The following is a 91,829-nucleotide window of genomic DNA, read 5'->3' on the forward strand; positions in this document are numbered from 1 at the left end:
CTCCATCATTCGCGAAGCCAAGGCCAGTGGCGAAATCGACCGCCTGTCGCTCCAGTGGCTGGGTGCACCGAGCGGCGACCTGCCTGAATAACAGCGTTCTGGACCTGTCTCGTTTCCGGTTCACGCAGGAATGATCGTGGCGATGAAAGCTTCCCGCAATGCTTCGGCATTGCTTGCGGAATGGGCAAGCAATGTGCGCACATCCGATATCCCCGACAAGGTCAGGGCCGTTGCACGCACCTGTGTGACGGACACCATCGGGGTCGCCATGGCGGGAACTGCTTCGCCGGTTTCCTCCCTGGCGCGACAGGTCGCGCTGGAGAATGCGGGCCCCGGCTGGGCCGATGTTCTGGGGGCGGGAACGAAATGTTCGGCATCGGCGGCAGCGTTCTGCAATGGCGTTGCCGCCCATGCGCTCGATTTCGACGACAATTGCTATGCTGGCTTCGTCCATGGCTCCGCCATTATCGTTCCCGCAGCGCTTGCCGTCGCCCAGGAGCGGGATTTGACGGGGGCTGACCTCGTCACGGCCATCGTTGTCGGTGCGGAATGCGAATATGCGGTGGGCGCGGCTGCCGGGGTCGATCTTTACGAAAAAGGGTGGTGGACGACTGGCCTGCTTGGCCCCATAGGCGCAGGTGTCGCTGTCGGGCGGCTCCTTGGGCTGGATGCAGAGGCGATGCAGTCCTGTATCGGTTTTGCGGTTGCCGGTGCCGGCGGCACGAAAGCCTGTTTCGGAACGGATGCGAAAGCCCTGATGGCCGGGGCGGCGAGCGAAGCGGGCGTGAAGTGGGCACTTCTCGCTTCCCGCGGCGCGAATGGTCCGGTCGATGCATTTTCGCATGTGGCGGGGTTTGCCAACCTCTTCAACAATTCGATCTTCAACGTCGAGGAAGTTGCCCGGCTGGGTACCGACTGGCGCCTTGTCGAGCCGGGCATCGACATCAAGAAATACCCGGTATGCCTGTCCTCCCACGCCGCGATCAACGTTGTTTCCGGCATTGTGAGGCGGGAGGGCATTGCCGCTGCCGATATTCAGGAAATCGTCTGCGACGTGCCGCCCGTCGTCGTGGCCAATCTCATCTATGTTTCTCCGGAAACGGTGAGGGAAGCGCAATTCAGCATGGAGTTCGCAGTGGCTGCGGCCGCGTGTTTCGGCGAACTCGGTCTCGACCAGCTAAAGCCGGAAATACTGCACAGCGAAGAGGTTCGGGCGCTGATGGCGCGCGTCCGTATGCTCAGCGGGCCCGACTGGGACCTGCCGCGCCGTATCGCTGCTCCTGAAGGAGCCTCGATCCTGCTGACGCTGAAGGACGGACGCCGGTTTTCAGGCTTCTGTTCGCATGCCCCCGGAACGGCGGCGAACCCTCTGCCTGCCGAAGAGATCGAGACAAAATTCCTGGGCTGCACGCAAACCGTCCTGGGCGCCCGTCCCGCCCGCGATCTCTTGCAGGCGCTCAATCTTCTCGATGCGGATGTACCGGTTCGCGATCTTTTAAAACCCGTTTTCCCGGGAGCACAGAAATGCGGCTGATCCAAACATGAGTCTATCGAGTTTCATCGACGTTCTGTCAGCATGGCCCAGTCTTCTCAACGGGCTGATGATGACCATCGTTATCACGGCCGTGGCCTCCTTCCTCGGTGTTTGCCTTGGCACATTGTGTGCTTGGGGAAGCCTGAAAGCTCCGAAATTCCTGCGGATCATCATTCGCTGTTACGTCGAGTTCACGAGGAACACGCCGTTCCTGGGGCAGATATTCTTCATCTTTTTCGGGCTGCCCACGCTGGGGCTGAAGATGAACAGTCTGACCGCCGCCATCGTGGCGATGACGTTCAATCTCACGGCCTATGCCTGTGAAATCATTCGGGCGGGGATCGAGGCCACGCCTCGAGGTCAGTTCGAGGCCTCCGGCGCCTTGGGGCTGAAGCCGGTTCAGACCTTCTTCCTCGTGGTGATCCCGCCCGCATTCCAGCGTGTCTGGCCAGCCATGACGAGCCAGCTCGTGATCATTCTGCTCGCTTCGGCGCTGTGCAGCCAGATCTCGGTCGCTGAGCTTTCGTATGTCGCCAACGTCATAGCAAGCCGGACCTTCAGGAACTTCGAAGCCTATATCGTCGTGACGATCCTCTATCTGTTCCTCGCCATCCTCTTCAGGAAGCTGTTGGTTTGGGTCGGACACCAGTTCGTGTTTGGGCATTTCGGAACGGTGGGGCAACGATGATCAGCGATTTCTCGACCTGGGATATTTTCCGGAATCTCATCGCGGCTGTGCCGTGGACGATCTATCTTTCGTTGATTGCCTTTGTCGGTGGGGCCTCGCTCGCCCTCCTTCTTCTGGTCTTGCGGCTCACCTATCCCCGTACCCTGTCCCGGCCAATCAGCCTCTATGTGAGCGTTTTCCAGGGCACACCTCTGCTCATGCAGCTGTTCCTGGTCTATTTCGGGTTGGCGCTGATCGGGTTGCAGACAACGCCGCTTCTGGCAGCCAGCCTTTGCCTGTGGATTTATAGCAGCGCCTACCTGACCGAGACCTGGTATGGCTGCGTGCTCGCAATTCCCAAGGGGCAGTGGGAGGCGTCCTCGAGCCTCGGTTTGAAAAGCTGGCCGCAGATGCGGCTCATTATTCTGCCGCAGGCCGTGCGCATTTCGGTGCCGCCGACGGTCGGAATCCTGGTGCAGGTCGTCAAGAACACGTCGCTTGCCTCCATCGTTGGTTTCGTGGAGCTGACGCGGGCCAGCCAGATGATCGCAAACGCTACCTTCGAGCCGTTCCTGGTCTATGGCGCGGTGTCGCTCATCTATTTCGTGATCTGTTTTTCGATCTCTCTCGGCGGCAAATGGGTCGAGGAGAGGACGAAGATTGCATGAGCCCGCCGCGCTTTTGAAAGCCAGTGAACAACGCAATTTTCCTGTCGGGCGGTCATCTCGACCCGCCGGGCACTGGACGACTTATGTGAGGTATTGAACCAAATGGAACCTGCTCTTGTTACGGCCAAGGCTGGCGCGCCGAAATTCCGACCGGACACCGGCGGCGCCGGGGCGGCCATAGAAATCTTCAACATGAACAAATGGTTTGGGGATTTTCAGGTTTTACGCGACATCAATCTGACGGTCATGAAGGGCGAACGCATCGTCATCGCCGGGCCGTCCGGTTCCGGCAAGTCGACCATGATCCGCTGCATCAATCGCCTGGAAGAGCATCAGAAAGGAAGGATAGTTGTTGGAGGCATCGAACTCACCGACGATCTGAAGAAGATCGATGAGGTGCGCCGGGAAGTCGGCATGGTCTTCCAGCACTTCAATCTCTTCCCGCATCTGACGATCCTGGAAAACTGCACGCTCGCTCCGATCTGGGTGCGGGGGATGTCGAAGAAGGCCGCGGCGGAAGTGGCCATGCACTATCTGGAACGGGTCAAGATTCCAGAACAGGCAAACAAGTATCCGGGACAGCTTTCGGGTGGGCAGCAGCAGCGTGTCGCCATCGCCCGCTCGCTTTGTATGAAGCCTCAGATCATGCTGTTCGACGAGCCGACATCCGCTCTTGACCCGGAAATGGTCAAGGAGGTGCTCGACACGATGGTTTCGCTCGCCGACGAAGGCATGACCATGCTTTGCGTCACGCATGAAATGGGTTTCGCCCGTCAGGTCGCTGACCGGGTGATCTTCATGGATGAAGGCAGGATCGTCGAGGAGAATGCCCCGGCCGAGTTTTTCGACAACCCGCAGCACGAGCGGACAAAACTCTTTCTCAGCCAGATTCTTGGGCACTGAATACAGCAATGACGAGGCAGCGCGCGGTCATCGCCCTCAGCGATGAAACGCAGGAGCCTGCCTGGACAATTCAAGGAGGAAATTATGCCGCTTACAATTCCCGCAAAGGCCGAGCACCGGACGTTCCTGTATTCGGAGCCATGTCTCGATCTGGATGCGCTCTCTGCCGATATCGCCTATCTGGGAATTCCCTATGGGGCATCCTACACCTTCGGCGAAATCGCCAATGACCAGAGCCGCGGCGCTTTGGCCATGCGCCGGGCGACCGACAGAATCCTCCGCTCGATAGAGCGATATGATTTCGACCTTGGCGGCCCGATGTATGACCATCGACCCATTCGCGCAGTCGACTGCGGCGATGTATATGCCGATCCGCGCGAGCATGGGGATCATCTTCAGCGTGCCGAGGAGGTTGTCCGCAAGATCGTGGCTTCGGGTGCGCTGCCGATCATACTGGGTGGCGATCACTCGATTCCCATACCGGTTATAAAGGCACTCGACACGGAGGGGCCGATCACGCTCATCCAGCTGGATCAGCACCTTGATTGGCGTGAGGAAATCAACGGCGTTACGCAGGGCCTGTCCAGCCCGATCCGCCGGGCATCCGAGATGGATCATGTCGGCGAGATTTTTCAGATCGGGCTGCACGCAACCGGCAGCGGGCGTCAGGAAGAGTTCGACGCAGCGGAAGCCTATGGCGCACATCTCGTATCGGCCTATGATCTGCATGATCACGGTGTCGAGCCTGTCCTGGACATGATCCCCGATGGCGGTCGTTATTACATCACGGTCGATCTGGATGCCTTCGAGCCTGGGGTCGCCCCCGGCGTCGCCGCGCCATGTGCCGGCGGCATGACCTTCCTGCAGGCGCGCAAACTGATCCACGGTCTCGTCAAGAAGGGCAGGGTTGTCGGGATGGATGTCGTGGAGATCACGCCTGCGACCGACGTCAATCAGATTACCTGCATAACGGCGGGGCGCTTGATCGTGAACCTGATCGGCGCGGCGGTGCGCGCCAACTATTTTGAAGGTCGCGCCGGCAAGAGCGGCGTGTGAAAGCGCGCAATCCGGACGGTCTCCTGAAGTTGGAAAATCTAAATGAACGCTGTTGAGATACTTGACCAGTTGATCGGCTTTCCGTCGGTCGTCGGAACAGGCAATGGCGACATAGTCGACTGGATTTCCCGCTATCTGGAAAGTCACGGCATCACGGCCTCGGTCCTGCCCGGCCCGGAGGGCGACAGGTCTAATCTCTTTGCGACCATCGGGCCGGCCGATCGGCCCGGTTACATTTTCTCGGGCCACATGGATGTGGTTCCCGCCGGTGAGGCGGAGTGGTTATCCGATCCCTTTTGCCTGAGAGAAGAGACCGGTCGTCTTTATGGGCGCGGTACAACGGACATGAAGGGGTTTCTTGCCGCGGTCCTGGCAAGCACCCCCATGCTTCAATCATTGAAATTGGAGCGCCCCATTCATATCGCCTTCTCCTATGACGAGGAGGCAGGGTGCCGCGGCGTTCCGCACATGATATCGAGATTGCCGGAGCTTTGTGCAAAGCCCGTTGGCGCAATCATTGGCGAGCCCAGCGGCTTGCAGGCGGTTCGTGCGCACAAGGGCAAGGCGGCTGCTCGGGTGACGGTAAGGGGACGTTCCGGTCATTCGTCGCGCCCGGATCTCGGTGTGAATGCAATCCACGTCATGACCAGGGTTATGGCGAGGGCTGTCGCAGAAGCGGAACGCCTGACGCAGGGCCCTTTCGAGGAGACCTTTGCACCCCCTTATTCCTCCTTGCAGATCGGCAGGGTGGGAGGGGGACAGGCGCTTAATATCATCCCCGAACTCTGCACGGTCGAAATTGAGGCCCGCGCCATATCTGGAGTTCGACCGGAAGAGCTGCTGCAGGCGGTTCGCGACGAGGTGGAAGCGCTTGCGGACAGCGGCATCGATATAGAGTGGACATCGCTGAGTGCTTATCCCGCACTGTTCCTTCCCCAAGACACCTCGCTGGTTGCCCTTCTGGAACAGGCCACCGGCAAGCCATCGCGCGCCGCTGTGAGCTTTGGAACCGAGGCGGGGCTGTTTCAGGGCGCGGGCATTGATGCCATCATCTGCGGCCCAGGTGACATCGGCCGCGCACACAAGGCAAATGAGTTCATCGAGCTGGACGAACTGATGGCCTGCCAGAGATTGATCGAGACCCTGGGCAGAACCTGTACCGGATAACACCCGGCGCTCTCGAAACTATTGATAGCAGAGCTGCAGCCTTTCTGCTGCCGAAAGCAATGAGGGGAGGTGCTGTCGCAGGTCCGAGATTTTCATCCGGGCGCTCGGCGCCGCTATGGCCAATGCCAGCGCCGGCTTTTGCTCGCCGAGTGAAATCGGGACAGCCATTCCGATCACGCCGTCGAGATATTCTTCATTGTCGAAGGCTATGCCGAGAGCCGACACCCGGGAGAGCTCCGCCCGCAACTCATCGCGGTCGATGATCGTGTTGTCGGTGAATTTCTGCAGGGCAAGGGTATCGATGTATTTGTCCTGCTGCTTTGACTGCAACTGGCTCAGGAGCACTTTGCCGATGGCGGAACAGTGCAAGGGAACCTGGCTTCCCGCCTCCAGTCGAAGCGACAAGGGCCATGTCGCTTCGACACGGTCGACATACATCGCCCGGCCATTCGCGATGATGCCGACATTGCAGGTTTCCTTTGTTTCCTCCGCAAGCTGAAGCAGGATATCGTGCCGGGGGCCGCGATGCGCGGCGTTGATGATGACCGACAGCGCCATGTCCAGAAGCTCGTCGCCCTCGATCAGGTGAGAGCGTTTGGGCTCCCGCTTGAGCATGCCGAGCTTGATCAGATTGCTGATTATTCGGTTGGCGGTCGGACGCGGCAGGGAAAGTGCCTCCGCGATCTGGGCAACGGATGGCGAGAAGTAAGGATCCCGCACAACGAGCCTCATTACCTCCAGGGATTTTTGAAGCGGACCAGTGGCGTCCTTGTTTTCCTGGCTGCGGCTGGTCTTCTTCATGGGCGGGTCACGTCTCCGGATGCTGAATCGGCTCATTTTTTGATTGCATATAGAGGATATTTCGATCCGGGCCAATAATACCTTGTGCGCTTCCGCGGCGAGCGTTCTCGCTTGCGTGTCTCGCTTAAGCCCGGGTGAAGGCACTTGATCCCCTGCTTTCGCAACAATTGAAATGCATGCGAGGCGCCTCCGCCGCTTCCGCAACCGATAGAGAAACTCTCTCACAAGTTGATTGACAACGTATCATTTAACGATACGATTAGATCAAAATAATGATACAAAATTTAGCGTCTCACCGAGGAGGACGGTTATGTACGCTGAAAGTCGCACTATCGGGCGCATTGCGCTGGCGCTTGGCGTCGGCAGGGAGGGGCGCCCGAAATGAAGCATCTCTCGCGCTTTCTACGCAATGGCGAACGCTGGGCCATGCTGTGGCTGTATGCCTATGTCGTTCTCGTTATCGTCATCGAGGTTATCCGCCGCTTCGCCTTTGGATACTCGTCCCTGTGGGGAGAGGAGGCGGCCCGTTATGCCTTTGTCTATCTGGTGTGGATCGGGGCGGCCGTTGGTGTCCGCAACCGCTCCCACATACGCTTCTCAGCAGTCCTCGACATGCTGCCGCCCAGGCCTGCGGCGGCGGTCAGCGCGGTCGGCAATGTTGCGATCATCATCTTCGCCTGCTTCGCGGTCTACTGGTCTCTGGAACCGATCGCGACGTCATTGAAATTCGGTTCGGTCACCGAGGGTTTGCGGCTGTCGCGCGCCTGGTTCCTCGTGGCTGTGCCTTTCGGTTTCTCGCTCGTCCTCCTGCACGCGTTCCAGGCCCTGGCGCAGGACGTTTCCGATTTCTGGCACCGGCGCGTGCCCGAAACCGGCGAAAAGCTCTTTGACTGAGGGGGAGGCAAACGATGTTGTATCAATCTTATGACGCCGGTATCGCGATCGGGTCGGACGTTCTGCTTTCGCTCGCTCTTCTGGCCGTGCTTTTCCTGCTTGCGGTGCCGGTGTGGATTGCGCTTGGCATATCCGCGCTCGTCATGCTGTGGTCGACAGGCGTTCTGCCTCTGTCCCTTTTGGGCGAGAGCCTGTTCGGGGGCGTCAATCATTACGCACTGATCGCCATACCGCTTTATCTGCTCACCGGCGATGCGCTGGTGCGATCCGGCCTGTCCAAGCAACTGCTTGACGTTGCTGAGGCAACGATGGGGTCGCTGCGCTCGGGAATGGGGACGTCGACCGTTTTGGGGTGCGGCTTCTTTTCCTGCATTTCCGGTTCGGATGCCGCCGGTTGCGCTGCCGTCGGCCGCATGACCTATTCCCGGCTCGTGGAGAAGGGGTATCCGCCAAATTATGCATCGGCGCTGGTCGCAGCCGGCGCCTGCACGGGGATTCTCATCCCGCCATCCATCGCCTACATCATCATCGGCATGATCCTCGGCGTGTCGGCTGCCAGCCTGTTCGTTGCCGCCATCGTGCCGGGCGTTCTGGTGCTGACAGCGATCATGGTCACGAATGTGGTCGTGAACCGGGTCTGCGGATATGAAAAGAGCGGTCAGTCGTTCTCCTTCCGCCGGTGGCTGGAAGCGGTCTGGGAGGCAAAATATGCCCTCTCCATTCCGTTGATCATCTTGGGTGGCATCTATTCGGGCATATTCACGCCCACGGAAGCCGCTGCGGTGGCGGTCATGGTGACCTTGCTGATCGGCTTCTACAAGAAGACGCTCACCTTCGCCGATATTCCGGACATGCTGTGGAGTTCGGCAAAGGTGAATGGCATCATCGTGCCGATCATCGCCGTTGCCCTGCCGCTCGCGCAGGCCCTGACGCTGGTGCATGTGCCCCAGAGCTTTGTGGGGATGATCACCTCTCTCACCGACGACCCGGTCTACATCGTCCTGCTGATGCTGGCTGTGCTGCTGGTGGCCGGTTGCTTCATGGAGGCCACCCCCAATATCGTGATCCTTGCCCCCATCATGTATCCGCTGGGCCAGGAAGTAGGGATGCATGAGATTCAGTTCTGCATCTTCATGATCACGGCGCTGGGCGTCGGTTTCATCACGCCGCCGCTGGGCCTCAACCTGTTCGTGATCTCGAGCATCACGGGTGGGTCGATCTTCTCCATCGCAGCGCGCTCAATTCCGTTCGTGATTGTGATGATCGGGGTTGTGCTGGCGATCGCATTCTTTCCCTCTCTTTCCACCTGGGCGTTCCAATGAGCGGGGCCTCTTCCATGCAGCCGCAACCGGCGTCATATCTTTCCGGGCTCTTCTCCCTTTCGGGACGTGTTGCCCTGGTAACGGGCGGAAACACCGGATTGGGCGCGCAAATGGCCGAAGCACTTGCGGGCGCCGGTGCAGAGGTCGTTCTGGTCGCGCGCCGCGCCGATGCCCTCAGGGAAACGAGTGCGCGTATCCAGCGCATGGGCGGGCGGGCTCACACCTTGCCGGTCGATCTTCTGGGTGAGGCCGCCGTCGAAGAGGTCGCGCGAGGTGTCGAAGCGAAGGGCTGCAAGGTCGACATCATCGTCAATGCGGCGGGCATCAACATTCGAAGGGATGCCGAGGCCGTGACGCAGGAAGACTGGGATCGCGTATTGCGTCTCAATCTCGGGGTCCCCTTCTTCCTTGCCCAGCATTTCGCTCCGGCCATGTCGGCGTGCGGCTGGGGACGGATCATAAACATGGCCTCGCTCCAGTCTGTCCGGGCATTTCCGCAGAGCGTGCCCTATGGCGCGTCAAAAGGGGGGATCGTTCAGCTGACGCGTGCCATGGCTGAGGCGTGGTCCGGACGCGGAGTATGTTGCAACGCCATCGCTCCCGGTCTCTTCCCGACCGAGCTCACGGCCCCGCTTTACAGCGATGCCGCGACGCTTTCCCAGATGGCTGCCAGGACCTGCTGCGGTCGGAACGGGGAGCTTGAAGACATCGCAGGGCTCACGGTCTTTCTGGCCTCCGACGCCAGTCGATTCGTGACAGGACAAACGATCTTCCTCGATGGGGGGCTCACGGCCAAATGAACGCTTTCGAAAAATGCCCTTCAGCGACGTTTGAAAAAATTCAGCAACAGGATGGAACCGCTTTGCAATCGAAGAGCCTGAAAAAACGCAGCACCGGAACGCCCTGGTGGGAACTGCAGGTCTCCGACGCCGATATGCGGAAGGTCGAGCGAACTGAACTGGTCCGCATGCTTGAGCAATTATTGCTCATCCGCGAGTTCGAGGAACGGCTTCTGGATTTGAGCACGGCCGGCATTCTGCATGGTCCGGCGCATGCCAGCATCGGGCAGGAAGGCGCAGCGGTTGGCGCCATGTCTGCGTTGGGGTCCACCGACAAGATCAACGGCACGCACCGCATGCACCATCAGTTTCTTGCAAAGGCGCTCAATCATGCAGCGCCGAAGGGATATTCCCCCCTGGAAACGCCGTTTCCCGAAGAGCTTGTCGATGTGCTTTTCAAGACTTATTCCGAGATTCTCGGCCTTTCGACGGGATATTGCGGCGGTCGTGGGGGGTCGATGCATTTGCGGCTGCCCGAGGCGGGTGTGCTTGGCTCCAACGCCATTGTGGGCGGCAACCTTCCGCATGCGGTTGGCTATGCGTTTGCCGACAAGCAACTTGGCCGCAAGGACATTTCGGTTGCGTTCTTCGGCGATGGCGCCATGCAGAACGGCGCCACCTATGAAGCCATGAATCTTGCCGCGCTCTATCGCACGCCCACCGTATTCTTCGTCGAAAACAATCTCTATGCGGTTTCCACGCATGTCAGCGAGCAGACCCGCGAATATCGGCTGGCAGCGCGCGGACAAGGCCTCGGAATCCCATCCATCGAATTCGATGGAATGGACGTCATCGCGGCGCGGCGGGCGATGGAGCTTGCACGCCAGATCATCGACGATGAAGGCGGTCCCGTCCTACTCGAAGCGAAGACCTATAGATATCTCCACCAATCGGGCGCCCTGAAGGGAAGCGCGTTCGGATACCGCGACAAGGAGGAGGAAGAGGCGTGGGGTCTGCGCGATCCGGCAACAGCCTTTCCGGCGCAACTGGAGAAGCTCGGCATCATTGAGGCTGGCGCCGCCGAAACCCTGAAGGAACGGGTTGCCGAAGCCGTCAGGAATGTCCTGGAGAGGCTCGTCGAAAACTATGGCGATGAGCAGCGCCAGAAAATCCGCGCATCGCTCTGGCCTGATCCCTCTCGCGTGGAAGAAGGTATTCGCGGCGATCTGAAGGAGCTCGCCGGACAGAAGCATCGCGAAGTCGAGGACATCGAGGAAAAAGACCGCATCGAGGCGAAATTCATCGATGTGATTTCGCAGACCATGCTGCGCAACATGGAGAAGTTCGAAACCCTTTTTGTTCTGGGAGAAGACGTGCACCGTCTGCGCGGCGGCACCGCGGGCGCCACACGGGGGATTGCGGAGAGATTTCCCGACCGTCTTGTCGGCACCCCGATCAGCGAGAACGGCTTCACCGGTCTTGCGCTGGGCGCGGCATTGAACGGGATGCGTCCGGTTGTCGAGATCATGTATCCCGATTTCGCCCTGGTGGCGGCCGATCAGCTTTTCAATCAGGTCTCGAAAGTGCGCCATATGTTTGGCGGCGACTTCGCGGTTCCGGTTGTGGTGCGCAGCCGTGTTTCCCAGGGAACCGGCTATGGCTCGCAGCACTCGATGGACGCCAGCGGCCTGTTCGCTCTCTATCCGGGCTGGCGCATCGTCGCGCCTTCCACCCCGCATGATTATATCGGTCTGATGAATGCAGCGGTCGCCTGTGACGATCCGGTTCTTGTGGTCGAATACAGCGACCTCTTCCAGGAGCGCGGCATGATCCACGCCACCGACTGGGACTATGTGGTTCCCTTCGGAAAGGCGCGGATCGCGCGGCCCGGCAATAGCTGCACCATCCTCACCTACGGGCCGATGGTCTCCACCTGCTGCGCGGTTTCTGAACGGGGAGGTTTCGACGCGGAGGTCATCGACCTGAGAACCATCGATCCGCTCGGTGTCGATTGGGAGACTATTGCGGAGAGCGTGCGCCGCACCAATGCCCTGATGATCGTCGAACGTACGACACGCGGCACGTCCATCGGTTCCCGCATGGTCAGCGACGCGCAGTCGCGCCTCTTCGACTGGCTCGACCACGAGATCATTCATGTCTCCGGCACGGAGTCTTCGGCGGTTGTCTCGAAAGTTCTCGAAGAGGCGGCGTTTGCCGGTGCCGAAGCGGTTGAAGAGGCACTGAAGCAGCTTGTCCGCCGGCAGCAGATGGCGGCCTGAGCGAGAAAGGGAGGAGATTGCGAGGATGCTGAAGGATGAGCTTCTCGATGTGCATCACACAGCGGTTTGCGTGACGGATTTCGAACGCGCGCGGGACTTCTATGTCGATTTCCTCGGCTTTGAACTCGAGGGCGAGGCGGACAATCGATCCGAATCCGCCCTTGGTGACGTGGTTGGCCTCAAGGGAGCAACAATCCGCTGGGCCATGCTGCGCCGTGGGTCTCACTGCGTCGAGCTCTTCAAATACTACCAGCCGGAGGGAAACCGGACGCCGCGCGAACAATGCGACCTGGGCTACACCCACATGGCGATGCGGGTGCGCGATGTCGATGCGGTTTTCGAGCAGGCTGTCGCTGCCGGATATGAACCTGTTTCCACGCCGCGCGTGCTTCGGGGAGGAAAGACGAAGGTTTTCTATCTGCGTGAGCCGGAAGGCGCGATCACCGAGTTCATCCAGTTCAACGAACTCGGCTGACCTGCGCGAGACAAGGGGAAGGAGTGATGGGCATGAAGACGGTGGCATTCATAGGCCTTGGAACCATGGGCGGACCCATGGCTGCCAGGCTTGCCGCGAACGGTTTCGATGTGCGCGGATATGATCTGGACGATCGCAAGGTCGAAGCGCTTGTCGCCGCGCATGGAACCGGTTGCACCAGCATTGGCGATGCCTGCCGGGGTGCGGAATGCGTCGTGACCATCTTGCCACGCGATGAGCATGTCCGCTCCGCCATGCTTGGCGAAGGCGGTGTATTGGAGAACATCGGCCCGGGCGTTCTTGTTCTCGAGATGAGCACCATCTCGCCGTCGACCAGTCTGGAAATCGCCGCCCGGCTTTCCGAGCGAGGTGTGAGGATGCTGGACGCGCCGGTGGGCAGAACCCCGCAGGATGCCCGCGATGGAAGGCTTCTCGTGATGGCCGGCGGTGCCCCTGATGATTTTGCAGCGGCGCACGAGGTGTTCTCAGCCTTTGCCGACAAGATCCTTCATATGGGACCGCAGGGATGCGGCATCCGCATGAAGGTCGCAAACAACTACATGTCGATGGTAACCATGGTGCTGACGGCCGAAACCCTTGCTCTTACGGGCAAGGCGGGGATCGACGAAAAGCTCGCGGTCGAGGTGTTGCAGAACACCGTGGCGGGCAAAGGTCAGATCAATACGAATTTTCCCAGGAAAGTGCTCGCCGGCGACCTGACGCCCGATTTCCCTTTGGCGCTTGGCCACAAGGACATATCGCTCGGCGTGCGCCTCGGCGAAGAGTTGAAGGTGCCGCTGTTTCTTGGCGCATCGGCCCGTGAACTTTTCGGGCTGGCGCCCGCGATGGGGCTCGCGGAGCTGGATTGCACCGCAATGCTTCTGATTCTCGAAAAATTGTCGGGCATGGACGCCGTCAGAGAGGGAGGGTTGAAATCATGACAAAAGAAAAAATTATTGCCGCGAGAAAATATTCTGGCGCCGGATCCTTGTTATTTTTCGCGGTATTTTTCGTCAATGTGATATCTGCCGGATTTTTGAAGAATTATATACCAAGTTATTATTTATTGTCTTCTTTTGGAGAATTCATCCTGTTTGGAATGGCGTCTCTTTTTCTTGTAGTTTTCTTGATCATACACAACGAATTTTCCTGAGGCGTCACCCGGTGCGCGCGGTTTGGGAGGAAAACAATCGCTGCGCGGGCTCAACATCAACGAATGGAGGAGAACATGAAACAACACGACAATGAGACGGGTATCGCGACCACTCTGCAGTCTCGGCGCGACTTCATGCGATTGGTCCGCAATGCGGGCTTTACGGTGGCTGCTGTGGCTGCCGGCAGCGGCGCGCTGGGCATACCGGAGGCAGAAGCCCAAACCCGGGCGGAAGAATCCGAGCGCGAATCCGCGGCTCAGTACAAGATGACGATTGCGACGGCTTACAGGCTGGGCACGGATCGCAGTTTCCCTGTGATGCAATTGCAGCTCAAGGAGAACATCCAGAACGCCACCCGCGGCAAAGTCTATGTCAGGCTGGTGCCCGACGGCGCACTGGGTGCCGGTGCCGAACTCGCGGAAAAGGTCCAGAACGGAACCATTCAGGCAGCGCAGCACTCGATTGCGAATTTCGCACCATTCGCCAAGACGGTCGATGTTATCAATCTGCCCTATTGGTGTGGCGACAACCAGCAATTCGTCAATCTCGTAACCTCCGACATCTGGAAGCAGGAGGTGGATACGCGTGTTGAGAAGAACGGCTTCAAGGTGCTTCTCTATCAACCCGTCGATCCCCGAACGGTCTCCCTGCGTCGCGGTCTGCGCGATGAACCCGTGCGTCGCCCGGATGATCTCAAGGGGCTCAAGTTCCGTGTGCCGGGATCGGCCATTCTCGCGCAGCTCTACAGGTTGCTGGGTGCAAACCCCACCCCCATTGCCTGGGGCGAAACTCCTTCCGCATTGCGTCAGGGCGTTGCCGATGCGCTCGATCCCAATGTGATGGGGCTGAACCTCTTCGGGTTCAAGGACATCGTTTCGCGCGTGACCTTCGTTCGCAGTGTTCCAGACGGTGGCGTCTATTCGTGCAACCTTGCCTGGCTCGAAACACTTGATAACGACACGCGGGAAGCTGTGGAATGGGGAGCTCACATCACCTTCCTGCAGAACCTGTCGCAGGTGCCTGCTTCCCGGGAATACTCGATGGCGGAGATGGCTGCTGCCGGCGTCAAATTCTATTCGCCAGCAGAGGACGAGATGGCCGAATGGCGCGAACGGGCCGGTGCCCAGCGGTCGGAATGGGATGATATCAAGAAGGATCTCGTCGGCTCGCTGGATGTGTTCGACCGTTTGAAGGAAGCCGCAGATACGCCTTCGGCATTTTACGTCCACGACGCCTAGGCGGCCTTGGTGTGCGGCGTGGACGGTTCATGCCGCACACTCCAGGGCGCAAGGGCGCTGACTGGCCCATCCTTCCTGCGGTCGGGGGAGCGATCGGGCAGGGAAATGATGGCTGGCCGCCGATCGAGGCGGCCGACCCCTTTCGGAGAATTACGGCGAGGTTTGCATGCGTTGGCTTCAGGGGCGTCGAATTTTGCCTTGAGATAAATTCTGATCGTTATTCGATCCATTTTAAATCGAATAACGATCTTAAAAGCTGTGCTTGGCGCAGGTGAGCGGTGAATAAGAGCATGCAGCAAGAGAAAGTGAACTGATGGCAATCGAGATTCTCATGCCCTCTCTCTCCCCCGGAATGGAGGAAGGAAAGCTTGCGAAGTGGCTTGTCCAAGAGGGCGCGGAGGTGTCGGCCGGCGATATCATCGCGGAGATTGAGACGGATAAGGCCACATTGGAATTTGAGGCGCATCAGAGCGGCGTTCTCGCGCGGCTGATAGTGCCTGCCGGAACCGACGGCGTTGCCGTGGGAACCCCGCTGGCCGTCATGGCGGGCGATGAGGACGGGGAGATGGAGGCAGGGCCCGCCGAAACGCCCGAGCCGCATTCTACCAGCCCGGCAAGACAACCGGCTGCCGTTACGGCCAGTCCCGGAAGGGACAATGCCGCTACTGCAGAGCAGGCGGCAATGGAAAGCGCAAATGCTCCCCGCATTTTCATGTCGCCCCTTGCACGCCGTCTGGCCCGGGAAGCGGGGCTTGATCCTGCGGGTCTTTCCGGAACAGGTCCGCGTGGCCGTATCTTGCGCGCCGATGTCGAGGCGGCTTTGACGCCGGACAAACATGCAGATGCGCGCCCTGCTGGTGGCAGCCATGCTGCGGATCGGGAGGACACAGGGCCTGTCTCCTCGCCGGCGGACGACGACATGGTGTTGAAGGTCTTCGAGGAGGGCAGCTTCAGGCGTGTGCCGCACGATTCCATGCGCAAAACGATCGCGCGGCGCCTTACTCTCGCAAAGACGACGATCCCTCATTTCTATCTGACTGTGAATTGCGAGATCGACACGCTTCTGGAACTGCGCGGAAGGCTCAATGCGGCTGCTCCGATCAAATCCGCAGCCGAAACCTCGGAGCCAGCCTACAGGATTTCCGTGAACGACATGGTGGTCAAGGCACTGGCTTCGGCTCTGGCGGCGGTTCCGAATGCCAATGCATCCTGGACCGAAAGCGAAATGCTGATCCACGAGCACGCCGACATTGCCGTTGCCGTGGCGCTGGATGGCGGCCTGATAACGCCTGTGGTGCGGCGTGCGGAGCAGAAGGCCATTTCCGTGATCTCGAACGAGATCAGGGAATTGGCCCGCCGCGCACGCAACAAGGAACTGCGTCCGGAAGAATATCAGGGTGGAACCACGGCGGTTTCCAATCTGGGCATGTATGGCATCAGCGAATTCAGCGCGATCATCAATCCGCCTCACGGAACGATCCTCGCCATAGGCGAAGCCGTTCAGAAGCCGGTTGTCAAAAATGGCGCAATCGTCCCGGCGACGATCATGCGCGTGACACTCTCAGCCGATCATCGCGCGGTGGACGGTGCGCTTGGCGCGCAGCTGCTCGCAGCTTTCAGGAACGGCATCGAAAACCCCTTGAGCCTGCTGGTCTGACATGCCGACCGGCCGGGCCAAAACCAATAAGCAAGGAGATTCCACATGAAAATGAACACTGAAGAGGCATTCGTCAAAGTCCTGCAAATGCATGGAATCCGGCAGGCTTTCGGCATCATCGGTTCTGCGATGATGCCGGTTTCCGATCTGTTTCCCAAGGCAGGCATTACGTTCTGGGATTGCGCGCACGAAACGAACGCGGCGCTGATCTGCGATGGCTATAGCCGCGCCACGGGCCAGATGGCCATGGCAATCGCTCAGAACGGGCCGGGCGTTACCGGCTTCGTGACGGCCGTCAAGACGGCTTACTGGAATCATACGCCTATGCTTCTCGTAACGCCTCAGGCTGCCAACAAGACGATTGGGCAGGGCGGCTTTCAGGAAGTCGACCAGATGGCGATGTTCGAGGAAATGGTCTGCTACCAGGAAGAGGTGCGCGATGCCTCCCGGGTGGCCGAAGTGTTGAACCGCGTCATCGAGAAGGCGTGGCGCGGTTGCGCGCCGGCGCAGATCAACGTTCCGCGCGATTTCTGGACGCAGGTGATCGACATCGAACTGCCGCAGATCGTGCGGCTGGAGCGCCCTTCCGGTGGCGCCAGGGCTATTTCTGAAGCTGCCCGCCTTCTCTCGGACGCGAAGTTTCCAGTCATTCTGAATGGTGCAGGGGTCGTGATCGGCAACGCCATCGAGGATTCCCGGATGCTTGCCGAAAGGCTGGATGCGCCCGTGTGCTGCGGATATCAGCACAACGACGCCTTCCCGGGCAGTCATCCGCTGTCCGTTGGACCATTGGGGTACAATGGCTCCAAAGCGGCAATGGAACTGATCGCCAAGGCGGATGTGGTTCTGGCGCTGGGAACGCGTCTCAATCCCTTCTCCACCCTGCCGGGATACGGCATCGACTACTGGCCGAAGGATGCGAAGATCATTCAGGTCGATATCAATGCCGACCGCATTGGCCTGACCAAGAAGGTCACCGTGGGCATCTGCGGCGATGCCCGGCACGTTGCGCAACAACTACTCTCCCAATTGGCGTCCCATGCCGGTGACGCCGGCCGCGAGGAGCGGAAGAACCTGATCCATCGGACGAAATCCGCCTGGCTTCAGATGCTGTCGTCCCTCGATCATGAGGAAGACGATCCTGGCACGGTGTGGAACGAGGAAGCGCGCAGGAGGGACGCGGACCGCATGTCGCCGCGCCAGGCATGGCGGGCCATCCAGGCGGCACTGCCCGATGATGTCATCATCTCCACCGATATCGGCAACAACTGTGCCATCGGGAACGCCTATCCGTCGTTCGACACATCGCGCAGCTACCTCGCGCCAGGCATGTTCGGTCCCTGCGGCTATGCATTCCCCTCGATCATCGGCGCCAAGATCGGCTGTCCCGACAAGCCGGTGATCGGGTTCGCCGGCGATGGGGCTTTTGGAATATCCATGAACGAGATGGGGTCGATCGGGCGTGAGGATTGGCCGGCTATCACCATGGTGATCTTCCGCAACTATCAGTGGGGGGCGGAGAAGCGGAACACCACGCTCTGGTACGACAATAATTTCGTCGGCACCGAGCTCAATCCAAAACTCAGCTACGCGAAAGTCGCTGAAGGATGCGGTCTGAAAGGCGTGGTCGCAAAAACGCCGCAGGAACTAACGGAGGCCCTGCACAAGGCCGTGGAGGAACAGGCCAAGGGTATTACGACCTTTATCGAGGTGATCCTGAATCAGGAACTTGGCGAGCCCTTCCGGCGTGATGCGATGAAAAAGCCGGTCCCCGTCGCCGGCATCGATCCGAACGATATGCGGGATCAGATCCCCGCTTAGAGCATTTTGCAGTCCGGTGGAATCACCTGACGCCCGCATAAATGCAGAAAAACAAGAAGATAGGGCGTGAAAGCGTTTCTGCGAAACGATGAAGCGCTCTAGGCGGGCCGGGTGCGGCGGAGGCCTCAAATCGGGCCTCCGCTCCCTGCTGGAATCATGCGTAATGTGCAAACTCCGTTTATCCATGTTCTCGCCACAGCAGACCGTTCATCACTGCAACAAGCCGGGTCTTCAGGCGTGCCGGTTCGAGTGGATGCGGGGACGGGTATGAACGAGCTCGATCGCTTGGTCGAACGCGCCAGCCGCGATCCGGCGCGCATTGCGCTTGCGGAAGGAGAGGACCGGCGCGTTCTTGAAGCGGCCGTGCGGGCGCAGGCCGACGGCCTTTCGGCTCCCATCCTCGTGGGCGACGCTGGCAAGATTTCTGCCGGTCTGAAGGACCTTGGAGCAAATGCCGGACGTTTCCGAATAGAAGACCCGAAAGCTTCGGGGCTCTCGAAACGTTTCATCGACCGCTATCTCGAGCTGCGGCGAATGAAAGGCGCGAGCGAAGCTGATGCACAGGCGGCGATAGCCGACCCATTGGGATTTGCCGCCATGCTCGTACGCGAGGGGGAAGCCGATGGCATGATCGGCGGAGCCGTAGCGACCACGGCCCATACCGTAAGAACGGCCCTTCAGATTGTCGGGCGGGCAGCCGATGCGACGATTGTCTCCAGTTTCTTCCTGATGCTTTTGACAGCCCGGCAACACAGGGAAAAGGGCGCGCTTGTCTTCGCCGATTGCGGGTTGGTCGTGGAACCGAATGCGGAAGAACTGGCGCAGATCGCCTTGTCCTCGGCGCGTTCGTGCCGTGCGCTCATCGGTGCTGATCCCCGGGTGGCGATGCTGTCGTTCTCCACGATGGGCAGTGCCATTCACGAACGGGTGGATAAGGTGGTGCGGGCGACGCAGATCGTGCGCCGGGCCGAGCCGCAATTGCTGATCGATGGCGAAATGCAGTTCGACACGGCCTTCGAGCCCGTGGTGAACACCATGAAGGCTCCGAATTCCTTGACGCGCGGGCAAGCGAATGTCTTCATTTTCCCGAATCTCGAAGCAGGAAACATAGGCTACAAGATCGCGCAGAGGATCGGTGGAGCGACGGCGATAGGCCCGGTTCTGCAAGGCTTGGCAAAGCCGTGCAACGACCTGTCGCGCGGCTGCAGTGTCAATGACATCTACGCGATGATCGCAGTCACGACGGTTCAATACCGCTCTCTTGTCCAGGGAACCGGGCGCCAAGCGCACACTGGCTGCTGAGACCTGCGAATGCTGGGGAAAAGATGCGAGGTCCGGCCTTATTCTTCTATAGTGGCCGCTATGAACTCCCGGGAGGCGCAAGAAAACAAAAAGGCCGGGCATGAGCCCGACCTCTCGTCGTCATCTTCGTTCCGTGCCAGTACATCCGTGGTCACGGGACGGGATGAAAGCTTTAGACAGCCTGAAGGTTGTCCGCAGCGTTCTTGCCGCTGCGTTTGTCCTGGACAACGTCAAAGCCGATCTTCTGTCCCTCGGTAAGGCTGTGCATGCCAGCGCGCTCGACGGCAGAAATATGAACGAAAACGTCGTTCCCGCCATCATCCGGGGCGATAAAACCATAGCCCTTGCTCTGGTTGAAGAACTTTACGGTACCAATAGTCATGACGATCTCCATAAAAGTCGGTCACAAGAAATTTCCACCACGTTTTTTGGCGTAGCAGAGCCATTGATCGATTTTGAAAGAGGAAGATCGCAAAGACCGTCTGACGGCAGAGACAAAGTTCGACAGGCAAGATCGATATTTCGCAAATATGGGTTGCATTCGTGTCGGAAGCAAGGCGTACGGAAATTTTATTTCGGTGAATTTTTTCACTGCGAAGACAGTCGGATTGCCGGCCGGTTGTCGTGAACGGCTGCCAAAGCACGCTTGACGGTCATGATCGAGGCGCGAACTGATGTGCGCTGCACGGTATGATCCGCCGTCAGCCTGCCTCCTTCTTGGGGTGCAAGCGACCGCGAAATGAGGAATGTATTAAGCGCAGATGATGGTGAAAACCGTATCCCGGATTTCACGAAACTGAGGAGGATAGCGGGCGGACATCGATTCGCGTGAACCTGGCGTACCGATTTTCCATTCTCTTTCAGGTACTCTAATAACGGTGGGAACCTGAGCGCTGCAATCATGGGGGCGATCCGGGCTTGCAGGAATTATCGAGTTTTCCGTTTATCGGTGTAAGGTCACAATGCGAACCAAGACATATTATCAGCTGGTGCGGGATGTCCTTGCTAGGAATATCGAAACCGGAAGATTGCCGGCCGGTACCCGTCTTTATACGGCCGCCGTGGCCGATCGTCTCGGTATCAGCCGCCCCCCAGCCAAACGCGCAATAGAGATGCTGGCCAGTGAAGGGCTTTTGAGCGCTTTGCCCAAGCAGGGATATCAGGTTGGTGGACCCGATATAGGCGCAACCGCAGTGCGCGAGAATCTGCATCTGCTGGATCTCGATCTGTCCATGATGACAAATCAGAGCAGTACACCTTTGGCGCCCCGTTGGGGTGAAGTCCATGATCGGTTGAAGGGGCAGCTTCTGAATGTCATCCCCTTTGGCACCTACCAGATTTCCGAGAGTGCGGTGGCGGAGACCTACGGCGTTTCCCGTACGGTGGCGCATGAAGCCTTGGCGCGGCTCGATGCTGAAGGCATCGTTCGCAAGAGCAGGACCTCCCATTGGACTGCTGGTCCTCTTTCGGTGAGAATGCTCGACGAGGCCCAGGAAATTCGTATTCTGCTGGAACCCGCAGCACTGGTTCAGGCGGGGCCGGATATGTCTCGCGAAGAGCTACTTGCAATAAGGGCAGCCTTGCGCAACGCGGCTGCCGACGGTCCGGCGCTTTCCATTCCTCGCCTCGCCGAACTGGAAACCGCGCTGCATGTAACTTGCCTTGCGACGTTGAAAAACCGCAAGCTGCATGATCTCCTGATACGGCTTCAATTGGATCACATCGTGAATGAGCTGTTCCGACGCCATGTCACCACACCCGATGACCGCGATATGATCGCAGAACACTCTCTGGTTATCGATCATTTGCTGATTGGAGATTTTACAGGAGCCGGGGAGTCCTTGCGGTATCATCTGCATGAAGACCACCAAAGGACACGCGCGCGCCTGAAGGTCCTGTCGCTCTTCAGGGAGCCGCAGATTGCCCCCTGGCTTAGCCCATTGAATTGAGGGGGCGATGATGCGTACAGGCAAGACACCGGCCCTGCGTGTGATTATTCGAAGCGAGATGATCGGGCAGCCGATCATAGACCGTGCGCGGGTGGAACTCCCGTTTCCGATTGTGTTCGAAACGATCGATAGCCTGGAAAGCTTGCGCAGGGTGGTGCAGCAGCCCGAGAGCTACGATGTATACCATCAGTGGCATACGGTCGATCTCATGTGGACTGCGCGTGCCATACAGCCGATCGAGTTGTCCCGCCTCGGCAACGGCAATGCCGTTTTGGCACGGGCGCGCAGGCCGTTGGGCAATTATCCGTTCGCCGGCATATTCGTACAGCCCGATGGGAGACTTGGTTCTGCCCACAGTTCCCATGTTGCAATCATGCCGGTCGCGCAGGGGGTGGATTGCTTCGGCTACAATCCGGCGCTGCGGGAAAAGATCGGCGACGACGAGCCGGAAAGCTGGGGTTGGCTGCTGGATTCCCGGCTGAGAGGCCGGGTTGCGCTGCTTGCAGATCCCGTTCTGGGCATGATCGAAGCCGCGCTGGCGACCGAAGCGGCGGAGGGGTTGCGCTACAATAATGTGGCCAATCTCAGCATCGACGAGATCGATATGGTCGTGGACGGGTTGATCCTGCGCAAGAAGAAGGGCCATTTCAAAGGGTTCTGGTCCAATTCCGATGAATCCGTGCGGCTGGCGCGACGTGGCGGGGTTCTTATCCAGAGCATGTTCGGGCCAACGGTTCAGCGTCTGCGCCGCGAAGGGATTCCTTTGCGGATCGCCAGCGCTATAGAAGGTGGGCGCGGATGGCATACGGACCTTTGTATCTCTAGGGATACGAAGGGGGAGCGGCTGGACGCTGCTTATGCATATCTGGACTGGTGGTTGTCGGGCTTTCCCGGTGCGGCGGTTTCGCGGCAGGGATACTATTCGATCCTGCCGGAAACGGCGCGTGGGTATCTGAGCATTGATGAGTGGGACTATTGGTACGGCGGAAAGCCGGCGTCGCAAACGCTTCTTGACGGCGATGCGCAGCCGACAATCCGCGAAGGCGATGTCAGGGATGGTGGCTCGTATTACGAGCGCATGGCTGGCGTACGTGTCTGGAACGCTTTCATGGATGAGCACACCTATCTCACCCACCGCTGGCAGGAATTTCTGAGCGCCTGAGCCTTGGGATTCCGCGTCGTTGAATTTGCTGCTGCCCGATATTCGTATCGGGTGATGTGCAATCAAAAATTCTGAATTTCGAGCGCATTATTCCGTTTTAGATCATGGAGAATCTCTCTGTGGTTGTGGGGCTTTGCGTCTGGAAATGTGGGTGTGCTTGCGCGGGATATCCATAAAGTCTTGAAAATAATAGCTGTATTTCGCCAGATATCGGTAGATATCGGACGGCTCATCTCGTCTTCCAAGGAGGCGGGGTCGGTGTTTTTCTAGCGGTGGTTTTGCTTCATTGTCATCGATTCTCTTTTGAAAAAATGTTGATCGCATGCGTTGTTCATTTTAGCTTGATCGAAAGTCACGAGGAGAGACCCATTATGGTGGTGAAGCTAATCCGCGCAGGCCATATCATCGCGTATCAAAACGGAACCCATGCCCATCTTCGCGATGGAGTAATCGTGGTCGAGGATGATCGCATCGCATATGTGGGTAAAACGTTTGACGGTGAGGCGGACGAGGTGATCGACGCGTCTGACAAGATCGTCACGCCGGGCTTCATAAACACCCATGTTCACATGAGTGAATCGCCGCTCGACCGTTCGTTCGTGGAAGATCGGGGGCCTCGCAATTTCTATCTTTCGGGCTTGTTCGAGTTTCTGACCGCGCGCGATGGCGCAATCACCGATCAGGCGCGCAGGGCTTCGATTGCGATGTCAGTGCCGGAGATGATCCGCACCGGCACCACAACTGTCGTCGAAATGGGAAGCCATGGCGATTACGTTGCAGAGCAGTGTGAGAAGGTGGGGCTGCGGGCCTATATCGGAGAGATGTATCGATCCGGCCGCTGGTATACCGATGACGGGCGCAGCGTGAAATATGAGTGGTGGGAGGATGATGGCCGTGAGCGCATGGACCATGCGGTCGACTTCATCGAGCGGCTCGAGGGACGCGGCAATGGGTTGCTCAAGGGATTCCTGACCCCTGCGCAGGTGGATACCTGCTCGGCCGCCCTTCTGAAGCGCACGGCAGAGATCGGGCGGGAGATGAAGGTACCGGTCGCGTTGCACGTCTCCCAGTCAGTTCCCGAGTTCCAGGAGATGGTCCGCCGCAACGGATGTTCTCCGGTGGAATGGCTGCATGAGCTGGGTTTCCTCGGCGATAACGTGTTGTTGGGGCACGTCATCATGCCGGCGGGATCGAGCTGGGTGAACTACCACGGAAACGACCTGGAGATTCTGTCGGACACCGGCACGAACGTGGCGCACAACGTCTGGGTATTTGCGCGGCGCGGTATCGCGATGGAGAGCTACGCTCGCTATCTGGAAAAGGGAATCAATATGGTTCTCGGCACAGACACCTGTCCTCAAAGCATGATCGAGGCGCTTCGCTGGACTGCGGTGATAAGCAAAATCCAGGATCGCCGGACCGAGGTGGCCACGGCGGCGGATGTCTTCAATTCCGCAACGCTTGCAGGCGCGAAGTCGCTGGGCCGGGACGATCTCGGACGTATCGCCAAGGGCGCAAAGGCAGACATGCTTTTCTGGGAGGGGCAGGGGCTGTTCATGACACCGCTTCGCGATCCGATCCGCAACATCGTCTATTCGGCAACGCCGGAAGATCTGCACTCCACGATGATCGACGGGCGGATGGTGATGGAGAACCGGGTTATCCCGGGCGTCGACCTGGACAAGCTGTCCACGGATCTTCAGCTCGGAGCCCAGCATATGTGGGAGCACATGCATGTAACTGACTGGGGCAAGCGCAATATCGAGCAGCTTTCCCCGTCCAGTTATCCCGAGTTTCGCGCGCAGTAAGCGTTTCGACACTGAGCCGTCCCGTTTGGGGCGGCTCTCATAACAAACATAAATCAAAAAGGGGAATTTCCATGAAACACCGCAGCCTTGCATTGGCTTTGATGGCGGCTGTCCTGAGCGGGCCTGCCTGTGCCGAGACACTCAAGATCGTAATGGAAAGCCGGCTCGGCAATCTCGATCCGATTCTTTCCGCATCCCATCAAACCCGCGAGCACGGTTATCTCATCTACGATACGTTGTTCGCGGAGGATGCACAGGGGCAGGCACAGCCGCAGATGATCGACGAATATTCGGTCTCAGAAGACGGCAAGACATATCGTTTCAAACTGCGCGAAGGGTTGGCCTTCCATGACGGCGCTCCAGTAACGGCGAAAGATGCGGTCGCATCGATCAAACGCTGGGGACAGCGCGATCGAATGGGGCTCGCTATCATGAAAGCGACAGACAGCCTTGAGGCGGAAGACGACAGCACCTTCGTTCTTAAACTGAACACGCCCCTGGGTGTGGTGATCGACGCTTTTGCGAAGCCAAGTGGTGTTCCCTTGTTCATTATGCCGGAAGCGGCTGCGGCAACGCCGATCACGGAGGCCATCACCAATTACGTTGGCTCAGGCCCCTTCAAGTTCGTTGAAGATGAATATTCTCCGGGCGTGAAGAGCATTTATGTGAAGAATGAGGACTACAAGCCGCGCAGCGAGGAGCCGAGCGGTATGGCTGGCGGAAAGGTTGCGAAAGTCGAGCGCATCGAGCGTATTGAAATCGCCGATCCGCTGACTGCCGTCAATTCGCTCACTGAAGGCGAAGTCGACTTCATGCAGAATGTCCCTCTCGACCTTGCCCCCCTCGTGGAGGGCAATGAAGAGATCACAACCGCGCATCTGGACAAGGCGGGCTATCAATACGGCTATCGGTTGAACTTCCTCCATCCGCCCTTCGACAATAAGTTGGTCCGGCAGGCCGCACTGTATGCGGTCGGTCAGAAAGAGATACTCCAGGCTCAGTTCGGCGACGCTGACAATTATCAGGCCTGCGGTGCGATCTTCGGGTGCGGAACCACGTATGAATCCGATGTGATGGCGGATATCGCGATTGAGGCCCAGCCTGAAAAGGCAAAGGCCTTGCTGGCGGAAGCCGGGTACAATGGCGAGACTGTTCTCCTGCTTCATGTCACGGATAACCCGGCCATGGCCGCTGTCGGTCCCGTCATGGCGCAGCAGCTGCGAGCTGCCGGATTCAATGTCGAAATGCAGGCCATGGACTTCATGACGATGTTGTCCCGGAGAGCATCGCAGGAGGCCGTCGACAAGGGGGGCTGGAGCATTTTCATCACCTCCTGGCAGGTGCCGGAGGTTTCCGATCCTGTCCGTTCGTACATGATCGTTTCGGAAGGCACGAAGGGCTATGCCGGTTGGGGAGACGTTCCTGCCATCGATCAGAATATCCAGGCATTTCTGGCTGAACCCGATGTCGCCAAGCGAAAGGAAATCGCTGCTGAAATTCAGAAGATCGTCTACGAGGAGGGCATCTACGCTCCGCTCGGACAAAGCAGCCGCCTGAATGCATGGACCAATAAGGTCGACGGCCTCATTCCGAACGGGCCGACCGTCTTCTGGAACGTGACCAAGTCGGCAGAAAAATGATCTTCTACATCCTTAGGAGAATCGTTGCGACCATTCCTGTCATGGGGGTGGTCGCCCTTCTGGTTTTCAGCTTGCTGTACTTGGCTCCGGGGGACCCTGCGGTGATCATCGCGGGTGAATCGGCCAGTACCGAGCAGTTGGAAAAGATGCGAAAGGACATGGGCCTGGATCAACCCTTGCCCGTGCAGTTTGCTAAATGGATCGGAAAGGTCGCCTCGGGAGATCTGGGCACCTCTCTTCATTCGGGAAAGAAAGTTTCGGAGATGATCGGTGCGCGCGTCGGGCCGACGCTCTCCCTGGCGACCGTGACGATCCTCCTGTCGCTGATACTTGCAATTCCGATGGGGATCTTTGCGGCCTGGGCGCGAGGCCGGTGGCTGGACAAGTCGCTGATGAGCATTGCTGTTCTTGGGTTCTCCACGCCGGTCTTTGTCGTCGGCTATGTGCTGATCTTCCTTTTTTCGGTGAAAGCGGGTTGGTTCCCGGTGCAGGGGTTCACACCGATCAGCGAAAACCCGTTGCGTTTCCTGCGAACGGTTACGTTGCCAGCGTTCACGCTGTCTCTGGCTTATGTGGCTCTCGTCTCCCGCATCACGCGGTCGAGCCTGCTTGAGATGCTGGGAGAGGATTTCATCAGAACAGCCAGAGCCAAGGGAGCTTCGGAAAGGCGTGTCCTGTTGCGACACGCACTGCGCAATGCCGCGGTGCCCATTTTGACGGTGGCGGGTTCTGCCGCGGCATTTCTGATCGGCGGGGTCGTTGTCACGGAAAGCGTTTTCAATCTACCGGGCATGGGACGCCTGGTCGTGGAATCCGTTCTTGCTCGCGATTACCCTTTGATCCAGGGGCTGATCCTGCTCCTGTCGCTGGTCTATATCGGCATCAATCTCCTCACCGATATTCTCTATTCGGTTTTCGATCCACGCATCCGTTACTGAGATGCGACGGGGGAACCCAATGAATACACTTCCTCATTCACCCAGCGTTGAAAGCAATGAGCTGCGCGCTATCCGGATGCGACGCATTGCGCTGTTCTTGCATGACAACATATTCGCAATAACGGTTCTGGCCCTGGTGATGCTTGCTGGGCTTTTGGCGCCGTTGCTGACCTCGGCAGATCCGGATTTCATCAACCCCGGCATGAAGCTGAAACCGCCTTCCGCGGAGGCGCTCTTCGGAACCGACCTTCTCGGACGCGATGTGCTTGCCCGTGTTCTCTACGGCACCCGTGCCTCGCTCTTGGTAGGGCTTTTGGTGGCCCTGGTCGCTCTCGTGGTTGGCCTTCTGATCGGTCTTGTTAGTGGATATTTCCGGTCTCTGGATGGTGTCATAATGCGTGTCATGGATGGCATTATGGCAATACCCGCCATCATCTTGGCGGTTGCCCTCGTTGCCATCATGGGAGCCAATTTCATCACTGTCGTTACGGCGATCGTAGTGCCGGAAGTTCCCCGTGTTGCGCGTCTTGTGCGCTCGGTCGTCTTGTCCCTGCGAAGCGAGCCTTATGTCGAGGCGGCGGTTTCACTCGCAACTCCGACCTGGCGTATCCTCTTGCGCCACATGCTGCCCAATACACTGGCACCGCTGATCGTCCAGGGCAGCTTCATCGTGGCATCGGCGATCCTCACGGAATCAGCCCTGAGCTTCCTTGGAGTGGGTCTTCCACCTGAAATTCCCACCTGGGGAAACATCATGGCGGAGGGGCGCAGGTTCTTCCAGCTTCTGCCCGGCCTCGTTTTCTTCCCCGGCCTGTTTCTGTCGCTGACAGTCCTTGCGATCAATCTGCTTGGCGATGGGCTACGGGACCGTTTCGATCCCAAATTGATTAAGCGAGCATGATGATGACGAATGAAGCCAATCAGCGAGAAATCGTCCTTCAGGTCGACGGCCTGACCGTGTCGCTGCATTCGGGGCGCGAGATCGTTTCCGACATCAGCTTCAACGTGCACGCCGGTGAAACGCTTTGTATCGTCGGTGAGAGCGGTTCGGGCAAGTCGGTGACAAGCTTCGCGGTCATGCAGCTTCTGGACCCGGCTGCATTGCGACCCACAGCCGGCTCCATCCGGCTCGAAGGCGTGGATTTGCTGAAAGCCAGTTCTCAGGAGCTACGGCGTCTCAGGGCGGCCCGTATGTCCATGATTTTCCAGGAGCCGATGACCGCGCTCAATCCGGTGGAGCGGATCGGCAAGCAGGTCATGGAGGTTCTGGAAATTCATCGGGAGGGCGATCACGCTGGTCGGCGCGCTCGTGTCCTGGAAATGTTTCAAATGGTGAAGCTTCCCGATCCCGAGCGGGTCTTCAATGCTTACCCTCATGAACTTTCAGGCGGGCAGCGCCAGCGTGTCGTCATCGCCATGGCGCTGATCCTGCGTCCGCGTCTGCTGATTGCGGATGAGCCGACCACGGCTCTTGATGTGACCACCCAAGCCCAGATTCTGCGGCTCATTTCCGAGCTGCAGCAAGAGATGGGAACGGCGGTGCTGTTTATCACCCACGATTTCGGAGTGGTGCATGACATCGCCGACCGGATTCTTGTGATGAACAAGGGGCGGGTCGTCGAGCAAGGCAAGAGCTCGGATATCCTGACCTCTCCCACTGCCGATTATACGCGCCGATTGATTTGTGCCGTTCCCAGCCTCGTTCCGGTGCCCAGCCGTCAACTGACAGGCGAGGGCGTTCTGGAGGTGGAGGGCATGGCGAAGCGGTATGTCATGGGCAGTTTTCCGAGGAAGCGCCATTTCGATGCGCTACATCCTACAGACCTGCTTCTACGCGAAGGAGAGATACTCGGCGTCGTCGGTGAGAGCGGCTCGGGAAAGACAACGCTTGCGCGCTGCATCGCCCGGCTTGTGCCCGCAAGTGCGGGTGTCGTCCGGCTGAAGGGTGCGAGCGTCGAGGAACTTTCATCGGCGGAAAAGCGCCGTAGCCGCAAGCATGTTCAGATCGTTTTTCAGGACCCGTATCGGTCGATGAACTCTCGTCTGAAGCTGCGCGACATCATTGCCGAAGGCATGGTGAATTTCGATTTCGCTCCTGCGGAAATCGAAAGGCGCTGCAACGAACTGGTTCAGGCCGTAGGGTTGCAGCCAGCCATGCTGGATCGGTATCCGCATCAGCTTTCGGGTGGTCAAAGACAGCGTATTTGCATCGCCAGAGCACTGGCCCTGGAGCCATCGGTCCTCATCTGTGACGAGGCCGTTTCGGCATTGGACGTCTCCGTGCAGGAACAGGTAATCAAGCTGCTGCTCGATCTGCGGGACAGGCTTGGGGTGGCCATCCTGTTCATCACCCACGATCTGAGGGTGGCAGCGCAGTTGTGCGACAATGTGATCGTCATGCGCAACGGCCGGGTTGTCGAGGCGGGCAGTGCTGCCGACATCCTCACGCATCCGAGGGATGAGTACACGCGCTATCTCATCGATGCGGTGCCCGCGCGTGAGTGGAATTTTCGGGAGCGCGTCTCGGGAACTATTGCAACAACCGGGTAAACGCGGCTTGGAAGCGTCGGCCGTCGCTGACGAAAATCACGGAGATTTCGAGCGTCTGGAGTCTGCATTCTGTCCGTTGCGGTGGGCCAGCGGTCAGGCCTTGCCCAGGGGCTGGTTTGCACTTCTCCAATTGCCGTCAATCCGCGACGCCCTGCGCATGCCGCACTCAGACGAAAAGTCTCGGTGTCCACACCTGTGCCGGAAAACGAAGAACCTTGAGGAAATGCCGATTGTGCGAAGATTTCAGCCGTAACGGAGCGTCCGTGGCATTTCCCGGTGAGCCGGATTCTGGAAGGCATGCGGTCAGCCGCAGTGCCTGGCCGGCCATCATTGTCCTGGCACTTGGCGCTTCATGTTTCGTTACCTCGGAGCTTCTGCCGGCGAGCCTGCTCAGCCCGATAGCCGAGGGACTGAACGTATCGGAGGGGGTTGCCGGACAAGCGATTTCAGTCACCGCATTCTTTGCGGTTCTTGGAAGCCTGTTTGCCTCCACCTTTACGGGGATGCTCGACCGTCGTCTTGTGGTGATGATCTGCATCCTCATGGCGGTTCTGGGTGCCGTGTCGGTGGCGCTCGCTCCGAATTACTATGCGATGCTGACGGGCCGGGCATTGTTCGGCTTGGCCTTGGGGGTCTTCTGGGCAACGTCAGCGTCTATCATCCTGCGGCTCGCCAGGCCGCATCATGTTCCTCTGGCGCTTTCCCTGATGTTCGGTGCAATCCCGATCGCGATGACAATAACCGTGCCGGTCGCAAGCGCATTAGCCGCGTTGTGGGGCTGGCGTTCTGCGTTTTTCCTGATCGCCGGTCTCGGCACGATGTTCCTGCTGTTGCTGGCAGTTGTGCTGCCTCCGTTGCCGGCGCATCGGCGCGCGAACATCGTGGGTGTCCTGCGCTTGCCGATGCGGGAGGGGATTCCGGTTGCCATGCTTGCCCTGTTTCTCGTCTTCGCCGGAAAATTTTCGCTTTTCGCGTATGTGCGCCCCTTTCTGGAGGGCGAATTCGGTCACCAGAGTAGTGCAATAGTAACGATGCTGTTCGTCTTCGGCGTTGCAAACCTTGCCGGCACATCCGTCTCTTCCTTCATGATCCGACACGACTTGACAACGACCCTGTCTCTATCGTCGCTGGTGGTCTCGTTATCGGCGATCGGCCTTGTCCTGTTTTCCGGCAGCATTTGGAAGATCGGGATGCTCATAGCCTTTTGGGGATTTTCCGTCGGCTGTATTCCGCCGGCGTGGACCACATGGATGACACGCAAGCTCGAAGACGATGCCGAGAATGCGGGTTGCCTCCAGTTCTCCGTCATGCAGCTGGCAATTGCTGCGGGAGTGGTGTCCGGTGGAGTGGGAATTGAGCAATTCGGCAGGTCAGGCCCCTACATTCTTGGTGCGATCTTCCTGATATCCGCAGCCATTCTGATCCGGTGGAAACTTTCCCGGCCCGAAATGCCTGTCAGTCGTACGATGCCTCAATCGCATCAAACCGTTTGCGAAGCGCGCGCAGAAGAGCTGGGGTGAATAGAACGCTGTCCACAACGCCGTTTCGCTCGGCCCGGAACCGGCTGTGTAATCCATTGTAGCGAGCAGGCCCGCCTTTAAGGAATCACAACAATGGCGCCGCTGACGCGGCGCTCTTCGGCCGCGCGGTGGGCTTCCACGATGTCATCCAAGGCAAAGCGCTGACCGATCTCGACGGAAACATGCCCCTTTTCCACGGCATCGAAAAGATCTGCCGCGTTCGCCCTGAAGCGTGCCGGGTCGGCGTTGTGCGGAAACACGGATGGCCGGGTCAGAAAAAGACAGCCTTTGGCATTCAATGTCTCGAACTCTATCGCAGGCGCTTTTCCCGACGAGGCACCGTAGACGACAAGAAGGCCGAAGGGCCTGACGCAATCGAGCGAGTGCATCACGGTATCCTTGCCGACCGCATCATAGACGACATGCGCTTTTTCACCGCCTGTTGCCTCGAGGAAGGCGTCTGCCCAGCCATCCTCGCTGGTGTCAACGACGGCTATGCAGCCCGCATCGAGTGCCGCCTGTCGCTTCTTCGCTGTTCCTGTCGCGCCGACAACGCGCGCACCCAATGCCGTTGCCCAACGCGTCAGAATCTGGCCGACACCGCCCGCCGCCGAATGAACGAGCAGAAGCTCGTCGGGTTGGACCGCGTGGGTATGGCGGATGAGATATTGCGCCGTCATTCCCTTGAAGAACAACGACACGGCTGTTTCGTCGTCAATTGCATCCGGTACGCGAACAAGTTTGTGTTCCGCAACGTTGCGACGGTCTGAATAGGCCCCGACCCCTGCATTCATATAAACGACCCGGTCGCCGATGCGCAGATTCTGGACCCCAGCTCCAATTCGTTCCACAAAGCCGGCTGCTTCAAACCCCAGCCTGGTCGGCAAAGGCAATGGATAAATGCCTTTGCGTTGATAGATATCGATGAAGTTGAAGCCTATCGCGGTGTGACGGACTTGCACCTCGTTTGCGTCCGGGGGCGGCAGTTCTTCCGTCACGATCTTCATAACGGAGGGAGGGCCGAATTCGGACACCAAGACGGCTCGATTGCGTATGGTTGCCATTGTCACATCAATCCCCATAACCTAGAATCTTTGGTATGATAATCATCATACCTTGTGAAGTCTAGCTATGAACAGCCTGCTCCCCGAACCGAACGTGGAAGATCTCGACCTTGCGACGGTTTTGGCGGCATTGGCCGATCCGCATCGGTTGAGTATTGCTCTGGCTCTTGCCGCAGCGCCCGAGACCGTCTTGAGATGCGCCGCGTTTGATATACCAGTGACCAAGGCCACGCGGACGCATCATTTTCGCGTGCTGCGTGAGGCAGGTATTATCCGTCAACACGATCACGGCAACGGACGATCCAATCAACTTCGCCTTGCCGATCTGCGGCAGCGATTTCCGGGGCTGGTCGAGATGCTTTTGGCTGAACAGGCCGAAAGAGGATCAGCAATACGGGATGGTTGATGCGTCTGGCCCTTCACGCGTCTGAGCAGCATCTCTTCCGGGTGATTTCGACCGTTGTGAACGGGTCAGATTTCCGGGGGGAATGGCATGCGGGAATTTTGTTTGGATTAACTTGTTCAGGATGAGGATAAGGACTGGGGTTAAATGTGCGCCTTGAACTGGTTCACGCTTAGCCCTCCGATCCGCAGGGCCTCTGTTGTAGTCAGGCCGCCGAGGCCGGAAATCTTGGGAAGAAAGCCGGTAAAGATAGCTTCCTGAGCCGCTTTGGCGATGCGTTGGCTCAGTTCTGCATTTTCTGTTCGTTGTGCGATGAGCCACAGCGTGCGCGACATCGGTGCTTTGCTGAGCGGATAGATGCGCAGGTCCGTGTCGGAGCGGACGCTCTTCAGGACAACAAGCGGTGTTGCAATGGTCCATCCGATGCCGGCGCCTACCATTCCAAGAACGGCATCTGATGTATCGAGCTCATAGCGGTGCTGGGGGCTCAAGGCGTGTTCGCGTAGATAGTCGTCTACCTGTCTGCCGAAAAAGGACGATCGCGAATAGCGAATAAGTGGCATTTCCTCGCATAGCTGCTCTGCCGTTTTCGGCTCCGGGCTGCTTGAAGGCGGGGCTACGATAAAGAATGGCTCCTCGAAAATCGGTAAAACTGTCAGTTCGAACAGGTTGTGCGAATTGTCAGAGGTGATCACGAAGTCCACCCGTCGTTCGAGAAGGGCGCGAACACTGGTTTCGTTGATTCCAGACAGGACCGACCATTGCGCGGCGATCGTATCGAGGGCTTTGACCAGATGCGGACCAACCGTCGCTGCGAAGGAATCCACCATGCCGATCCGCAGGAGCGGGAGCAGCTTGTTCATGTCGAGATCGACACTTTGCTCGAGGATCCGGGCGCGGCCCAGAAGCTCCAGGGCCCCCTTGTAGAAGGTGGTGCCGAGCAATGTCAGGCGCGCCGGCCGCACCGTGCGGTCCACCAGCTGGGCGCCGATCGATTTCTCCAGATTGGCGATTGCCTGCGAGACGGCGGACTGTGTCAGACCGAGGCGCTCGGCGGCCCGGGACATGTTGTCCTCTTCAACCGAGGTAACGAAAATTTCCAGCGATCTCAGGTTCATCCAGCTTTTCATACGCGCTCTTGGCTCCCGGAATCTTTCCGGTTGACTATACCGCATATAAGCCTTATATTAAATATAAGTAAAGCTAATAATAAGGTGAATGAACGCCTGCAAGCAGAGGGTAACAAGGAGAGTTGCATGGCACATATTTCTCTCAGAAAGCTGATATTCGCGGGAGCCGCGCTGTTGGTCGCCAGCACCGTAGCCGGCGCGGAAACCGTGACGCTGCGCCTCGGCAACATCACCGATCCGCAGCATTCCGAAACGAAGGCTCAGGAATATTTCGCCAAGCTCGTCGAGGAGAAGACGAATGGCGAGGTCAAGATTCGCATCTTCTCCGGCGGGCAGTTAGGCGATGCCCCCAGCCAGTTGGAGGCGATCCGTCTGGGCGCACAGGACATGTATGCCGGCGGGACTGGTAATTTCGGCAAATATGTCAGCGATTGGAACATCACCACGGTGGGTTTCGTGTTCCGGGACACGGATCACTTCATGAAGGTGCTCGACAGCGAGCCCTACAAGAAGATGGAGCAGGACCTGCTCGACAAGGCGGGCTTCAGGATGGTGTTGCGCAATGGTGCCCGTCCCGGCAAGCCAGTCATCTCCACCAAACCGATCATGAGCCCCGATGACTTCAAGGGCCTCAAGGTGCGCGTTCCGCCATGGGAAGGCTTTGTGAAAACCTTCGAGGCGATGGGTGCGAAGACTGTAAGCCTCCCCTGGGGCGAGACCTATCTCGCACTCAAGCAAGGCGTGGCCGAAGTGGCCTGCGCGACAGTTTCGGGCTTCTACGGCCAGTCGCTTCAGGAGGTGGCGCCCTACCTGACATTGGTCGATTTCTTCAGCGACAGCTTCACCATCGTGATCGGCGACAGGAAGTTCCAGGGACTGTCACCGGAACATCAGCAGGCACTGCTCGATGCGGGCACTGAGGCCGGTGAATATTACACGAAACTCGCCGTCGAGGATCAGAAGGAAATCATTGAAAAGATGATCGACGATGGCGCTGTGGTCATTCGCGTGAATCCCGAGCCGTTCATCGAAAAAATGGGTCCTGTGGTTGCTGACATGGAAACCAAGGTCTGGTCGACCGCAGGCTTGTTCGACGCGATCCAGGCGATCAAGTGATCCTGTGTGGCACGGAGAGGTTCACCTCTTCGTGCCGCATTCCACTCCTTTAAAAACTGAGCGTCGACTTCGATCCGCGAGATCGGGTTGTACGGTCATGTCGTCCAGGGAAAACCCGCATGCTGAAAACCACGATTCCCCCGATCACAAAAGTTCTTGCCGAATTCGTTGCTTCTCAATCCTGGGACACCTTGCCGGAAGATGCGCGCGAATGTTCCAAGCAGGCGATCGCCGATTGCATCGGCGGGGCCATCGCGGGGGCCACGGAGCCTCCCAGCAAGGTAGTGATGGAACTTGCGCGCTTTGAACCGGGCAATGTGGCCATTTGGGGTAGTGACATCATGACCACGGAGCGCATGGCCGCGCTGGCCAACGGCACCCTGGCGCACGCACATGATATCGACGATACAAACGAGTCCATGCGAGGGCATCCATCCGCCCCTGTAGTGCCGGCAATCTTCTCCATGGTTCCGGCGGTCAAGGCAGGAGGCAAGGCGTTGATCGCCGCCTATGCGGTCGGAGTCGAGATCGAGGCAAAGCTCGGTCGTGCGATGAACATGGAACATTACGAGCGCGGTTGGCACACGACCTCCACGCTCGGCACGCTGGGAGCTGCTGCGGCGGCGGCGAACCTTATGGGCTTGGACAGCGAGGCTTGTGCGCGCACGCTTGCGATCGCGGGCACGATGGCCTGCGGGGTTCGCGCCAATTTCGGCACCATGACGAAGCCGCTGCATTCGGGACTGGCTTCTGAGCATGGTGTCACGGCAGCGCGGCTAGCGGCGGCCGGGTTGAGCGCAAATCCCAATGCGCTGGAGGCGAAAGAAGGGTTCATCGACCTGTTCTGCGGCTTCGATCACGTGGCCGCCAGCTTGGCCGTATCGGACCTCGGCGCGCCTTTCGACGTGGTGAATCCGGGCATCCTCTTCAAGATCTACCCGACATGCTCCCTGACGCATCACGTGCTCGATGTTCTGCTGGAAGGGCTCGCGAGCGGCGCCATCCGGCCCGGTCAAATCAAGCAGCTGAATTGCGGTATTGGATATCGCTGCGAGAACACGCTTCCCTACCATCGCCCGACGACGGGGCTGGAAGGTAAGTTCAGCATGGAATATTGCGTTGCCGCCGCGCTGCACTACGGGAAGGTGACCTTCGCCGAATTCTCGGACGAAGCCGTGAACGCTCCGGCCATTCAGGCCCTGTATCCGAAGTTGAACGTGTATATTCATCCTGAGCTTCGCGAACGGGATTCGGTCTTCAACGATTTTGCCGATATCGAGGTCATCCATGAAGATGGCGAGGTGTACAGCAAGCGTCTCTACAAGCCGAAGGGGCACCCGACCAATCCTCTTTCCTGGGAGGAGCTGGCCGCGAAATTCGTCGATTGCGCGGAGCCGGTCGTCGGGGCGGAAAAAACGAAGCAAGCATGGAATGGTCTGCGTCATCTGGAAACGCTGACGGGCTCCGAAATCGTTTCCTTGTTATGATTTTTCGGAAATGGAGAGTTCCGAAAATGAGTTTTATCGACAAATGGCTGAAACATCTGGAAGAGGGAGCGGCGACCATCCTGATCGCGCTCCTCACCCTGACCATCGCCGCACAGATCTTCTTTCGCTATTTCCTGAACTCACCCTTGAGTTGGAGTGAGGAGCTATCGCAGTTTCTGCTGATCTGCCTCTGTTTCGTTGCGGCAACGGCTGTTCTCAAACGTGGTGAGCACTACTCCATCGATACGTTCATAAGCATGCTGCCAGTGGAGGTGCGGCGTTTTGCCGAAGCCGCGGCGCTGCTTGTTGAACTGTTGTTGCTGGTGGCGCTTGCCTACTATTCGTTCCGCATCGGGGCACTTTATGTCGGCACATACTCGTTGATCCTGAAGATACCCGAAGAAGTGAAAGCTTATCTGATGAGCTACTGCTTCTTCTCCATGGCCCTCCACGTGGTGGTCCGGATATCTAAAACCTTCAAGCCGGGGGCGTGAACCATGGAGGGCATAGTCTTCGGTGTTATCCTGGTCGTACTTTTCGCGGCGAATGTGCCAGTTGCTTTGACGCTTCTTGCCGCAACGGTGGGGTTCATTCTGACGGGCAGCGATTTTCCGCTGGAGATCGTGACACAGCGCATGTGGGGCGGAGTACAGTCCGTGGTTCTGTCGGCCATTCCCATGTACATCCTCGCTGCGATCCTGATGAACAATATGGGTGTGACGGAACGCATATTCCGTTTCGCCTGCGCGTTGGTGGGGCATCTGCGAGGAGGGCTCTACTACGTCAACATTCTGGCGAGCGTCATATTCTCCGGTATGTCGGGGTCCAACACAGCAGATGTCGCTGGTTTGGGTCGTATCGAGATTCGCGCAATGATCGATGCTGGATATGATCGTGCATACAGCGCGGCTATTACGGCTGCATCTTCCATCATCGGACCCATCATTCCGCCGAGCATCATTCTGGTGGTCTATGCCCAGCTTGCGAATGTCTCTACCGGCAAGCTGTTTCTCGCCGGCGTCCTGCCTGGCTGCCTGATGGCGTTCTGCCTGTCACTGATCGTTTTCACGGCGGTGCGTGCAAAGCCCGTACTGGCGGGCAATCCCCTTCCACGTGCGAGCCTGAGGGAATTCCTCATGAGTGCGCGCGACGGGTTCTTTGCTCTGCTTTCTCCCGCCATCATCGTCGGGGGCATGACGCTCGGCATCGTCACGCCTTCCGAGGCGGGGGTGCTTGCGGTTCTCTATTCGATGCTGCTCGGTCTGATCTATGGCAGCCTTTCCCTGGAAGTGGTCATCCGTTCGCTGCGTGAGGCGGCCTTCTTCACCGGCGCGATCATGTTCGTCATAGCGGCATCCGGTGCATTCGGATGGGCCGTGAATATCATGGAGGTTCCCGAGACAATCGGCACGGCGATCCAGGCCGTGACCGCAAGCAAGTGGATTGCCCTCATCCTCATCAACATTGGTCTGCTGATGTTGGGAGCGCTGGAGGCCGGGTCCGCTGCGCTGATCATCGTCGCACCGGTGCTGATCTATCTCGGACGGCTTTACGGGATCGATCCGGTGCAGCTCGGCATCATCGCGGCCGTCAATCTGACGATGGGCTCAATGACACCTCCGGTGGCACTCTCCCTGTTCATTTCGGCGCAGATCGCCGAGGTGCCCATGAAGCGCGCCGTGCTGGCGGCGATCCCCTTCTTTCTGGCGCTGATCGCTTCGTTGCTGATCATAACCTATGTGCCGGAGTTTTCTCTCCTGCTGCCGAACCTGTTGATGGGAACGTGAAATGCTGGAACTGGAAAAACATGGCAGACTTCTGGTGCTGCGTCTCAACAACCCGGCCAAGCTCAATGCCTGGAGCGGCGCTGTGCGGGAGGACATTCGCAAGGCTCTCGCATCGGCGGACAAGGATCCGCAGATTGTCGCGGCCGTCATCACCGGAACGGGCGAACGCTCGTTCTGCGCAGGCGCGGACCTTTCCGACCCGACCATGAGCATACCGTCCGCCGCCGCGGGGCGTATGACGGCGTTCCAGGACTTCTATGTCGGCATCCAGTCTTTCAGGAAACCGCTGGTCGCGGCTCTGAACGGCTTTGCGCTGGGTTCGGCGTTCCAGGCGGTCTTGCTGATGGATTATCGTGTTGCCCATGCGGGCGTTCGCTTCGGGTTGCCGGAGATCAATTCCGGCATGCCCTGCATAACGGGCTCGGCTATCCTTTCCTGGTCCGTCGGTCCCATGCTCGCCCGCTCCATTGCTGTGAGTGGGCGGTTCATGGAGGCGCAGGAGGCGTCGAGTTTGGGGATGCTGGAAGAAATCGTTCCTGCGGAAGCAGTGGAGGAGCGATCCTTGCAAGTTGCCGACGAACTCGCGGCGAAATCTCCCGAAGCTTTCGCCGAAACGAAGCTGTGGCTTCGCGATCTCACGCTACCTGCGCTCGAGGCCGCCTTTGCCCGCGCGGCGGAGGTGAGAGCGAAGGAAGAAATAACCCGGTCAGTTAAGTCCGGCATTTCGGGCTTTTTCGCCGGACACAATGCCAGGAATGCGTAGAGCGTTCTCCACTCCGAACAAGTGAGTGAACTGGCGTCCAAGAAAATTCTGGAGAATGACCATGAGCGGCAGGAACTCAGCCGACTTCAACATGCGTGCGCATTGGCCGGCGCCGGGAGAAGGTACCTTTCGGACAATCCTTGAACAGCGGGCGAACACCGACCCGGATCACCCGTTCTGCGTCTGGGAAGGGGGGCAGTTGACGGTGCGGGAGCTTCATGAGCGCTCGACGAAATTAGCGAACGCCCTGCTCGACCTGGGCATCGGCAAGGGTGACGTCGTCGCTCTCATGCTCGATCAGCATGCCGAGCACATCATCGCGCTTTATGCCTGTGCCCAGATCGGTGTCGCGCGGACCTCCGTCAATGTGAATGCCAAGGGCGACTACCTATCGCTTCTGCTGGCCGATGCCCGGCCCCGCGTTCTCATCGCGGAGACCACCTACCGGCCCTTGCTGGATCAGGCCCTTGGCGAGACGGAAATCGCGCATGTGATCTGGAACGACGACAGCGGAACGGGTCAACTCGACAGGCTCATCGAAGGGGGCGCAACCACACCGCCCGCACTGTCGGCCGGGCCTGATGATCCGCTGGTCATAAATTATACGTCGGGAACGACGGGAGCGCCGAAGAAGTTTTCACGTTCAGACCGCGTCGTGCAGATCGGTTCGATCGGGTGCCTGCTGATCGGGGAGATGGAGCCGGGCGACGTCCTGTTGTTCTGGGAGCCCTTGTATCATGGAGCGGGGCATCAGACCGTCTTTGCCGCGATCATGGAGAAGCTTACGCTCGCCATGGTTCCCCGCTTCAGCGCCTCGCGCTTCTGGGATCAGGCCCGCCGTTTCAACGCCACCAAGATCCATTACATTGGAGGCATTCTGCCGATCCTGCTGAAGCAGCCGGCCCGTGACAACGATCGCGATCATGCGGTGAAGGTTGCCTGGGGGGCGGGGTGTCCGGAGGACATTGGAGAAGAGTTCGAACGACGCTTCGGGGTGACCGTCAATGAAGGTTACGGTTTGAGCGAGGTGGCGAACTATGTCTCGATCAATGTCGGGGGACCGCGCGGTTCCATCGGAAAACCCCTTCCGTGGTTCTCGGTGAGGATTATCGATGACGGGGAACAGGATGTTCCACAGGGAGAAACGGGCGAGATCGTCGTGAAGGGCAAGAGCGAGGGGCATACGTCCGTTTCGCTCAACAAGGTTCAGACCAGAACGCAGGCCGGTTGGATCAAGACGGGCGACCTCGGCCGGTTCGACGAGAACGGATATCTGTTTTTCACGGGACGTAAGAGCGACAGCCTACGGCGCCGGGGAGAGAATGTTTCGGCTTGGGAAGTCGAGCGGATCGTGGCCCGCCACCCGTCGGTGGAAGAATGCGCCTTGGTCGGTGTCGACAGCGGTCTTGGGGCTGGCGATGATGACTTGAAGCTCTTTGTGAAGTTAAAGCCGCAGGAGATGCTTGAACCGTTGGATCTCATCCAGTGGTGCGAGGACAAGATGCCTTATTTCCAGATCCCCCGTTACGTCGACTTTACGCAGGAGTTTCCGAAGACACCGAGCCAGCGTATTCGCAAGGCAGAGCTATCGCGATCAATCGATGATTGCTGGGATATTCAAAACAGCGGCTACATTCTGAAGCGATAGCCTTGGACGAGTACTGGGCAGTTGCCGCTGCGTCCAAAAGCCGTCTTGGGATGCACTGCGTTCGATATACCGGTGAGCAAGGCCTGTCTGAGCGCGTCATTTTCGCGTGTTTCTCGAGGTGGGTGTCGTCCGTCAATGCGATCATTGCAACGGACGCTCCAGCCAGCTTCGCCTTGCCGATCTGCGGCAGCGATTTCCGGGACTGGTCGAGATGCTTTTGGCTGAATAAGCCGAAATCGGCGATGTGGGATGCTTGAGGGCACATAGCCCGTTACGCCGCCGTCACGGTGTAGATCATGTCGTTCTATAGCGGCTGGCAAGCGCATCACCACCCCGCGCTGCCTGATCGGCATCTTTCCTCGGTGATTTCGGTCGTTGTGAATGGGGCGGATTTCGGCGGAGAGCCGTAAAGGCATGTGGGAATTTTGTTTGGATGGAGCCTGGTGGCGGTAAAGGCCGTCAGGCTGCCGAACGGTTGTCGTGAATGGCGATCAAAACCCGCTTGACGCCCGGCCTCCGGTCGCGGATTAATGCGCGCTGCGCGGGTATGATGTAATGGTAGCCTGTCAGCTTCCCAAGCTGAACGCGCGGGTTCGATTCCCGCTACCCGCTCCATCTTGCCGGGCAGGTTCCAAGTCCCTCTCATTTTCCCGAGCTTTGCACGCAGCCACGCAGGAGAAAAGCCCTTCTCCAGCCCTGAAAAGAGCGTTGTGAAATGATCGTCAGGAAGCGCGCCGGAACGTCTTGGATGGGGTGTCGACCTCAGTCGCCCATCTTGTTCAGAAACATTTCCTCAAGATAGAACTTCGATCCGATACCCTCGGCAGAGCGACCGCACATGTCGGCGGCGTCCTTGACCACCGACCGAACCTCGTCGTGCTTCAGGACGCCCTGTTCATCCAGGGCGCGTAGCAAGCTTGTCACGAGCGTGGTCATTGCATTCAACTGGTCGCCGGAACTATATTTCATAGTAATTCCTCCCAAGAATTGCAGTGTGATTGAAGCAAATCGTCCGACCGAAGTCGAGCGCTTACTTTTCACTTTAAATGACTTTTTCTCAGAAGAAGGCGTCCTATGGCGCGGCCGTCCCGATCAGGATTGGCAGGAGTGCTTCTGTTCGGGGAATGCGATCACATTTGAAGCGGGTTTGCGAAATTCGGCATGCGTAACCGCATCCAGCAACATGTCTATGGCCTGGCGGGCCTGGTCGCTGGTTTCGTCGCTTCCGCGAAGATAGTCCTGAGCCCGTTGCAGATGAAGCCTTGCGGCGGAAAAATCACTCTTCAAGATTGTCTCCAGTTTGCCGCCCGGTCCCTATGTGCCGGCTAACTGAAAACACGGGGCTAATCTCCACAGATCGATTTATCTCAAATTTGCACGAATTCTGCCTTGCAGAAGGAGGCCGCAGGGAAAAGGCGGTGTATTCGCGCGGCTTCCGGGCGGGGAAAACGGCGTTGAAATCGTTGCGACCATATCCGTTTCAGGAGTTATCGTTTTGACGGTATGGGGAAAGGAGGGTGCCTTATCCGAAGGTCACGCGGTCGAATTTGAAGCGCTCGATGCCCTTGATCCGACGATAAAACGCACGTGCCTGCCGGAATGGCCGCAAGAGCTCCCGTTTGAGCTTTTGCGCGATCCCGCTTTTCGGTGCCTGTATTTTGCGCTTGTTTGCGTCGAAGCGCTCGGCGTCGATCGTGCTGCGGAACGCGCCTGTTGCCTCTTCTTGAAACATGCTCTTCTGTTTCAGCGGCGCAGGCGCCATTTGATAGATGACTGCATCCCGAACGAAATCATGTCCGAACACCACAAGGTCGACAGCCTCGGTGAAGTCTTCTGTAATATCCAGCAGCCTTTCGGCGGCACTGCGGGTGATGATATATCCCGCACATCCCCAGCTGTCGGAATGCAGTCTGCGCAACACGCGTTCCCCTGATAGCGCTATTGCGTCCATCGACAGGAGCTGTTTCTGACCGGTTGCCTCGACCCGGACCACATCGGCCTGTTGCGGGAACCAGCCGTCCTCATGGATCAATTCAGCGAGCGAAGGCAGGAGTTCCGCGTCGTCTTCGAGTATGAGGGCGCGTTGGTGAGGGGAGGATATGAGGCGCTGCCAGGCCAGCCGATGGCTCATGAAGCACGCGGTCGCGCCAGGCATGAGTCCGTGGCGTTTGAGCGTACCGGGATCGATTGCCTTTCCGTCGACCGCCGGAACCCGCTCGAAGTCCAGGGAAAGCGCTTCGCACTGCTCGCGCATGAAGTCCATTCGACCGGCGGACCGGTCGAGGTTGATAATGTAGATATGCATTGCACCCCACCTGATAGCTCCAATTAGCTGAGAGCCGTGCCCGCTTGCAAGTGCGCTGGTGTTGGGATTCCAGAGGGGAGACGGAAGTTATTTTATCTAGCGTGGTGAGAAAAGATGCGGGAGGGCGCGGAGGTATGAATGCCTGCGCTGTATTTCGTTAAGCGGCGAAAATAAAAGGCATTTCTCCGCTATGTGTTAGTTCAGCTGTACAAATGGATTTTCATATACGCCTGTGATGAACCCCCTTCGATGGCGCGGGAGCTTGATTTCATCCTTAAGATTTGGGGGAAATGGTGAGAAATATTCTTTTTGCAATGCTCGGGCTGTCCTTGGCGGCCTGCAGCACGATTGCGGATGGCCCGGGTAGCGACGTATCGGCGTCGAGCCGGAAGGGCAGTGCCCAATCCGGTCAGCGGAGGGAGGCAGCCTCGGCAAAGGATGCATGCGGGCAGGCCGTGCAGTCTCAGGAAGGAGCTGCCGTATTGGGCGCTGTGCTCGGTGCCGTCGGTGATTATGCTCCCTATAGCAGTCGCAATGGCTGGGCAGTGCGGCGGGCCGCTCATGCGGGAAGCCGGATGGCCGGTGCAGCTGAATCCGCGAGTGCCCGGGAAGCTGGGCGCAGGTGCTGAAAAGATCGGATGAGATAAAGGCGGGTTGAAATGACCGGCCCGCTTCGATTGGAACATCTAGAGAATTTTGCAGTCAGGTGGAATCACCTGACGTCTGCATAAATGCGGAAAACAAAGAGATAGAGCGGTTCAGGGTTTCCATGAAACGATGAACCGATCGATGCGCAGCCAGATGAAGACGCCTGGCTGCGCATTTCCTGGAGCATTTTGCGGTCAGGTGGAATTACCTGACGCCCGCATAAGTGCCTGAGAACAAGACGATGAAGCGGGACAGGTTTCTGTGAAACGATGAAACCGCTTTAGCGCTGGGACACGTGCCAGGGCAGGGCAAGGCGTTCCGCAATATCGACAATGTAGAAAAGCACCGTCCCCATGAGTCCCAGCAGAACGAGGGATACGAAGACGCGCGTCGTGTCGAATTGCCCCTGAGCGGTGAGCACCAGGAAGCCCAGCCCTTTGCCTCCCGCCACGAACTCGCCGACGATCGCGCCAACGAGTGCGAAGGATATGGCCACTTTCATGCCGGCGAAGAGGCTCGGCAGGGCATTTGGCAGGCGAATTTTCAGGAGGACGTCGAGCTTCGAAGCGCGTGTCGCCCTGGCCATGTTCAGCATGTCCGGGTCAACCGAACGCAGACCGAGAACCGTGTCGATGACGATGGGAAAAATCGCCAGCATCACGGCAACCGAAATCTTCGGTTCGAGCCCGGTCCCAAGCCAGATGACGAAAAGCGGCGCTAGCGCCACTTTCGGAACCGAATTGATGGCGACGAGCAATGTGTAGACGGTGCGTTCCAGGAATTTCGATTGCACGATGCCAATGGCCAGGATGACGCCGAGCGCGACCGAGATTGCGAAGGCGAGCGCGGTCGTTCCAAGCGTATAGAGCATGTTGCGCAGGAAGGTGCCTGGGGTCGCGATGAAACTCTGCCAGATGTCGGAGGGCGCCGGCAGGATAATGGCGGGCGGCTGGAAGAGCCAGACGCAGCCTTCCCACAGGAGCAGCGAGCCGATCAGGACGAGAGCGATATCGCGTGTGCGCGATTCGCCGGTGAAGAGCGAGCGGAACCAGTCGGTCATTCTTGGAGGATCCCGAGTTCTGCGAAATGGTGCCGAATGCACTGCGTGTAAGCGCCGAAAGCCGGTGTTTCGCGAATGGACAGGGAGCGCGGTCGCGGCAGGTCGATATCGATCACATCGACGATTCTGCCGGGGCTCCGGGACATCATCACGACGCGATCCGCCAGGAAAACCGCCTCCGAGATGGAATGCGTGATGAAGAGAACGGTCTTGTTCGTACCCTGCCAGATGCGCGACAATTCGACATTCAGGTCGTCGCGGGTCATCGCGTCAAGGGCGCCGAAGGGTTCATCCATCAGCAGCAGGTCGGGATCGCAAAGCAGGGCCCGGCAAATGGAGGCGCGCTGGCGCATGCCGCCCGAAAGCTCCCAGGGGTGCCGCTTTTCGAAGCCGCCAAGCCCAAAGCGATCGAGCAATTGCATGGCCCTGTCGCGGTATTGCGCCCGCGGACGCCCCATGAACTCGGCCTGCAGCAGGACATTGTCGAGGATGGTGCGCCAGTCCAGGAGCACATCGCGCTGGAAAACGACGCCCATGCCGTCGGGCGGGCCGGAGAGTGGCTGTCCGGCGACGGAGATCGTCCCGCCGGTGATTGTCTCCAGCCCTGCAACGCATTTCATCAGCGTGCTCTTGCCGCAACCGCTGGGGCCGACAATGCTGATGAATTCGCCCGGCCGGATGTCCAGATTGATGTCGCTTAGCGCGGTGACCGCCCCATGCGAGGAAGGATAGACCTTCCCCGCATTCGCGATCGCCACATAAGGAACGGGACGTACTGTGGCGTTCATGTCGGCCACGCCTACTGCTTGACCAGATCGTTGGTGTAGTAGTCTCCGGTCTTCCAGCCGGGCTTCACGACGCCGGCCCGCTCCATGCCCTTCAGGGCAGCGGTCCAATCCTCTTCCGCCTGCCAGCCGATGGGTTTCCCCTCGGTTGCCGGAGTGTTGAAATACTCGATGGTGAGCTTGATCTGTTCGCGCAGCACATCACGGTTGAGATTGGCGTCGGGGCGCTGCGCGATCATGGCGTCGACACCCGCTTCCGGATCTTCCTCGATGGCCTTCCAGGCGCGTTGTTGCACTTCGACAAGCTTGGCGAGTGCCTCGCCCTTCTGGTCGATTGTCTCATCGGTGGCAATCAGGCCGTAGCTCGGGAAATAGAGATCGGCGAGGTCCGATGTCAGGCATTTGGAGGGACGGTTCGCCTCCGCCACGGGCAGGGCCGATGACACCGTGGACATCAGGCCATCGGCGCGCTTCGCCGTATAGGTGCCCCACAATGCGGCTGGATCGACGAACATGATCTCGACCTTGTCGCGGTTGAGGCCGCCGCCCTCCAGAAAGGCGTCGATATAAGGCGCCCACGGGCTTGCCGCGAAAACGGTGATCGATTTGCCGTCGAGCTCCGAAATCTTGGTGATCGGCGAATCCTTGTCGATCAGGACGCAAAGATCGGTCTTGCGGACGAAGCCCGCGAAAGACTTGACCTTCGCGCCCTGCTCGCGTGCCGACGGCACAAGGCCAAGCTGGATTTGCCCCACATCGACCTGGCCGGAATTCACGAGCTGAAGGGTGTTGCCGGAGCCGCGCCCATCCTGAACGTCGACATCCAGTCCCGCCTCTTCGAACCATCCGCGCTCCTTGGCCAGATGCATGCCTGCATGGACGCCCCAGGGCGAGAAATCGAGCCGGACGGAAAGCTTTTCCTGTGCCTGGGCGGACCATCCGCCCATGAGCGCAAGTGCCGCGGTTGCGGCGAGTGCGTGCTTGAAGCTGCGCATTGGGTTCCCCTTTTTGTTGTCTTATAAATTGAGACTACATAGTCCAATTATGGAGCGCAAGCCGAAAAATTTTCATATATCCCTTGATATAGGAGGCTTGATAATTCGAAATGAGGAAGATAGATAACTAACTAATTAGTCCAATAATAAGAGAGGGGACACGGCTTTGGCCCGTAGCAGACAAGCCAGGATAGGTGTGGATATCGGTGGCACTTTCACCGATCTGGTGCTGATTGAAGATGGCGGACGCGTCCTTCACGGAAAGGTGGCCTCAACGCCCCGCGCGCCCGAGGAGGCGGTGTTGGAAGGTATCTCCACTCTTGTTGAAGGGGCGGGGCTCGCTGTCGCGGATATTGCCGAAATCGTTCATGGCACGACGGTAGGGTCCAACACGTTGCTGCAAAAGGTTGGCGCGCAAACTGGGCTGATAACCACCAAGGGCTTTCGCGATGTTCTGGAGATCGGGCGACTGCGCACGCCGCACATGTTCGATCTGCAATGGGAAAAGCCGGTCCCGCTCGTGCGGAGGCGTCACCGCCTTGAAGTAAGCGAACGCATTGCTGCCGATGGTTCGGTGCTGGTGCCGCTCGACGAGGAGGAGCTGGTCGCGGCCGCGCAGGCGCTGCTTGGCGAGGGTATTGAATCGCTTGCCCTGTGTTTCATCAACAGCTACCGGAACCCCGTTCACGAAAAGCGCGCCGAGACGCTTTTGCGCGAACGCTTTCCCGCGCTTGGCATCACGACGTCCGTTTCGGTTCTGCCGGAAGCGAAAGAATATGAGCGCACCAGCACGACCGTCGTGAACGCCTATGTCCGCCCGGTACTCGAAGCCTATCTTGCGCGGCTGGAAAGCGGTATCGCCAGCCTGGGGATCGACGCACCGCTGCTCGTAGGCAATTCCAACGGGGCTCTTGCCTCATCCGACACAGCGCGCAGCAAGCCGGTCTTCTTCATCTCTTCCGGCCGAGCGGCCGGCGCAGTTGGCGGAAGCCGTCTTGGCACAGCGCTCGATCTCGACAACCTGGTCATATTTGATATGGGCGGCACCACCGCTTCGGCATCGCTGGTTCGCGATGGCGAGCTCAGCCGTGTCAGCGAGTATGAATTCCGCGCCGGCATTTCCACGCCGAGCCGCTTCATCAAGGCGGGCGGCTACATGATGAGCGTCCCCACCGTGGATGTGGCCGAAGTCGGCAGCGGCGCGGGGTCCATCGCGCATCTCGACAGTGCCGGTCTCGTCAAGGTTGGTCCCGTATCTGCGGGAGCGGATCCCGGCCCGGTCTGTTATGGCCTGGGAGGCACTCGTCCGACCGTGACCGATGCCAATCTCGTTCTGGGGTATCTGCCGCAGGCGCTCGCTGGCGGGTCGCGCACGCTTTCTGTCGAGGCCGCGGGCAAGGCCATCCGGGATGAGTTGGGTGCGCCGCTCGGGCTGGACGAGGTGACGGCTGCCTTCGGTGTGCGTGAAGTGGTGAATGCCAACATGGCTCGCGCCATACGTGCGGTAACCGTTGAGCGGGGTGTCGATCCGCGAGACTTCACTCTGGTTGCGATTGGCGGCTCGGGGCCGGTTCATGCTGCGGCGATTGCCGAGCTTTTGTCCATGAAGAGTCTGCTCATACCGGCTTCCCCCGGCGTGTTCACGGCCATGGGCATGCTCGCCGGCGATGTGGAGCGCTATTACATCGCGCCCTTTGCGATGCTTCTGGAAGATGTCGACACGGCTGCGCTCGCCGAAGCCACGGCGAGGCTGCGCGAACAGGCACGCAAGACCCTTTCGGAAGAGGATATCGCCGACGACGATATGGAACTCGTGTCCGAGGTGGATCTGCGCTTCCGCGGCCAGGAAATGTCACTCCCGGTCCGCTTCTCTGAGCCGTTCGACATGGCGAAGGTGCGGGATGACTTTCTGGAACAGTACCGCGCCATCTACAACTATTCCTCCTCCGACAGCATCGAAGTCGTCAGCGTCCGCATGACGGGTCGCGGCCTGCGACCGGGGAAACTCGATTTTCGCAAGCTTCAGGATGCCGTCGCCGACGACGTGGCTCCCATGTCGCAGCGCCAGGTCTTTTTCGGCCGCGAGCGCGGCTGGCTCGAAACGCCGGTCTACGACCGGCTTCGCATTCCACGGGTGATCGAGGGACCGGCCATATTGGAGGGCAGCGACAGTACTGTCGTCGTACCGCCCGGAGCGACGGCTACCCGCGATGATTTCATGAACCTGCACCTCAAGCTGGCCTGAGCGAAGGAGACACGAATGAGCACTGCAATAGATCCGATCACCTTCGCAGTCCTGAAAAGCGCCGTGGAATCCATCGTCGACGACATGGCCTATACGGTGATGCGCACAGCGCGTTCGCCCATTGTGCGCGATGTCCTCGATTATTCGACCACAATGTGCGACGCCGAGGGCCGCATTCTGGCGCAAGCAAAGACCGTTGCCCTACACCTGGGAGCTGTGCCGGACGCCATGGAAGCGCTGCTTGCCCATTTCGGCGACAACCTTGCGCCGGGCGACGTCATCATTTTCAACGACCCCTATGATGGCGGCATGCATCTGCCGGACATCTTCATGTTCAAGCCGATCTTCCAGGAAGAGCGGCACATCGGCTTTTCGGTGGTGATCTGCCATCATTGCGACGTTGGGGGCCGGGTGCCGGGGTCGAATGCGAGCGATTCCACGGAGATTTTCCAGGAAGGCCTGCGCATTCCGCCGCTCAAGCTTTACGACCGCGGCGTGCGCAACGACACGCTGCTCAACATCATCGCCAAGAATGTCCGACTTCCTGATCTGGTCATCGGCGATCTGGAAGCGCAGCTAGCGACCTGCGCGCTCGGCGAGCGCGAGCTTCTGCGCGTTGTCGAAAAATACGGGCGCGCCCAGTTCGAGACCTTCCTGGCCGATTTCCTCGATTATGGCGAGCGGCTGACCAGAAACGAAATCCGGCAATGGCCTGATGGCCGCTATGAGTTTGTCGATTATATCGACGGCGATGGTTTCGATGAATCGCCCATCCCCATCAAGGTTGCCATCACCGTTGCCGGTGACCAACTCGATGTGGATTTCAGCGGCAGTTCACCGCAGGTCAAGGGTGCCATCAACTCCACCCTGTCCTTCGTGAAGTCGGCCACCTATCTTGCCGTGCGCTGCGTGCTGGATTCGGATGTGCCCAACAATTCTGGCGTCTATCGCTGTATCGATATCTCCGCTCCGAAGGGCTCATTCCTCAATCCTGAGTTTCCCGCGCCCGTGGCAGCCCGCGCCCTGACGGGGTATCGCGTGGCCGATACGGTTCTGGGCGCCCTGTCGAAGATTGTGCCGGCCCGCGTTGCCGCCGCAGGTGAGGGCGGCAATTCCGTCGTCTGTCTCGGCGGTTACGACAAGGAAACGCGCGAACCCTTCATCATGGTCGACATGATCAACGGTGCCCTGGGCGCGCGCGCTACCAAGGACGGCATCGACGCGATCACCAACCCGTCCCAGAACATGTCGAACATGCCGGTCGAGATCATGGAATCGACCTATCCGATCCGCATCGAGGAATACAGTCTGAGGCCGGATTCCTGTGGAGCCGGCGAAACGCGCGGCGGTCTTGGGGTCATCCGTCAGTATCGCCTGCTGGCTCATGACGCGATCCTGCAATTGCGCGCCGACCGCTACGACCACAAACCGTACGGCCTGTTCGGCGGTGGAGAAGCAGCCCCGTCGCGCAATCTGCTGAGCAGCGGCGGAAGCGGCTTCGAGCTTCTGTCGAGCAAGGTTACGCGAAACGTCTCGCGCGGAGATGTCATTCGTCACGAACAGGCCGGTGGCGGCGGGTATGGCGACCCGTTGGCGCGTGCGCCGGAAGCCGTTCTTGAGGACGTGATCGACGGCAAGATCACTGCGGGCTTTGCGCGCGAGCACTTCCGTGTCGTCGTCGAGAACGGCGCGATCGACGAGAAGGCAACCGCAAAGCTACGCGGCGAGACGGAAGAGGTACTGGCGTGAGCGATCTTTCGCGGTTTGCGATCAACCAGATCACCACGCGCGACTGGTCGCTGAAGGAAGCTGTCGACGGCTATGCGCGCCAGGGAGCGGCCGGCATTGGCGTTTGGATGGATTATCTCGACGCGGCGGGTGTGAATGCGGGTGCAAGGATCATCCGTGAAGCCGGTCTTTTCGTGCCGTGCCTGTGCACCTCCGCATGGGTGAACCTTGCCGAAAGGAGCGCTTTCGACGCCGCAATCGCAGAGAACCGCCGCCGTCTCGATGCGGCGGCCGAAATCGGGGCTTCCTGCCTTGTCGTGGTGCCGGGCGGTCTTGCCACCGGCGAACGCGATCTGCAGGCAGCGCGCTCCCGTGTCGAGAGCGCGCTGGAAATCCTGCTCGATCATGCCCGCAGCGTCGGCGTGGCGCTTGGGCTGGAGCCCTTGCATCCCATGTACGCGGCCGACCGTTCCTGCCTTTCCACCTTTGCGCATTGCCTTGAACTGACGAAGAAGCTGGGCGAAGGAACAGGCATTGTCGCAGACACCTATCATTGCTGGTGGGATCCTTTTTTCGCTCAAGGGCTGCGCGAGGCGGGGTCCGAACACATCCTGACCTTCCATCTCGGCGACTGGCTCGTTCCCACGCGGGATGTCTACCAGGACCGCGGCATGATCGGTGACGGGGTCATCGATTTTGCCTTCTATCGGTCGGTCCTGGACGAGATCGGTTATGACGGTCCCTTTGAGATCGAGCTCTTTTCCAAGCTCGACTGGTGGACCCGCGACGGCGCGGAAACCACGCGTATCTCGATCGAACGCTGCGCACCGCTTGTAGGTGCGCGCAAATGAATGTGATGGTAAGCGTCAAGCCGGATACCAGTGGTCTGACCGAAACAGATGGTACCATCTGTTGGAATCGTGCCACGAGGCTCCGGGAGAAGGGCGACGCTTTGCAGAACAAATCAAAACCCGTGAAACGGGACTCGATACGCACGCAAGAAAAGATTCTCGCTGCCGCGCAGGCTGAATTTGCACGCAGGGGCTATGATGGCGCGCGGGTGGACGCCATCGTGGCGCGAGCGAAGATCAGCAAGAATCTGCTTTACCATCATTTCCGCAGCAAGGAGGACCTCTATATCCGGGTCCTCGAGCGGACATATGAGACCTTGCGCCGACGTCAGGGGGATATTCCGCTGGCCGGCCTCGATCCCATCGAGGCGATGCGGCGCCTCTGCGAAAGCACCTTCCAGGTCTTCGTGGAAGAGCCGGATGTCATCGTCATGCTCAACACGGAGAACCTGCATCGGGGCAAGCACATCTCCAAATCCCCCATCATCCGCGCCCTCTATGACCGTCTGTCGGAATCGCTGCGCATCATTCTCAAGGATGGCGAGGAGAAGGGCGTCTTTCGCAAGGGGATCGATCCGGTCGAGCTTTACATCTCCATGTCCGGTCTCGGCTATTTCTATCTGTCCAACCAGCACACGCTTTCGCTGCTGTTCAACCGCCGCCTGCGCGACCCCGAGAATATCGCGCGTCGCCAGGCGCATATCGTCGACATGGTCATCAGCTATCTGACGCGCATTCCCGAGGAAGGGGACTGGACGCCGGACCTGGTGCGATAGGCAACCCGTAGAACGGAGAAATCCCTTGGCACATTCCCTCAATATTTCTGACAAGACGGCTTCCGGCGGCAAGCAGGAGACGATGGGGCACAACCGTCCGGCGCTCGACAGCGATGAGGTCTGGCAAGCCCGGCTCGATCTCGCAGCCTGTTTCCGCTTTGCTGCGCGTCTTGGCATGCATGAGGGTATCTGCAACCACTTTTCCGCCGTCCTGCCCGGCCATGACGATCTCTTTCTCGTCAATCCCTATGGCTACGCCTTTCAGGAGATCACGGCCTCGAGCCTGCTTGTCTGCGACTTCAACGGCAATGTCGTGGACGGCGATGGTCAGCCGGAAGCAACGGCCTTCTATATCCATGCCCGCCTTCACAAGAACGTGCCGCGCGCCCGTGTCGCCTTCCACACCCACATGCCCTACGCGACGGCGCTCACCATGGTGGAGGGAGATCCGCTGGTCTTTGCGGGCCAGACCGCATTGAAATTCTATGGCAGAACCGTTGTCGACGAAGACTATAACGGACTGGCCCTGGATGAAACCGAGGGAGACCGGATTGCGGCCTCGGTGGGCGATGCCGACATTGTCTTCATGAAGCACCACGGTGTGATGGTGCTTTCGCGCAGCATCGCGGAAGCCTGGGACGATCTCTATTATCTGGAACGCGCCTGCGAGGTACAGTGCCTGGCCTTGTCCACGGGGCGGAAGATCGTGCCTGTCAGCAAGGATGTAGCCGAGGCCACGGCGCGCCAGATGCGCGACGGCGATGAAGAATCCGCGCGCCTCCACATGGAAAGCCTGCACCGCATCCTTACGGTGGAGGATGCCTCCTACCGCGCGTAAGGGATAGTCCGCGTCTGAGCGCAGATATCCGGCGCCCGCATGGCGCCTGCGGTTTCGGTGCCATATGCACGATGAAGCCAAAGCGCTTCTTGCCATGGCAGCAGCCTGTGCGTATCTCTTCTCCATCAGGATCAGGGAGCACGAACGGTGTCTTCACTTACCAGGTTTCTCGGCGACAGCCCGTGGCGCGTGATCATCAAGCTTTTGGTGGTCTCGCTCATCGTCGGTTTTGTGATGAGCGCGTTTCACTGGTCTCCATGGGATATTTTCTATGCCATGCGCGATACGGTCGCGCATCTCTGGAATATGGGCTTCGAGGCGCTTGGTCGTTTTGCGAGCTATATCGTTCTGGGGGCTGCGGTCGTCATCCCGGTTTTCATCATCATTCGCGTCTTGAGTTATCGTCGCTGAGGGTGGGTGTTTGAGCGCAGGCGCGTCGGTCTGTTCGCCAGTCCTCCGGGGTCATTAGGTAAAAACCGTGGAACAGTCTCTCCCGCAGCAGCGGGCAATGCGTCCCTTCGAGGTGACGAACCGGCTCGTCCTCGGGATAGCGCTTCCCATGACCTTTGCCTATCTGACAACGCCCCTGCTGGGCATTGTCGACACGGCGATCATTGGTCAGTTCGGTGACGCCGCGCTTCTTGGCGGGCTTGCAGCCGGCGCCATCGTATTCGATGTGGTCTTCACCACTTTCAATTTCCTGCGCGCAGGCACCACGGGTCTGGTTGCGCAGGCCTTTGGGCGCGATGATACGTTGGAGGAGCAGGCGGTTCTCCTGCGCGCTCTGCTGATTGCGATTGTGGCTGGCTTCGTGATCGTGCTCCTGGGACCGTTCATCAATGCCGGGGGAATTCTGTTCATCGACCCGGAACCGCGTGTGGCCGAGGCGATGAACGCCTATGTATCGGTGCGCATTCTGGGAGCTCCGCTTACGCTCATCAACTATGCCATTCTGGGTTACGTACTTGGCAGGGGTGAGGGGCTTCTGGGGCTGTTGCTTCAGATATTGCTCAACGGAGCAAACATCGCCCTGTCGGTTTTGCTCGGTCTCTATCTCGGTTGGGGGATTGCGGGCGTTGCCTGGGGCACGTTGGGCGGCGAGGCGCTGAGCGCGCTGGTCGGTTTTGCGATTCTGGTACGTCGTTTCCGTCAAGGCCCGGGCGTTGCGCGGTCGCGTGTCTTCGATCTTCCGGAAATCATGCGCATGGTGGCGATGAACCGGGATATCATGATCCGTTCCTTTTCGCTGCTGGCGGTCTTCGCCCTGTTCACGCGCGAGGGTGCGCAGTTCGGCACGCTTACATTGGCCGCCAATGCGGTTCTGATGAACTTCTTCCTGATTTCCAGCTATTTCCTGGACGGGCTTGCAACCGCCGCAGAGCAGCTCGCCGGCCGCGCGGTGGGCGCGCACTATGAACCGGCCTTCCGCCGTTCGGTCCGGCTCACCGGTCTGTGGGGTTTTGGGGTCGCGCTGCTGATGGCAGGCTTTTTCCTGCTCTTCGGCAGCGATCTGGTAAGCCTTATTGCGCGTTCGCCGGAGGTCCAGGCGGCTGCCGGCATCTATCTTCCCTGGGCCGCGTTCATTTCCGTGGCAGGCGTTCTGGCATTCCAGATGGATGGGGTGTTCATTGGCGCCACCTGGTCGCGCGATATGCGCAACATGATGCTCGTCTCTCTGGCGATCTATCTTGTGGCGCTATATTCGCTGACCGCCGTTTTTGGCAATCACGGGCTTTGGGCAGCCCTCTATGTTTCGCTTGTCGCAAGGGGCATGAGCCTTGCTTCCATTCTGCCGCGTCGCACCCGGCAGGTATTTGCTTCATAGAGCGTCCTGCGAGGCTGCCTCAGTCGAGCTGGCGTTCAGCCCAGGCGTCCACGCGGCTGTCGCGAATCTGGCGCAGAGAGGTGAGGTTTTCTCGCTGGGCGTAGGCGCTCATGCCTGCCACGATCTGGCCCGGCAGCGAAGCGCCTCCGAAGATCATGCTTGTATAGATCTGCACGAGATCGGCGCCGGCGCGGATTTTCTCCAGTGCCGTTTCCGTCGAGTGGACGCCGCCGACCCCGATCAAAGGCATGGCGGGCCCCACAAGCCGCCGCATGCGAGCCAGAACCATGGTCGAACGCTCGAACAGGGGCTGGCCGGAAAGCCCCCCAGTCTCATGCGCTTTCCGGCTGGTTGCCCCGCGGCGGGACAAGGTCGTATTGCTGATGATCAGGCCGTCGATCCGCTTGTCGAGCACCTCTACGGCGATATCCGCCATGGCGTCTTCTGTCAGATCGGGTGCGATCTTCAGGAAAAGCGGTATCGGTGCGCGGCGTTGCTTGGCCACTTCATCGCGTGCTGCAAGTACGCGTTTCAGGAGTTCGGAGAGGTTTTCCCGGTCCTGAAGGGCCCTGAGGCCGACTGTGTTGGGCGAGGAAATGTTTACCGCCAGATAGGAAGCGATGTCGCCGAAGGCGCGCACGCCGGTCTCGTAATCGGCGATCCGATCGGCGCTGTCCTTGTTGGCGCCGATGTTCACGCCCACGATGCCGCCATTGTTGGCACGCTGCTTCAGCCTTTCGCGTACGGCAACGAGGCCGTCATTGTTGAAGCCAAGACGGTTGATCAGGGCACGATCCTCTTCCAGCCGGAAGAGACGGGGGCGTGGATTGCCGGCCTGTGGCTGCGGTGTCACCGTGCCGCATTCAACGAAGCCGAAACCGAGCCGCAGAATGCCATCCGGTGCTTCGGCATTTTTGTCGAATCCGGCTGCAAGACCGAGTGGATTGGGGAAGACCATGCCCGCGACGATGGTCTTGAGCCTGCGGCTCGCCTCCCGTTCGCCGCACACCGGCACACCGCTTTTCAGCGCCATGATGGCAAGCCTGTGCGCATGTTCGGGATTGAGGCGGAAGAGCGCCTGGCGAGCCAGCCGGTCGAGGGTCGGATTCATTCAGCAGGTCCTGGAAAAACATGCATCCCATCTTGCCCGAGCGGCAATGGCTTTACCCAGTGCACCGTATCGAGGGCGAGCGGCCCGTAGAGATGGGGAAAGAGTGCGCCCCCGCGCGACACTTCATAACGGAGCGCATCGCCGAGCGCTCCAGCATCCACTGCTATCAGAAGCAGGTCGTTCTGGCCGGAAAAATGCTTGGCCGCGGTTTCAGCCATCTGTTCGGCGGTCGAAAAATGAATGAAACCGTCTGAAAGGTCGATCGGAGCGCCGTGAAAGACGCCCGTATCTTCGGCTTCGCGCCAGAGCGGGCGCGGGCAGATCTTGTAAATCAGTGCAGCCATGTGAGCGGCTATACTGGTTATGCAGGTTAAGGGAAAGGGCTGAAAACTGATTTTCGGGGATTGCCCCCGATCCCATTTATGGCGCATTCCCTTGGCACCATCTAACATGCCGTTCGAGCCGGTATATTTTGCGGCTGGATGGAGGCATCCGACATCCGCGCGAATGCGGAAAACAACGGGATTGAGCGTGTTCATGTACCGGGATTGGTGCGTGGCGCGGTGGAAGTGGAGCGGAGAAGATGCGCAGAAACCTTACCCTGGCGGCGACCCTTGCCGCTGTAGCCCTCGCCGGTCCAGCTCTTGCCCAGGATGCCGAGCGCTTCCGGCTGGAGCGTACGGATGACGGCTATGTCCGCATGGATACGAAGACCGGCGCCATGTCGATCTGCCGCGAACGGCAGGGGCAACTAGTCTGCACGCTGGCCGCCGATGAGCGCACGGCCTATGAAGACGATGTCGCCGTGCTTCGGGAACGCCTGAAGGCATTGGAGGATCGCGTTGCCACCCTGGAGACGGGAGGCTCCAAGGCCGATATTCCGAGCGAGGAAGAGTTCGACGAAACTCTTGGTCTCATGGAAAAATTCATGCGCCGTTTCATGGGCATCGTGAAGGATTTCGAGAAGGAAGAAAAGGCGCCCGATACGGGCAAGCCGGCGCCTGACCGTACCTGAACAGGCGCTGCAAGGTTCAGATTAACGCGCGTGCCAGCCGTACTCCCATGGCGGCTGCAAAGAGGCTGCACCCGGCCGCGAAGCTGAGTGTGGCAAAGTGCATGTAGACGTCGGCCAAAATCGACAGGAAAATCTTGCGGCCATGCCTGCCGGCGGGGCGTGCTTCCGGCGCAAGGCAGTTCCATGTTTCCGTTCGGCCTGGTTTCTGGCGCGAAGTGGTTTGCGCCTTCAGGATCAGAATCTGCGCCATCACCAGGGTCAGAAAAGCGCCGGCCATGAGCGCACGCGCAAGATCGAAGGAAAAACTCAGCATGACGAGGCCGATGGCCAGCGTGCCGAACATGACGGCCCGTCCGACGCAGGTAACGGCAACAGCGTAGATTTTGTCCATTGGGTCAATCCCGTCGGTTTGACCTCCCGCAGCCAGAGTGTGCCAAACCATGGGTTCAGGCAAGTAACACTTGCGCGACAGACTGCGGCAAACCGTGCCCATATTGTCTTCCGGCAAAATGTCGTTCTAGCTTGAGGGCAGCGGTTCGAGGCGCGGGAGTGACGCAGGCGAATGGATACGGCTTTTTATTATTTCGAGACGGTGGTCGAACTGGGGTCGATCCGCAAGGCGGCCGAAAAGCTGCATATCTCCGCCTCCTCGATCAGTCGCCAGATCCAGAAGCTCGAATATCTTTATGGAACCACGCTTCTGGTGCGCCAGGCGCAGGGCGTTCGCCTCACGCCGGCGGGGGAGCTGGCTGCCCGCTATGTGCAGAGCCGGGCAAAGGAACTGCAGCGTTTGCGCAGCTCAATCGATTCCCTCAAGAACCTCGATAGCGGCCACGTGGTCATCTATACGGTGGAAGGCATGATCGGCGGGCTCCTTCCGCGCGCGCTTGCCACATTCGGAGAGCAGCATCCGGGCATTACCTATGAGGTCTGCACTGCCAGCACAGACGAGGTAATGCGGGCGGTCGCGGAAGATCGCTGCGACATCGGCATCTCCTTCCAGCCCTATCCGCGACCTGAAGTGGAGATGCTGTCGAGCTTCCGCCAGCCTTTGATGGTGGTCGTTTCCTCCGCGCACCCCCTGGCCGGACACAAGGAAATCCAGATGGGCGATATCGGCGATTTGCCGGTGGGCCTGCCCGATCGCTCTTTCGGCATTCGCCATCTGGTCGATCACGCGGTGAAGGCCGATCTTCTGACGCTCAACATCCGGCTCGAGACAAACTCCATCGACATGATGCGCCAGTTCGCCCTGCAGAATATGGGGCTTATCTTTTTGCCGGCCTTCTCCTTCGAGCGCGAGCTGGCCTCGGGCGAACTCGTTGGAATACCGATTGTGTCGCGCGCGCTTTCACTTTCCACCACGCAGATCTGCAAGCGCGCCGAGGTCGAGCTTACGCCTTCGGCGGGCAAGCTTGCTGCGGTCATCATCGAGACGGCCGAAGCCTTTTCGCGTGTTGCATGAAATGCAACACTGTGTGCTCACATTGATGCTTCCTTGACGCACCTAGTTTCCCCTAGGGTGTGAGCCACTACGCAATGTCCAATCCAAATAAGAGACATGAGGGGTACTTCTATGGGATTTTCTTTCAAGCCGTGGCTGCTCTCGGTGATGGGTGCCGCAATGATGGCGGTTCAGCCCGCCGCAGCACAGGAAACGCTCCGCATCGGTGCGCCGCTGCCCTTGACCGGGCCGCTTTCGCCCGAGGGGCTGAAGCAGCAGCGTGGTTATGACCTGTGGGCCGAGACGGTCAATGGCAAGGGCGGTATCGAGGTGGGTGGCAAGACCTACAATGTCGAGATCGTCTACGTGGATTACGAATCCAACACACCGCGCGCCGTGCAGACCGCCGAACGCCTGATCACCAATGACAAGGTCAACTTCCTGTTCGCGCCATTCGGTTCCGGCGCCGCCAAGGCGGCAAGTTCCGTTGCCGAGCGGTACCAGATTCCCATGATCGCGGCGACGGCCTCGTCCTCCAGCGTTTACGATCAGGGTTATAAATACCTGTTCGGCACCTTCACGCCGAACCAGACCCTGACGGCGCCGCTCACCAACATCGTCGCCGATTCCGGTCAGGGCGTGAAGACTGTGGCGATCTATGCCCGTAACGATCTCTTCCCGCTCGCCATTGCCAATGAGATGAAAGCCTCGGCGGAAGCCAAGGATCTTGAGGTCGTCTCCTTCGCGGAATATGCGATCGGCACGATGGATCACGCCTCCGCGTTGACGCTCATGCTCCAGTCGCAGCCCGACTGGGTTTTCATCACCGGCTATATCAACGATCTCATCCTGATGCGCCGCCAGATGGCGGACCTCGGCATCAAGCCGAAGGTTCTGACCATGATCGCCGGTCCGGCGTATAAGGAGTTCATCGACGCGACAGGCCCGCTTTCGCAGAATGTAACCAGCGCTGCGTGGTGGCATCCGGCCGTGTCCTATGAAGGCAAGGATCTGTTTGGTTCGACGGCCAACTATGTGAAGGCGTTCGAGGACAAATACGGTGCAACGCCGGATTATGCCGAGGCCTCCGCCAGCGCTGCCGGTGCGATCCTTCAGCTTGCCATCGGCGATGCCGGCTCCATCGATCCGACGGCCGTGCGCGATGCGCTTGCCGCGATGGACACGGTGACCTTCTACGGCAATGTGCGCTTCGACGAGACCGGCCAGATCGATTCTCTTGAGCCGCCGGTCTTCCAGATCCAGGATGGCACGACCAAGACGATCTATCCCGAAGCCGTCAAGCAGGGCGAGATGCGCTACGGCGACATCCAGTAGTCCACGCTTCGGCATTTCCTTAGATCGCATGAACCGCCGGCCATGGTGCCGGCGGCCATCGAACCCACACGGTATTCAATGCTTTACGCACAGATCCTCCTCAACGGCCTTGTGCTGGGCGGGCTCTATGCCTGCATCGCGGTAGGCTTCTCGCTGGTCTGGGGCGTGCTCAACGTCATCAATATCCTGCACGGATCCTTCGTTGTGCTCGGCTCCTACATTGCCTATTTCGCCTATGTGCATCTGGGCATCCACCCCTTCCTGTCCGTGATCCTTGCGGGCGGCGCGCTCTTTGCGCTGGGCTATGTGGTGCAGGCCGGTCTCATCAACCGTGTCGTGGGCGCACCCGTCCTGACCACGCTCGTTCTGACCTTCGGCCTAGACCTGATCTTGAACAACGGCATGATTGTCGCCTTCACGGCGGATTATCGCACGGTGCAGCTCGCGCATCCGCTGGGCAGCACCGTGGTCGGCGGCCTCGTTCTGCCGCTCGACAGGCTGGTGGCGATGCTCCTTGCCTGTGTGCTCACGGTCATTCTCTATTTCGTTCTCGTCCGCTCCAGCATTGGCCGCGCCATCGTCGCTGTGCGTATGGATCGGGAAGCGGCGGCCCTCATGGGCGTCAACGTCAAGCGCATCTATGCCATCACGTTCGGTCTCGGAGCCTTGATGGCGGGCGCTGCGGGCAGCCTCCTCAGCCTGATCTTTCCGATTTCGCCGCTCAATGGTTCCGAGTTTCTGGGCATTGCCTTCATCGTCTGCGTGCTGGGCGGTCTCGGCAGCATTTCCGGCGCCATCGTCGGCGGTCTTGCCCTTGGTGCCATCCAGAGCTTCGGCGCGCTTCTGATCGGGCCGCAGCACGGGCTGACCATCGCCTTCGTGCTTCTCATCATCCTTCTCATCTTCAAGCCGACTGGCATTATGGGCCGCAGGGGGTACGAATGACGGTGCGTCCCATCTACGTCCTCGCCGCGCTTCTCCTGGTGGCGTTCCTGCCGCTCGTCGGCGACAACTATGTCCTGCGTCTTGGCACAATGTTCGCCATGTACGCAGTTCTCGCCCAATCCTGGAACATCATCGGCGGTTATGCCGGCTATCCCTCCTTCGCGACAGCGGCCTTCTTCGGGCTGGGTGCCTATGCGGGAGCTATTCTCCAGGGCAACGGTCTGCCCATGCCGCTCGCCTGGCTTGCAGCCGGCATCGTGGCCGGCCTTTTCGCAGCCCTGATGGGAGCGGCCATCCTGCATCTCAAGGGCCATTATTTCGCGATTGCGAGCCTGGTGCTTGCCGAAGTTCTCCTTGAGGTCACCACCTCCTGGACCAGCCTCACGGGCGGTGGCATGGGGCTCAACCTGCCGGTCATCCGCATGTCGGTGGAAGCGCAGGCGCAGCTCTTTTTCTGGGCCATGCTCGGGCTTGCCGTGCTCACCTTCCTGATGAGCTGGTACGTTTCGTCAAGCCGCATCGGCTTTGCCCTTCGCTGCATCCGGCAGAACGAGGATGCGTCTTCCATGGTTGGCGTCAACACGACCTTCTACAAGGTTGTCGCCTTCGTCCTGTCGGCGCTTTTCGTCGGTTCCGCAGGCGCTCTCTATGCGTCCTGGGTTTTCTATATCGAGCCGCCGGACGTCTATTCCGTCCTGACATCCGTCAAGCCGATCGTCATGGTCATGCTTGGCGGTGCGGGCACGGTCGCCGGACCGGTGATCGGCGCAGCAGCGTTCCTCGTGATGGAGGAAGTCGTGTGGCGCAATTTCCTGTCGATCCATTCCGCCGTGCTCGGCCTGCTGATCGTCGCCCTCATCTTCTTCCTGCCCAACGGTGTCCTTGGTTTCATCAGGAAGCGTAAGCGGACCGGCGCAGACCATAGCAAGGAGACGGCCGCATGAGCATTCTCACACTCAAGGGCGTTTCCCAGCAGTTTGGTGGATTGCGGGCGGTGGACGATGTCGATCTGGCTGTCGAGCCTGGTGAGATCGTAGGCCTGATCGGCCCCAATGGTGCCGGCAAGACGACGCTGGTGAACCTGGTGACTGGCGTCTACAAGCCGACCTCGGGAAGCATCGAGTTCGACGGGCAGCGCATCGACGGGCTCAAGCCCTATCAGATCAGCCGGCTGGGCGTTGCGCGCACCTATCAGGTGGTGCAGCCCTTCCCGGAAATGACCGTGCTTGAAAACGTCATGGCGCCTGCCACGTTCGCCGCCGGTGCAAAGAGCGTAGCCGAAGCGCGCGACGAGGCGATGAGCGCAATCGAATTTCTGGGGCTTGCGCCCCAGAAGGACGTGCTCGCCGCCGAGCTCACGCTGGCTGGCCGCAAGCGGCTGGAGCTCGCCAAGAGCCTCGCCATGAAACCGAAGGTGCTTCTGCTCGATGAGGTCAATGCCGGGCTTAACCCGGCTGAGATCGATGTCGCGCTGGAGATGATCCGCGCCATTGCCGCGCGGGGCGTCACCATCATTCTCATCGAACATCTCATGAAGGTCGTCATGAACCTTTGCTCGCGGATCGTGGTGCTGCACCACGGCGCCAAGATCGCCGAGGGCCTGCCCCTGGAGATCACACGCGATGAGCGTGTCATCAAGGCCTATCTCGGCAACCGCTATGCCGAGGCAAACCCGGGAGGAAAGGCCAATGGCTGAACCGTTCTTCCAGATCAAGGGCCTTGAGAGCGGCTATGGCGAGATCCGCGTCCTGTGGGGTGTCGATCTCGAGGTAAACCGCGGCGAGATTGTCTGTCTCATAGGCTCCAACGGTGCCGGCAAGACCACGCTTCTGCGCACGGTTTCCGGCTTGGTGAAGCCCGCTGCCGGCAGCGTCCGTATCGAGGGCGAGGAGTTGGCGGGTCTCGAATGCAAGGACATCCTTTCGGCGGGTGTTGCTCATGTGCCGGAGGGACGGCGTCTGTTCCGCACCATGTCGGTGCGCGACAACCTGCTCATGGGGGCCTATCTGCGCCGTCGCGACAAAAGCGTGGACGAAGACCTGGAACGGGTCATGACCATGTTCCCACGCCTGGCTGAAAGGGCAAACCAGGATGCGGCCACGCTCTCCGGCGGCGAGCAGCAGATGTGCGCCATTGGCCGCTCGATCATGAGCCGCCCGAAACTCTTGATGATCGACGAATTGTCGCTCGGCCTGGCGCCGCGCGCCGTCGAATTGCTGGGCGAATCCCTTGTCGAGATCAACAAGGCCGGGGTCTCTATTCTGCTGGTCGAGCAGGATGTCATGACAGCGCTCGACCTTGCCCATCGCGGCTATGTGCTCGACCGCGGCCGCATCGTGATGGCCGCTCCTTCCGAAGAACTGCGCGAGGCACCTGCTGTGCGCGAGGCCTATATCGGCGCCTCCTGATGCTGACACATCTTGAAAGTTGAAGACGATGAACCTGTCCGTGAATTCTCCGATCCGTGAAGATGATATCCTCTCCCCCTATGATGGAAGTGTCGTCGGCCGTATGCCAGTGGCCGGCGAGGCCGAAGTCGATGCCGCCGTGGAAAAGGCGCTCAAGGGCTTTGAGGTCATGCGGCGTCTGCCGCGCTTCATCCGCGCCGATATCCTGGACCGTGCCGCCGATATTATCGATGACCGTCGCGAGGAATTCGTCCGGCTGATCGCCGCCGAGGCGGGTAAGCCCCTCTACGATGCGCGTGGCGAAGTCTCGCGCTCCCTGTTCAACCTGCGCAACGCGGCCCGTGAGGCCCGTGCTTTTTCCGGCGAGGAGGTGCCGCTCGACGTCGATAGCGCCGTCTTCGAATATCAGACGAGCAATGCCGATGGCGGAGCGCTTAAGCTCGATCGCGCCGACCTCGACACGCTTGCAAATCTCGGCCGCCGGGTCGGCATTGCGCGGCGTTTCCCCATTGGGCCGATCCTGGCGATCACACCGTTCAATTTCCCGCTCAACCTGGTCTTGCACAAGGTGGCGCCGGCGCTTGCCGTGGGCAATTCCGTGATCCTCAAGCCTGCACCGCAGACCCCGTTGACAAGCAAGCTTCTGGCAGAGGTGCTGCTTGAGGCCGGCCTGCCGGAGGATGCTCTGGTGGTCGTGCACTGCGATGTGCCCCTGGCCGAAAAGCTGGTGCGCGACGACCGGATCCCCATGGTCACCTTCACCGGTAGCGCCGGTGTGGGCTGGCACATCAAATCCATCGCCGGCAAGAAGAAGGTTTCGCTCGAACTGGGCGGCAACGGCGCCGTGGTCGTTTCGGATGACGCTGATATCTCTTTCGCGGCGGCACGCTGCGTGCGTGGTGGCGTCGTCTATGGCGGCCAGTATTGCATCGGTGTGCAGCGCATCCTCGTGCACGAAAAGGTCTATGACCGGTTCGAGGAAGAACTGGTCTCCCGCGTCCGGGCATGCGCCGTCGGCAATCCCTTGGAAGAGGGCATCGATGTCGGGCCGGTGATCGACGAACGTTCGGCGATCCGCATCGAAAGCTGGATCGACGAAGCCGTCGCTCAGGGCGCCCGCGTCCTGACCGGTGGCAAGCGCGACCGCGCCGTGATCGAGCCGACGGTGCTGACCGACACCACGATGGATATGAAGGTCGAGGCCGAGGAGATTTTCGGTCCGGTCGTGACGCTCAACAAGGTGGCAAGCGCCGAGGAGGGCGTGCAGCGCGCGGCCAATTCGCGTTACGGGCTCCAGGGCGGCTATTTCACCAATGACATGCGCGCCGCTTTCCGCGCGCTGGAGACCTGGGATGTGGGCGGCCTGATGATCAACGACGTGCCGATCTATCGCATCGACAACATGCCCTTCGGGGGCTGGAAGGATTCCGGCCTTGGGCGCGAGGGAACGCGCTATGCCATGGAAAGCATGAGCGACATCAAGTTCCTCGTGTTCAACTATGGCTGACATCCGCAGGGTTGCGGTGGCGGGGCTCGGCTCGGTCGGGCTCCGTGTGGCCCGCGCGCTTGACGAGGGAATGGACGGATTGCGCCTTGTCGCGGTTGCCGCAAGCAGCCCCGAAAGCGCCGCGCGCCGCATTCGCGATTTCCGTTCCGCACCCGGTATTGTCTCTCTCGACAAGGTGGCGGACGAGGCGGATATCGTGGTGGAGTGCCTGCCGCCTGCCGTCTTCACGGAGCTTGCCAAAGGCGTGTTTGGCCGACAGGGCCGGACATTGGTCGTTGCCAGCGTGGGGTGCCTTCTGACGGTTCCGGGCATTCTGGACAAGGCGCGCGCTTCGGCGACCCGGCTCATAGCGCCCTCCGGCGCGGTCGCGGGTATGGATGGGTTGCGCGCGGCGCGTGAGATCGGGCTTGAAGCGGTGCGCCTGACGACCCGCAAGCCGCCAGCTTCCTTTGGTGAGACCGTCGTGGTTGAGGGGCTGGCGAGGTCCACGGCATCGATCGACCGCGCCGTGCGGCTCTTTTCAGGAAATGCCCGCCAATCCGTTGTGGCGTTTCCGAAGAATGTGAACGTGGCGGCAACTATCGCGCTTGCCGGCGCAGGACCCGAGGCGACGGCAGTCGAACTCTGGGCCGATCCGTCCGTGGCGGTGAACACGCACGAGCTGTACGTGCGCTCACGCGCAGGCGAGATGAAGGTTGTCTGCGCCAACCTGCCGGACGAAGCCAATCCCCGGAGCAGCGCCATCACCGCCTTCAGCATCATTGCCGCGCTGCGCCGCCTCGATGCGGCGCTGACGGTCGGCTCGTGATTTTTCCAACATTTCAACAGAGGACGTGAGAATGCAGACCAAGACCATGCAAGCCGGCGGCTATGAATATATTCCCGGCGTCATGCAATATTCGGCGGGCGTTTCCGCGCTTCCCGGATATCGCCTTGTGCGTGTTCGCTTCGACGAAGTGGTGCCGCTGAAGCAGGGTTTCGAGCGGATTGCGGCTCATCTGAAAGCGGTCGGACGTCCGCTGACGGCGTTCTGCGCTTGCGAACTGCGCTCTCCCGGCCAGTTCACTGAGGCAGGTTTCGAGGAGTTCAACCGCGTCTACACCGGCACGCTTCGCGATTGGGGCATCATGACCGGCAGCGACAATCCCGTCGGCCGTTCCAATGTCTGTCCCGAGATCGGAGCCCCGGCCGAGCCAGGCTTCCACGCTTTCATCTACACGGTTGAAGACAAGGACGCGCCGAAGACCTTCGCAATCGCCGGTTCCGGCGAGGCTCCGGAAGGCAAGGGCAACTACCGCGATCACATCGTGCGCCTTGGTGACACCTCGCCGGACGCACTTCGTGAGAAGGCAGCCTACGTGCTTGGCGAGATGGAGCGCCGCATGGCTCATTTCGGCGGTTCATGGAATGACACGACCGGGGTGCAGATTTATTCGGTTCACGATATTCATCCTTTGGTCGCAACCGAGATCGGCCCGCGCGGTGCCCACCGCAACGGCATGACTTGGCATTTCAACCGCCCGCCGGTGGTCGACCTTGAGTATGAAATGGACTGCCGTCGAATCTTCGACGAGACGGTCCTGCCTGGAGGAAATGCATGAAACTTCTCAGATACGGTGAACCCGGAGCCGAAAAGCCGGGAATGCTGGATGCGGGGGGACGCATCCGCGACCTGTCCGGTGTCATCGGTGACATCGATGGCAAGGCAATTGCCCCCGCTTCCCTGCAGAAACTGGCGGCGCTCGACCCGGCTTCCCTCCCGCTTGTGGATGGGGAGCCCCGCCTTGGCCCATGCGTCGCCGGAGTGGGCAAGTTCGTTTGTATCGGTCTCAACTATGCTGACCATGCGGCGGAATCCAAACTCGACCTGCCCAAGGAGCCCGTGGTCTTCCTCAAGGCCAACAGTGCAATCTGCGGACCTAACGACACGGTTCTCATTCCCCGCGATTCCGAAAAGACCGACTGGGAAGTCGAGCTTGGTGTAATCATCGGCACGGGCGGAAAATACATCTCCGAGGAAGATGCGCTGTCGCATGTGGCCGGCTATTGCGTAATCAATGACGTTTCCGAGCGCGCTTTCCAGATCGAGCGCGGCGGCACATGGGACAAGGGCAAGGGCGCTGACACGTTTGGCCCTGTCGGTCCCTGGCTGGTCACGGCTGACGAGGTTGCCGACCCGCAGGCGCTGAAGCTGTGGCTGGACGTTGACGGCAAGCGATATCAGGACGGAACCACCGCCAACATGGTGTTCGGGGTCGCGCATCTCATCAGCTATCTCAGCCGCTTCATGAGCCTTGCCCCCGGCGACATCATCTCGACGGGTACGCCGGCCGGCGTCGGCATGGGGCAGAAGCCGCCCATCTATCTGCGCGCGGGCCAGGTGATGGAGCTTGGCATTGAAGGGTTAGGCACGCAGCGCCAGAAACTCGCCGACGACCGCTAGCGTATTTTGCAGTCAAGTGGAATCATCTGACGTCTGCACAAATGCGGAAAAACAAAGAGATAGATCGGGTCAGGGTTTCCGTGAAACGGCGACCGCTCCAGAACATCTCTCCTGACCAAGGCAGGGAGGAACCCAGAAATGGGCGCCTCCCTGCTTGCTTCTGCCGCAGAAGATGCGACGAAGACGAACGGCTGAAATGGTTCGGGTATGACATTGCCCAAACCTCTTTTTTGAAATGCTGTTTCACTGCGCAAACCCGCTGTGTGGGTTGCGAATTGCCGGGTATTCTTCCCGTTTTCCGGGAACTCTTTCCCACACCCCCCGTAATAATCTTGAAAAGAATGCGGTTCCCCGCATAATCGGCGCGCAACCTGCGGCGCGATGACCGCCTGAGAACCAAGCTGCGGGCCGGGAGGGACAATTGGCTTCAGGTTACAGATTTCTGGTCGCCGACGATCATCCATTGTTTCGCGGTGCGCTGCGGACTGCGCTTTCCGGCCTTGGTGAGGGCTGCGAAATCCTTGAAACCGGCGACTTCGACGGTGTGAAGTCCCTGGTCGAGGAGAATGTGGATCTCGTACTGCTCGATCTTTCGATGCCCGGTGTGAGCGGTCTTTCAGGCTTGATTGCCCTGCGTGGCATGAACCCGTCCGTCCCGGTATCGGTCGTGTCGGCGCATGACGATCCCGAAACGATTCGCCGCGCGCTCGACCTCGGTGCGTCCGGCTTCATCTCCAAATCGGCAAGTATGGAAGAAATTCGGCGTGCCGTGCGCATGATGCTGGACGGTGATGTCTACACACCCGAGAACATCGATCTGGGTGCCGAGGCGGATCCGGAGATCGCCGATCTGATACAGAGATTACAGATGCTGACGCCCCAGCAGACCCGCGTTTTGGGCATGCTTGCGGAAGGGCTTCTCAACAAGCAGATCGCCTATGAGCTCAATGTCTCCGAGGCGACGATCAAGGCCCATGTTTCCGCGATCCTGCAGAAACTTGATGTCGACAGCCGAACTCAGGCCGTCATTCGTCTCTCCCGCATCGGCGCCGAAGCCATCGCCCAGGAAAATTGATCTTCTCCAGAACGGTTGAGGCTGGCTATTCGGCTGCTTCCTTCATTTGCCTGCAACGCGTGAGCAATGTCCTCAGCGCGGCTGGCTTCAGCGGTTTGTTCAGGATCAGAACATTGAGTTCGTCGGCTGCAGAGCGCACTTCGTTGGAGCGGTCTGCGGTGATCAGAATGGCCGGAATCCCGGCGTCATGGCGCGCCCTGAGCTCTCCAATGATGGCAAGCCCATCCTCGTTGTTGAGGTGGTAATCGGCCAGGATAACGCCGGGGGCGGCTTCTCCCGCTTCCGGCAAGGTCTGCGAGCCTGTCGCAGTGCGCACCCGGCACCCCCAGCCTTCGAGAAGCTGCTGCATACCGTCGAGAATGCGCGGATCGTTGTCCACGCACAGAACATCGAGCCCGTTGAGCATGGCGCGCTGGGCTCCGCTCGCTGTGGAAGGCGCCTGCATCAGTTGGGCCGGAGCTTCGGCCGCAGGCAGGAACACGGAGAAACGGGTCCCTCGTCCGCGCAGGGAAAACAGGCGGATTTCCAGGCGCAATACCCGGGCGATACGATCGACGATGGAAAGGCCGAGCCCCAGGCCTTGCGCTTGTCGCATGCCCTCATCCAGCCGGGTGAACTCGCGGAACACCGTGTTGAGCTGATCTTCGGGGATGCCGATACCCGTATCCAGCACCTGCAGTTCGAGCAATTCTCCACGCCGTCGCACACCCACCAGAACCCGGCCTCGCGGTGTGTACTTGATCGCGTTGGAGACGAGATTCTGCACGAGCCGGCGCAGAAGATTACGGTCGGTTTCCACTGCAAGCGAAGTTGGCACGATGGTGAGTTTCAGGCCCTTCTCCGCAGCAAGCGGCTTGAAGTCGGTATCGAGCTGTTTGAGGAGCGGCTCCAGCCGGAATGCGCTGATCGTCGGCTTCAGCGCACCGGTATCCAGCCGCGATATGTCGAGCACGGCGCCGAGGATGACCTCCACGGAATCCAGCGAGGATTCGATGTTGGCCACATGCTCCCGTATGCCGCCGCTTTCGACGCGCTCCATGAGAGATGAGCAATAGAGCCTGGCGGCATTGAGGGGTTGCAGGATGTCATGGCCGGCGGCGGCGAGGAAGCGCGTCTTCCCCAGATTTGCCTCTTCCGCCAGCACCTGCGCCTGAGCGAGTTCTTCATTGACGCGCATCAGTTCGGCGGTGCGGTTGGCGACCCGCTGCTCCAGCGTCTCGTTGATCCGCTTGAGCGCCATGTCCGCTTCGACGCGTGGCGTGATGTCCGTATAGGTCGCCACGATCCCGCCATCGGGCATGGGGTTGGTGCGCAGTTCGATGATGCGTTCGCTCTTGATGAGGCGTATTTCCCAGGGAACGCCGAAATCGGTGAAGCGGTTGAGTGTGATGGTTTGCGCATCGGCGTCGAGCTCGCCACGCGCGGCAAGCAGGTTCACGAACCGGTCGAGCGGAACGCCCACCTGTCCCATTTCGTCCGGCAGGCTGAAGAGAATCCGGAATTGCCGGTTCCAGCAGATCAGCTGGAAATCCCGGTCAAAGACCGTGACGCCTTCCTCCATCTGGTCGAGCGCGGTCTGCAGGAGATCGCGGTTGTGCTGGAGCGCAATGGAAGCGTCGTCGAGAAGCCGCAGCGCGTCGCGCGGTGAGCGGTCGTTCCGCTGGAACAGCAGCGAGAGAATGAGGCGCGATGATGAAGAGCCCACCGCGCTCGCCAGAAGCTGTTCGGAAAAGCGCACCAGCGCCATGCCAGCATGCTCGCCGCCATTCAACCGGATGCCGTGCGTCGCCTCGAAAGTGGCGAAGGAGCGCTCGGTTCGTTCTGCTCCCAGGTAGCGTGAAATCGTATCCTTGAGATCGTTGACGGTGACGGCGGTGCGGAAGCGTCGCAGCGTGGGAATAGGCCCCGCTTCGCGCGGCACGAAGATCGCCGCCTGAATGCGCTCGAGCGGTTGTGCAGCACGCGACAGCGAGCCGAGGATGAAGAACAGCGTGTTGACGGCAAGGCTCCAAAGGACACCGTGATTGAGCGGCTCTGCGACGGTGCCGAACAGGGCTTGCGGCCGAAGTGCGGGAATTCCCAGAAGCCCTTCGCGGATGATGGCCGTGTCGGCCGGTGCCAGCGAGGGAAAGAGCAGCGTATAGCCCCAGAGGATGAAGCCGGCCCCCATGCCGAACAGGGCGCCGCGTGCATTGGCGCCGCGCCACAACAGGCCGCCGAAGAAGGCCGGCGCGAACTGGGCGATGGCCGCGAAGGATATGAGGCCGATGGCCGCCAGCCGCGTATTGTGCGTTGTTTCGCGATAATAGAGGAAGGCGGCGAAAAGGATGATGAAGATCGCCGCGCGCCGCACGTTGAGGATCACCGTCGACCAGTCTTCCTTGTCGCGTGCATCGGGTCTCAGAAGCCTGCGCACGAAGAGCGGAATGACCAGATCGTTCGAGATCATGATTGAGAGCGCGACGCTCGCCACGATGACCATGGCCGTTGCCGCCGAAAGACCGCCGATAAAGGCGATCAGCGCCAGCGCATCGTGACCTTCCAGCAAAGGCAGCGACAGGACGTAGAGGTCCGAATTGGTACCCCCGCCGACGAGCAGCAGCCCGGCAAATGCAATCGGCAGGACAAAGAGGTTGATGAGCACCAGATAGAGCGGAAAGAGCCAGCTTGCCGTTTCAAGCTCCGCCGTGCTCTTGTTTTCGACGATCGTCACATAGAACTGGCGCGGCAACATGATGATGGCAAAGGCGCTGAGCGTCGTCATCACGATCCAGGTGGCAAGCGAGGTCGGGTAGCTATAAGCCTCCTGAACACGGGGCAGGCGGCTGACCGCACTCGCCAGGTCCACCGGACCATCGAAGAAGTAATAGGTTACCGCAATGCCGACCGTGAGGAAGGCGGCCAGCTTCACGATGCTTTCTACCGCTACCGCGAGAACGAGCCCTTCCTGATGCTCTGTCGCATCGGCATGGCGGGTTCCGAAGAGAACGGCGAATATAGCCAGAAGCAGCGCGACGATGAGCGCGATGTCGCCGACGAAGAAGTCTATTGCTGGCGGGGCGCCGTCATAATGGGCCACCATCAGGCTGACGGAGTCCGAGATCGCCTTCAGTTGCAGGGCTATATAGGGAATGGTGCCGAATGTGGCGATGAGCGTGGCCATCGACGCGACCGCGAAGCTCTTGCCATAGCGCGCCGCCAGAAAATCGGCGATCGAGGTGATTTTCTCCGATTTTGCAAGCCGGATGATGCGCTTGAGCAGAGGAAATCCGAACAGGAAGACAAGGATCGGGCCGATATAGATCGCCAGGAACTCGAAACCGCGTTCGGAGGCCAGGCCAACGGAGCCGAAAAACGTCCAGGAGGTGCAATAGATTGCAAGGCTCAGCGCATAGATGAAGGGACGTGAACCGAGGCCGATACGCCGCCCGGCCCGGCTGTCGCCGAGACTTGCGATAACGAAGAGCAACGTCACATAAGCGACGGCTATGATGGCGATGACCCAGCCCTGCACGGCGGTTCGATCCTCCTCCCTGAAAGGCCATTCTCAGGCAATCACAGCCAGAATGCCCTGTCCAATGCTTCTTTAGAGCATTGTATAGTCAGATGGTTTCATATGACGTCCGATAAACGCGGAAAAATCAGAAGATGGAACGCTGCGCACCCGAAAGGAGCCGCGGCATTCCAAGTACAATTCGAAGACGCGGCGATTAGCGCTATTTTGCGCTTATCTCAATCTGCGGTTTTGCTATTGTGGCGCCGAGGCGGCAATTGAGTCGTCAGGGGTTGCAGCAAGATCGGGAGACATCCGTATGTTGAAGGAATTTCGTGAATTCATCGCCAGGGGCAATGTTATGGACCTGGCTGTCGGTGTCATCATCGGCGGGGCGTTCGGTCTTATCGTCAAGTCGCTGACCGACGATATCATCATGCCGATCGTCGGCGCGATCTTTGGCGGTCTGGACTTCTCCGATTATTTCCTGCCGCTTTCTTCTGGCGTTACAGCGACCACGCTTGCTGCCGCCCGTGAGCAGGGTGCGGTTTTCGCCTATGGCAACTTCCTGACCGTTGTCGTGAATTTCCTGATCCTCGCCTGGATCATCTTCCTGATGGTCAAGGCCGTGAACAATATGCGCCGCCGCATTGAGCAGGAGCCCGAAGCCGCACCGGCAGCACCTCCTGCCGATGTGCAGCTTCTGACCGAAATCCGAGATCTCCTCGCGAAGAAGAAATAAGGTTCTTCAGCACAGGCTGTTTTGACCTAAGCCTTCGTAAAGACAAAAAAAGCGCCGCCGGAGAGTCTCCGGCGGCGCTTTTGCTTTGTCGAGAATTTCAGCCGCCCGATTTTGGCACAAGCAGCGAAACCACCCGATCGGATTTGGCCTGCTGCGGTTGCCCAGCCTCGTTGAAGGGAATGCCGAGTGCATTCCATGTTTCAAGAAGCGCATCGCGCAGGGTCTCGATCAGCCCGTCATCGTGGAACGGCGTGGGGGTGATCCGCAGCCGTTCGGTACCGCGTGGGACGGTCGGATAGTTGATGGGCTGAATGTAAATCCCATGCTTCTCCAGAAGCCGGTCGCTGGCCTGCTTGCAGAGTTCGGGATCACCGACCAGAAGCGGCACGATATGGGTCTGCGAAGGCATGACTGGCAAGCCCGCTGCACCCAAGGTTTCCTTGGTACTCTGCGCCTGGCGTTGCTGCGCCTCGCGCTCCGCCGTGGAGGACTTCAGATGACGGATCGATGCTGTTGCGGCCGCTGCGATGGAGGGCGGCAGAGCCGTCGTGAAGATGAACCCCGGAGCATAGGAGCGCACGGCATCGACGACGGCGGTGGAACCGGTGATATAACCGCCGATGACACCGAAGCCCTTGGCAAGTGTACCTTCGATAATGTCGATGCGATGGGCGAGGCCGTCACGCTCGGTGATGCCGCCGCCGCGCGCGCCATACATGCCGACCGCATGAACCTCATCAATGTAGGTCATTGCGTTGTATTTGTCGGCGAGATCGGCAATCGCCTCGATAGGTGCGATATCGCCGTCCATGGAGTAGACGGATTCGAAAACGATCAGCTTGGCTTGTCCTGGCTCGGCCGCCTGCAAGAGGCTCTCGAGATGCGCCACGTCGTTGTGGCGGAAAATCTTCTTTTCGGCGCCTGAACGCCGCACGCCCTCGATCATGGAGGCATGGTTCAGCTCATCCGAGAGAACGAGGCAGTTCGGTAGGAGCCGGGCAATCGTGGAAATCGCGGCCTCATTGGAAATGAAGCCCGACGTGAACACCAGACCGGCTTCCTTGCCGTGCAGGTCGGCCAGTTCGCTTTCCAGCTCAACGAGCGGATGGTTGGTACCGGAGATATTGCGGGTGCCGCCAGCGCCCGCACCCATCCCGCCTGCCGTTTGCTGCATGGCGCGGATCACGTCCGGATGCTGCCCCATGCCGAGATAATCGTTGGAACACCACACGGTGATTTCGCGCACATCGCCATTGGCGCGCCACAGGGCGCGGGGAAAAGCGCCGACGATTCGCTCAAGATCGGCGAAGACACGATAACGGCGTTCGGCATGTAGTTGCTCGATCGCCTCCGAGAAGAAACGCTGGTAGTTCATGAGACCTTCCTGCTGTGCGGCGCGATCATAGTGTCGGCCCCAACGCGCGTCCATTGCGCATTTCGGGCAAAATGCCACGGTCAGCAGGGGGCGCTTTGCGCTCGATCAAATCGCACTGAAACGATTGCCGCAGGATAGGGTTTCAGGTCCGTCGCTCAGGCGCTTCCGAGGCGCCGAGGGCGCTCAGGCGAAAACCGTCGTCGCCCTTGGTACGAGCCTTGTCGAGTTGCTCGGAGGCGACGCGCATCAAGCCACGGAATTCGATCTGGTCCTCGAAAATCACGCCGCCGATATCGAGCGAAAGGCTGAGTTCGTTGCCTTCTGCAAGGAACGGTGTTTCGGTGGCGGCTGAGCGAATGCGCTCACCTACCTCACGTGCCTGCTCTACGGTGGCGCCGGGAAGGAAGATGCCGAATTCGTCGTCGCTGAGCCGCCCGACGATGTCGCTTCGGCGCACATTGGCCCGGATGACGGATGCTATCTGGCGCATGGATTCCTCGCCCCAGCGAAATCCGTAGTCGATATTGATCGACCGCGCGTTCTGGGCTTCCACAATGAGCAGGGCCCCGTAGGTGCGTCCGGCTTCCGAGACGGAGGTATTGCGCCGGCGTTCGACCAGGGTCGTGAAGGCATTGCCGTTCAGAACTTCCGTTGAGGGGTCGTGTGCGGCAGCGAAATTGCGCTCGTTGCGATAGTTGCGAACTGTCTGGGACGTATAGGCGATATAGAACAGAAGAGGCGCTGCGATTGCGACCGGAAGAATGATCGCGGCCAGCAGGCTCTGCCGGTACGGATTGATGTTTTCGCTGAAGAAAAGGAGATAGTGAACGAGAAAGGACAGGCCCACGGCACAGATCGTGCCAACGAGAGTGAAGGCAGCAAGCCATATCCAGCGGGGTGTGCGGGGCGTCTGTGATGTGTTCATGTCGTTCAGCATCCTCGGCTTTTACCCACTACTAGCCGGCAAATTTCTAACAACCGTTGATCCGATGTTTCGCTTTTTAACGAATCTCGCAGATTCCGCCAAGTTGTTGGATTGTCTAAATATGTGAAAATAAATAGGTATTTTATATAAATGTTACATTTTCCATTCGCTCCCCATTGATAGTTTGCCGTGCAATCTCATCGTCTCGCGGGGGCATCGGAAAGGGACATCATGCCGACAGACTTTGCGTCCGTGCACGCCCATCTCGAAAACGCCCAGGCGGCTTTGCGCGGTAGCGACCCGCAAACGCAAAGGCTGCGCGAGGTGATTGGCAGCCTGATCGACGATGTGCTGAAAGCGCAGTACTCGCCTGTCGCGCAGGGTGATCGGGTTGTGGCTTTTCCGGGTGCCGAGAAGAGTGAGCAGACGCCCTCTTCCCGTCATGGCTGAGAGGTTTCTCATTCGCGGGCTATAGCCTCGCGGCACGCGAACACGACAATGCGAACCGGCGCACGGTGCAGCGATGCCGTGTCCCGGTCGGAAAAATTCGGAATCAGTTTTGTTCGGTGTTCGCCGCAGCCAGTGCCTCATCCCGCAGGGGATGATTGCTTGCACGTGCGTCCTCGGTGCGTGTGGATGTTCCGCTATGGTCGAGAAACACAAGCGCCACCTCGTTTTCCGGCCCAAGCGCCACCGCTGCGATGCGCTGATATTGCGGATCGTCATCCAGCCTGCGGTTGAAGAGAACCCTACCGTCCAGTTCATCCAGAGCAGTCAGAAGAGCGGTTTCAAATCCTTGCGCCACGAGATCCGCCAAATCCAGCAGAAGCTCCAGTTGGACGACCTCAAGCGCATTGTCACATTGCACGGCTACTAAACTCGAATCGTTACTCACCACGTGAAATTAGCTGAGTGATTGTCTCCCCGGCAATGCGATTGCCGAAAACAGTTTGTTTCCAGATGAAACGTCCGATGTTCCTGAATATATGAGTTAAATCAGCATGTTTTATTCATTGCCGTCGCCTCCGATAAAAATCGCTGGTGCGGCAATCCTTCGCGCGAGAAGAGGTTCCCCGCGCTGCGGATACGATTTATCAAATCGGATCTTGGGTGTTTTGAACAAGCGGTGGAGGAATTGAGAATGCCGAAATTGATGAAGGCAATGGCGCTCGCCGCGCCGCTGTTTCTGGGGCTTTACGGCGCAGCGCACGCTGATCCGGATGCCGACGATGGCGAAAAGGTTTTTGCCAGATGCAAGGCCTGCCATGCGGTCGGTGAGGGAGCCAAGCACAAGGTTGGACCGGAGCTCAACGATTTGTTCGGCCGGGTGGCTGGTACGGTGGAGGGCTTCAAGTTTTCGCCGGCCATGCATGAAGCCGGCGAAAAAGGCCTGGTCTGGGACGAAGAGACCCTGCACGCCTATCTTGCTGCGCCGCGCAGTGTCGTGCCGGGCACCAAGATGGCTTTCGCGGGCCTCAAAAAACCCGACGACATCGAGGATGTGATCGCATATCTGAAGACCTTCTCCGAGAACGCACAGTAGAGGAAGGCGCCAGCCTTACTGACGGATCGTCTCGTCGATTGGCGATCCGGGCTGGTGCAGCCGTTCCAGCACTTCGATGATCTGGTACGCGGCGGTAACGCGCGCCGGAACAGGGAAGGTTTTGTTTGCCAGCAAAACGACGCCGAACTTTCTGATCGGAACGAAAGCGATATAGGCGGAAAACCCCTTCGCCGACCCGACCTTGTTCACGAGAACGCTGCGGCGCGGGGGAAAAGGCGGTTTCAACCGCTGTGCCGGCAATGTGCCGAAACGGATGAAAGGGGCATTCCCTTCAAGCAGATGGTTGAGTGTGACGGGATAGGGATACTGTTCCCAATAGAGACACTGAATCATGTCTTCGACTTTGAAATAGCCAACACGTGTGTTGAGAATCGCCTGTTTTACGGCCTCGTCGGCGCTCTCCTGTCCCATCTGCAATGCGACGAAGCGCAGGAGGTCCGATGCGGTTGTCTTTATGCCCAGCGCTTCGGCGGTCAGGAAGCCTGTCTCGGGCTCAACCGCCGCGCCCGTCCGGTTGTACCCGGTGGAAACCTGTTTGTGTTTGCCACGAGGCACGGCAATGAAGCTGTGCTTCATTCCAAGAGCGGGAAAAAGGTGCTGCTCCATTGCCTGGGAATATGACAGGCGCATGGACTTGGCCGCGAGAAGTCCCAGAAGGCCGCTGCCGAAACTTGTTTCCGTGCGTTGCAAGCCTGCAGGATAAGTGGGCGTCCAATGGAGGCCGTAGTCGATGAGTGTTTTTTCGTCGGTCACCATTCCGGGGGTGAGTGAGGGAAGCCCGGCTGTGTGCGTTGCAAGGTTTAACAGGGTCACATTGTCGAAACTGCTGCTGCGCAACGCCGGCCAGACATCGCTGACGCTGTCGAACAGCGAAAGTTTCCCTTCCTGCTCCGCGTGGGCCGCAAGAGTGGCCGAAAAGAGCCGGCTCATAGTGCCGATTTCGAACAGGGTGGACCGCGTGACTTTTGTCCCTGTTTCAAGAGAAGCATAGCCGAAATCGTAGATACGCTGTTCGTCTCCCGCAATGATCGCGACCGACATCCCTGGTATCTGTTCCTGTTGCATTAGGACGCCAACGATGTCGCTGATTGGCTCGGCATACCTATCTTCGGTGATGGGATCGGCGGCAAGAGCTGTATCAGGTTGGGTGGAAAGTAAAAATAAAATAATTATACTGATGAATTGTATTTTCATTTAGAAAAATCAATTTATGAAAATGATACCTTCACATTTTATTTTGGAAATCTATTCTTAGCAAGCCGTTTCTGGCGTCTTTAGTGACGTGTCACAATCATTGTCGAACGCTTGAGCCTATCGGCGATGGGCGTAGCGCTGTATGGGAAGGTTTTGGGGAGTAAGCCTTGAGAGCAGCGGGTCGATGAGCGGGATGTCCGATATTATTGTAATCGGCGGCGGTATAGCCGGCGTCAGCGCCGGCGCGCGGATGGCGAATGATGCCAGGGTAATCCTGCTCGAGGCAGAGGAGGCAATCGGCTACCACGCGACGGGACGCTCGGCGGCGATCTATATCCGCAACTATGGCAATGCTGCATTGCGCGCTCTGAATGCGGCATCCGAGCCCGTTTTCCTCGAGCCGGAAGGAATTTGCGAAAGCAGCCTGCTTTCGCCCCGGGGGCTCATCTATGTCGCTCTTCCCGAACATGCTTCGGCGATTGAAGGATTGTTGCAGGGCGCTACGGGCATGGAGCGCATCTCGCCTGAAGAAGCGTTGCGACGTGTGCCGATCCTTCGCCGCGAAGCCGTTGCCGACGCTGCGATGGAGCCCGGCGCCCAGGATATCGATGTGGATCGCCTGTTGCAGGGGTTTGCCCGGTTGTTGCGCAGGCGCGGCGGGCGCATCGTCACGCAGGCCCGTGTCAACAAGATCGAGCGGGAGGGCGGGGCCTGGACGGTTGAAGCTCCGCAAGGCACCTTCACCGCACCCATCATCGTCAATGCCGCGGGCGCCTGGGCCGATGCGATTGCCCGAATGGCAGGTGCCGAGCCTTTGGGGCTGACGCCCATGCGTCGCTCCGCCGTCATCGTCCCGGCGCCGGAGGGGCATGATGTGTCGGCCTGGCCGCTTTTCGCCTGCGCGGGCGAAGGCTGGTATGCCAAGCCGGAAGCCGGCAAGCTGATGGTCTCCCCAGCCGACGAAGATCCATTTGAACCTTTCGACGCCTGGCCGGACGATATGGTGCTTGCTGAAGGGCTGCATCGCTTCCAGCAGGCCGTGACCATGCCCATCACCCGTGTGGAGAGAAGCTGGGCCGGGTTGCGCAGCTTTTTCCCTGATCGCACGCCAGCCGTGGGCTTTGCGCCCGGGTTGGATGGATTTTTCTGGCTGGCGGGGCAGGGAGGCTATGGCGTTCAGACGTCTCCGGCGCTATCGGCTCTGGCGGCGGATCTCTGCGCCGGCCGATCCTCTTCCTTGCCGGATGAGGTTGTCCGGGCGCTTGCGCCGGAACGGCTAATGACCAACTGAAAGGAAAATGAATGTCTGAAATCACTCGCCTCGAAACAGGCGCCCGCATGAGCCAGGCTGTCGTCAACAATGGCACCATCTACCTGGCCGGTCAGGTCGGTGAGCCGGGGACGAGCGTAACGGAGCAGACCAAGGCGATTCTGGCCCAGGTCGATGATCTTCTGGCGCGCTGTGGTTCCGACAAGACCCGTATTCTCTCCGCCACCATCTGGCTTGCTTCCATGGATGATTTCGCAGAGATGAATGCGGTGTGGGATGGGTGGGTTGCACCCGGTCACGCGCCAGCGCGCGCCACAGGCGAATCCCGCCTGGCGACGCCTGAATACAAGGTCGAAATCATCATCGTCGCATCCGTCGCATAAGCTTCAGCAGCCGGGCGGAACTCCGCCCGGCTGCGTTTTGCCTGCGGGTTCAGATCGGCAATGGTCTGCGCTCTGCGATTGCCTCCATCGCGAAATAGGAGGTTACCGATTCCAGCTCCACTTTCTGGATCAGGCGCTGATAGACGGAATCGTAGCTTGCCATGTCCGTTGTGACGATGCGCAGCATGTAGTCATAGTCTCCTCCGATACGGAAGAAGTCGACGATTTCGGGAATTCCGGCCACATGCTGCCGGAAGATGCGCAGCCAATCCGCCGAATGATGCCGCGTCTTTACCATCACGAAGACTACAAGACCCAGGCCGAGCTTGTTACGGTCTATCATCAGCGTCTTGCCGCGGATGACGCCGCGTTCCTCCAGCGCCTTTAGGCGGCGCCAGCAGGCATTCTGCGAAAGCCCGACCTTCTCGGCGAGGTCGCGCTGCGAAAGCCCGGCATCGCGCTGCAGCTCGCGCAGGATTCGCCTATCAAAATGATCTATTTTCTCATCCATAGTCGTTCATATGATCGAATATTGTCGCTTTTAGCAATGAGTTTTGGCGAAAATGATTGCTTTTATTGTGAGATCATTTTTCAAAATCAATTACGGGGTAATTCACGATGGCCGGCACGGTTTTGGGAGATTTCATTGCGAGCCTGCAGCGTAACGACCTGCAGTCCTATTTACGTCAGGGGTTGATCGGCGAAGACGCTGTGATTGATGGCCCTTGTGGTCGCAAGTCCATGATCTATGCCGATTATGTCGCGTCTGGCCGAGCGCTTGCGCAGGTGGAGGACTTCATTCGCGACGAGGTTCTGCCCTATTACGCAAACAGCCACACGGAGGCTTCCTATTGCGGCGCTTTCTGTACGCGCCTGCGCGAGGATGCTCGCCGTCAGATCCATCGCATCGTTCGCGCTGACGAGGCGACCAGTGTTGTTTTTGCAGGCTCCGGTGCAACGGCTGGCATCAATCGCCTGGTGCGGCTTCTGGGTATCGCCGAACTCGTGGCGAAAGGAGGACGCGCGGTCGTTTTCACCGGTCCCTATGAGCATCACTCGAATATCCTGCCCTGGCGGGAAAGTGGTGCGGAAGTGGTCGCAATCCCCGAAAAGGATTGTGGTGGACCGGATCTGGCCGCGCTGGCCGAAGCCTTGAGGAACCATGCCGATGCGGCGTTGAAGATAGGCACCTTTTCCGCAGCGTCGAACGTGACGGGTATTGTCAGTGATACGGACACCGTCACCCGGATTTTGAAGCAGCATGGCGCACTGGCCATCTGGGACTATGCGGGTGGTGCCCCCTATCTCGAGATGGATATGAAGCCTGGCACCGATTGCGCGAAGGATGCCGTGGTCCTGTCTCCGCACAAGTTTCCGGGCGGGCCTGGTGCTTCCGGCATCCTCGTTCTGCGCAATGCGATCGCCCGCACGGACAAGCCGACCATGCCGGGCGGTGGGACCGTGACATTTGTTTCGCCGTGGGCGCATGACTATTCGAAGTCGCTGGCAGCGCGCGAAGAAGCAGGCACTCCGAATGTGGTGGGAGACATCCGCGCCGCACTGGTACTCTTGATCAAGGAAGCTTTGGGACAGGAGTTCATCGACCGGAGGCATGAGGCCTTGAAGGCAAGGGCTTTGTCCGTCTGGTCGAAGAACGCAAATCTGGAACTCCTCGGAAACCCGCGCGCGCCGCGCCTGCCGATCTTCTCGTTCCGCATCCGCGACGGGCAGGGCAGGCCTGTGCATCACCAGCTCTTTACCCGCATGCTGAGCGACTTCTTCGGCATTCAGGCTCGTGGTGGCTGCGCTTGCGCTGGCCCTTATGCACACCGTTTGCTGGGCATAGAAGAGCAGCAGTCGAATGCGCTGCTGGCGAGCATCCGGGCCGGCCAGGAGATGGAAAAGCCGGGCTGGGTGCGCCTCAACTTCAGCTATCTGATGACTGACGATAAAGCCGACTATGTGATCGAGTCTGTCGACCGGCTGGCTCGGGAGGCGCTCTCGCATGCCGGCGAATATGATTTCGACCCGGCGACCGCCCGTTTCCGCCACAAGGGTCTGGAGAAACTCGCCGGGTAAGCGGTTTGACGCAATTCGTTTGCGTGTATAATTGCATAAACACAACCAAAAAGCGTATTGAATTGGGTGCGTTTGTGGCAAATCCTAAGCTTGAGCCTGGTTCGGAGCGAGTTTGGGGTAGCCATGAAGAAGGCCTTGTGGATCGTCCTGACGGGGGCTCTGCTTTTCGCAGGCCTCGCATCGGCGGTTTTTGCGGAACAACAGAATGTTACCGTCAGGCAGTTCGACCCCGCGACGGGAAAGTGGGTTCGCAAGGAGCGCAAGCTCGCGTTCAAGGCTCCTTGGAGCGATAGCGTCATCAAGCCCGAGATTGTGCCTTTCTCGGAGAAGCTGCCAGCAGGCTCGATTGTCGTCGATACGGCGCAACGCCGGCTGTTTCATGTGCGTGGCGACGGCACTGCCATGCGCTACGGCATTGGTGTCGGGCGCGAAGGCTTCGAGTGGCGTGGGCGTGAGAAAATCTCAAGAAAGGCCGAATGGCCGTCCTGGCGCCCGCCTGCAGAGATGATCCGCAGAGAGGCGGCTCAGGGGCGCATATTGCCGACGGTAATGGAGGGCGGACCGGAAAATCCGCTTGGCGCACGGGCTCTGTACCTTGGCTCCACCCTGTTTCGCATTCACGGCACAAACCAGCCCTGGACCATCGGGAAAGCTGTTTCATCCGGTTGTATTCGCATGATAAACGACGATATCGTCAGCCTCTACAACCAGGTCAGAGTGGGTACTATCGTCGTCGTCCGATGAGTCGGCTAAAAATATGACGATTTAGGTATTATTTAAATTTCAAATAGTTATAAAGGGCGTTACATTTGTTGTAAGCCTGCAACAGGCGCTATAAATGAGGTGGCTAAAGTTGCCTTTAGGGCAGTTTGTGCAGGCTAAACAATAGCTGCTTAAACGATAATGCCATAAGGATTAGCTTAAGAAGCCCGGTCGTGGTGTGCCGGGTCCACCGGCTGGTGCTATCGGGAAAGCGCAAGCTTGAGGGGGGACTATGAAGTTCAAAGCGCGTGTTACGCGTATGCTGGCGGCAGCTCTCTTTGGAAGCGTCGCGTTCTATGCAGACAATGCAAGCGCCCTGTCGCTGAAGGAAGCGATGGCCGTTGCGCTCGAATCCAATCCTGAAATCGGACAGGCGGTCGAGAATCGCGAAGCGATCGAGTTCGAACTGCGCCAGGCGCGGGGCCTTTACCTTCCAAGTGTCGACTTGGAAGCGTCCGTCGGTGCCCGCCGGCTCGACAATCCCTCGCGCCGCGGTGTCGGGATCGAGGACGATCCGCTCTATCCGTCGGAAGTGGGACTTTCGGTCACGCAGAAGCTGTTTGACGGCGGCGGTCGCCGTGCCGAGCTGGAGCGTCAGGCGGCGCGGGTGGATTCTGCCTCTTTCCGGGTTCTGGAACGTTCCGAGACAATCGCTCTTCAGGTGGTGCGCGAGTATCTGGAATATCTCCTCCAGATTCAGATCGTGAATGAATCGCGCGCCAATCTCGGCTTCCACCAGTCCATGCTGGGCGATATCAGCTCTCTGATTTCCGGTGGAGCGCTCACTGAAGCAGACCGCCAACAGGCGCAGGAACGTGCGCTTTCCGCGAAGGCCCGCCTCAAGGAGGCCGAGGAAGAGCTGGAAGCCGCCAAGATCCGCTTCTACAAGCTGGTCGGCAAGCCGCTTACAAACCCTGTCATGCCTGCTTCGGTGGCTTCCGCCCTGCCGCGGTCGCTGGATGCGGCGATTGGCATTGCGCGTGCCAACAATCCGCGCATAAAGGTCGCCAATGCCGACATCGACGTGGCGGATGCACAGGTTGATGCCGCCCGTTCGAAGATGTTCCCCGAGATCTCGGCGGAAGGGCGCGCGCGAACCGGTTACGACATCGATGGCGCCGATGGCCGCACCCATGACCTGCAGGCGCGTGTGGTCGCCCGCTGGAATCTCTATCGCGGGGGTATCGACGTTGCCAACGAGCAGGAGCAGATTCGCCGGGCAAGCGAGCAGCGCCTCGTTCTGCATCAGGCCTATCGTGAGGTTGAGGAAGCTGTGCGCATCTCGTGGGATCGCCGCCAGCGCCAGATCGATCTTTCCAGCACTCTGCGGGATCAGGCCGCCACCAATGCGCGCCTTGTGAATTCCTATCGCGAGCAGCTTGTTGTCGGCCAGCGCTCGCTTCTGGATGTGCTTGGCGCACAGAACACGCGCTACAGCGTGAACGTTCTGTCGAAGACGGCTCAGTACGCGGCTCTCTTTGCAGAGTATCGCATTCTCGCCGCCACCGGCACGCTTCTCAACACGATGCATCTGCAGAGTGCGAAACAGTCCGAGGCTTACGCCAGAACCGAGTTCAATGTGCCCGAGACCGCGCCCACGGAAACCTACAAGAGGTTGCCGTCCAGGCAGGTGAACGATCTCCCGCTCGATCTTCTGGCTCCGATCCGGAGACAGTAGCCGGTCGGTTGAAACGGTTTGACAGAAGCTGTTGGAACAGGTCCGCAAACCCATTGTAGAAACGCCGCTACACACAGGCGGTTTCCGATCCGCTTTTCGGGAAATCGCCCTGTTTCTGGCCCGCCCGTCATCGGACACGGTGCTGTTTTCGGACACGCCCTTCGATGAGGCAAGGCCAGGCTTCGAGGATGTTGAGCGCCTTGCCGCACGTATAGGTCTCGAAGTCGAGGAACATGGCAGGCGTTCGCTCGCCTCGCGCGCGGCCGATCTTCCCTTGCTCGTTCTTTTCGAGGACGGCACGGCGCTTTCCCTTCTGGAAGCGCTGCCGGATGGCCGTTATCGAACCTCCCTGGCTCCCGAACTGGATGCAGATGGAGATGTTTCGCTGCCCGAGGTTCTGGCGCGAGACGTTCGCTTCGCCGTCTCGTTCAGTATCGTTTATCTGAACCAGGCGGAAGATGCCCGGCAAGGCATGCCTGGCGCAATCGAGAAGCGCCATTGGCTGGCGACGACGCTGACACCGTTCTGGCGCTCCTATGCGCAGGTGGCGCTTTCCGCCCTGTTTGTGAATCTTCTGGCGCTCGCCTCGCCGCTTTTCGTGATGAACGTCTACGATCGCGTTCTACCCAATCAGGCGACGGCCACGCTATGGGTTCTGGCCTTGGGCGTCGCGGGCGCAATCCTGTTCGACTTCCTCTTGAAGACGGTGCGCGCGGCGCTCATCGATTATGCCGGCCGCAAGGCTGATCTCAAACTGTCCTACCTTTTGTTCGAAAAGGTACTGCACGCGACGCTCGCCTCCCGCCCGATGTCGACGGGCGAATATGCGAATCGTGTGACGCAATATGAGTTCGTACGTGAGTTTTTCACGTCCAACACGCTCAGCACCATCATCGACAGCGTCTTTGTTTTCGTCTTCCTGCTCGTGATTTACAGCGTTTCGGGCTGGCTCGCGCTGATTCCGACCACGGCATTCGTTATCGCGCTCATTATCGGCCTCGTAGCGCAAAACCGTATCGGAAAGCGTGTCGCAGCCGCCAACAATGAAGCAGCGCAGCGTCAATCTCTCCTTGTCGAGACCATCTCCACTATCGAGACGGTCAAGTCGCTGCGCTCCGAGCGCATTCTGCTGCGTCGCTGGAGCGAACTGGCCAAGAACGCTTCGCGCACATCCGAAGGCATCAAGCAGCTGTCCGCCTGGGCCAGCAATATGACCCAGTTCGTGCAGCAGCTTGTCACCGTCGCATTGGTGGTGGCTGGTGCCTATGAATTCGCGCAGGGCAATATCTCCACCGGCGCCATCATCGCCACGGTTATGCTGTCGGGGCGGGCGGTCGCTCCGCTTGGCCAGATCGCCATGACCCTGTCGCGCATGCGTCAGGCCATGCTTTCGCTGCGAATTCTCGACGGGATCATGAGTCAGCCGGAGGACCGGCCGGAGAGCGCGGGTTTCGTGAATCGCGAGGTCCGTACCGGCGAGGTTGCTTTCCGCGCGCTGGCCTTCACCTACCCCGGCGCCGACAGTCCGGCGCTCAACGATTTTTCGCTTGCAATCAAGGGCGGCGAGCGGGTCGGCATCATCGGCCGCATTGGCTCGGGAAAGACGACCGTGGGCCGTCTGATGGCCGGGCTCTATCCGCCCACTTCGGGCAGCTTGCTGCTCGATGGCGTCGATATCCGGCAATACCATCCTTCCGTCGTGCGTTCCGCCGTGGTTTTCGCCTCCCAGGTTGCTGATTTGTTTTCCGGTTCCATCAAGGAAAACCTCCTGATGGCGAAACCTGACGCGACGGATGACGAGATCGTACAGGCCGCGCAACTAGCCGGTGTCGACCAGTTCGTCGCCCGGCATCCGCGTGGCTACGACATGCCTGTGGGCGAGCGCGGCAGCCAGCTTTCCGGTGGTCAGCGGCAGGCCGTCTCCATCGCGCGCCTATTGTTGTGCAAGCCCAAGGTTGTCTTCCTGGATGAGCCGTCGGGGGCAATGGACCTTGCCAGCGAGCGCGAGCTGATCCTCAAGCTGGACAAGGCATTCGCAAAGGACGTCACGCTTGTCATCTCGACGCATCGCCACAGCATGCTGCAACTTGTCGACCGCCTCGTGGTCATAGATCAGGGACGGGTGGTGGCCGACGGCCCGAAGGAGAAGGTTATCGCTGAATTGCAAAAGAACGCACGTGCCGGCAATGCCGGCCGGGCCGGATGAACGAGGGCTCGGCGTCCGAAAAGGTTCGCCGTGGCACTGGGAGGCAAAGATAAGATGGATCGTCCGCCGCTTGCAGCCCGCTTGGGCCTGATCGTGATCTCGGCCCTTCTTTTGACATTCATTGGCTGGGCTTCCGTGGCAGAGGTGCAGGAAATCGCCCGGGGCCAGGGCAAGATCATTCCCGTTTCCAAGACCCAGATCGTGCAGTCGAGCGAGCCCGGCGTTGTGCAGGAGATTGCTGTCAGGGTGGGGCAGGTCGTCCACAAGGGAGATCTGATCCTGCGCCTGGACGATACGGTGACGGCCTCGTCGCTGGGAGAATCCGAGGCGCGCGCCCGTGCCCTGCGCGCCCAGATTGCCCGGCTGAACCTTGAGGAAAAAGGCGCGTTCGATGCTGAATATATCTGCCCTGAGAGCCTGAAGGATGTCGCGCCTGAAATCTGCATCAACGAAGCGCGTCTTTTCAAGGCGCGCGCCGATAACATCCGCAACAAGCGGTCCGTGCTCGAGGAGCGCCATCAGCAGCGGGTGAAGGAACTGGACGAGGCTCGCGTCAACATTGCACGCCTGGAGGAAAACCAGAAGATTTCGCAGCGCGAGGCGGATTTACTGGGCCCTATGGTCAAACGCAAACTGGTGGCGCAGACCGAGTTTCTGCGCGTGCAGAAGGAATTGACCGAAACCAGCGGGCAGCTCGATCTGGCCCGCGAAACCATCCCGCGCATCGAGGCCTCGATCAACGAGGCCGCCCTGCAGATTCAGGAGCTGGATCTGCAGGTGGAACAAGAGGCGCTTTCCGAGCGCACGCAGGCGCTCGCCGAGCTGTCGGTCATCGAGGCGACCATCCGTGGAGCCAGCGATCGCGTTGCCCGCACAGATATCCGTTCTCCGGTCGATGGCATCATCAACACGCTTGAGGTCAACACTGTGGGCGCCTATGTGCAGCCCGGTACCGTGATCGCAGGCGTGGTGCCAACATCCGAAACGCTTCTGGTGGAGGCGCGGATTTCGCCGCGTGACGTCGCATTCGTGCGGCCCGGGCAACCCGCGCTCATCAAGGTCACGGCATACGATTTTTCGATCTATGGCGGGCTTGAGGGCGAGGTGCAGAACATTTCCGCTGACAGCCTCGTCGATCAGTCCACGGGGGAAACCTATTATCAGGTTCTGGTGAAAACGGATCAGGCCGAACTCGTCCGCAATGGCAAGAGCTATGCCATCATCCCCGGTATGGTGGCCACGGCCGACATCATGACCGGCAAGAAGACAATCCTTGCCTATTTGATGAAGCCCATCAACAAGGCGCGCAACGAAGCCTTGAGGGAACGTTAGGCCATGGCGCGCGCAAGCCCATCTCCTGATCCCAACTGGGCGTTTGTACCGCGTTTCCGGGTCGTGCGTGTCGGCGAGGAACGCAAGGGGTTGCGCCTTGAGGAAATATTCTGGGCCGTTCTGAAGGATATGGCCCATAAGCACGATGTTTCCGTCGGCGATATCGTGAGGAGATGCGAAGAGCGGCTTGAGCCGCGTGGCAATCTCTCCTCGGCATTGCGGGTGGAGGCGGCGCGTCATCTGCAGGCCGAATTGCACTCGGCGCGTCAGCGCACGGGCCTCAAGGCTGTCACCAACCAGGTATTGGCTTGTCCGACGCCGTGCTTTGCACTGTCGGAAGACCGGCGACTGATCGCTCACAATCCGCCGTTCATCGCCTTCGTCCAGTCCCGCCTGTCGCGCTTGCCACTTTCGACGACCGTGCAGGGGGTGCGTCTTTCCCTGGATGTCCAGTTTTCGGAGCTTATCGAAAAACTGCGGATCGAAGGCAGTGGCCCGGCGACGGTGGGCTTCGTGATCGGCGTGGATGACCAGCTTATCCGCGGACGGCTGAATGCGGTTCTGGCGCCGCTTGTCGAGCGCGACGCCATCATCGGTTTCGTCCTGCCTGCCTGACCGCAGCTCGCCGCAGCCGGCAGGAAATCTCAGTGAATGCCTTCGCCCGGCGTCATGCCAGCCGGAAGTGTGCCGATCGAGGCCACCAGTCTTTCTCCGACTTTCTTCCCATGAATCCAGGAGCGCTCACCACTCAGCGAATAAAGCGGCAGGTAGTCGGAAAGTTGAGTGTCGACCATCACACGGTCATGCAGATTGTCGAGAATGTAGTGCCCCTTGCTGGTGGAAACCGCCAGCACTGCATGAAAAAGCTGTCGCCGCTGATCCTGCAGGATCACAATGGACATGCTCGCCATCGGTATGCCCGCGCTGTTCAGCGCTGCCATTTTCAAGATGGCGTAGTCTTCGCAATCGCCACGGCCGCGCGAGAGGATTTCGCCGGGCTTGGCCCAGTAATCCATGGTGCCATAATTATCGCGATCACTCGTATAGGCTACGGCCTTGTTGACGGCGATGTTGATGGCGGCAAGCTTTTCGCCGAAGGTCTTGTCTTTGGCAATCGTTACCACCCGGGCAAGATGTTTTGCCTTGGACGCGCAGTCCGAAGACGCGCCGCATCGTGAAAATTCGGCCTGGGCGACGGCGGGGTAGACGCGCTCCCAGCTCTTGCGTGAAGGCAGCGCCTTGAACGGTATGGCGACCGATTGAAAGACGGCGCGAGCCGTATCCTCTCGCTGCGCGGGCGGGTGGCGCGGGGCGGGCGTTGCCGGCCTGGTGGCAGCGATCTTCTGGATCGCGGTCTTTTCATCGCCCACACTCTCGGGAAGACGCTGAACAAGGTCGGAGATCCAGTTGCTCGCAATCGTCGTGAAGCTGGAGAACGACGAATAACTTATATTTGCGAGAACCGAAATTTCCGATGGGGCAAGGCTATATGTAGAGGCCTTTGCCAATGTTGGGAGAAAGAGCGACGAGTAAATAAAAGCAAAAAGAATTGCTTTCTTGGTCGGTAATTTTATTTTCTTTCCCATGGATGCCCCCGCAATCACAACGCAAGCATGATAGGAAATTCGAATAAAACTTGGATTAATACCTATAGATTACTTTTAGTTTCAGAAATAGATCGAATTTTATGTGATTTTTCAATCCTCCGGCATCGGAGGAAAAGCCCTATCAGTGGCCTGCATGGGAGTGCGTGACCGGAAACGCGAGGTGGAACGCAATTCGCGTTTCCGAGGGCAGGGCCGCTATTCCCTCAGACCATGATAGAGTTACAAATTATAAGGAAATATATATTGGGTTATGCGAATGCATTAACCAAGCATGAATTTCCTGCGATGAGGCATATCATGATATATGGCTTCCTTGAGGGAAGACTTGCCGGCTCAGTTTCTCCGTGTCGTGCTCTCCACAAGTACCATTGTGGGGGTTGTCATGGCCAACGAAGATTTCACGTCCGCCGCGCAGGAGCAGGGCATCGCTTCTGGTGAAGCCGCATCCGGTCACTCCGATCAGGGGATTTCGTCTCCCTCCGTAATGGCCCAGGCAGCAACGGGCGAGCCCGTTCCGGTCGATCCCGTTACCGGCAAGCCGGTCGCGCAGCCGGAAGCCCCCGTCCAGGCCGCTCCGGTTCCTTCGACCGTTTCGGCCGACGCCAACAATGTGGTACATCTTCCACAGGGCGTTTCCATCGATCAGATAGGGGTGGATGGGGACAATCTGGTTCTGGTTCAGCCCGATGGCACGTCCATCACCATTCTCAATGCCGCGTTGAAAGTTCCGACATTCCTGATCGGTGACGTCGAGATTCCGCAGGTCGCTCTGACGGCGGCTCTGGAAGCCAACGGCATCAATGTTGCGGCTGGTCCCGACGGCAGCCTCACAGTGGTGTCGTCCGCCTCGCAGAGCGCCGGTGGCAATTTCGGTCTCGGAGCGCCGGATATCGGTGCTGCCGGTCCTGTAATCGATCTCCTGCCGCCGACGGCGCTGCAGTTCGGCCGGCTTGAGCGGCCCGAATTGTTTCCGTCGGTACGCGGTAACGACCTGCCGGAGCTGAGCATCACGCCGCTTCCCGGCATCGTGAATGAAAGTGCGCTCGATACGTCGGGAGCCATGGGGTCCGGCGGCGGCACGACCACCGCCACAGGCGCCATCAATGTCGATCCGGGCGATGACGGTCTGGGTTCTCTCGTTGTGACCAACTACAACGGCCAATCGGTGGACGTGACCAATGGCGGCACGATTGACGGCGAATACGGCACGCTGACGATTATTCGCGCGCCTGACGGCACCTACAGCTTCGAATACGATATCACCGACAACACGATCGACCATTCCGGCGTTGGCCAGGTCGGTGCGGACGATGTGGTGAACGATGATTTCATCATCACGCTGACGGATGGAAACGGCGATTCGGTCAGCGATGACCTGACGATCATTATCACTGACGACGGTCCGGCAATAGATCTCGTGGCCATCGAGGACGCCGCGGTCGTTCTGGATGAAACCGACAACGATGCCGACGATGGCGATGTGGGTGGACTTCTGGCCAATGTTACCGTGCCGGGATCCGCACTTTTCACTGAAACGGCAGTACCAGGCGCTGACGGTGAGCAGTCCAAGATTTATTCCCTGGTTCTGAACGATGGTTCCACCGGCCTGACGGACACGGCCAGCGGTGAAGCTGTCATCCTCGTTCGTGATGGCGACGACATCGTCGGCCAGACCGAAAACGGAGGCGCGGAAGTTTTCCGCATCAGTGTCGACACGAATTCAGGAGCCGTGACGGTCAGTCAGTCGCGCGCCTTGTTCCATGACCAGAACCCGGGTTCCGATGCGGAAGCTCATGACGAGAGCCTGACGCCGGAAGTAATGAACAGCGGCTTGGTCTCGCTGAATGTCGTGCTGACCGACGGCGACGGCGATACCGCCAGCGCAACCGCCGAACTGGGTTCCTTGATCAGGTTCGAGGATGACGGGCCTTCGATCGAGCCCTCGGGCGCGACGCTTCCCACGCTGGTGACGGACGATACGGACATCACGGACACGACGGGTCCTGTGTCGTTTGCCGGCCTGTTCACGCATGACTTCGGCGCTGACGGGTTCAAGGATGCGGACGACAATGATGCCGCGGATGCGGATGCAATCTCCTATGCGCTGTCCCTGAAGAACGGCAATGGCACGGATAGCGGCCTTGTTGACACGCTGTCGGGCGATGCGATCCTGCTGCGCGTTGATGGCAATGGCGACATCGAGGGCTATCTTGCCGGCGATGCGGGCACGGTTGCGTTCAAGATCGACATCGATCCGGATACGGGCGATGTGACGCTGACGCAGAACCGCTCTGTTGTGCATGACGATGCGAGCGATCCGGTCGAGACGGGCGGCTCCGCCGCGGTGATGTCGAGCGACGTGATCACGCTGACGGCGACGATCACGGATGGGGACGGCGACCAGGACACGGCGTCGGTTGATATCGGCGGTGCCTTCGCCTTCGAGGATGACGGACCTTCGATCGAGCCCTCGGGTGCGACGCTTCCCACGCTTGTGACGGACGATACGGACATCACGGACACGACGGGTCCTGTGTCGTTTGCCGGCCTGTTCACGCATGACTTCGGCGCTGACAGCTTCAAGGACGCGGACGACAATGATGCCGCGGATGCGGATGCAATCTCCTATGCGCTGTCCCTGAAGGGTGGCAATGGCACGGATAGCGGCCTTGTTGACACGCTGTCGGGCGATGCGATCCTGCTGCGCGTTGATGGCAATGGCGACATCGAGGGCTATCTTGCCGGCGATACGGGCACGGTTGCGTTCAAGATCGACATCGATCCGGATACGGGCGATGTGACGCTGACGCAGAACCGCTCTGTTGTGCATGACGATGCGAGCGATCCGGTCGAGACGGGCGGCTCCGCCGCGGTGATGTCGAGCGACGTGATCACGCTGACGGCGACGATCACGGATGGGGACGGCGACCAGGACACGGCGTCGGTCGATATCGGCGGTGCCTTCGCCTTCGAGGATGACGGACCTTCGATCGAGCCCTCGGGTGCGACGCTTCCCACGCTTGTGACGGACGATACGGACATCACGGACACGACGGGTCCTGTGTCGTTTGCCGGCCTGTTCACGCATGACTTCGGCGCTGACAGCTTCAAGGACGCGGACGACAATGATGCCGCGGATGCGGATGCAATCTCCTATGCGCTGTCCCTGAAGGGTGGCAATGGCACGGATAGCGGCCT

Annotated in this window: 83 protein-coding genes and 1 tRNA gene (1 of these 84 only partly in view); 64 read left to right on the plus strand and 20 right to left on the minus strand. The window is 59.4% G+C overall.

Annotated features, from left to right (window positions below):
- The 7 genes from NA8A_RS02180 to argE all read left to right on the plus strand — a co-directional run.
- Positions 1–91, plus strand: partial view of a transporter substrate-binding domain-containing protein gene (locus tag NA8A_RS02180; RefSeq protein WP_009755752.1) — the final stretch only. 692 nt of this gene lie to the left of the window's left edge; only the last 91 of its 783 coding nucleotides appear in the window; its start codon lies beyond the left edge, outside the window; its stop codon occupies positions 89–91.
- Positions 92–142: 51 nt separating this feature from the next.
- Positions 143–1,534 carry an MmgE/PrpD family protein gene (locus NA8A_RS02185; RefSeq protein WP_009755753.1) on the plus strand — a complete coding sequence of 464 codons (1,392 nt, stop codon included), beginning with the start codon at positions 143–145 and terminating at the stop codon, positions 1,532–1,534.
- Between the two features lie 7 nt (positions 1,535–1,541).
- Complete coding sequence (locus NA8A_RS02190; RefSeq protein WP_009755754.1) at positions 1,542–2,222, plus strand: amino acid ABC transporter permease; 681 nt, start codon at positions 1,542–1,544, stop codon at positions 2,220–2,222.
- On the plus strand, positions 2,219–2,869 hold the full coding sequence (locus NA8A_RS02195; RefSeq protein ID WP_009755755.1) for an amino acid ABC transporter permease: 651 nt from the start codon (positions 2,219–2,221) through the stop codon (positions 2,867–2,869). The genes NA8A_RS02190 and NA8A_RS02195 overlap by 4 nt, the downstream gene beginning before the upstream one ends.
- A 192-nt stretch (positions 2,870–3,061) precedes the next feature.
- Complete coding sequence (locus NA8A_RS02200; protein ID WP_235823079.1) at positions 3,062–3,772, plus strand: amino acid ABC transporter ATP-binding protein; 711 nt, start codon at positions 3,062–3,064, stop codon at positions 3,770–3,772.
- A gap of 84 nt (positions 3,773–3,856) precedes the next feature.
- Entirely contained in the window at positions 3,857–4,828 is a 972-nt protein-coding gene (locus NA8A_RS02205; protein ID WP_009755757.1) for an agmatinase, read from the plus strand.
- A gap of 42 nt (positions 4,829–4,870) precedes the next feature.
- Positions 4,871–5,995, plus strand: coding sequence for an acetylornithine deacetylase (gene argE / locus NA8A_RS02210; protein WP_009755758.1), 1,125 nt, complete (start codon positions 4,871–4,873; stop codon positions 5,993–5,995).
- 18 nt (positions 5,996–6,013) lie between these two features.
- Here the strand turns inward: argE and NA8A_RS02215 are convergent, their stop codons facing one another.
- Positions 6,014–6,796, minus strand: coding sequence for an IclR family transcriptional regulator (locus NA8A_RS02215; protein WP_009755759.1), 783 nt, complete (start codon positions 6,794–6,796; stop codon positions 6,014–6,016).
- Between the two features lie 381 nt (positions 6,797–7,177).
- Here NA8A_RS02215 and NA8A_RS02220 point away from each other — a divergent pair, with 381 nt between their 5' ends.
- The 10 genes from NA8A_RS02220 to pta all read left to right on the plus strand — a co-directional run bounded on the left by NA8A_RS02220 (position 7,178) and on the right by pta (position 19,717).
- Positions 7,178–7,690 carry a TRAP transporter small permease gene (locus NA8A_RS02220; protein WP_009755760.1) on the plus strand — a complete coding sequence of 171 codons (513 nt, stop codon included), beginning with the start codon at positions 7,178–7,180 and terminating at the stop codon, positions 7,688–7,690.
- A gap of 14 nt (positions 7,691–7,704) precedes the next feature.
- A complete protein-coding gene (locus NA8A_RS02225) occupies positions 7,705–9,012 on the plus strand; it encodes a TRAP transporter large permease (protein WP_009755761.1) in 1,308 nt (435 codons plus the stop codon).
- Positions 9,013–9,026: 14 nt separating this feature from the next.
- A complete protein-coding gene (locus tag NA8A_RS02230) occupies positions 9,027–9,812 on the plus strand; it encodes an SDR family NAD(P)-dependent oxidoreductase (RefSeq protein WP_009755762.1) in 786 nt (261 codons plus the stop codon).
- Positions 9,809–12,070, plus strand: a complete 2,262-nt coding sequence (locus NA8A_RS02235) for an alpha-ketoacid dehydrogenase subunit alpha/beta (protein WP_009755763.1) — start codon at positions 9,809–9,811, stop codon at positions 12,068–12,070. The genes NA8A_RS02230 and NA8A_RS02235 overlap by 4 nt, the downstream gene beginning before the upstream one ends.
- A gap of 25 nt (positions 12,071–12,095) precedes the next feature.
- Positions 12,096–12,545 (plus strand): VOC family protein, encoded by a 450-nt coding sequence (locus NA8A_RS02240; protein WP_009755764.1) that lies wholly within the window; start codon positions 12,096–12,098, stop codon positions 12,543–12,545.
- A gap of 32 nt (positions 12,546–12,577) precedes the next feature.
- On the plus strand, positions 12,578–13,486 hold the full coding sequence (locus tag NA8A_RS02245; RefSeq protein WP_143087932.1) for an NAD(P)-dependent oxidoreductase: 909 nt from the start codon (positions 12,578–12,580) through the stop codon (positions 13,484–13,486).
- A 287-nt stretch (positions 13,487–13,773) separates the two neighbouring features.
- Positions 13,774–14,937 (plus strand): TRAP transporter substrate-binding protein, encoded by a 1,164-nt coding sequence (locus tag NA8A_RS02255; protein ID WP_009755767.1) that lies wholly within the window; start codon positions 13,774–13,776, stop codon positions 14,935–14,937.
- Positions 14,938–15,250: 313 nt separating this feature from the next.
- Positions 15,251–16,594 carry a pyruvate dehydrogenase complex dihydrolipoamide acetyltransferase gene (locus NA8A_RS02260; protein ID WP_009755768.1) on the plus strand — a complete coding sequence of 448 codons (1,344 nt, stop codon included), beginning with the start codon at positions 15,251–15,253 and terminating at the stop codon, positions 16,592–16,594.
- Between the two features lie 45 nt (positions 16,595–16,639).
- Positions 16,640–18,415 (plus strand): sulfoacetaldehyde acetyltransferase, encoded by a 1,776-nt coding sequence (gene xsc, locus NA8A_RS02265; RefSeq protein ID WP_009755769.1) that lies wholly within the window; start codon positions 16,640–16,642, stop codon positions 18,413–18,415.
- Positions 18,416–18,682: 267 nt separating this feature from the next.
- Complete coding sequence (gene pta, locus NA8A_RS02270; protein WP_009755770.1) at positions 18,683–19,717, plus strand: phosphate acetyltransferase; 1,035 nt, start codon at positions 18,683–18,685, stop codon at positions 19,715–19,717.
- A 172-nt stretch (positions 19,718–19,889) separates the two neighbouring features.
- Here the strand turns inward: pta and NA8A_RS02275 are convergent, their stop codons facing one another.
- Entirely contained in the window at positions 19,890–20,099 is a 210-nt protein-coding gene (locus tag NA8A_RS02275; protein ID WP_009755771.1) for a cold-shock protein, read from the minus strand.
- Between the two features lie 580 nt (positions 20,100–20,679).
- On the opposite strand from NA8A_RS02275, the gene NA8A_RS02280 reads away from it, so the two are divergent.
- From NA8A_RS02280 to NA8A_RS02315, 8 genes are all read left to right on the plus strand, one after another.
- Positions 20,680–21,666 carry a GntR family transcriptional regulator gene (locus NA8A_RS02280; RefSeq protein WP_009755772.1) on the plus strand — a complete coding sequence of 329 codons (987 nt, stop codon included), beginning with the start codon at positions 20,680–20,682 and terminating at the stop codon, positions 21,664–21,666.
- A gap of 7 nt (positions 21,667–21,673) precedes the next feature.
- Positions 21,674–22,828, plus strand: a complete 1,155-nt coding sequence (locus tag NA8A_RS02285) for an ABC transporter substrate-binding protein (protein WP_009755773.1) — start codon at positions 21,674–21,676, stop codon at positions 22,826–22,828.
- Positions 22,829–23,199: 371 nt separating this feature from the next.
- Positions 23,200–24,636 carry an amidohydrolase family protein gene (locus NA8A_RS02290; RefSeq protein ID WP_009755774.1) on the plus strand — a complete coding sequence of 479 codons (1,437 nt, stop codon included), beginning with the start codon at positions 23,200–23,202 and terminating at the stop codon, positions 24,634–24,636.
- Between the two features lie 71 nt (positions 24,637–24,707).
- Positions 24,708–26,276, plus strand: a complete 1,569-nt coding sequence (locus NA8A_RS02295; protein WP_009755775.1) for an ABC transporter substrate-binding protein — start codon at positions 24,708–24,710, stop codon at positions 26,274–26,276.
- Entirely contained in the window at positions 26,273–27,214 is a 942-nt protein-coding gene (locus NA8A_RS02300) for an ABC transporter permease (RefSeq protein ID WP_009755776.1), read from the plus strand. Before NA8A_RS02295 ends, NA8A_RS02300 begins: the two co-directional genes overlap by 4 nt.
- A gap of 19 nt (positions 27,215–27,233) precedes the next feature.
- Entirely contained in the window at positions 27,234–28,115 is an 882-nt protein-coding gene (locus NA8A_RS02305; RefSeq protein WP_009755777.1) for an ABC transporter permease, read from the plus strand.
- The gene (locus NA8A_RS02310) at positions 28,112–29,764 is read left to right on the plus strand and encodes a dipeptide ABC transporter ATP-binding protein (RefSeq protein WP_009755778.1); all 1,653 of its coding nucleotides are present in this window, start codon (positions 28,112–28,114) and stop codon (positions 29,762–29,764) included. The genes NA8A_RS02305 and NA8A_RS02310 overlap by 4 nt, the downstream gene beginning before the upstream one ends.
- A 263-nt stretch (positions 29,765–30,027) precedes the next feature.
- The gene (locus tag NA8A_RS02315) at positions 30,028–31,284 is read left to right on the plus strand and encodes an MFS transporter (RefSeq protein WP_157174127.1); all 1,257 of its coding nucleotides are present in this window, start codon (positions 30,028–30,030) and stop codon (positions 31,282–31,284) included.
- Positions 31,285–31,361: 77 nt separating this feature from the next.
- Here the strand turns inward: NA8A_RS02315 and NA8A_RS02320 are convergent, their stop codons facing one another.
- Positions 31,362–32,348, minus strand: a complete 987-nt coding sequence (locus tag NA8A_RS02320) for a quinone oxidoreductase family protein (protein WP_040671634.1) — start codon at positions 32,346–32,348, stop codon at positions 31,362–31,364.
- 67 nt (positions 32,349–32,415) lie between these two features.
- Here NA8A_RS02320 and NA8A_RS02325 point away from each other — a divergent pair, with 67 nt between their 5' ends.
- Entirely contained in the window at positions 32,416–32,754 is a 339-nt protein-coding gene (locus NA8A_RS02325; RefSeq protein ID WP_009755781.1) for an ArsR/SmtB family transcription factor, read from the plus strand.
- A 140-nt stretch (positions 32,755–32,894) separates the two neighbouring features.
- Here the strand turns inward: NA8A_RS02325 and NA8A_RS02330 are convergent, their stop codons facing one another.
- Positions 32,895–33,869 carry a LysR family transcriptional regulator gene (locus NA8A_RS02330; protein WP_040671514.1) on the minus strand — a complete coding sequence of 325 codons (975 nt, stop codon included), beginning with the start codon at positions 33,867–33,869 and terminating at the stop codon, positions 32,895–32,897.
- A 138-nt stretch (positions 33,870–34,007) separates the two neighbouring features.
- On the opposite strand from NA8A_RS02330, the gene NA8A_RS02335 reads away from it, so the two are divergent.
- The 7 genes from NA8A_RS02335 to NA8A_RS02370 all read left to right on the plus strand — a co-directional run bounded on the left by NA8A_RS02335 (position 34,008) and on the right by NA8A_RS02370 (position 41,297).
- Positions 34,008–34,997 (plus strand): TRAP transporter substrate-binding protein, encoded by a 990-nt coding sequence (locus tag NA8A_RS02335; RefSeq protein WP_009755783.1) that lies wholly within the window; start codon positions 34,008–34,010, stop codon positions 34,995–34,997.
- A 119-nt stretch (positions 34,998–35,116) separates the two neighbouring features.
- Positions 35,117–36,484 carry an MmgE/PrpD family protein gene (locus NA8A_RS02340; RefSeq protein WP_009755784.1) on the plus strand — a complete coding sequence of 456 codons (1,368 nt, stop codon included), beginning with the start codon at positions 35,117–35,119 and terminating at the stop codon, positions 36,482–36,484.
- A 26-nt stretch (positions 36,485–36,510) separates the two neighbouring features.
- Positions 36,511–36,978, plus strand: coding sequence for a TRAP transporter small permease (locus NA8A_RS02345; protein WP_009755785.1), 468 nt, complete (start codon positions 36,511–36,513; stop codon positions 36,976–36,978).
- A gap of 3 nt (positions 36,979–36,981) precedes the next feature.
- Positions 36,982–38,271, plus strand: a complete 1,290-nt coding sequence (locus tag NA8A_RS02350) for a TRAP transporter large permease (protein WP_009755786.1) — start codon at positions 36,982–36,984, stop codon at positions 38,269–38,271.
- A gap of 1 nt (position 38,272) precedes the next feature.
- Entirely contained in the window at positions 38,273–39,034 is a 762-nt protein-coding gene (locus NA8A_RS02355; protein ID WP_009755787.1) for an enoyl-CoA hydratase/isomerase family protein, read from the plus strand.
- A gap of 61 nt (positions 39,035–39,095) precedes the next feature.
- Positions 39,096–40,682 carry an AMP-binding protein gene (locus tag NA8A_RS02360; RefSeq protein WP_009755788.1) on the plus strand — a complete coding sequence of 529 codons (1,587 nt, stop codon included), beginning with the start codon at positions 39,096–39,098 and terminating at the stop codon, positions 40,680–40,682.
- Positions 40,683–41,223: 541 nt separating this feature from the next.
- A tRNA-Gly gene (locus tag NA8A_RS02370) sits at positions 41,224–41,297 on the plus strand.
- Between the two features lie 147 nt (positions 41,298–41,444).
- On the opposite strand, the gene NA8A_RS02375 is transcribed toward NA8A_RS02370, so the two are convergent.
- The 6 genes from NA8A_RS02375 to NA8A_RS02400 all read right to left on the minus strand — a co-directional run bounded on the left by NA8A_RS02375 (position 41,445) and on the right by NA8A_RS02400 (position 46,475).
- Positions 41,445–41,651 carry a hypothetical protein gene (locus tag NA8A_RS02375; protein WP_009755789.1) on the minus strand — a complete coding sequence of 69 codons (207 nt, stop codon included), beginning with the start codon at positions 41,649–41,651 and terminating at the stop codon, positions 41,445–41,447.
- A gap of 123 nt (positions 41,652–41,774) precedes the next feature.
- The gene (locus NA8A_RS02380; RefSeq protein ID WP_009755790.1) at positions 41,775–41,969 is read right to left on the minus strand and encodes a hypothetical protein; all 195 of its coding nucleotides are present in this window, start codon (positions 41,967–41,969) and stop codon (positions 41,775–41,777) included.
- A 235-nt stretch (positions 41,970–42,204) separates the two neighbouring features.
- Positions 42,205–42,987 (minus strand): glycosyltransferase family 25 protein, encoded by a 783-nt coding sequence (locus NA8A_RS02385; RefSeq protein WP_009755791.1) that lies wholly within the window; start codon positions 42,985–42,987, stop codon positions 42,205–42,207.
- Positions 42,988–43,915: 928 nt separating this feature from the next.
- Positions 43,916–44,695 carry an ABC transporter permease gene (locus tag NA8A_RS02390; RefSeq protein ID WP_009755793.1) on the minus strand — a complete coding sequence of 260 codons (780 nt, stop codon included), beginning with the start codon at positions 44,693–44,695 and terminating at the stop codon, positions 43,916–43,918.
- A complete protein-coding gene (locus NA8A_RS02395) occupies positions 44,692–45,483 on the minus strand; it encodes an ABC transporter ATP-binding protein (protein WP_009755794.1) in 792 nt (263 codons plus the stop codon). The genes NA8A_RS02390 and NA8A_RS02395 overlap by 4 nt, the downstream gene beginning before the upstream one ends.
- An 11-nt stretch (positions 45,484–45,494) precedes the next feature.
- A complete protein-coding gene (locus NA8A_RS02400) occupies positions 45,495–46,475 on the minus strand; it encodes an ABC transporter substrate-binding protein (protein WP_009755795.1) in 981 nt (326 codons plus the stop codon).
- Positions 46,476–46,641: 166 nt separating this feature from the next.
- Between NA8A_RS02400 and NA8A_RS02405 the strand changes: the two genes are divergently transcribed.
- The 7 genes from NA8A_RS02405 to NA8A_RS02435 all read left to right on the plus strand — a co-directional run bounded on the left by NA8A_RS02405 (position 46,642) and on the right by NA8A_RS02435 (position 54,738).
- A complete protein-coding gene (locus NA8A_RS02405) occupies positions 46,642–48,720 on the plus strand; it encodes a hydantoinase/oxoprolinase family protein (RefSeq protein ID WP_040671520.1) in 2,079 nt (692 codons plus the stop codon).
- A 15-nt stretch (positions 48,721–48,735) separates the two neighbouring features.
- Positions 48,736–50,469: a hydantoinase B/oxoprolinase family protein gene (locus tag NA8A_RS02410; RefSeq protein WP_009755797.1), complete on the plus strand. Its 1,734-nt coding sequence runs from the start codon at positions 48,736–48,738 to the stop codon at positions 50,467–50,469.
- Positions 50,466–51,299, plus strand: coding sequence for a sugar phosphate isomerase/epimerase family protein (locus tag NA8A_RS02415; RefSeq protein ID WP_009755798.1), 834 nt, complete (start codon positions 50,466–50,468; stop codon positions 51,297–51,299). The genes NA8A_RS02410 and NA8A_RS02415 overlap by 4 nt, the downstream gene beginning before the upstream one ends.
- Positions 51,300–51,400: 101 nt before the next feature.
- Positions 51,401–52,075: a TetR/AcrR family transcriptional regulator gene (locus NA8A_RS02420; protein WP_240532717.1), complete on the plus strand. Its 675-nt coding sequence runs from the start codon at positions 51,401–51,403 to the stop codon at positions 52,073–52,075.
- 25 nt (positions 52,076–52,100) lie between these two features.
- Entirely contained in the window at positions 52,101–52,913 is an 813-nt protein-coding gene (locus NA8A_RS02425) for an aldolase (protein ID WP_009755800.1), read from the plus strand.
- Positions 52,914–53,060: 147 nt separating this feature from the next.
- Entirely contained in the window at positions 53,061–53,324 is a 264-nt protein-coding gene (locus NA8A_RS02430; protein WP_009755801.1) for a DUF6460 domain-containing protein, read from the plus strand.
- Positions 53,325–53,421: 97 nt separating this feature from the next.
- On the plus strand, positions 53,422–54,738 hold the full coding sequence (locus NA8A_RS02435; RefSeq protein ID WP_009755802.1) for an MATE family efflux transporter: 1,317 nt from the start codon (positions 53,422–53,424) through the stop codon (positions 54,736–54,738).
- 19 nt (positions 54,739–54,757) lie between these two features.
- Here the strand turns inward: NA8A_RS02435 and NA8A_RS02440 are convergent, their stop codons facing one another.
- Both NA8A_RS02440 and NA8A_RS02445 read right to left on the minus strand, forming a co-directional pair.
- The gene (locus NA8A_RS02440) at positions 54,758–55,849 is read right to left on the minus strand and encodes a quinone-dependent dihydroorotate dehydrogenase (protein ID WP_009755803.1); all 1,092 of its coding nucleotides are present in this window, start codon (positions 55,847–55,849) and stop codon (positions 54,758–54,760) included.
- On the minus strand, positions 55,846–56,193 hold the full coding sequence (locus NA8A_RS02445) for a DUF952 domain-containing protein (RefSeq protein WP_009755804.1): 348 nt from the start codon (positions 56,191–56,193) through the stop codon (positions 55,846–55,848). Before NA8A_RS02445 ends, NA8A_RS02440 begins: the two co-directional genes overlap by 4 nt.
- A gap of 239 nt (positions 56,194–56,432) precedes the next feature.
- On the opposite strand from NA8A_RS02445, the gene NA8A_RS02450 reads away from it, so the two are divergent.
- A complete protein-coding gene (locus tag NA8A_RS02450) occupies positions 56,433–56,864 on the plus strand; it encodes a hypothetical protein (RefSeq protein ID WP_009755805.1) in 432 nt (143 codons plus the stop codon).
- Between the two features lie 16 nt (positions 56,865–56,880).
- Here the strand turns inward: NA8A_RS02450 and NA8A_RS02455 are convergent, their stop codons facing one another.
- Entirely contained in the window at positions 56,881–57,255 is a 375-nt protein-coding gene (locus NA8A_RS02455) for a hypothetical protein (protein WP_009755806.1), read from the minus strand.
- A 171-nt stretch (positions 57,256–57,426) separates the two neighbouring features.
- Here NA8A_RS02455 and NA8A_RS02460 point away from each other — a divergent pair, with 171 nt between their 5' ends.
- From NA8A_RS02460 to NA8A_RS02510, 11 genes are all read left to right on the plus strand, one after another.
- Positions 57,427–58,329 (plus strand): LysR family transcriptional regulator, encoded by a 903-nt coding sequence (locus NA8A_RS02460; RefSeq protein ID WP_009755807.1) that lies wholly within the window; start codon positions 57,427–57,429, stop codon positions 58,327–58,329.
- 111 nt (positions 58,330–58,440) lie between these two features.
- Positions 58,441–59,643, plus strand: coding sequence for an amino acid ABC transporter substrate-binding protein (locus NA8A_RS02465; RefSeq protein ID WP_009755808.1), 1,203 nt, complete (start codon positions 58,441–58,443; stop codon positions 59,641–59,643).
- A gap of 78 nt (positions 59,644–59,721) precedes the next feature.
- Positions 59,722–60,588 (plus strand): branched-chain amino acid ABC transporter permease, encoded by an 867-nt coding sequence (locus tag NA8A_RS02470; RefSeq protein ID WP_040671641.1) that lies wholly within the window; start codon positions 59,722–59,724, stop codon positions 60,586–60,588.
- A complete protein-coding gene (locus NA8A_RS02475) occupies positions 60,585–61,532 on the plus strand; it encodes a branched-chain amino acid ABC transporter permease (RefSeq protein WP_009755810.1) in 948 nt (315 codons plus the stop codon). Before NA8A_RS02470 ends, NA8A_RS02475 begins: the two co-directional genes overlap by 4 nt.
- The gene (locus NA8A_RS02480; protein ID WP_009755811.1) at positions 61,529–62,284 is read left to right on the plus strand and encodes an ABC transporter ATP-binding protein; all 756 of its coding nucleotides are present in this window, start codon (positions 61,529–61,531) and stop codon (positions 62,282–62,284) included. Before NA8A_RS02475 ends, NA8A_RS02480 begins: the two co-directional genes overlap by 4 nt.
- Positions 62,277–62,996: an ABC transporter ATP-binding protein gene (locus tag NA8A_RS02485; protein ID WP_009755812.1), complete on the plus strand. Its 720-nt coding sequence runs from the start codon at positions 62,277–62,279 to the stop codon at positions 62,994–62,996. Before NA8A_RS02480 ends, NA8A_RS02485 begins: the two co-directional genes overlap by 8 nt.
- 28 nt (positions 62,997–63,024) lie before the next feature.
- Positions 63,025–64,503, plus strand: coding sequence for an aldehyde dehydrogenase family protein (locus NA8A_RS02490; protein ID WP_009755813.1), 1,479 nt, complete (start codon positions 63,025–63,027; stop codon positions 64,501–64,503).
- A complete protein-coding gene (locus NA8A_RS02495) occupies positions 64,496–65,311 on the plus strand; it encodes an aspartate dehydrogenase domain-containing protein (RefSeq protein ID WP_009755814.1) in 816 nt (271 codons plus the stop codon). The genes NA8A_RS02490 and NA8A_RS02495 overlap by 8 nt, the downstream gene beginning before the upstream one ends.
- Positions 65,312–65,342: 31 nt before the next feature.
- Complete coding sequence (cnbZ, locus tag NA8A_RS02500; RefSeq protein WP_009755815.1) at positions 65,343–66,104, plus strand: 2-amino-5-chloromuconate deaminase CnbZ; 762 nt, start codon at positions 65,343–65,345, stop codon at positions 66,102–66,104.
- On the plus strand, positions 66,101–66,946 hold the full coding sequence (locus tag NA8A_RS02505; protein WP_009755816.1) for a fumarylacetoacetate hydrolase family protein: 846 nt from the start codon (positions 66,101–66,103) through the stop codon (positions 66,944–66,946). Before cnbZ ends, NA8A_RS02505 begins: the two co-directional genes overlap by 4 nt.
- A gap of 421 nt (positions 66,947–67,367) precedes the next feature.
- On the plus strand, positions 67,368–68,021 hold the full coding sequence (locus NA8A_RS02510; RefSeq protein WP_009755817.1) for a response regulator transcription factor: 654 nt from the start codon (positions 67,368–67,370) through the stop codon (positions 68,019–68,021).
- Between the two features lie 25 nt (positions 68,022–68,046).
- Here the strand turns inward: NA8A_RS02510 and NA8A_RS02515 are convergent, their stop codons facing one another.
- Positions 68,047–71,535, minus strand: coding sequence for a hybrid sensor histidine kinase/response regulator (locus NA8A_RS02515; protein ID WP_009755818.1), 3,489 nt, complete (start codon positions 71,533–71,535; stop codon positions 68,047–68,049).
- Between the two features lie 298 nt (positions 71,536–71,833).
- Here NA8A_RS02515 and mscL point away from each other — a divergent pair, with 298 nt between their 5' ends.
- The gene (gene mscL, locus NA8A_RS02520; protein WP_009755819.1) at positions 71,834–72,256 is read left to right on the plus strand and encodes a large conductance mechanosensitive channel protein MscL; all 423 of its coding nucleotides are present in this window, start codon (positions 71,834–71,836) and stop codon (positions 72,254–72,256) included.
- Between the two features lie 97 nt (positions 72,257–72,353).
- Here mscL and hemA read toward each other — a convergent pair whose 3' ends face one another.
- On the minus strand, positions 72,354–73,631 hold the full coding sequence (hemA, locus tag NA8A_RS02525; RefSeq protein WP_009755820.1) for a 5-aminolevulinate synthase: 1,278 nt from the start codon (positions 73,629–73,631) through the stop codon (positions 72,354–72,356).
- Positions 73,632–73,773: 142 nt separating this feature from the next.
- Positions 73,774–74,556, minus strand: coding sequence for a GGDEF domain-containing protein (locus NA8A_RS02530; protein ID WP_040671642.1), 783 nt, complete (start codon positions 74,554–74,556; stop codon positions 73,774–73,776).
- Positions 74,557–74,787: 231 nt separating this feature from the next.
- Here NA8A_RS02530 and NA8A_RS02535 point away from each other — a divergent pair, with 231 nt between their 5' ends.
- A complete protein-coding gene (locus NA8A_RS02535) occupies positions 74,788–75,006 on the plus strand; it encodes a hypothetical protein (protein ID WP_009755822.1) in 219 nt (72 codons plus the stop codon).
- A gap of 103 nt (positions 75,007–75,109) precedes the next feature.
- On the opposite strand, the gene NA8A_RS02540 is transcribed toward NA8A_RS02535, so the two are convergent.
- Positions 75,110–75,424 (minus strand): hypothetical protein, encoded by a 315-nt coding sequence (locus tag NA8A_RS02540; RefSeq protein ID WP_009755823.1) that lies wholly within the window; start codon positions 75,422–75,424, stop codon positions 75,110–75,112.
- A gap of 273 nt (positions 75,425–75,697) precedes the next feature.
- Here NA8A_RS02540 and NA8A_RS02545 point away from each other — a divergent pair, with 273 nt between their 5' ends.
- Positions 75,698–76,099: a c-type cytochrome gene (locus NA8A_RS02545; RefSeq protein WP_009755824.1), complete on the plus strand. Its 402-nt coding sequence runs from the start codon at positions 75,698–75,700 to the stop codon at positions 76,097–76,099.
- A gap of 15 nt (positions 76,100–76,114) precedes the next feature.
- Here NA8A_RS02545 and NA8A_RS02550 read toward each other — a convergent pair whose 3' ends face one another.
- Positions 76,115–77,314 carry a serine hydrolase gene (locus NA8A_RS02550; protein ID WP_040671523.1) on the minus strand — a complete coding sequence of 400 codons (1,200 nt, stop codon included), beginning with the start codon at positions 77,312–77,314 and terminating at the stop codon, positions 76,115–76,117.
- A gap of 184 nt (positions 77,315–77,498) precedes the next feature.
- Between NA8A_RS02550 and NA8A_RS02555 the strand changes: the two genes are divergently transcribed.
- Together NA8A_RS02555 and NA8A_RS02560 are read left to right on the plus strand one after the other, a co-directional pair.
- Positions 77,499–78,605 (plus strand): NAD(P)/FAD-dependent oxidoreductase, encoded by a 1,107-nt coding sequence (locus NA8A_RS02555; protein ID WP_040671526.1) that lies wholly within the window; start codon positions 77,499–77,501, stop codon positions 78,603–78,605.
- 11 nt (positions 78,606–78,616) lie between these two features.
- Positions 78,617–78,967: a RidA family protein gene (locus NA8A_RS02560; protein WP_009755827.1), complete on the plus strand. Its 351-nt coding sequence runs from the start codon at positions 78,617–78,619 to the stop codon at positions 78,965–78,967.
- Between the two features lie 49 nt (positions 78,968–79,016).
- On the opposite strand, the gene NA8A_RS02565 is transcribed toward NA8A_RS02560, so the two are convergent.
- A complete protein-coding gene (locus NA8A_RS02565) occupies positions 79,017–79,478 on the minus strand; it encodes an Lrp/AsnC family transcriptional regulator (protein WP_009755828.1) in 462 nt (153 codons plus the stop codon).
- A 107-nt stretch (positions 79,479–79,585) separates the two neighbouring features.
- Between NA8A_RS02565 and NA8A_RS02570 the strand changes: the two genes are divergently transcribed.
- From NA8A_RS02570 to NA8A_RS02595, 6 genes are all read left to right on the plus strand, one after another.
- Complete coding sequence (locus NA8A_RS02570) at positions 79,586–81,046, plus strand: aminotransferase class V-fold PLP-dependent enzyme (RefSeq protein WP_009755829.1); 1,461 nt, start codon at positions 79,586–79,588, stop codon at positions 81,044–81,046.
- 123 nt (positions 81,047–81,169) lie between these two features.
- Positions 81,170–81,790: a L,D-transpeptidase gene (locus NA8A_RS02575; RefSeq protein ID WP_009755830.1), complete on the plus strand. Its 621-nt coding sequence runs from the start codon at positions 81,170–81,172 to the stop codon at positions 81,788–81,790.
- A 250-nt stretch (positions 81,791–82,040) separates the two neighbouring features.
- Positions 82,041–83,486, plus strand: a complete 1,446-nt coding sequence (locus NA8A_RS02580; protein WP_009755831.1) for a TolC family outer membrane protein — start codon at positions 82,041–82,043, stop codon at positions 83,484–83,486.
- A gap of 31 nt (positions 83,487–83,517) precedes the next feature.
- On the plus strand, positions 83,518–85,692 hold the full coding sequence (locus tag NA8A_RS02585) for a type I secretion system permease/ATPase (RefSeq protein ID WP_009755832.1): 2,175 nt from the start codon (positions 83,518–83,520) through the stop codon (positions 85,690–85,692).
- Positions 85,693–85,746: 54 nt separating this feature from the next.
- Positions 85,747–87,024, plus strand: coding sequence for an HlyD family type I secretion periplasmic adaptor subunit (locus NA8A_RS02590; protein WP_009755833.1), 1,278 nt, complete (start codon positions 85,747–85,749; stop codon positions 87,022–87,024).
- Between the two features lie 3 nt (positions 87,025–87,027).
- Positions 87,028–87,639: a ribbon-helix-helix domain-containing protein gene (locus NA8A_RS02595; protein WP_009755834.1), complete on the plus strand. Its 612-nt coding sequence runs from the start codon at positions 87,028–87,030 to the stop codon at positions 87,637–87,639.
- A gap of 29 nt (positions 87,640–87,668) precedes the next feature.
- Here the strand turns inward: NA8A_RS02595 and NA8A_RS24570 are convergent, their stop codons facing one another.
- Positions 87,669–88,628: a transglutaminase-like cysteine peptidase gene (locus NA8A_RS24570; RefSeq protein WP_240532718.1), complete on the minus strand. Its 960-nt coding sequence runs from the start codon at positions 88,626–88,628 to the stop codon at positions 87,669–87,671.
- Positions 88,629–89,013: 385 nt separating this feature from the next.
- On the opposite strand from NA8A_RS24570, the gene NA8A_RS02605 reads away from it, so the two are divergent.
- Positions 89,014–91,829, plus strand: a 2,816-nt coding sequence (locus NA8A_RS02605; RefSeq protein ID WP_240532719.1) for a DUF5801 repeats-in-toxin domain-containing protein, incomplete at its 3' end; no start/stop codon positions are given.

Source organism: Nitratireductor indicus C115 (assembly GCF_000300515.1).
Classification (GTDB): Bacteria; Pseudomonadota; Alphaproteobacteria; order Rhizobiales; family Rhizobiaceae; genus Nitratireductor; species Nitratireductor indicus.

Excerpts from the sequence above, each read along its gene's own strand:
- NA8A_RS02470 (WP_040671641.1), top strand. The coding sequence starts at position 59,722 with ATGCTTTACGCACAGATCCTCCTCAACGGCCTTGTGCTGGGCGGGCTC.
- NA8A_RS02360 (WP_009755788.1), top strand. The coding sequence starts at position 39,096 with ATGAGCGGCAGGAACTCAGCCGACTTCAACATGCGTGCGCATTGGCCG.
- pta (WP_009755770.1), top strand. The coding sequence starts at position 18,683 with ATGAACGAGCTCGATCGCTTGGTCGAACGCGCCAGCCGCGATCCGGCG.
- NA8A_RS02375 (WP_009755789.1), bottom strand. The coding sequence starts at position 41,651 with ATGAAATATAGTTCCGGCGACCAGTTGAATGCAATGACCACGCTCGTG.
- NA8A_RS02580 (WP_009755831.1), top strand. The coding sequence starts at position 82,041 with ATGAAGTTCAAAGCGCGTGTTACGCGTATGCTGGCGGCAGCTCTCTTT.
- NA8A_RS02195 (WP_009755755.1), top strand. The coding sequence starts at position 2,219 with ATGATCAGCGATTTCTCGACCTGGGATATTTTCCGGAATCTCATCGCG.
- NA8A_RS02240 (WP_009755764.1), top strand. The coding sequence starts at position 12,096 with ATGCTGAAGGATGAGCTTCTCGATGTGCATCACACAGCGGTTTGCGTG.
- NA8A_RS02545 (WP_009755824.1), top strand. The coding sequence starts at position 75,698 with ATGCCGAAATTGATGAAGGCAATGGCGCTCGCCGCGCCGCTGTTTCTG.
- NA8A_RS02220 (WP_009755760.1), top strand. The coding sequence starts at position 7,178 with ATGAAGCATCTCTCGCGCTTTCTACGCAATGGCGAACGCTGGGCCATG.
- NA8A_RS02255 (WP_009755767.1), top strand. The coding sequence starts at position 13,774 with ATGAAACAACACGACAATGAGACGGGTATCGCGACCACTCTGCAGTCT.
- NA8A_RS02560 (WP_009755827.1), top strand. The coding sequence starts at position 78,617 with ATGTCTGAAATCACTCGCCTCGAAACAGGCGCCCGCATGAGCCAGGCT.
- NA8A_RS02460 (WP_009755807.1), top strand. The coding sequence starts at position 57,427 with ATGGATACGGCTTTTTATTATTTCGAGACGGTGGTCGAACTGGGGTCG.
- NA8A_RS02350 (WP_009755786.1), top strand. The coding sequence starts at position 36,982 with ATGGAGGGCATAGTCTTCGGTGTTATCCTGGTCGTACTTTTCGCGGCG.
- NA8A_RS02330 (WP_040671514.1), bottom strand. The coding sequence starts at position 33,869 with ATGAACCTGAGATCGCTGGAAATTTTCGTTACCTCGGTTGAAGAGGAC.
- NA8A_RS02200 (WP_235823079.1), top strand. The coding sequence starts at position 3,062 with ATGAACAAATGGTTTGGGGATTTTCAGGTTTTACGCGACATCAATCTG.
- NA8A_RS02385 (WP_009755791.1), bottom strand. The coding sequence starts at position 42,987 with ATGCATATCTACATTATCAACCTCGACCGGTCCGCCGGTCGAATGGAC.
- NA8A_RS02280 (WP_009755772.1), top strand. The coding sequence starts at position 20,680 with ATGCGAACCAAGACATATTATCAGCTGGTGCGGGATGTCCTTGCTAGG.
- NA8A_RS02305 (WP_009755777.1), top strand. The coding sequence starts at position 27,234 with ATGAATACACTTCCTCATTCACCCAGCGTTGAAAGCAATGAGCTGCGC.
- NA8A_RS02575 (WP_009755830.1), top strand. The coding sequence starts at position 81,170 with ATGAAGAAGGCCTTGTGGATCGTCCTGACGGGGGCTCTGCTTTTCGCA.
- NA8A_RS02320 (WP_040671634.1), bottom strand. The coding sequence starts at position 32,348 with ATGGCAACCATACGCAATCGAGCCGTCTTGGTGTCCGAATTCGGCCCT.
- NA8A_RS02310 (WP_009755778.1), top strand. The coding sequence starts at position 28,112 with ATGATGATGACGAATGAAGCCAATCAGCGAGAAATCGTCCTTCAGGTC.
- NA8A_RS02215 (WP_009755759.1), bottom strand. The coding sequence starts at position 6,796 with ATGAAGAAGACCAGCCGCAGCCAGGAAAACAAGGACGCCACTGGTCCG.
- NA8A_RS02285 (WP_009755773.1), top strand. The coding sequence starts at position 21,674 with ATGATGCGTACAGGCAAGACACCGGCCCTGCGTGTGATTATTCGAAGC.
- mscL (WP_009755819.1), top strand. The coding sequence starts at position 71,834 with ATGTTGAAGGAATTTCGTGAATTCATCGCCAGGGGCAATGTTATGGAC.
- NA8A_RS02290 (WP_009755774.1), top strand. The coding sequence starts at position 23,200 with ATGGTGGTGAAGCTAATCCGCGCAGGCCATATCATCGCGTATCAAAAC.
- NA8A_RS02235 (WP_009755763.1), top strand. The coding sequence starts at position 9,809 with ATGAACGCTTTCGAAAAATGCCCTTCAGCGACGTTTGAAAAAATTCAG.
- NA8A_RS02345 (WP_009755785.1), top strand. The coding sequence starts at position 36,511 with ATGAGTTTTATCGACAAATGGCTGAAACATCTGGAAGAGGGAGCGGCG.
- NA8A_RS02490 (WP_009755813.1), top strand. The coding sequence starts at position 63,025 with ATGAACCTGTCCGTGAATTCTCCGATCCGTGAAGATGATATCCTCTCC.
- NA8A_RS02595 (WP_009755834.1), top strand. The coding sequence starts at position 87,028 with ATGGCGCGCGCAAGCCCATCTCCTGATCCCAACTGGGCGTTTGTACCG.
- NA8A_RS02395 (WP_009755794.1), bottom strand. The coding sequence starts at position 45,483 with ATGAACGCCACAGTACGTCCCGTTCCTTATGTGGCGATCGCGAATGCG.
- NA8A_RS02480 (WP_009755811.1), top strand. The coding sequence starts at position 61,529 with ATGAGCATTCTCACACTCAAGGGCGTTTCCCAGCAGTTTGGTGGATTG.
- NA8A_RS02535 (WP_009755822.1), top strand. The coding sequence starts at position 74,788 with ATGCCGACAGACTTTGCGTCCGTGCACGCCCATCTCGAAAACGCCCAG.
- NA8A_RS02450 (WP_009755805.1), top strand. The coding sequence starts at position 56,433 with ATGCGCAGAAACCTTACCCTGGCGGCGACCCTTGCCGCTGTAGCCCTC.
- NA8A_RS02590 (WP_009755833.1), top strand. The coding sequence starts at position 85,747 with ATGGATCGTCCGCCGCTTGCAGCCCGCTTGGGCCTGATCGTGATCTCG.
- NA8A_RS02245 (WP_143087932.1), top strand. The coding sequence starts at position 12,578 with ATGAAGACGGTGGCATTCATAGGCCTTGGAACCATGGGCGGACCCATG.
- NA8A_RS02445 (WP_009755804.1), bottom strand. The coding sequence starts at position 56,193 with ATGGCTGCACTGATTTACAAGATCTGCCCGCGCCCGCTCTGGCGCGAA.
- NA8A_RS02485 (WP_009755812.1), top strand. The coding sequence starts at position 62,277 with ATGGCTGAACCGTTCTTCCAGATCAAGGGCCTTGAGAGCGGCTATGGC.
- cnbZ (WP_009755815.1), top strand. The coding sequence starts at position 65,343 with ATGCAGACCAAGACCATGCAAGCCGGCGGCTATGAATATATTCCCGGC.
- NA8A_RS02390 (WP_009755793.1), bottom strand. The coding sequence starts at position 44,695 with ATGACCGACTGGTTCCGCTCGCTCTTCACCGGCGAATCGCGCACACGC.
- NA8A_RS02275 (WP_009755771.1), bottom strand. The coding sequence starts at position 20,099 with ATGACTATTGGTACCGTAAAGTTCTTCAACCAGAGCAAGGGCTATGGT.
- NA8A_RS02505 (WP_009755816.1), top strand. The coding sequence starts at position 66,101 with ATGAAACTTCTCAGATACGGTGAACCCGGAGCCGAAAAGCCGGGAATG.
- NA8A_RS02550 (WP_040671523.1), bottom strand. The coding sequence starts at position 77,314 with ATGAAAATACAATTCATCAGTATAATTATTTTATTTTTACTTTCCACC.
- NA8A_RS02325 (WP_009755781.1), top strand. The coding sequence starts at position 32,416 with ATGAACAGCCTGCTCCCCGAACCGAACGTGGAAGATCTCGACCTTGCG.
- NA8A_RS02335 (WP_009755783.1), top strand. The coding sequence starts at position 34,008 with ATGGCACATATTTCTCTCAGAAAGCTGATATTCGCGGGAGCCGCGCTG.
- NA8A_RS02300 (WP_009755776.1), top strand. The coding sequence starts at position 26,273 with ATGATCTTCTACATCCTTAGGAGAATCGTTGCGACCATTCCTGTCATG.
- NA8A_RS02295 (WP_009755775.1), top strand. The coding sequence starts at position 24,708 with ATGAAACACCGCAGCCTTGCATTGGCTTTGATGGCGGCTGTCCTGAGC.
- argE (WP_009755758.1), top strand. The coding sequence starts at position 4,871 with ATGAACGCTGTTGAGATACTTGACCAGTTGATCGGCTTTCCGTCGGTC.
- NA8A_RS02340 (WP_009755784.1), top strand. The coding sequence starts at position 35,117 with ATGCTGAAAACCACGATTCCCCCGATCACAAAAGTTCTTGCCGAATTC.
- NA8A_RS02565 (WP_009755828.1), bottom strand. The coding sequence starts at position 79,478 with ATGGATGAGAAAATAGATCATTTTGATAGGCGAATCCTGCGCGAGCTG.
- NA8A_RS02185 (WP_009755753.1), top strand. The coding sequence starts at position 143 with ATGAAAGCTTCCCGCAATGCTTCGGCATTGCTTGCGGAATGGGCAAGC.
- NA8A_RS02190 (WP_009755754.1), top strand. The coding sequence starts at position 1,542 with ATGAGTCTATCGAGTTTCATCGACGTTCTGTCAGCATGGCCCAGTCTT.
- NA8A_RS02530 (WP_040671642.1), bottom strand. The coding sequence starts at position 74,556 with ATGAACACATCACAGACGCCCCGCACACCCCGCTGGATATGGCTTGCT.
- NA8A_RS02455 (WP_009755806.1), bottom strand. The coding sequence starts at position 57,255 with ATGGACAAAATCTACGCTGTTGCCGTTACCTGCGTCGGACGGGCCGTC.
- NA8A_RS02205 (WP_009755757.1), top strand. The coding sequence starts at position 3,857 with ATGCCGCTTACAATTCCCGCAAAGGCCGAGCACCGGACGTTCCTGTAT.
- NA8A_RS02465 (WP_009755808.1), top strand. The coding sequence starts at position 58,441 with ATGGGATTTTCTTTCAAGCCGTGGCTGCTCTCGGTGATGGGTGCCGCA.
- NA8A_RS02435 (WP_009755802.1), top strand. The coding sequence starts at position 53,422 with ATGCGTCCCTTCGAGGTGACGAACCGGCTCGTCCTCGGGATAGCGCTT.
- NA8A_RS02225 (WP_009755761.1), top strand. The coding sequence starts at position 7,705 with ATGTTGTATCAATCTTATGACGCCGGTATCGCGATCGGGTCGGACGTT.
- NA8A_RS02260 (WP_009755768.1), top strand. The coding sequence starts at position 15,251 with ATGGCAATCGAGATTCTCATGCCCTCTCTCTCCCCCGGAATGGAGGAA.
- NA8A_RS02355 (WP_009755787.1), top strand. The coding sequence starts at position 38,273 with ATGCTGGAACTGGAAAAACATGGCAGACTTCTGGTGCTGCGTCTCAAC.
- NA8A_RS02410 (WP_009755797.1), top strand. The coding sequence starts at position 48,736 with ATGAGCACTGCAATAGATCCGATCACCTTCGCAGTCCTGAAAAGCGCC.
- NA8A_RS02440 (WP_009755803.1), bottom strand. The coding sequence starts at position 55,849 with ATGAATCCGACCCTCGACCGGCTGGCTCGCCAGGCGCTCTTCCGCCTC.
- NA8A_RS02475 (WP_009755810.1), top strand. The coding sequence starts at position 60,585 with ATGACGGTGCGTCCCATCTACGTCCTCGCCGCGCTTCTCCTGGTGGCG.
- NA8A_RS02400 (WP_009755795.1), bottom strand. The coding sequence starts at position 46,475 with ATGCGCAGCTTCAAGCACGCACTCGCCGCAACCGCGGCACTTGCGCTC.
- xsc (WP_009755769.1), top strand. The coding sequence starts at position 16,640 with ATGAAAATGAACACTGAAGAGGCATTCGTCAAAGTCCTGCAAATGCAT.
- NA8A_RS02570 (WP_009755829.1), top strand. The coding sequence starts at position 79,586 with ATGGCCGGCACGGTTTTGGGAGATTTCATTGCGAGCCTGCAGCGTAAC.
- NA8A_RS02555 (WP_040671526.1), top strand. The coding sequence starts at position 77,499 with ATGAGCGGGATGTCCGATATTATTGTAATCGGCGGCGGTATAGCCGGC.
- NA8A_RS02230 (WP_009755762.1), top strand. The coding sequence starts at position 9,027 with ATGCAGCCGCAACCGGCGTCATATCTTTCCGGGCTCTTCTCCCTTTCG.
- hemA (WP_009755820.1), bottom strand. The coding sequence starts at position 73,631 with ATGAACTACCAGCGTTTCTTCTCGGAGGCGATCGAGCAACTACATGCC.
- NA8A_RS02495 (WP_009755814.1), top strand. The coding sequence starts at position 64,496 with ATGGCTGACATCCGCAGGGTTGCGGTGGCGGGGCTCGGCTCGGTCGGG.